Consider the following 96,005-nt stretch of genomic DNA (forward strand, 5'->3'; position numbering starts at 1 on the left):
GCGGGCTTGCGGTGCCGGCCGCGAGGGGTCGACTCGTCGTCCCGCGCGGAGACGGGCCCCCGGTGCCGGCCACGGCCGTCGTCGGCGGCCTGAGCCACCGCCGCCCGCGGGTCGGCGGCCGCTCCCCGCGGGCCGCTTGCCGCCGCGCGGGGGTCGTTGACCGCCACACGCGGGTCGGTGGCCGTCGTCTCCCTGTGGTTTGCGTCGTTCATGTGGAAGTTCACCCCGTCGACAAGATCCTTCGTACAGCGCGGGCGAGTCTAACAACGGACTTTCGGCCGATGAGAGGTGGTGGGGCTACTCGGCAGTCACTTCCCCGGAGGGTCTTGTGCCGGTGCCGGAGGCCTGCGCCAACCGGCGTCCCGCGAAGGCGCTCGCGACCATCCGTCCCGTGAACGGCGCCTTCTGCAACGGCACCGGACGGGCCGATGGGCGAGCCTCGTGCGCCGGTGCGGACTCCGGAGGATCCGTGACCGCCGGTGCCGGAACCGCCGGGCTCGCATTTTCCCGGAGCGTGTTCGCTGGACCCGCATTCGCCGGACCCGGATTCCCCGACCCCGCATCCGCCCCAGCCCCCGCGGGCGCCACCACCCGTGCCACGCCGCACGGCATCGCCTTCGTCGCGTACGGCAGATGGAGAGCGCCGTTCTTGGTCCACAGCCCGGAGCCGGTCAACCACCCTTCGGGCGCGCGAAGTTGGCGGACCTGTCGCTCGGCGGGCCGCCACACCCCGAGCCAGGTGCCGGACGGGCCGTCGATCCGCAACGCCACAGCGCAGCTCTCCGGCGTCAGCACCTGACCCGGCTGGATGGCGAACGGCGTCACCGTGAGGGGGGCGCCGGCCCCGCTCCCCTGGCCGTCCGGTGACCCGGGCGCGGCCAACCGCAGGCATTCCGGGAAGCGCACCGGAAGCATGCTCCCCAGCACCCCCCAGCCGAGCCGGGCTTGGCCAGGTGACGGCGCGTCCGAGCGGATCAGCAGCAGACCGCTGTCGGCGTCCGCGAGCAGCAGCCGGTCGTCGCTCTCCTCCGAGATCTGCAGCAGAGGTGACACCTCGCCCCCACGCCCCAGGTCGACCACCACCGCCTTGGTCCGGCCGTCCAACTCCCGGTCCAGGGCGAGCAGTCGGTCCTCGCCGCCCAGCCATGCCCCTCCCGAGCAGCGGCCCGGCACCTCGGCGAGGTGCTCGGGCCCGAAGGCGCCGCCCGCCACCTGCCACACGGCGGTCGAACTCCGGCCCACGGCAAGGGCGTACGCGCGCGAGCCGCCGGGGGCGGGCGGCAGCAGCCGCAACTCCGTTGTCCCGGCCGGGCATTCCACCGCGCCGAGCGGCACCTCACCCGTGCCCGGGCCGGTCGGGTACAGCAGTGAGAACGTGTGCCGCCCGTCCGTCACCCGGTGGATGAGGACCCGCCCGTCCGCCATCGGCAGCACCTCCGTGCCGGGCTCCTCCGGCTGGTTGCCCGGCAGCGGCACGGCGTACGGCTCGGGGCCGTCCAGCGTCCATCGCTCGGGGAACCAGTAATCGCCGTCCCGGGCCAGGCGCGCCGCGTAGGACCCGTCAGCTGTGATCACGCATCCTGCCCGCGCAGTCCACTCGTTCCGGTTCTCGGCGGACGATGCCGATACCCCCGGCTCGGACGCAGCCGAGAGCTCGGGATAAGCACAGAGCGTCATCGTGGGTCACCTCCAGTGACGAAGTTAGTTTCGTACGCACAGATGAGGGACCGACGGGCAGCCGCTTCACACATAAGGGTGGCCGTGTGCTGATTCCGCTGAGGGAAAGGGGGTTGGTGTGCTGTGCATGATTCGGCGGTTTAAGGTGAGGCTCACCTAAGTGCAGCCTGTGTGGCGCCTGAGCCCGAACCTGTGGAGTGTGTGCTGATGTCCCTTCGACGCCGTGGCTTTGCCGCCGTCGCCCTCGCCATGGCCGCAGCGCTCTCGCTCGCGGCCTGCGGATCCGGCGACAGTGATTCCGGCTCCGCTTCCGGTTCCGGGAAGTCCGACAACGGCAGTGGCAGCAAGTCCGTTGCCCAGGGCGGCGAGGACTTCGCGAAGGCGGCCGAGGAGACGGCCAGAATGGGCACCACGGCGAAGGCCGGGGAGTTCCCGCGCACGATCAAGCACGCCAGGGGCGAGACGGAGCTGAAGTCCCAGCCCAAGCGCGTCATCGTCCTCGACGTCGGCGAGCTCGACAACGTCGTGTCGCTTGGCGTCAAGCCCGTCGGCTACGCGCCCACCGAGGGCTCGGTCGCCCTCCCCTCGTACCTGAAGAAGGACGCGGGCAGCCCCAAGAACGTCGGCACCATCAACGCCCTCAACCTGGAAGCGATCGCGGCCCTCAAGCCCGACCTGATCCTCGGCAGCGAGCTGCGCGCCGCCAAGCTCTACCCGCAGCTCTCCCAGATCGCCCCCACCGTGTTCTCCATCCGCCCGGGCTTCACCTGGAAGGAGAACTACCTCCTCAACGCCGCCGCGCTCGACAAGACCGCCGAGGCGAAGAACAAGCTCGCCGCGTACGAGAAGAAGGCCAAGGCCCTCGGCGGCGAACTGGGCTCCGACAAGCCCACCGTCACCATGCTCCGCTACATGCCGGGCGTCATCCGCCTCTACGCGAAGGCGTCCTTCATCGGCACGATCCTCGACGACGCCGGCATCCCGCGGCCCAAGAACCAGCAGATCAACGACCTCGCCGCGGAGATCAGCCCGGAGAAGATCGACGAGGCCGACGCCGACTGGATCTTCACCGGCGTCTACGGCGACGCCAAGAAGACGGACCGCGCGAGCGCCGAGGACAACCCGCTCTGGAAGAAGCTCGGCGCGGTGAAGAACGGCCAGGCCAAGGACGTACCGGACGAGACCTGGTACCTGGGTCTCGGGGTCACGGCGGCGGACCGGGTACTGGACGATCTGCGCGGTCACCTCGTGAAGTGAACCGCGGCCGACGGGGCACGAAGGAGAGGCGGGTAGCCTTTCTTTCGTGCCCCGTCTGTCTGAAGTCATCGCCGCCCTCGACGCCCTCTGGCCTCCCGAGAGGGCAGAGTCGTGGGACGCGGTCGGCACCGTCTGCGGAGACCCGGACCAGGAGGTCACGCGCGTACTGTTCGCCGTCGACCCCGTCCAGTCGATCGTGGACGAGGCGGTGAAGCTGGACGCCGACCTGCTGGTCACCCACCACCCGCTCTACCTGCGCGGTACGACGACGGTGGCGGCCTCGACCTTCAAGGGCCGGGCGGTCCACTCCCTCATCAAGAACGACATCGCGCTGCACGTCGCCCACACGAACGCCGACCGCGCGGACCCGGGAGTCAGCGACGCCCTCGCGGGCGCCCTGGACCTGCGCGTCGTACGCCCCCTCGTGCCGGACCCGGCCGACTCCGACGGCCGCCGGGGCCTCGGCCGGGTCTGCGAGCTCGACCACCCGCTGACCGTCCGCGAGCTGGCGGCGCGCGCCGCCGAGCGGCTGCCCGCCACCGCGCAGGGCATCCGTGTAGCGGGCGACCCCGAGGCGCTCGTACGGACCGTCGTGGTCAGCGGCGGCTCCGGCGACAGCCTCTTCGACGACGTGCGCGCCGCGGGCGTCGACGCCTTCCTCACCGCGGACCTGCGCCACCACCCTGCGTCCGAGGCCCGCGAGCACAGTCCTCTCGCGCTGCTCGACGCGGCGCACTGGGCCACCGAGTGGCCCTGGTGCGAGCTGGCCGCCGCCCAGCTCGACGAGATCTCCGACCGCAACGGATGGGGACTTCGCGTCCACGTCTCGAAGACGGTCACCGACCCCTGGACAACCCACTCCCCTTCACTTGGAGCCCCCAACTGAACGCTGCGCCCGCCGACCAGATCCGACTCCTCGACGTCCAGGCCCTCGACGTACGCCTGCAGCAGCTGGCGCACAAGCGGAAGTCGCTGCCCGAGCACGCCGAGATCGAGTCGCTGAACAAGGACCTCACGCAACTGCGCGACCTGCTCGTGGCCGCGCAGACCGAGGAGAGCGACTGCGCCCGCGAGCAGACGAAGGCCGAGCAGGACGTCGACCAGGTCCGCCAGCGTGCGGCCCGCGACCAGCAGCGCCTCGACTCCGGTGCCGTCACCTCCCCCAAGGACCTCGAGAACCTCCAGCACGAGATCGCTTCCCTCGCCAAGCGGCAGGGCGACCTGGAGGACGTCGTGCTGGAGGTCATGGAGCGCCGCGAGTCCGCGCAGGAGCGGGTGAACGAGCTGACCGAGCGGGTCTCCTCCGTCCAGTCGAAGATCGACGACGCGACGGCCCGGCGGGACGCGGCGTACGAGACCCTCGACGGCGAGGCGGCGTCGGCGACGAAGGAGCGCGAGGTCATCGCGGGCTCCGTCCCCGCCGACCTGCTGAAGCTCTACGACAAGCTGCGCGAGCAGCAGGGCGGCGTCGGCGCGGCCCGGCTCTACCAGCGGCGTTGCGAAGGCTGCCGCCTGGAGCTCAACATCACCGAGGTGAACGACGTGAAGGCGGCCGCCCCGGACACGGTGCTGCGCTGCGAGAACTGCCGCCGCATCCTCGTTCGCACCGCCGAGTCCGGCATCTAGGAGCCTGCGCCTTGCGCGAGTTCATCGTCGAGGCCGACGGCGGTTCCCGGGGCAACCCGGGGCCCGCGGGCTACGGCGCCGTCGTCATCGACGCGGCGACGGGACAGCCGCTGGCCGAGGTGGCGGAGTACATCGGGATCGCGACGAACAACGTCGCGGAGTACCGGGGGCTGCTGGCGGGCCTGCGCGCGGCCCGGGAGCTGGACCCCTCGGCTTCGGTCCGCGTCCGTATGGACTCCAAGCTCGTAGTGGAGCAGATGTCGGGCCGCTGGCAGGTCAAGCACCCCGGCATCAGGCCGCTCGCGGCCGAGGCGAGCCGGGTGTTCCCGCCGGACCGGGTCACATACGAGTGGATCCCCCGCGCACAGAACAAGCACGCGGACCGTCTCGCCAACGAGGCGATGGACGCGGGGAAGCGGGGGGAGCAGTGGTCGGCGTCGCGTTCTTCGGCGGAGCCGGCGGCCTCGGCGGAGGCTTCGGCGGAGTCGGCAGAGTCGGCAGAGTCGGTGGCGAAGGCCGATGCCGATGTGCGGGCCGCGCGGAACGTGGCGGCGGTCGCCGCCGCTCCCGACCTCGGGGTGCCCGCGACACTCGTACTGCTGAGGCACGGGGAGACACCGCTGACGCCGCAGAAGCGGTTCTCCGGGAGCGGTGGGAGTGATCCGGGGCTGTCGGAGGCGGGGCGGACGCAGGCCGAGCGGGTCGCGGGGGCGCTCATGGCGCGCGGCACCGTACAGGACATCGTGTCGTCGCCCCTGGCGCGCTGTCGCGAGACCGCGGGGATCATTGCCGCGCGGCTCGGGCTGGACGTGCGCGTCGAGGACGGGTTGCGGGAGACGGACTTCGGGGCGTGGGAAGGCCTCACCTTCGGTGAGGTGCGGGAGCGGTACGCGGAGGACCTGACCGCGTGGCTGGGCTCGGCGGAGGCCGAACCCACCGGCGGCGGCGAGAGCTTCGAGGCCGTGGCCCGGCGCGTGGCCACGGCCCGGGACACTCTGATCGCCACCCACACCGGCCGCACCGTGCTCGTCGTCTCGCACGTCACGCCCATCAAGACCCTCGTACGGCTGGCCCTCGGCGCACCGCCGGAGTCCCTGTTCCGGATGGAGCTGTCGGCGGCCTCGCTCTCGGTGATCGCGTACTACGCGGACGGCAACGCGAGCCTGCGGCTGCTCAACGACACGTCTCACCTGCGGTGAAGCGGCTGTAGCCGCCGGTGTCGCCCGCCGGTGCCGCCCGCCGGTGCCGCCCGTCGGCTACCGCCGCAGGCCCGCCGCCTCCCGCGCCAGCGTCTCCACCCGTGTCCAGTCCTTCGCCGCGACCGCGTCCTCCGGCAGCATCCACGTACCGCCCACACACCCCACGTTGGGCAGTGCCAGATACTCCGGCGCGTTCGCCGGGCCGATTCCCCCGGTCGGACAGAACCGGGCCTGCGGCAACGGCCCGGCCAGGGACTTGAGGTAGGCCGTACCGCCCGCGGCCCCCGCCGGGAAGAACTTCATCTCCCGCACCTCACGCTCCAGCAGCGCCACGACCTCCGAGGTCGTCGAGACGCCCGGCAGGAACGGCAGCCCGGACGCCTTCATCGCGTCGAGGAGTACGTCGGTCCAGCCCGGGCTCACCAGAAAGCGGGCCCCAGCCTCCAGCACGTCCGTCACGTTTCGCGGCGAGATCACCGTGCCCGCCCCGACCAGCGCCTCCGGCACCTCGTCCGTGATGGCCCGGATCGCCTCCAGCGCCGCCGGCGTCCGCAGGGTCACCTCGATCGCGGGCAGCCCGCCCGCGACCAGGGCCCGCGCCAACGGCACGGCGTCGGCGACGTCCTCGACGACGACCACGGGGATGACGGGTGCGAGATCCAGCAGGGACGACGAGGGCGGCTCGGAGGAGGGTGGGGAGGAAGGCGAAGAGGAGGGCGGGGGCGAAGTCATGTCGTCATCCTGCCCATGAGCGGCAGCATGCGCAAAGGGCGTTGCGCATGCTGCAATGCCCTGTGATGTGCGATGTGCGATGCGCGGGTATGTCAGTGGATCTCTGTCACGATCACATCCAGCGCCCAGGCCTTCCCCGCCCGCCCCGGCGCCTGGGCCTCCACCGCGTACCCGAGGTCCCGCAACGCCTCCACCAGCTCCGCCGGATCCTTGGGCGAGGCCCCCGCCGTCAGCAGGCTCCGCACGATCCTCCCCTTCGTCGCCTTGTTGAAGTGGCTGACGACGGACCGCTTCTCGACCCCGTCGACCACCTGCGAGTGCAGCACCCGCACGCTCGCCGTACGCCCCGCGAGCTCGCCCTTCGGCTTCCACGCCGCCGCGTACGCGGAGGAGCGCAGATCGAGCACGAGCCGGTCACCGGCCGCCTCGGGCAGCACGGAAGCCATCGGCGTACGCCAGTGCGCACCCAGCGCCCCCAGCCCCGGCAGCTTCACGCCCATCGAGCAGCGGTAGGAGGGGATCCGGTCCGTCACCCGGACCGCGCCCCACAGCCCCGAGAAGACGAGCAGCGACCGTGCCGCCCGCCGCTTCGCCGCCGCGTCGAGCGAGGCCAGATCCAGCGCGTCGTACAGCACGCCCGTGTAGATCTCCCCGGCGGGCCGCGTCCCCGCGGTCCGCAGCTCCGCGTTCTTGGCGACCTCGGCCCGCAGGCCCTCGCTCAGCCCGAGCACCTCGCGCGCCTTCTCCTCGTCGCCGGCGCACAGCTCGACCAATTCGTCCAGAACCGCCTGGCGCGCCTCGGCGAGCCCCGGCAGCGACAACGACTCCGGCTTCAGCGGCGCGCCCCGCCCGGAGGGTGCCTTTCCTTCGGACGGCGGCAGCAGCACGAGCACGGCGGTTCTCCTTCAGTACGTACGAGGGGCACGCGTCAGCGTACGGGTGCTGCCCGCACCGGTTCGCGTACGGGGTGCCCGCACCACTCGTCGTAGGTGTGCCCGCACCAGCCGTCGTACGGGGTGCCGCCCGACCGCCCCCGCCCTACGCTCGATCCATGCCCCGCCGCCACATCCGCGTGACCGCCGCAGCCGAGGCCCCCCTGCGGGCCGCCCTGCGCGCACTGCGAACCGAGCTCGGTGTGCCCGAGGGCTTTCCGCCCGACGTGCTCGCCGAGGCGGAGCGAGCCGCTCACGAGCCGACGCTGCCGACGTACGACGCGACGGACATCCCCCTGTTCACCATCGACCCACCCACCTCCACCGACCTCGACCAGGCGATGCACCTGGGCCACAGTCCGACCGGCTACCGGGTGCGGTACGCCATCGCCGACGTCGCCACCTTCGTCGCCCCCGGCTCGGCCCTCGACGCCGAGACCCACCGCCGCGTCACCACGCTCTACTTCCCGGACGGGAAGAGCCCCCTGCATCCGCCCGCGCTGAGCGAGGGCGTCGCGAGTCTGCTCCCGGGCCAGACCTGCCCGGCCGTGCTGTGGACGATCGACCTGGACCGGGACGGCCGCGTGCACACCACCGACGTACGCCGGGCCCTCGTCCGCAGCCGCGCCAAGCTCGACTACGAAGGCGTACAGAAACAGATCGACACCCGCACCGCCGAGGAACCGCTCGCTCTCCTCAAGGACATCGGGCGCCTGCGCGAACAGCTCGAGATCGAGCGCGGCGGCATCTCCCTCAACGTCCCCGAGCAGGAGATCATCCAGAGCGACCACACCTACGCACTCGCCTACCGGGCCCCACGCCCGGTCGAGGGCTGGAACGCCCAGATCTCCCTCCTCACGGGCATGGCCGCGGCCGAGCTGATGCTCGCGTACGGCACCGGCGTCCTGCGTACGCTCCCGGCCGCCCCCGACGGCGCGGTCGGCCGGCTGCGCCGTACCGCGCGGGCGCTGCGCATCGACTGGCCGCACCACGTGTCATACGCCCAGCTGATCCGCTCGCTCGACCCGAAGCGGTCCCGCCACGCGGCCTTCCTCCAGGAGTGCACGACGCTGCTGCGCGGTGCGGGCTACACCGTCTTCCGCGGCGGCAGGACCCCCGTCATCACCACGCACTCCGCCGTCGCCGCGCCCTACGCCCACTGCACGGCCCCGCTCCGCCGCCTCGTCGACCGCTACGCCACCGAACTCTGTCTGGCGGCGGCCGCGGACGCCGTTCCGCCCGAGTGGGTCCTGGCCGCCCTCGACGACGTTCCCGGACAGATGGCCGAGGGCACCCGGCGCGCGAGCGCGGTCGAGCGCGCTTGCCTGGACATCGTGGAGGCGGCGCTGCTCAAGGACCAGGTCGGCGAAGTCTTCGACGGCACCGTGGTGGACGTACAGGAACGTGAACCAGCCGTCGGAACCGTCCAGTTGGAGTCGCCGGCCGTGGTCGCCCGCATCGAGGGCGCGGGCAGACTCCCGCTGGGGGAGCGGCTGCGGGTGCGGCTCACCCAGGCGGATCCGGGGGCGGGCGCGGGCGCGCCGAAGGTGCTGTTCGCTCCCGCGTGAGCTCGCATGTCCGGTCGGCTCGCTCACCGGTCTGCGGCTGTCTCGCGCGCCTCCCACACCCCCCACGCCTCCCGCACCTCACGTACCAGCAGATCCGGCTCCTCCGCGTGGAAACGGATCACGCGCAGGTCCCTGCGGCGGCCCAGGAAGGTGAAGTGCCTTACGGTCTCCTTCAGTTCGAGGGTGATCGTGGTCTGCGCGCCGATGGCCAGGTTGAGCTCGTCCGGACGCGCCTCGTGTGTGCTGCGCGTCTCTCGGCGGACGGACGCGATGCGCTCCAGCGGGATCCGCAGGTCGACATGGGCCGCGTTGCGAATGCGCAGGGACGAGGCGTCCAGGACGTGCGGCCGTACGACGGAGGCCGCGTACAGCTCCACGACGATGACCACGGTGTAGACGTCGAGGAACAACATGATGTGGTGCAGGGTCGGATGGTCGCGCAGCAGCACCGCCACGCCGATCGTCTCCACGACGCACACGAACGCGAAGCCGAACATCATCGCGCCCTGCCCGCGCGCATAGCCGAACGCCCGGCCGGCGCCCACCCCGTGGGTCCGCCGGGCCACCCACAGCACGAGGCTCGCGAACAGCCGCAGCTCGTGCCCGGCCAGACGCCGCGCCAGCCCGACGGCCTTCATCGCGCACTGCCCCGGTGCCGCCGCACGAGCAGCCGCATCGTGCGGCGGACCGCCTCCGCCTGCGCGGGCGCGAGGTCGTCGAGGAACGCCCGCAGGAAGCTGTGGTCCTCGTCCACCTCACCCATGCCGAGCCCTTCCAGGGCGGAGTCGGGCAGGCAGGAGGCGAGCAGCTCGGCGGCCTCGTCCACGCGTGGATCGCCCCGGTCGGCGTCCACGAGTTCGTCGAGCAGCGCGTACGCCTGATGCGCGCGGTCCACCATGCCCGGCTCACCGGTCGAGCCGCGCAACGCGGACAGCAGACGCTCCCGGTCCTCCGGGCCCGCGGCGGTGTCCAGCAGCGCGAGGATCTCACGGTCCTTGGCGGCCATGGGGGACTCGGACCGCCCCGTCGAGTCCTGCGCCAAGTCACCGAAGAGGGTGGTCAGTTCGGGGGACACAGGCCCCTCGGCGGGCAGCCACCCCGCCTCGGCCTCGGCCAGCAGCACCCTCAGCCGCGCCCGCCGCTCCTGGATCGCCGCCTCCTGCCGCNCCCTCAGCCGCGCCCGCCGCTCCTGGATCGCCGCCTCCTGCCGCGCGAGGTCGTCGTCGAGTTCCGCGAGCACCTCCGCGAGGTCGCGGCCCGCGTCGTCAGCGAGTACGTCCCGCACCTCTGCCAGGCCCAGCCCCAGCTCCGTCAGTCGCCGGACCCGGGCGAGCGCGACGGCGTGCCGCAGCCCGTAGTCGCGGTAGCCGTTGGGGCGCCGCTCGGGTTCGGGCAGCAGCCCGAGGTGGTGGTAGTGCCGGACGGTCCGCGTCGTGACGCCGACGGCCTCGGCGAGTTCTCCGATCCGCATGGGATCAGTAGAAACGTTGACGTTGCGGCGGGGTCAAGGGAGGGCGTCAGCGACTCCCCCTGATTGAGGGAACGTCTCCCGATCTTGTGGCGGCGTGTCCTTCGGCGCTCCAGCCTGGTGATCATTCTCGAGGAGAGGTGTGACATGACCGGCACGGAACACGAGCCGACGACGGAGGCGGAGGTTCTGCTGGAGGGCTTTCTGGCCTTGGATCCGCCAGAGGGTTTCCGGGCCGAACTGATCGAGGGGGAAATCATGGTGAAGCCGCCACCGGTCGGGGCCCACGAGCACGTCCTCAGCCGGATGGTGGCGCAGGTGTACCGGCGGTCCCGGACCGACATGCAGTTCTCCGGAAACAAGGGACTGAAGCTGAAGAGCGGGGGCGTCGACCCTGAGAATCATGCGATCCCGGACGCCACTTTCGTCACCAAGGGGCTGAGGCTCTTCCGGGGTGCCGCCCCTTGGATGCCGTGCTGTGGCGTCGCGATGGTCGTCGAGGTCACCGCCTCTCATCCCAGGGTTGAACGCGAGGCCAAACGCCGCTGCTACGCCCGCGGCGGTATCCCGCTGTACCTGCTCATCGACCGTGACGCCTCCTCGGTGACGCTGTTCAACGATCCGGAGAAGGACGACTACCGGCAGCGCTGCAGGAAGCCCTTCGGTAAACCCCTCACCATCCCCGAGCCGTTCGCCTTCGACCTGGACACCACGGACTTCCTCTGAGCTTCTGATCCTCTGAGCCGCACCGGGCATAGAGACGGCCCGCACGGATGTTGCACAGACCGTGCGAGGAGAGACAGGGACCGGGCGTGAGCAGGCCACCTGGACCAGGGCGACCCTGGGCCGGACCGGCCGCCCGCTCTACCTCCTCACCGCATGCTTCGATCAGCACCGCTTCGCGCCCCATACCCACGATGAGTTCACGATCGGCGTCTGCGTCGGCGGTGAGGAGGTCATCGACTACCGCGGTGGCCGAATCCGCACCGGCCCCGGCTCGATCGTCGTCCTGGCCCCCGGCGAGACCCACACCGGCGGCCCCGCCGCCTCCGACGGCTACGCCTACCGGGCCCTGTACGCCGAGCCCGCCCTCCTCACCGAGGGCATCCTGGGCGGCCTCCCTCACTTCCACGAGCCGCTCCTCGACGACCCCGAGCTGGCGGCCGCACTGCGCCTCACGCACACCGAACTCAGCGCCTGCCCCGATCCGCTGGAGGCCGAGTCCCGGATTCCGTGGCTGCTCACCGCCCTCGCCCGCCGCCACTCCACGGCCCGCCCGGTGTGCGACACGGTCCCGGACGCGCGCCGCATCGCCCACGCCGTACGCGACCGCCTGGCCGACGAACTCCTCGCCCCGCCCTCCCTGGCCGACCTGGCCACCGATCTCGGCCTGTCCCGCTACCAGCTCCTGCGCGCCTTCCGTACGGCCATGGGGCTGCCGCCGTACGCCTGGCTCGCCCAGCACCGGGTGGCGCGGGCCCGAGGGCTGCTGGACGCGGGGTACCGCCCAGCCGAGGCCGCCGCGCTCGTCGGCTTCGCGGACCAGGCGCACCTGACGCGCTGGTTCCGGCGGGTGCTGGGGGTGACCCCGGGGGCGTATCGCAACAGCGTTCAAGACGTACGCCGTTGACGGGGACGAGACTGCGCGCATGACTGCACGCGGCTGGCTTCTCTTCTCCCTGATGGGAGTGCTCTGGGGCATCCCCTACTTGATGATCAAAGTGGCCGTGGACGATGGTGTGTCCCCGTCCATGGTGGTGTTCGCGCGCTGTGCGCTGGGCGCGCTGCTCTTGCTGCCCTTCGCGATACGGCAGGGGAATCTCACCGGTGTCGTACGGACGCACTGGCGCCCGATGCTGGCCTTCGCGTGCATCGAGATCATCGGCCCCTGGTGGACGCTGACGGACGCCGAGCGGCATCTGTCCAGCTCGACGGCGGGCCTGCTGATCGCGGGCGTACCGATCGTCGGCGTCGTACTGGCCCGCTTCTTCGGCGACACGGAACGGCTGGGCGTCCGCCGGATGACGGGCCTGGCGCTGGGCCTGGGCGGAGTGGCGGTCCTCACGGCCCCGCATCTGACGGGCGGCGACGCCCGCTCCCTCGCGGAGGTGGGAGTGACGGTCGTCGGCTACGCGACCGCTCCGCTGATCATGGCCCGCCACCTCAGGCAGGTCCCCACGCTTCAGCTGATCGCCCCGTGCCTGCTCCTCGCGGCGCTCGTGTACGCCCCCGCCGCGGCGGTGACGTGGCCGTCCGAGGTCCCCTCGCCGTCGGTCCTGGCCTCGCTCGCGGGCCTGGGCGTCATCTGCACGGCGCTCGCCTTCATCGTCTTCCTGGAACTGATCCGGGAGACGGGACCGACCCGGGCGGTGGTCTTCACGTACGTCAATCCGGCCGTGGCGGTGGCGGCGGGCGTGCTGCTCCTGGACGAACAGCTGACAGCCGGGATCGTGGCGGCCTTCGCCCTGATCCTCCTGGGCTCCTTCCTGGCGACGGCCTCCGGCCCGACGCCTGGCGCGACGCCCGGCGCGACGCGGTCCGCACGCCCGGTAGCATGGTCGACACGGCAGACGAGCCGGGCGGACGGCCGCGTGGAGGTCCCTGTGGATCTCCCCGAGGAACGTCCGGGCTCCACAGGGCAGGGTGGTGGCTAACGGCCACCCGGGGTGACCCGCGGGACAGTGCCACAGAAAGCAAACCGCCGAGAGCTCCGGCTTTCGGTAAGGGTGAAACGGTGGTGTAAGAGACCACCAGCGCCTGAGGTGACTCAGGCGGCTAGGTAAACCCCACCCGGAGCAAGGTCAAGAGGAGCCGCTTGGCGACAGGCGGCTCTGCGCGGACGTTCGAGGGCTGCTCGCCCGAGTCCGCGGGTAGACCGCACGAGGCCGGCGGCAACGCCGGCCCTAGATGGATGGCCGTCGCCGGAGGGTTCGCAAGACCCCTCCGGAACAGAACCCGGCGTATAGCCCTGCTCGTCTGCCGCTCAATATTTCCGCAGGTCAGAGGCTATGTTTTCTCACTGAACAAAGTGTCCGGGTCGAATCCGGGTCGAATTTCGATCCTGAGTATTGTCCGTCCGGTCTGATCAGCGGGTGGGCAGACAGGACATATCGGGCGATCGGTTAGTGGGAGGCGTAGCCGAAAGGCAGTAGGCGGCAGGGTGGGAAGTCTCGGGTGGGCTCGAAGTATTGTCCGCCGTGTCTCCGGTGGAGTGGGCCGTGCGGTCTGAGCGTTACGGGCGATATCGGCACGCTCGCTCTGGCGGGCAGTCAGGTTCCTTTGAGGTGCAGGTCAAGTACCGCTTCGCAATCTGAGTACGAGTGGCGAATTCAGTGGAGCACGCCGCGTGTTGGCGGGAGAATGCGGTGCGTGGCTCCGACGTTGACTTATATGCCGACTGACCGTCTGGACGCACTGATCAAGCACCCGTTCCACCGGGAGAACGGTGAGCGGCTGGTCGGATTCATCAAGGACCTGCGTGAGTGCCACAGTGCCGAGGACTTTGTGACGTTCCAGCGGGAGCTTCTGACGGCCACGCTCGCCGTGAACCTCGCCCGGGCGGAACGTTCGCGAGTGATCAAGCGACTCAGGAAGAGGGAGTCGTTGCCGGTCGACGCCCCAGAACTCGTTGTTGGCGATCCTTGTGACCTGGACGACTGGCGACTGGAGTACGACGTCCTGGAGCGCGTGGGGCGCCAGCTGCGCTCCATCGGTGACGCCATGGCCTGGCGCGCTTTCCGGTACGACCGTCGCTACATTCTCGCGTTGCGTCGTAACGAATCACCCGGACCGATGACCCTCAGCAAGGAGGGCACGGCTCACGAGATCCAGTTCGTGGAACAGCAGTGGAGCGAGAACCGGCACTTCGCTCTGCTCCACGACATCACTGACTGTCTGCGGATCGGTGACGTGACCGTGTTCCACGATCGAGAGGACGGCGGGCAGGAGATTTACCTATACGAGCTGAAGACAAATCCGCTACGGAAGGAGAGTGCCCAGCTGGCTCGAACGCGGCTTGCTGCCGAGGCGCTGCACATCGGTGGGCCGCTCCCCGGGTCGGACAAGGCCGTTCTCGTTGAGACCGGCGTGCCCTATGCCACCCATCTGTCTGCGCTGAGTGATGCCTTTGCCCGAGCGCATCGGGACGGGCTCAAGACGATGCGTGTCCCAGGGCAGCGTGCTCTCCTGGCGCTCGACGTCGTGGCAGCCGGCGACAAATGGGGGATTGAGGAAGCTACTCGACGGTTCCACGCCTCATATGCGTCGCTGTTGCGTCGTACGCGGCTGACCGGACAAAACATCTGCTTCGGCAGCGGTGACAGCGCCGCCCGCAACACCATGGCCCCGCCGTGGGGCATCTATCCGCTGCAGCCCGGCCAGTGTGCTGGTCTCATCGCCGATGTCCTTGTCTTCAGCGTGACACTGTCGTCGGACAACTTCATTGAGGAACTTGGCAAGCAGGGGCTGGATGCTGAGTGGGTCCTGCCCAGTGGGGCCGACATGGGGCCGGCCCAGCCTGTCGTCATCATCAGAGGGCACGGTCGTCAGGTCACGATGGCCAGAGCAGGACTTGAGCAGCTCATGCTGGAGTTGAGCGATCTGCAGGCGTGGGCGCGTGGCATGGACCAACTGCTCAGGAAGGGCGTACCTGGGCAGGAGCCGTGGCCGTACTTCGCTGATGAGGGCAAGGTCTGGGTATGAGCGGAGGAGGTTGAATCACTGCGCCACCTCGTAGCGGTACCAGCCGTCCGGGTGTGCACAGCTGGACATGATCGAACTTCGGCACGCACCCCTTTGGGGGGAATTAGGGGTGCAGCCATCTGCTGTGCTGCCTCCTCATCATCAGCTTCTTCCTGACTGACCTGCAGCCCGTTGGATGTCAGCCGCGTCGCCGTCTCCAGCACTGGGGTCCGTGACACCCGAACCGAGCCGCCAACCGCAACTCGCCCACGTGCTCGCGAGGGTCGAACTCGTGGTCGAGAGCAGCGCCGTTACGCGATCCGCGCCGGCATCGAGGCTTCCCTCTCGCAGAACGTCCGGGCCCACGGGCTGCGACGTTCCCGCTACCGCGACGTGGCCCGCACTCACGTCCAGCACGTCTTCACCGCGATGCCCTGCAACGCCGCACGCGTCGCCGACTGGATCGACACTGCACCCAGAACACCACGCCGGGCTACGCACTTCCGCACTCTGTGCTCAGCCGCCAAGTGACCTGCCCAAGATCGCCAACAGAGTCACGGCATTGGCTTTAGGGCTCGTTGAGCACCTTGATATCGCGCCATACGTGCTCGTACTTCTCACGCGCCACACGGACCCACGGGGGTGGAGCGCTCCATTCGATGGTCACCTCGCGCTCGCCCCAAGCGACCTGCACGATTCGGCGATCACCTGCAAAGTCGACCACGAGATCACGGCGAAGGAACAGCAGCTGCCCACGCCACGGGTCCTCCGTTCGGAAGACCGCCGAGGCGCGGACGCCGTCGACGTCGACGAGGTCCAGCGTGCCGGGGAGTTGACGAAGCCTGAATCGGGCGGCGAACTCGTAGGACGGCACGTCATAGGAACGATCGAGCGTAGTTGGTGACTCTCCTTCACCGGTAGCGAGTTCTACGGCCACCTGGCCAACGCCGATGCCTTCCTCCTGCCAGTCGCGACGCAATGACGGGCGGGAGTCGGGATCGTCGTCGTAGCGGATGTCGAACCGCGGACTCCACGGTGTCTCACCAGCAAACACCCCCCGGATCGTGGGGATTTCGGGGAAGAAGTGGTTTCCGGGGTAGTCAAGGCCCTGAGCGAGCTTGAGCGCGGAGGCTGTATCCGTGGGCTCCAGCAGGAGCGTACGGAAGAACCCGAACACCTTTCGCCCATCGCGCCGGTGTTCCAAAAAGCCCTCGACGAGCAGCCATTCTTCAGCGACCTCATGGAGGCTCGCCGGCGACCGCAGTCCCGCCGGAACGTGCACTGCTCCAGTGCGGAGCCATTCCTCGTCGTTCGTCGGACTGGCTGGCGCCCACTCCGGGAGTGGGAGGGGCACCACCGGGGGTTCATCGGGAAACGTCGGGTCGACGTCCGGTGCGACGTTGCGCCCGCCGGCTCCCCACCACTCCGGGAGGCGTCCGGCGTCGGCGAGACGGCCAATCAGCTCGTAATAGGCAATCCATCCATACTTCTTGCCGTAACGCTCCACCCTTGTGCGCCTGGATGAAGAGCGCCTCTCGGAGGCCTCCACGATGTTCCGATCGACGTCGCCGAGCATCGCGGTACGCCATCCGAGCTCCCATACGCGAGCCATGACCTCACCGCGAGCACGACGGAAATCAGCGTGGGCGAAGTCGTAGTTGCTCCTGCCCTCGATGGCGGATCCGATCACGTAGTTCTCGAAGTCTAGGCCGAAGGTTTTGTCGCACTCCTCGGCGTTCGGGTCGTCGTCCGCCATCACGGGAGCCGGAGGTACGACCCCGAACGTCAGCGCGAGCGGGTCAACTCCCCCAGGAACAGCGCCAGGGTGGAGGGTCCCGGCGAGTTCATAGGTTGCCCGCACGTAGCTGCGCAGCAGTTCATGAGAAGTCGGCATGGTCCCGCTGTCGAGGAAGCGGTCACGCAGCTCGCCGAGCCACTCCGTGAGCGCGTGCTCGAACGAACCACCCGGGTCGGGCATCTGGTGGGCGCTGGCGGCGCCGAACGCGGCCCCGATAACGCGCTCGACAACGTACGGGTCGTCAACATCGACCATACGAGCAGCAAGATCGAAAAGACGCTGCGGTTCCGGTCGGCCGTAGCGTTGCAGGGCCTTGGTCGCGAGATCGCGCACATCGCGGTTCGTGGACGTCAACAGCCATGCCACCGCGAGCGCGTGCAGGTCGTCCGTCTCGGCGCGGTGCATGCTTCCGCTCCAGCGCTCGATCACCCGCTTCAGGTTCTTCAGAAGCAGGTCATCGGCGTGGTGGCGGATCCATTCGGTCCACTTTCGGTCACGCTTCACGAGGGTCAGTGAGCGGAGAATCCGGTCGAGGAAGCCAGCGTTGAGCTTGTGCGCGGAGGACGCGCGGACCTCCCAGAGCCGGTCGAACGGATGCAGGCCTCCGTACCCGCGAGGCCGGGGAGCGTTCCAGTTCCCTGTGCCAATCAGTGTCACGAGTTCGTCGACGGTGCGGTCGTCAAGGAACTCGGATTCCGAGTTGAGTTCCTGCGCGAGCACCCAGGACCGGTGCCCTTCCGGGGCGAAGCGCCAGAGGTGGTGCGCTGAGAACCGGCGGGGCACCAGCCCGACGAGGCTGATGACGACGTCTTCACCAAGAGGGTGGCCGTCCGCGCCGACGAGAGACTCCCACAACGTCGCATGTGCGAGGCGGTCCTCCAGCTCGGCATGGGTCAAACGCGCAAGGAGCGCGTCAGCGATGAGATATCCGCCAAGACGATCGAAGAGGAATGCCGTCTCAGTGTCGTCTCTACCGTCGGCCTCCTCTCGGAGGAGAACCCCTTCCTCTTCGAGGCGTCGAAACAAGCTCTCGTCCCAGTTTGTCTCACCGGCATCGAGAATGGCCTTCGCATCATCGGACGGCAGGCGGCGGACGCCGCGGGTCCACATCTCCCAGGCGAGTGCGGAGAGGCGCCGCTTGATCTGGTCGGCGGGCACCGTGGCGCGGGCGGGATCCTGGCCAAGTCGCTGAACGACGCCCTGGCGGTACAGCTCGAATACGCCAACCAGTGATGTCGGAAGTGCTTCGGCACCCACTGGCTCTCGGCGGTCGTGGTTAGCCGCTTCGCAGTACATGCGGACGAAGAGCGGGTTCTCAAACATCCCGGTCGGCAACCAGGCGCCGGCAGCATTGATCAGATAGTGGTCGAAGTAGGTGCGGACGATCTCGTTGACTTCTGCCTGGTACCACTCAAGCTCCGTGGCCACGGCAACGTCCGGGACAGCGTAAGCGGCGAGCGCCTCGCGGAGGGTGACGATCACCAGCACATTCGGGTAGTCGCCGAGCGCCGGTGCCAACTCATCGAGCAGGACGCGCCACTCCGAGGGCCTCTCGGCTTCGTTCAGGCCGTCGATCACCAGAGGGATTCGGGCGCCGGCCCGGGCACCGGCTGAGTTGAGAGCCTCAAGCAAGTCTTCGAAACGATCGATCTTCAGCCCGGGGATGCGGCGGGCCAGGTCGTCGAGGCTTCCGCCGGCTCGCAGTCGTCCGCCCTGGATGAATACCCCGGCTGTTGGTCGGTCGGCCAGCGCTGTCAGTTGGGCGGCAAGGTGCGTCTTGCCCTGGCCTGCAGCTGCTACGACCGCGATCAAGGGGGCTTCGGCATCTGCTTGCACATCCTGCAGCCACCGTACGACGTCACGGATTTCCGACCCTAGGCCGGTCGCGGCCAGAGCAACCGGCAGGCGCTGCTTTCTCAGCTTGAGTACAAAGGCGCGGAGCTTGCGCGGGGACGTGGCCGGCGGTTGAAGATCAGCGGCCCGCTCACGAGCCTCGATCGGCCGAAGGCCACGTCCGGCATTGGCGATCGCCCGCAACTCCCCGACAAACCGTTCAAGATCAGCGATGATCTCTTCGGTTGCCGTACGTGTGGCCTCGTCATCGATGTCCGCAAGGGCGTCCTGGAGCGCACAAGTGCGGTCGGCGATGAGGTCTGTGTGCTCAGCGAGCCAGTTGAACGACGCGGAGCGTAGAAGGGCACGGTCGATTCGGCGTTCCACATGGTTCGACGTGTGCAACGGAGGCACCCATCGGGCCTTGATTGGTGCCACAGAGCGCTCATGAGCTCGCGCGAGCGTGTCCGGGGACAGGACCAACTCTCCGAAGAAGGTGGAGCGGAGTTCGTCGTATCCGGAAAGCTCGGCATCGAAGTTCTCGGTGGCCCACAGCTTGGTCGAGATGCCGTTGGCCGGGCCGAGGCCGTGGATCCACTCCTCATCCTTCTTGGCAGGACGTTGCGGCAGGCAGAGTACGAAGTCGGTCAGCCCGGCGACGTACTTGATCGCCTTTGCGACGGAGTCCTCGATCTGGCTGCGCTGTGCGCTGGTGAGCTCGTTGTCCTTGCCCAGGATGAACCATTTGCACGACCATCCCCACACCCGGCCGGGTTCCCCGAGCACACCAGGGTGTTCGACGTGTAGATAGAACTCGACCCCAGGCTGATTCCGCCGCTCACGAAGGGTGCCCAGCCTGCCATAGCGGCGGGACACGATCGCCCGCGTGAGCGCCTCGAAGTTCTTGTCGGCGGCGCCAGGCAGGCGTGCCAGATCAGTCAGCTCCACCGCTACCTCAACTGTCCGTGTCCGACCGCGGCGTCCCGTCCTCGTTCCAGTGGTGCCGAGAGAACACCTCGACCCGCGCACCGAGGTTGACGAGCACCTTCACAAACCCCTGAACCTCGGACTCCTCGGTCCAGACCCGTACCGTTGATCCGGTGCGCTGGACCGAATGATCGAGGGCATAGATGTCGACGTCGGACCGCCCCATGTCGTAGAGCCTCAACTTACCCAGCTCGTCGGCGAGCGCTCGGGGCATGCGCTCATCTGCGCGTAGCCAGTCGTTGTCGGACCACTCCGCCTCGGCCAAGGTCTTGAGGGCCTCCATCCGCTCCATCGCCGCCTCGGCTCCGGAGACTGTCTCGAACGTGCCGATCAGGACCAGATCCATTGAGTGCTCCGAGCCGTAGCTGTGCCAGATCCTCATGCTGCCTCCCGCAGAGCTTGCACCGCATCCAGGATGGAGTCCTCGATCGGCGTTCCTGCCGATGCGTATGCGTGGGGCCGTAGAACACCGGTCGCATCGACGTGCATGTGTGCGTCCAGAGGGTGTTCACCAGGAATGACCTCGACCGCCGGTACCAAGGATTCGAGCCCGGAGCGTGAGATCGCAAGCCGCACCTGGGGCCTGGCGGTTCGCATCCAGTGCACGAGGCGCTCCGCATCGGCGTCGGAGATACCGGGCGTAGCGGCGGTCGGCTGCTCCGGCAGAAGCAGCAGTTCAGACGCTCCGACGTCAGCTGCGAACGCTGAGAGGTCATCGAGCTCGCCGATCGTGTCGGCGTTCACGACCGCGTTGATGCCGATCGGCGCAACTGAACGGAGGAGGCCCGCGGCGGAGATCACTGCCGCAAACGGCCGCCTCCGAAGCCGCTCGTATGTAGGTCCGACCCCGTCGACGGATAGGCGTGCGAAGTGCACGGAGCCTCGCAAGGCGTCGGTAACTGCCGGGGTGAGGCGATGTCCGTGCGTCGTGAATGTCACGGCCATCGAGGTGGACTCCGCGACCCGAGCACAGAGTTCGACGAATTGACGGTGCGCGGTCGGCTCTCCGCCTCCAAACCCGACTCCGAGGCATCCAGCGGCGTCGAGTTCGGCCGCCCAGGCAACCACACGGTCCACGTCGAGCGAGCTGGCGTGCTTAGGCGCGTAGCAGTAGGCACAACGGAGTTCGCAAGCGTTCGTCAAAGCAACAGACAGGTAGCGGGGAGCACGGGAGACCCGCTCCGCTGGCACCTTCACCTCGTCGAGCAGGACGTTGACCCCGGAAAGCCGATCGAAGAGGTGCACGCCGGCTTTGGACATACGAACCTTGTACCTCACCAGCAGCATGATGCCAGTGCCTTAGAGCTACTAACACGCTCTTGTTGAACTGTCGTGGTCGGACGTGACCAGGCATGCTTACGCCCGTCGGACGGAGTCCCCGAAGCGCGCCGGACGAGGACGCCGAGTGGGGATGAGGTCAGGCGCCGTTCGCGGCCGCGTGTGCCCGCTCCGCGACTTCGCGCAGCACCTTCGCCAACTGTGCCCGAGTCCGCCCGCGCGTCTTGACCGCGTGACAGTTCGGGCAGAGTGCGACCATCACACGCGGGTGGTCCCGGCCGCCGTCGGCTATCTCGTCCACGTGATCGACCTCCAGCAGTGCCCGGTTGTTGTCTGTGACATCGTCTGGCTGGCCGGCGCACCCGGGGTTCTCACACCGGCCTTCGCACCGCTCCAACACCGCCCTGCGGGCCTCCGGGATTCGGACTGGCCGAGCTGATCCGGCCGTCCGCTTCCCCCGCGCTGCCACCTCCTTCTGCTCGACCACAGCGACCAGCCGTCGGTACTCTGCTGACCCGTGCGGCTCCGGAGCCGGGCCGGCCTCTACCCAAGCGGGAACCGTATTCTCGGTCTCCTGCGGCCGGGCCATCCCATCGCATCGCTGGTGCCGGAGCCAGCCGCGCGGGAGGCCGCCCTTGTTGCACACCGGGCACACGCCCTTGTGGACCCCGCCAGTTCGGCCGGTCCCGCCCGTGGCCCGCGCGGGAGTCGACCGGATTGGCGTGACAGTCAGGTCCGGCCCCTTGCCCGTGGGGGCTGCACCCGCTTCCAGGGCCGTCCGGGTGTTGAGTATCTCCCGGTAGCGTGCGTTTTCCTCCTGCCACCTACGGGCGGCCTTGCTCTCACGCTTCTGCCCATGAGTGAGGCGCTCCACGTCCCACTCGCGCTTGCGCTGCCTCTGCTCGCGCCATGCCTCCTCCTCCAGCCTGCTCTGGTAGAGCCGCGCGAGCTCACGTTGGAAGTCGTCGCCATCGACGCGGTGGAGTATCTGTGTCCGGCGATACTTCATCCCGCGTGCCGGGGCGCCCAGTTCGGCGATCAAGTGTCGGCTCCAGCCGAGAGCCTCCAGGTCGGCTGCGGTACACGACCGTTGCCTGCCTCTCGGGAGAAACACAAGAGCGTTGGTCGGCAGTCGGGCCAGATCCGCTTCATCCTGCTTCGCCAGTTTCCGGGCTCGGATCACGCCTGCCAGGCGCTTCGTGCTGTAAGTCAATGTCCGCCACGGGTCGTCCGGCCTCGGAGCGGGCACGGTCGCGGTCTTCTTCGGCTTCGACTTTCTGCGCCCGTCGCCCTTGCTGGGCTCCGGCGGAAGCGGGTTGGCGAGGACGCTCTCCCATCCCTTGGCAGCGCGCTCCGCCGGGGTCATCGTGGCGCTGGCGGAGACCGACCGGTTGAGCAGGCCGCGTTCGCGGTACAGCTCGGCAAGCCGGGACTGGGCACGGCCGAGAGCGAACTTTGCGTCGTCGGCGGCCTGGCTGTCCCCCTTATCCAGGCTGATCCGCTCCTGGGTCCGCAGTCTGGCGATGGCCAGGGTGAGTTCGTTCGTATCCGAATAGCCCGCGAAGTCCTGGTAGGTCACCGGCCCCCCTTTCCCCCTTGCCTCTCAGCTCATCGTCGCTGAACAAGACGTCGGCCGTCGCTCCGCGCGCGGCAGGCCGAGTCCTGATGGGCTACTCCCGACGGGGCAGTTGGCCGTCGTCAAGCTGAGTCGTCAACGCTGACATGGTTCGGCCGACCTTGGAATTATCCGCCTGGATGGCCCTGTATATGCGCCCTGAGTGGCCATCAGCCACGGCTTTCACACTGGCCAGAACAGGCAGGATCGCCCTGGCCGCCGAACCCCTCGCCGTGCTGTTCGCCACCAGCCTCACCGCCACGCATCGCACGCTCCTGAAGACCAGGAGTTACTCAAGGCACACGACATCGTCACCCCGACTGTGGCCGCCCCACCGGCCGCCCCCCTCCGGCCTCCAGTCCGGGTCCACGCCCAAACCAGCACACCCAGCCACAAGATCAGTACGACACTCCACGGGCGAATTGCTCACACCGCACGAACGGCGCAATCGTCGTCCCAGGGACGCCCACCAGCGCACATCTGCAAGATCGTGTTACGAGCTCTTAGCGCGTCCCGCAGACTCTGGAGGACCGGACGCCCTTTGATCTCGCTCTGTCAGAGGTTTTCCTAGAACTCTTCTGCTTACCGGTCAGCGGGCTTATCTGGTCGAACAGGGTTCCTGATCGGATGATCGCGGCCGGGAATGCATGGCCTCTTGGTAATTCGGGGGTGCAATCCCTTCCGAGCAGTTTCCAGTAGGCCCTGTTGCCGCACACTTTCGCGCTCACGTCCGTGGAGTCCAACTCGCTGTCACGGACGTGTGACTGCCTCGCGCACCGGTTCGGGAACGTGGCGGACTGGCCGAACTGTATCCCGTGCTACGGCTCGGACATGACGAGGCAGAGCGGCAGGTGGTGCGGGAATCGCTGCGTGTTCCAGCATGGCTGGAAGGGCGGGGCAGCCGGCCGGAGGGCTACTGCCACCGGCAGATGGTCGATGCTGTGCGCTACGTGGCCTACAGCGGCTTAAAGTTGAACCTGCCGGTGGACTTCCCGCCGTTCACGCGGGTGCACGTGTGCGCCCGCCGCTGGCAGGTCCAGGGCCTGCTTACCGAACTCCACGACCGGCTGCGCGACCGTGCGCCAGAAGGAGGGCCGTTCGCCGGACCGGACGGCCGCGATCGTGGACTCGCAGTCCGTGCGGGCGGCGGCGAACATCCCCCGTCCGACGTCCGGGTGGGACGGCGCGGGAAGAATGTGGGCGGACGACGCAAGCGGCACCTTGTGGTGGATTGCCTCGTACTGGTCCTGGCCGTCGTGGTGACCGCGGCAAGCGTGCAGGACCGCGACGCCCGCCGTCCCCCCGCTCGATTGGCTGCGCAGCGTGGTGTCAGGACACGTCCGAAGCCCGAGCCGCAGAGGTTGCCCCATTCCGCAGTGCGCCCGCCGGTGTGTCGATGTGTGAGAACGCGGTTCCGAACACGGTGACCATGACCTCCTCCACGGCGAGGGGCGGGTGGGCGTAGGTATCCCAGGTCTCGGAGAATTTGGCGTGCCGGGAGAGTGCTTGCACGGTTTTCGGGTCGTGCTTGCCGGAGCCGCCGAGCGTGGTGGTGTAGAAGTGCTTGAGGTCGTGGAAGCGGGTTCTGTCCGGAAGCCCGGCTTGCTTCACCGCCCTTCGCCACTTCTGATGGAAGTCGCTTATCAGTACGGGCCGGCCATAACGGTTCGTGACGATCAGGCCCTCGTCCGGCGGCTCGACGTAGCCGCGTGCCCGGCGGCGGCGCTCGGCGCCTGGTGAGACGGGCTCCGGCTCAGAGAACCGTGACACGTGGTGTAGCAGCCGCTCGATCAAGAAGTGATCCACTGGCAAGGTGGCGTAGCTGGCCTTGGTCTTGAGGCGTACGGCCTTACCGCGCTGCCGTTGTTCTTCGATGTGCAGCAGGTCGTGTTTCCAGGCCACCTGGCTTCGCTTCAGTCCGAAGGCCTCGCCCTGGCGCAGTCCGGCGCAGGCTCCGAGCCAGATTAGGGCCTCGTAGCGCGGCGCGACCGTCCGCATTGCCGCTGCGACCGCGGCGACCTGCCCAGGAGACAGTGCGACTTTGACGCGGGGGGTGACGTCCGGGAGTTCGATCCGCGCCACGATGTTGGGAGTGAGCGGGACGTCCTCGTCCAGCATGTAATGCACGAGGATGCGCCAGGTCTTGAAGATCTGGACGACGGTGCAGGCCGAGTCGATGCCTTGCTTGTCGAGGAGGTAGTCGACGAAGGCCATGGAATCGGGGCGGCGCAGGCTGCTTGCGGTGCGGTGGCCGGCGAACGGCAGGATGTGGTTGCGGAGATGGCTTTCGTAGGTGTCGCAGGTATTAGTGTTCTTCTTCCGCTTGCGTCTCCTTTCCATCATCTCGGTTGCGAAGTATTCAACCGGAATGCTGCCCGGATTGTTGTCTCGCGACGTCTGCCTTTCGGCCTCCGTGAGCACCTTGTCGAGGCAGTCGCGGGCTTCCTGCCACGTGGCAAAGGCCGGCCGTTTCTCTTTTCCTGAGCAGTCGGTGTACCGGGCCTGCCAGCGATGGCCTCGGCCGTGATCCGCAGACGGGTACAGAGGCTGATGTGGCGTGCCGCAATGGCACGGTGCGTCACCGCGCTCTGGTTTTGGATACCTCTTGTGCCAGCGGTCGAACGGCTCGATTGGCTTGCTCATGTGCCCTGCCCACGAAACTGAGCTGCGTGCTGGACCGTCGCCGGCCGTTTCGCACTGGATTGGCGACGTGCGCGACGGCCTTTCGGCTGCCCGCCGAGGCGATGCCGTCCGCTACAACCAGTAGTTATGCACAGCTGTTCATGGTGCACGCAAACGTGTGACGGTCGAGTCGCCGTGTGCCAGCACGTGAACCGTCACCGGACCCGCGACTCCTGTCCCTGGGTATGCAAATCCGTCGCCTCAGAGAGGACCGGGGATACAGCTTGGAAGAACTCGCAGAGCGCAGCGGGCTGAGCTTCCGCGGCCTCATCTATATCGAGCACGGACAGCGCAGCCCCAGCGTTCTTACGCTCTTGGACATCGCTTCAGGGCTCGATGTGGAACCAGGCGAACTCGTCAACCACGTCGCCCAGGAAGGCTCTGGCGAATCTGCTCCCCAGTAGTTCGAGATGACAATCCGAGAAGACTGACTTCCTCAGGGTGTGACGATTTCGGAGGCGCTGTCGGTGCGGTCCGCCCTGAGGGCAGTGCAAGCGTGCTCGCGAGAACCGCCGTGTGGTTTGCCCGCCAGGCATCAGCTACGTCAGTCGCTCGCTCTTCCCGCAGCAGTGCTTGAATTTGCGTCCAGTGCGCATCATGCACGGGCAAGGGCTATTTCTGCGGGGCCGTACAACGGTCAGAGGCACGGTGGCGCCTACCGCTTGGCCCAAGGCCATGGCACGTAGGAGGTAGGAGGGATCCTCGGCCGTCATTCCCTGAAGGTTCCTGCCCAGCACCACGATCAACGACCCCTCCAGTGCCTTCTCGTACCAGTGTGGGTAGAAGTTGAGCGGCATGGGGGGCAGGAGCGGGCCGTGAGGGCCGGTGATTGAGAGCTTGTTGTCTTCGAGACGTGCCTCGACACCGCCACTGTGGGCGGCTGGAATGTCACGGAAGTCGAGCGTTTGGCCGTCCTCCAGCCTGAGCATGCTCTGCAGGTTGGCGAAGCCCGCATCTAGGTAGTTCTTGAGAACGAGGTCTTCGACCGTGTTGCTGTCGTCGAGTGAGCCCCATCCGCCATAGCAGTCGGCGATGATCCCTGTTCTGTCCTGCCCGAACAGGATGCACTCGACCTCGACGCTCTCTTCCGGTTGTTCGGGCGCGGGGCCGTTGAGCTGGATCACCCTGGAGAGGACGCAGTGAGGGTGTGCCAGACGTAGCAGGACGTGGTCCATCTGTGGGTGGTGCAGGAAAAGAAGTTCGGCCTCTCCGGTCTCGTCGATCAAGAGGTTGCAGGCTGCACAGGTCTGTCGCGAGTTTCCGAGGCGGATGATGAGCGGCTTGAGATCGACGCCGGTCAGTGCCTCCAGCACGGAGTCGGAGACATTGATCTTTCTCATGCCGGCGAGGGTGTTCGCGCTACCGCGCGCGGAGTCGGCACTGACGACGGAGTCTTGGAAAGCTCGGTGTACACGGGTTCGGAGGGCTTCCACGACACGGTCGTCGATGCGCTGCCCCTTACCCAGCAGCTCCGGGAAGGTGGGGGCACCGGCGTCCGGTGTTACCTCATGGTGCAGCACGCCCAGGTGGAGCAGTGCCTCGCCTGCCTCTGACCAATTGTTGAGGTCGTGATGGAGAGCGAAGGCTTGGCGGGCATGCGTGCGGGAGGTGTCGATGTCGCCGAGCTCGCGGTAGGCGCGCGCGAGGTTGAGCAGACATGTGGCGCGCATCGGTTTGTCGTCGAGCTGTTCGCTGAGGGACAAGGCTGTACGGAATTGCGTGGCCGCGTTCTCGTAGTGACCGGAGTCGGCGTGGTGGACACCCATGTTGGAATGAAGGGCAGCCTGAGCGGATCGCATCCCCAACTGCTCGGCCAGCGGGATGAGCTCGGTCATTGCGGCGACCGCATGCTCATCCTCGCCGCTGCGGAGTCGGCACACCGCGGCCTGGCTTCGGGCGGCGAGAAGAACGTGAAGATCCCTTTGCTCTCCCGCGAGCTCGGCGGCTTTGTCGTACTGGTCGAGTGCCGCGGACCATTCCTCGTTCCGGGCGTGCACGTTGCCTAGCGCCATCCGGCAGTGCAGGACACCCGAGGTGTCGTCGGCGCGTTCGCACTGGTCAAGTGCCTTGGTGACAGTGGACATGGCTTCTGTGTGGAGGCCCCGGCGCGAGTAGAGGATGGCCAGCGCGCGGGATGCCCGGGCCGTGGTGGCGGGGGAGGCATGGTCGGACATCACGGAGAGGACAGATTGCAGGATCTTGGCGCCTTCCTGCCATCGTCCCGCGACAATGAGCGCTTCGCCCAGAGCTGCTCTGATCTGGGCTAGTGCTTGCTTCTCCTCGGTGGTCTCCAAGTGGCGAGCTGCTTCGGTCAGGTGGCTGACGGCTTCGCCGATCTGACCGAGGTGCCAGAGGTATTCGGCTCTTTTCTGCAGAGCCTGGGCAATCACACCGGGGTTCCCTACGTGTCGAGCCATGTCCAGTGCGTCCGCGAAGTACGTCTCCGCTTCGTCGAGTTGTCCGATGCCTCCGTGGTAGGAAGCCAGGTAGACCAGCGAGCGCGCCGCGTGCTCGTAGTCCCCGATCTGGTACGCCAGGTTGGCGCATTCCCCGAGGAGCTCGGCAGCCTGGTGGATGTCTGCGCGATCTGCAGCCCGATCACCCAGCCGGAAGAGCACCCTCACCTGGCCTTGAATGTCGCCCGTGTCCCGGTAGATAGCCAGCGCGGCTTCCAGAGGCTGAAGCGGGGCCGAGCTTGGCCGCTCCTCGAGGGGAGTTTCTGCGAGTTCCATCAATGCCTTGGCTTCCCACTCTCGGCTCCCCACGGCATGCGCCCGCTCGATGTCCCGGCAGGCCTCCTGGGCGGCCTCAGCCATACGGCCCGTTCGACGCAGCAGCGTCGTGATCGCCATGCGGTTGGACAAGTCGGCAGTACTGCCCGCCGGGGATAGGTTCTTGCAATTACGGAGATACTGCTCGGCCCGGCGGAGCTGACCGATTGCCATGTACGCCTGGCCGAGGGTGCCCAGGGCATGGGCCAGAACATGGCGATCGTCGATGATCCGCCAGAACCGCAATCCGTGGCGCAGGAACGGGATGGCATCCCGGGCGCGCCCGAGGTTGATGAGCAGCGTGCCCAGCGCCAGCTGCGCCAGGAACATCTGGTGCGGATCGCCGGCCTCGTGCGCCGTCTCGGCGCTGCACTGCAGCAGGTCGGTGGCACGCTGGCTGTCACCGAGATGGCCGGCAACCGTGGCCAGGTTGTGCTGAGCCGCTGCCGTCCAGTCCGGTTTGCCGGCGACGATGCCGGCTTCTAGTACGCACTGGTAGACGCGTTCCAGATCGGTCCAGTGGCTCCCGTGCCAGAGAAAGCCCGTGAGCTGCGAAGCGAGGAGAACCAGCGGCTCCCACATCTCGTGCTTCCGGGCCAACTCGGTCATGGCAACGGCTCCCGGACGGTCCGCGTTCAGAGCACGCAAGGCGTCTGCGTTGCTCTGCGCAGGAATCGTTGCTTCCTTGTCCATGAAGCCGATCGACTCCGTCGAGGACTGCGCCCGGGCCGCTAGCGTAAGACATGTCCTGCGGATGATGGTTTTGCGGCGCTCCGATGAGGTGGAGGCGGACTTAAGTCGAGCGAAGCGATGCAGGATCTCATGGAGGACATACCGGTCCTCGTCGATCTGCTCGATGAGGCTGAGTTCGAACAGCGAGTCCAGCAGGTCCGTCACCGCGTAGATGTGGTCGTCATCGAGCTGCTCCAGCGAGGCAGCCGTGGCGGCAGCGATGACGTCCGTGGTGACGGACATGTGGGGCAGGGCGCCGAGCGTGGTGAAGAGTTCTGCCTGGCCAGGGCTTAGCGCGTCGAAGCTTCGCTCGAGCACGGGCTCCAATGCGGTCTGACCGGCTTTGAGGGCTCGCACACCGCGATCAGGGCTGGTGATGTCGTCGAGGAAGCGGCCGACGTTGATCTTGGGGCGGCGCGCCAAGTGTGCGGCTGCGACATGCAGGGCGAGCGGATGGCCAGCACATGCTTCGGCCAGGGAGGACACCTGCTCGTCGGTGAGACGGGTGAGGCCAACGATCTCTCGTACCAGCTCCTCGCTGTGCCGCGCGGGCAACGGTTCGAGCGCGATGACGCGCACCAGACCGGCGAGCCCGCTGAGCTTTGCGCGACTCGTACACACAAGGCCGAAGGGCCCCTCCATGCGCAGGACTTCGAGGAGGGCTTCCTCCGAGACGACGTCGTCAACGAGCAGCAGCACCCTGCTGTGGGACAGCGTCCTGCGCAGCAGCGCCAGTTGCTGTGCGCGTCCTTCAGGAAGCGGGTCACCGTCGGGACGGAGGGTGTGCAGGAGGGCCAGCACCAGATCAGCCGGGCTCTCGTCACCGGCCGACAGGGCGAGATCGATTTGGAACTGGCCGTCCGGGTAGGAGTCGGCGACGAGCGTCGACAACCGCAGGGCTACGGCGCTCTTGCCGATGCCTGGCGGTCCGGTCACCACGACTGCTGACGTGCCGTCGCCAACCGGCTCTTCCAGTAGCCTGCAGCCTTCGGCGACCTCGGCCTCGCGCCCAAACAAAGGGCGCAGCTCTCTGGGGAGACAGGGGACTTCCTGAGCCCCCCTTTGTGGCGGGATGAACCCGCCGCCTTCGCTTCCCCTGAGGGCAGGATCGGTGTCCGTGAAGGGTACTGGGAAGACACGGTCGCAGGTCAGGTGCAGGTTGTAGGCCTGAATGCCCAGCTCCCCGTGGTGCCTGAAGTTCACCGTGCCGTAGTGCGGCTGAGCGTCCGGTTCGCCGTCCTCTGGCTGGGGTGGCGCACATGCAGGCTCGCACGGCTTAGCCTGCTGTGCCGGCGGCGTGGTGGGCTCCATATCGTGCTGCTCCTCTCATCAAGTGACATGTGTTTCGCCGCGCATCACGGCGAACGCCACGCTCGTGGAGAAGCAGGCTTGAAATGGTCCAGCGTTGGACGGTACGGGCGTGCGGTGAGTCACATCGCGGGTGTGGCGTCCTTGTGGCTCTTGCCACCAAGGAGCTCTTTGCCCCGGGCGACTGCCCTGAGGCGGGACAGGTCTGTGATGACCAGGCGCCCACGACCGAGTATGAGGATGCCGGCGGACTGGAGCTCGCCCAGGGCTGTAAGTACTGACGAGCGTCGCATCGCCGCCATGGTGGCCAGCTCTGTGCGCGGCATGCCGAGTTCCACGAGCAGGCCAGTTGCCCCCTGGGGGCAGCCGATTTCGTCGGCGAGGAGGCTCACTACTCTGGCCACACGCGCTGTGCAGGGCAGATTGACCAGGTCTGCCCGCAGGCGTTCATGGCTGTTGAGTCGTTCCACGGTCAGTTGGTAGATGACCGTCTCCAGGCCGTGACGCTCCACGTAGCCCCGGAAGGCATGAGCGGGCAGAACGACTGTGGTACAACGGCGCGCCGCCGTGACGGTGGCTGAGCGCGGGCGACCGAGTAAGGCGCCCATTTCTCCGAGGACTTCGCCCGGCCCACGGAGCATTAATGTCAGATGCTCTCCGCCCTCATTGCTCTGCGCGACCTTCACCAGGCCATCGACCAATGCGATCACGCAGTCGGGCGACTCGCCCTGGGCGAGGAGCACGGACTTGTATGGGTAAGTTCGCTGGCGTCCGCGGTCGATCAAGTCACGCCATACGTCGGTGGTTACCAGGGAGCGGAAGTTCATCGCGTTGCCCTCCGTATGTGTCATCCGACGACTGTCGCGAGGCCGAAGGCGGCACAACCGGCGACCGCCAACATCAGCGACCACTGCACCCGGCGGTGCTTGTTCCAGGCGATCTCACTCATCACCACCACCTGCCGGGACAGCGACGGCAACGGGTCCTTGTCCCGAAGCGCTGCTTCCAGGACTGCCGGGTCCAAGTGCCGAACATGCCCGAAATACAGGAAGTCGTCGTCGTTCTCCGGCCCGCGTCGCTCCTTGCGGAGGTTGGGCGAGATCGCCCAAGCCGCAAAGCTCACTCCGGCCACCATGAGCAGTACACCGATCCACAGCAACAGCTGCGGCACCGTGGAGTCGAGATCACCAGCCGCTCGTTTGGAAGTCGCCAGCAGCCCCAGAACAGCCAATGCCGTGGACTGCATCGTCAGGGCAAATGATGCCTTCGAATCAGCCTTGGCCGTCCAATCCGCAACAGCTGCCTGAATCCGCCACGCGGTCTCCGTCGGCTCAACCGTCATCAAGCCATCCCCCTCATCCAGGCGTTCGCTCGCCGGTCCCGGGCTGAAGTCTGGTCACAGCCACTAGGTGGAAAACGCACTTATGACACTTTGGCCGAGAACGGACACTCCCCAGTGCCTTGTGACGAGGGCCCCGGCGACATCACCTGCAAGGACGGCACCCCGGCAATGTGACTCACCGCACGCCCGTACCGTCCAACGCTGGACCATTCCTTCCTTGCCTCTCCACGAGGGTGGCGTTCGCCGTGATGCGCGGCGAAACACATGCGATGAGAGGAGCGGTACGTGTTGCCGTCATGGGAGCCGTTGTGGCCTTACCGGGCCGTCTTGGCCGTGGACGCCAGGAATTTCAGTGCGTTGGACAGCAAGGGCATGCAGCAGGTGAACGCCGACATCCCGCCGTTGCTGGCTCAGGCGCTCAGCGCCAGCAACGTGAGTGCTCACTGGGAGCGGCGGATGTTCGGCCAGCACACCGGCGACGGATACGTTGCCGGCGTGGATCCGGAAGTCCTGCCCGCTCTGGTGGGCTGCTTCCCGGACGCCCTCAGGGCAGCTCTCGCCAGCCGACGTGCCGAGACCCCGGCCGGCCCGCCCCTGCAGTTGCGGGTCAGCATCCACGTCGGCCCACTGCCGACCAGCGGACTGGGCGTGCCGATGGTGCACACCCACCGCCTCCTGGACGACGACGCGCTGCGGGCCGTGCTGAACCGCGCGAACCCGGAGATCACCAACACCGTGGTGATCATCTCGCAGCGTGTGTACGAGGACGTCTTCGAGAGCGGCTGCGTTAACGGCGACGTACTGCCGAGCCAGTTCACCCGGCACTTGGCGAAGGTCAAGAAGTTCCGGCAGCCGGCCTGGATCCACATCCCTGGGTTCGACTGGAGGCTCGCGGACCCGGACATCTTCGAACCGGTAAACGCCACCACGGACGCGGTCACTGAGCAGCCAAAGGCCCCCGCGCCCGCAGTAGATCAGGCGGCTGCGCCGGCCCCGGGCACGGTGAGCTTCAGTCACCACGGCGAGCACGGCATCCAGGCATACAACCACTTCGGAGCTGGACGGGGGCAGTGATGATCGACCACGAGCAGGGCCGGCAAGACCGCATCGAGCCCACTTCACCGTCGGCGGAGCTCGTCGAGCCGCACGAGCCCGCAGGCTCGCCTCCACCCCTAGGAGGCGGCGAGTCGAACGGCCAGCCGCATTCCAGCTCGGTGAGCTTCACTCACTCCGGCATGCACGGCATCCAGGCATATAACCTGCATCTGAACGGCGATCAGGCGATCCCCATCCCCGTCACCGAGAGCGACGCCGACTACAAGGCGAGCCAGGAGGGCCGGTTTGTCCCGCCGCGCAACGCAGACCAGTGGGCGGCCGCTTCCAAACTGCTAGACGAATACGGAATCATCGTACTCTGCGCAGCCCAGGGCACCGGCCGACGCACGGCGGCCATGCGCCTGCTGCGTACGGTGACCAACCCCCCGTCGGCCATCTTCGACCTAGACCCGGAATGGTCCAAGCCCTCGGTCCACCCGCTGCCGCAAGAGGCAGCGACGGGATACATCCTTGATCTCTCCGATCTCCCGGAGCAACCCGGCGAGCGGCTGGGCACCGACCTGGTCGGGCATGGGGCGGAACTACGCAAGAACAATTCCTTCCTCGTCATCCTGGCCACGCCCGCCGACTGGTACGGCCACTGGGCCGACCCTACTCTGCCTTTCACCGTCCGGCTGGAGTCTCCCGACGCGAAGGAGCTCGTCACGGCGGAGCTCCGGGCGCACCATCGCGACGATCGTGTGATCTGGCTGGAAGGGAAAGAATTTGCTGACATCTGGACGGCCAACCCGTCCGCACGTGCGGCGTGGCGCCTGGCCGACCGTCTCATCCGGGCATCCGGCCCCGAGCAGATCCAGGCGATCGTCAATGAGCTCGGCGACTGGCACACGGAAATCGAGAACCTCCTCCTCAGCAAGGACCGGGTGAGGGGGAGCGACTCGCAGCTGCTGTCCACCCGGGTCATGGTCTGGGCTGGCGCCTTGCTGCACGGCGGACAGCGCAGGTCCGTCATCAAGGCAGCCGACGACCTCTTGACCCGACTCGGCCTCGAACGCAAACCTGCCAACGTCCTGACCGACGCCACCACATCGAGCCGGCTGGACGGCGCAAAAATCACCCGCAACGGGGATAGAGCCTTCCACGACAAGACGATGGAAGGCCTGCCCGCAGCCATCCTGCGCCACCTGTGGGACGAGTTCCCCACCCAGCGCGACCTTCTGCGCACATGGGCCATCGGAATCGCTGCAGACCGCACCATCCCGGAAGAGGACGCCCGCCTGGTCACCAGCGCGCTTCTGAAGCTGGCGGTGCACCGCCACGACCGGGCCATCCTCGACGGGCTGGCGAGTGATCTCCAAGGCCCCCGACGTGTCCTGGCCGTGGAAGCCCTGACCGAAGCAGCCGGGGATGCCGAGTTCGGCCGCTACGTCAGGGACCGCCTGCGCCAGTGGATGGATGCCAAGGCCCCTTCGGACAACAAGGTTGACCTCGTCATCGAGATCTGCGCAGGCACTTGGGGAATCAACCAGCCGGTGCTCGCACTGACACGGCTGGGCAAGGCGGCAGGCCATAAGGACTTCGGCTCCGCGGCCGTCGTCCACGCTTTCCAGGAGCTCGCCCTGCGGCGGCCGGAGCACGTGCGCAAGGCCGTTGGCCAATGGCTCAGCGACGCCGAAAGCGGACAAGCCGACGAGGCCGTGCGCCGCCAGACTCTGCGAGCGTTCCTCGCCCTTGTCGCCAGCGACGCGGGAACAGATCTGGTCCTGAACGATGTACCCACCCCCGAGGCCCGGCTGCGCCTCGTCCGCGCGTGGCAGAAGCTGCTGTCCACCGACGCCGCTGTGAAGGCGGTCGACAGGCAACTGACCCGGTGGCAAGAACGCTTCCAAGACGACCCCGAGCGCCGGGAACTGGTGCTGGACCTGCTCGCAGACATTTTCACCCCGCCCAGCCGCCGCTCCGGCCTCGACGGGCTCATGGTGACGGAAGAGTCGGCGATCGATCCGTTCTGGCGGGAGGTCTTGGAACGGGCCGCTTACCGCTACCGGACGTCCGAGGAGGCATCGACTCCTTGACGATTGACGGACCAGGCCCGTGGTGGAGCCGCCGGCGCAGTCGGATCCGGGCCCAGTGGCCCACACGTCTGCCCGGTATCCGCTTCTGCGCCCGCGGCACACTCACCTACCGGGCACACGCCCCCCTCAAGACCGGCGGCACAGCTGCCACTCGAGCCGCCGCACGACTCGCCCTGGACGAACTAGGCCGCGGCATCACCGAGCGCCACATGCCCGAACAGCTCACCACCGCACAGGAACGCCTCACGCTCGCCGCGGCGCACTGGCACACCCCCGAGGACGCCCCCGGACTCTGGCTTAAGGCACGCATCACCCTGATGCTCACCGAGCAAGACGCGGACCGGGCCCAGAGATACCAAGACGCCTTACGCGAGGTGACGCTCCAGCTCGCGCAGGAACACGAACGCCGAGAACGTTTCAGACAAGCGGTCTTCGACAAACCGGACGCCACGCGCATCTGGTGGCTCGACCGCCACCTGGATGACCTCAACTCCCTTGACTGGGACGTCTTCAAGGAGAAGATCCTCCCGCTGGTCGGAGCGGCCGACGACATCCAGTCCAAAGCCGAACGCATCGCCCAGACCCTCCTGTACGTCTGGGAGAAACTGGGCGACAATCCAGGGCAACACGCGCGTTTCACCACCACAGTGCGCACAGTCCTGGAGCAGATGGGGTGGACCGACGCGCTCGCCTGGCTGGCGCCGGACGAACTATCAGCCAGTGATGCGCCCGGAAGCGGTCGCGATGACGGGGAAGAGCCACACCCAGTTGCTGAGGCGGGCGCAGCCCGATGAAACTACCCGCCCTGCGCTGGCTGCTCGACCCGGCAACCAGCCTCCTAGCCTTGCGGCTTCGTGCTCAAGAACGCGGCCGCATGTCCTACGACGCGGCCTGGCGGCTGGCCCGGGTGACACGACACCCCGACGAAATGGTGTACCGCCACCATGGACACCTTGCCGAGGAATCCGGCGACGAAACATAGTGAGCGATCAATGAGGAGGGAAATGTTCGCAACACAACGCTGCCTCCTGGGCGAGGAGATGTAGGTCTATGTCGCGAAGTCGCGGGCGCGCCGTGTTCCCGTTACTTGTACGGCTGTAGCGCCCGCATGGTGCTACGAGTTCTCTCTGGGAGAGCTGTTCGGAGGGTGTCCGTCGAGATGCTCGAAGCACTTGGCGGCTCTGACGCGACGCGCCTTGTTGACGAAGTCCTCGTCGTTGGCACTGAGTGGGCGGGGACGGTCTCCCGTCCACTGAGGGGTCAGACAAGGGACAAGCTGGCCTTGTCGAACCGGTGGATCACGCTAGAGGACGCCCTCGTCAGCAGGTACCAGCTTCGCGCGCGCAGGTTCCGTCGGTCGAGGTGGGCGGCATCATCGTCCGCCGGTAGCCGGGGCATGTGCGCTCACGGACCAGAAGCGTGGTCAGTGAGCGCTCTCGGGCCGATCAGTTGTCGTTGAGGTCCTCGGCGGATACCTGGTCGATGCTGCGCTGAGCACTGTCCTGCAGGGCCTTGTAGAAACGGTCGACTACGGAGCCCCGCGGAAGTCCGGCGCGGATGTGCTTGGCCCGCTGGCTGATGTCGATGTCTTCCGCGTATGGCTTACCGGGTGTCCCCCAGCGGACCCCGTTGAAGACTGCAGCGTGGAGGTTCCCGCCAGTGCGGCGGAATGCGTCTTCGGAGAGCCGGGATGCTGTTTTCAGCATGGTAGCCACGAGGTCGACCCGGTCCCAGACAATGCTTTTGGGTAGTTTGCTCAGTAGCGGGGAGGCGGCGGGGACAAGGTTGCTGTCGCCGGTTTCGTAGGGTTCTAGCAGGAGACGCAGGACCTGTTCGTCTGCAGGACCCGCGATGGTCCAAAAGAGCTCTGGGGCATGCAACTCACGGCGCCAGGGCTTCTCGCGTGGCCGTGCCAGCCAGTCCCGAATCGATTGCAATAGGTCAAGTCGTTGAGGGCTGTGAGCGAAGGGAAGCGGAACACTCCACTGGAATGGCAGCGGGTCGAAGCGCTCGGGGGCTTCCTCCCAGCGTTCCACACGTGCGCGCAGAAGCCCGACCGCTGTGTCAGCGTCGGCCTCGGCGAGGTGAACGAAGAACTGCTGCACGGTGTGGTCATTCAGCGCCGGTAGAGCGGTGCACTGAGCCAGGAAGAACTCACGCTGTGAGTCTGTGAGGTCACGCCACGACAGAAGGCCGTGCATCGTGAACGCCCACCAGACCTGATGAGGTACAGCGCCGGTCTCACCGAACGGCACGGAAGTAAGTAGCTGCAGCGCCGTGTCCTTCGAATTGGGCAACATGGACACAGCCATGCTCAGGACTCCGGCTCGCACCATGGGATCGGTGTGGCTTGCGAGGGAGCGAGCGAGTTCCAGCGCGCCAGCCTCCTGCACGGCAGTTTCAGGGATGAACTCCTGAAGTGCCTGGGTGACGGCCCAGACCTCTGCCGGTCTGTTGGCGGTCACGAGTCGCCGACAGCTGCCCACTGCGCGGGTCATGTCCTGCTTGAACGATGCACGCAGCACAATGGGCAGGACGACGCGGACAACTCCCTCTTGCGCACCGGCCAATCGGTCAAGAAGGGCGGGCACGAGATCCGGGCGCCCTGTCATCCCGTCCTGCAGTACAGCTGGAACACCCTCGGAGTGTTCGGCGAGAACCCTGTGTCCAGCTTCCACCAGAGAGACGAGAAGAGTGGCGACTTCACTGGCCGGTCGACCACTCAATTCGTGCAGGACTGTGTGGCGCAGTGCCTCCCAGAAGTTCTGGACGCTTTCCAGGCTTTCGTCGTCATCGGATCGAGGCATGAGGGCCTTGTCGTAGGGGCCAGTGTGAAGGAGGAGCGCCAGCCGGTGTTCAACACGATCGGGCAGTGCTTCGATGACACGCTGTGCCATCTCATGCGTCGGGGACCGGTCGTACTTGATGCTCCAACTCAGCGAGCGCCTGGTCTGGAGCGACACAAGCGGGCTCGGCTGTTTTTCGGCGACGAGAGTGCCCAATTCCTGGAGGAACTCGATGTTGTAGGGCTCGAAGTCCTCGTTCTGGTCGCGGAGGACTTCCGCGAGGCTTGCGGCCGCAACCACCGCGCGTCCTTCATCCTGGGACGCATACTGACGGATCAGAATCTTGATCGCGCTTCGCCTGACCGGTGCCACCGCTTCCGCCCTGACCGGGTAACGACTGAGAGTGAGAGTCAGGCCTCTCACGGTCCGGCCCTCGGCCGTACTGGAGAACAGTGGATCGAGCAGCGCGAGAGGCATGCGGTTCGCGGGACTCGGTGCGGCCTCCTCGATCCAGTCCGACACGGCGTCGAGCAGAGCCTCTTGATACTCCAGGGGCTTGCCGGGAACGTAAGAGGCCAAGTCGAGGAGAATACGCAGCGGCGCGTCAGGGTTCTGGTTCTGTGGCCGTTGGTCGTCCCGACCCAGGGACCACAACAGGTCATACACGTTGCGCACTTCGTCCAGGTCGACGGCCACTGCTTCAAGCACTCGCGGTACTTCGCGGAGGACGTCGGCTTGGCTGTAGTTCCCGGGCACCCAGTCGATCTCGTGCGGCCGGTCGTCCTCGGTCGTCGGGTTGGCCAGTGCCCATCGCACCAAGTCGAGGACACGCTGCGGCTGGAAGGGCGCGATCTTCAAAAGAAGACGCAGGAGATTGGTCCGGGTGTAGGCGCCACCTTGCCTGAACTCGGCTTCGAGAGCGTCCCACAACGGGGCGAGCAGACTTCCTCGGCGAGGATTCCGGCCATTCCATTGCCACTCGACGCGGCCGGCGTTGAGGAGGGCATTGGCCAGCGCGTCACCATCGGAGTACTCCTGGACGTGGCGCAGGTACTCGGTGGGGGAGCCGTCGTGTGGGTTGACTGCTGCTTCGGCCAGAAGGACGTCGCCAAGCAGGTCGGGAAAGATACGTACGGACGCGCCGCGTCGCACAAGAATGCCGGTGCCTTCCAGCCTGAGCAGCCGAGGGCTGATCCGGGTGAAAGGCATCTGAAGCAGAGCGGACAATGCATTCTGGAAGTGGGGAACGTCCGTGGCGACGGGCTGCAGGGCTGCCACCGCGTGCAGCAGAGCCCGGTCGTCGTCGGGCTGACTGGACTGCGACAGGGCGGACTGGACGAACACATCGAGGAGGAGCTTGTGGACGTCGGAGTGGGTCTGCAGCTTGCGGATGTCGAGAATTCCACGCCGCATCGAGGTCGCGGCGTTCACCAGTAGCAGCGGTGAGTCAGCGGCTACGTGTGCCACGACGCGTGCGGCGTGTTCCTGGCCTTCGCCCAGAATCTCGGAGGCCAGCGAGAAGGCATCCTCAGACCCCAGCGCAGACAAGTCCCACCGGGGAACTTCCCGCTCGTCCACGTGGGCTGCGCGAAGGGCCTGCTGGACCACATGCCTGCCATACGGTCGAGTCGCGATCACTACGCGCGCACGAGGACGGGCTCGCAGAATGCCCCCCACCACTACGGCCAGATCGTCTGACCGTTCGTGCGCATCCTCGACTAGAACCAGCAACTGATCGCTCGCCGGCAGGTACTCGAACGCGTCTGGAGTAAACGGTCCCGGGAGTAGGACACGTGTTTCCCTGCCGTAGCCGCGGTCGCTCACGCGTGCGAGTTCGCGCAGCAGCCGGCTCTTGCCCTGCCCAGCGACACCGGTCAGCACCGCGATCCGCGGTTCGCTGTCGCTAGTGGCGAATGCCGCCAACGACTCCAATATGTTTGTCCGTCCGACCAGCCGGAATTCGTGAGAATGGACCGGGTTGGCCATGGAGACAGGGAAAGCTTCTTCCGCGGTCTGCCAGACGCTGGGAGTCCGTACGCCCAAAAACTCCTCCCGCATGTCGGGGAAGAAGCGGTCCAACAGTGCTTGTGCCTGGTCGCGGGGGAGCTCGTCCACCTTGCGAGACAGCGCCCGTGAGTCCCAGATTGTCCACTCGTCGAGTTTGTCGCAGGCCTCCACCACGGCTGCGCTCGCCCGGGTGGACAGAAGGAGAACGCAGCGGTCGACCCGAGCGCGATCGCGGTCGAGTTCTGCCACTGCCTTCAAGAACAGGGAGGGACGGAACTTCTCATACTTCTTGCACTGGAAGCCGATGCGTTCTCCGTCAGCTGTCTCTGTACGGATGTCGATGCCGTGCTGAGCATCGCCACTGACGCCGTAGGGCAGGACTTCTCGGGCATCGGGATACAGGCGAGACACGAGAGCGGCGCTAAACGCCTCGAACTGGTAGGCGTCGAGGCGGTTGAAGGGCAGTTCTTCCAGTAGAGGACGGCGGACAGGAGTCACGGCGTCGTCCAGGCCCAGGGCCGCACGCAGTCGACGAAGCCGCTCTCCACTGGGCGAGGACTCCCCGCGCTCCCAGCGGCTCACTGTCTGCTGCCCGACGCTGATCAAGCGGGCTAGTTCTGCCTGGTCCCAGCCGCGCGCCTCGCGAGCGGCCCGGATCTCTTCAGCCGGAAAGTCCCTCATGAGGGAATCATACGCACCCCCTGCGTGTGATTCATGTGCTACTGTGTGTGGCGCAACAAAAACGGCCCCTTGCGGGGCCGTCAACCCGAGATGCTTGCGCCCTCGGGGGGGTATGTAGCCATGCTAACACGCCGCCCCCCAGCGTGGCATGGCTGACGCGAGGGAGCGCGCATGGGGAGGACCGCTGTCCTTGTCGACGGCTTCAATCTGTATCACGGCATGAAAAAGCAGCGTGGGCGCCGCTACCTGTGGCTGGACCACGTGGGGCTGGCATCGCGTCTGCGCCCCCGTGACCAGATCGTCGACGTTCGCTACTTCACGGCAACAGTGCTGGACGATGTCGGCGCCGCTGGCCGCCAGCAGACCTATCTGCAAGCTCTCAAAGCCCAGCACCCTGGCCTGCTGACCATTGTCGAGGGCCGGTACCAGCGCAAGTGTATGCACTGCCGGGCCTGCGGCGCTGATTGGACCAGCTACGAGGAAAAAGAGACGGACGTCAATATCGCCGTCGCTCTCATGGAGATCGCGGCATCGGCGGAGATTGACACCGTGCTCGTCGTCAGCGCGGACAGTGACCTGTGCCCGGCGGTCCGGTCTGCCCGAACGGTCAATCCGCAGCTGACCATCGTTCCGGCATTCCCGCCGCACCGGCGCTCGGGAGAGCTGAGGGCATTGCTCCCCTCCGCTTTCACGATCAGCGAGACCAAGCTGCGGCAGTCCCAGCTGCCCCCCGTGGTACGTGACCCTGCTACGGGGACCAAGTACGTGCGGCCCGTCTACTGGCAGTAGACGATCTTGCCGTGAGTAGGCAATCTGCGGTGGAGTCGGCATCCCCGGCCGGCAGCCAGACGGAGAACGACATGAGGTAGGCCCGCGTGGATTATCTGAGGGCTGTCACCTGGGAGGGTCGCGACCGCGTCAGGGACCTAGCACCGACGCTTCTGGGCATGGGACAACGACTGCGCCGAGGCAATCTTGTGCTGTGACCATGAGCACTTCGCAGACGAGGTCCCCTCGGGCGCACCGCGGTGACCACCGCGGCATTCGCCGCTGCCCCGCTGCGGATATCAACGGCCGGTGACGCTGTCCTGCCACACCTGCAGCGGTGACGCACCCCCCGGGGCCACTGCTGGAAGTCGTTGGGAACTGTTGTGCTCAGCGTGGCCTGTCGCCTCTGCGTCGTCGTGACGGGCCAAGCTCGGCCAGTTCGGGTAGGTAGCCCTTTGCACTGAGCCAGGTGTCAAGGGCCAGCGCCACGATGTCTTGTGCGCTAGGCCTGTGTCGGCGTGGAAACGGCGGATCCGGCGCTGGAGCTGCAAAGCCTCAGGCACGGAGTAATTGAGTTGTCCGGTTTGGTGTGCCGGTTGCTGATGGCCTCCAGAGTGTTCGGGTGCGGCGTAAGAGCATCGTCGGTTGGCTGGCACTCAGCATCGAGCGCGTCGGCAATTTCCCGCAGTCGGCGGGCGTAGAGGGAGTGATCAGGCACGAGGGCTGCTCCGGTCGATCCGGCTAGGCGGATAGCTACCCGCCTATTGGGCTATTGGAATAGTCGGCAGGAGGGGCGACCGCACCCCGGCGTAGGGAGCGGCCGCCCCGTGCCTTTCGGCCGATTCAGAAGCCGCGGGCGGTGAGCCACTCGTCCAGCGCGACCGAGACGATGTCGCCGATGGGCAGGTGATCGAGTTCGTTGTCCAGCGCGAAGCGTTTGATCCGCTTCTTCAGCTTCAGCGCAGCGGGGACCGATGAGTCGAGGCTCTCGCGCGCGATGATGCGCTGGTTGAGAACGACGGCGGGCTCGGGAACGTCCTTGAGACGGCCGGGACCGTGAGCGTACGGCGTTCCCTCGCTGGGTGCCTCCTGCGATCGCACGTCCTGTTCATGGTGAGAGCTCGGCCTAACGGTCCTCAGCGGGAACGCCGTACCGCCTGCCACAGGAGGAACTGCCGGGCGAACCGCCACCTCGGCGGCCGGGGCCGCAGGCGGAACCTGCCGCTCCACCGGCTCCCCAGCGGATTCGGTCCCCGGCCCCGGGGCGACGACGGCCGCGCGATCCGGCTGACTGGCGACCGGCTCCTGAACCGGGCTGCTCGGCGTGATCTCCACGTTCGGCTGGGCGGAAGCCTGCGCCACGTGGGGCCCTGTCTCGGTCCCGCCCTGTGCCGAGCCCTCGACGGAGACGGTGGAAGGAACGGGCTGCACCTGCGGTTCGCCGGCAGCGCGACGGCCTTCGCCCTGGTCGGCCGCCCGTTCAGCGGCGAACTGCTGGGGGGTGAGCTCGGCAGTCGGCGGAGGGGGCGGAGGGGCCGCCTTCTTGGCCCCGCCCAGGGTGCGACCCGTGCGGCGGGCCGGGGGCTTCATACGCTCGTTCATGCCGTGAGCTCCTTCATCAGTTCGGCGTACTCGCTCAGCTCGGTCGGGATCTCGCCGAAGGCCTCCATGTAGTGCACCCAGGAGTGGATGACGGTCTCGGCGAGCGGGAACGGCTCGTCGCGGTCCGGGCCGATGCCCTCACCCTTCTCGGGCTCCAGCAGCTTGTCCTTTGCGTTGCGGGGCAGGCTGGTGCGGTCGTCGGCCTTGACGAGGACCACGTGGGCGGTGACGTCGCGCTCGTTGCGGGCGGCGGCGCGTTCGGCCTCGTCGAAGGTGGCTACGAGCTTGCGGCGTTCGATCTTGGTGGGGGCGACCGGCACGAGCAGCAGGTTCGCCTCGGTGACAGCCTCGTGGAACAGCTTCGCGCTGCCGCCGCCGGCGTCGACCACGATCGCTCCGAACTCGGCGCGCTTGGCGCGGATGTACTCGGCGATGTCGTCGAACGGGTACCGCTCGACCACCAGGTTGGCCGGGATGTCGAAGCCCTCGGCCTGGGCGACCTTGAACCAGTCGTAGGCGGACTGGCTGGTGGCGTCGGCGTCCAGCAGCAGCGTGGGCAGGTCGAGGACGACGGCGTAGTAGAGGGCGATGAACCAGGCGGAGGTGGTCTTGCCGGTGCCGCCCTTGAGCATGCCGACGACGATCACGAAGGCGTCCCAGGCGTGGGCTGTGGCCGCCGCCAAGGTCTTGATACGGGTGTTCTCGTTCACGTGTGCTTGATCTCCTGAAACTGGAAAGGGTGCGTTGACTTGGCGGGAGTCGACGACGTCGACGCAGGCTTCGGGCGTGGCGGCGTGCGGGGGAGCCCTTGCTGGGCACCTGCGGCCGGGATGGTGGATGGGCGGGTCGTTGGGCCGAGCGGCACGTCGGGGGATACATGCGAGGACGGAGGCGCTCATGGCCGCCTCCTCATGTCGCGGGCCGAGCCGTGACTGTGCTGGGGCCGCATGCGGGTGCCCGCTTGGTGCAGGAGCCGGTAGACGGTGGCGACGGAGTAGTTGCAGTCCTGGGCGAGTTCCGGGACTGTGGCGCCGGCCTCGTACCGTGCTCGCAAGGACAGCGCGAGCTTCTGCCGCTCGGCGGCCCGCGCTGCGGCGCGCATCCGCAGCGTCTGCTGCGTGGTGCGCACAGCGCCGCCGGCCTCGATCAGCAGGCGCCGGGCAACACGCCTCGTCCCAGCCCCCGCCGCGGCGAGCTCGGTGAGCGTCGCGCCGTGCTCCTCGTACAGGGTGCGCAGGTGGGCCGCGAGACGCTGGCGCGCCTGCGGATCCTGGCGCATCCGACGGGTCTGCCACGACGTGCGCATCTCGGTCCCGGCCTCGTGCAGCCGGTTGAGGACCGTGCCGTACGACAGCCCACTGGCGGCGACGAGTTCGTCGACCGTGGCACCGGACTCGTACTGCTTGCGCAAGGCCTCGGGCGTCACCGCCCCGCTCGCATCGGACGGGACTGGGGGCTCTGGGTTCATGCGGCGGACTCCCATTCGCTGAGGGCTTCGGCATGGGCGGCGGCCAGCTCGTCGTAACTGCGCTGGTCCGATGGGGTGATGAGGATCAGCCGGCCGTCGGTGGCCACGCGCCATTCGGCGTCAGGGCGGCCCGTGACCGGGTCGATCACGCGCCCGCCCGGGGCGTGCCACGCAGAGGAAATCTCGTCGGGACGAGGTGCCGGGACCAGGACCCGGCGCCCGTCGCGGACGATCACCATGGCCTTGCTGCGGTGCTCCGACAGCCGCTCCAGTGCCTCCCGGTACGCCGCACGCTCGGCCGCGTGCAGCGCCTTGCGCCGGGTCGCGACGCCTGCGGTGCCGTACTGCTGGGCGACCGCGTCCCAGCCCTGTGCTGGGGGCGCGGTCGGGCTGGGAAGAGCATCCGGCAGGCTGGTACCGAAGCCCTCCAGCGCGCGAGGCACGAGGCTCCAGGTCTCTCCGCTGTGGTGCACGAGGCCGTGGTCGGCCAGGCGACGCAAGGTCCGGTAGGCGGTGGCTCGGGACACCGATGCCGAGCCGACGAGCTCGTTGATGGTCTGGGCGGGCCGGGCGTGCAGCGCGCCGATGATCACGAGGGCGGAGCTGCCGAGGCCGTGGTGGGCGAAGGCGTCGTGGCCCATCAGATGGCCGATGACGGTGGAATCGATGTCGGCCGCCGCCCGTGTCTCAGGGGTGGGCCACTCCTCAAGTGCCGGTTCGGGGGGGTACTGAGTGGTCCGGAAACGAGACAGCGAAGCGTGGGCGTTGCCGTCGGCGAGGTACCAGGTGGAGCCCTCCCGGCCATGGCCGACCCGCAGGCGGCGCAGCCAACCTTGTGGCTTGAGGACCGTCTCGTAGACGGTTCGGAGTGTCGTCCGGGAGACGCCTGCTTCCTCGGCGGCCTGCCGCTCACTGGCGTGGTGCAGGGGCCCGCCCGCGATCTCCGCGAAGGTCAGATGCGCCCGCAGCACCCGCAGCGCGGTCCGCCCCCGCTCCCCGCGCCAGGGCGTCGTCTCGATCCGGTCCCGCAGCGCGGCAAGAACCTCGTACGCATGCTGGCGAGACTCCAGCACCCGCGTGCTGCTCACCACCGCCGAGGCGCTGGCCCACACCCGGCGGATGTAGTCCAGAGCACGTGCCTGCCCGGAGCGCAGCGCGATGTGCCGGGCGTGCCGACCGCCCTCGTGGTCAGGGTGCAGCAGCAGCCGGGTCACCTCGTCGACGGTTCCGCCGGCGCGGGCGACGTGGCAGGCGATGGCCGCGATGATCCGGTGCCCGTGCTCGGCCGCGCCCTGACGCTCTGCGCGCGGGACTACGGTCCGGGCGTCGGAGCCGAGCCTGCTGTAGCTGCCGGTCGCGTAGCGGCCGGTGAGGTCTCCGAGCAGGATGAGGTCAGCCGCGGCCGGAGGCAGCCGGTGAAGTCCCAGCCGCTCGCTCGGGTGAAATGTCCGTCGGGATGGGTCTGCCTGGTGGGTGTTCTGTGGCACTGTGGGGTCGTCTCGCAAGGACGTGGACGCCACCCAGGCCCGCTAAAACCACGGGTGGCATCCGGAACCGACCTCCAATCGGTGCCAGGCGAAGCCTCCAGGATGGCCGTCCTGGAGGCCTTCGTATGCCTGGCTCCTCAGCGGAGGCAGGCGTCCCCATCGCGGCTCGACCGAGAACGATTCCGAGCGCCGCCAGAAGAGTCCCGACCGTCCGACACCGCCCGGACCTCGGCCGACTCGGAGACGAACAGAGGGCGATTGCCTCTGGCTGACTCCGAGCAGCTCGGTTCGAATCGGGGTCGAATCAGAGCGGTTTCCTCTGACTGCCTCCGGTCGCCTCTGCAACCCGACCTAGCAGGTCACAGCCGATCCGGCACACAAAGCCGCAGGTCAGAAAGGTGCTCCAGGAACCCGGCGTATAGCCCTGCTCGTCTGCCGCTCTACGTTTCCGCAGGTCAGAGGTCATGTTTAGTAGTTGAACAAACCCTTGGGGTCGAATCCGGGTCGAAATAGCCCTCGCGTATTGTCCGGCGCGTCCAACCCGTCGAGGGGCAGATAGGTTATTTCGGACGTCCTGGTTTTGCGCGTGCGCGGTGTGGGCTTTACGGGCGATATCTTGACGCTGAAATGACGCTCGTGACGTTCGTTGGTCTTGCTTACTGACGGTAAGTCAGGTCGGTGGGAGGGTCGGGCCTCTGCTGAGACTCGATCGGACCGGGACTTGCCGAGGGCGTTGGAGAGCCTGTCAGCTGCGTTGGTACAGCTGTGATGCCGGAGTGTCTAGTGCTCTGACGGCATAGGTTCGCCGGGTCGTTCAGGCTGCGGCGGCGAGGGAGCGTCCGCCCCAGCGGATGCCCTTCTCGCTGCGGATGCGGGCGCGTTCTTTGCGTTCGGCGGCCAGGACGTCGCGGTGGCGGGCGTTGGCGTTGCGCCAGCGCAGGTAGGCGTGCAGGGCCCGGGTCTGCACGGTGTGGTTGGGGTGGTTCGAGTTGGCGATGGTGAACTGCCTCAGCGGTCCGAAGTGCGCCTCGATCGGGTTCGCCCAGGAGGCGTAGGTCGGGATGAAGCACAACTCGACCTTGTGCTTCTTGGCCCAGCGGCGGATGTCGGCGCCCTTGTGGGCGGACAGGTTGTCCAGGATCACGTAGATCGGTGCGCCGTCGGGCCGGGCGGCGCGGATCGACTTCAGCGCGGCCAGCGTGTTCGCGGCGCCCTTGCGGCGGCGGTTGACGCCCCACAGACGGTCGTCGCCGACCGAGTAGCAGCCGTGGAAGTAGCGCACCCCGTGGGTGCGGTGGTAGGTGGCCGGTACCCGGTCGGGGTGCTTGCGTTCGGCCCAGCCCGAGCCGGCGGTGAGCCTAATCCCGAGCGGGCCGAACTCGTCGAAGGCGAAGACCCGGTCGGGGAAGCGGTGAAGGATTTCCTCGATCCGGTCCAGCTTCGCCTCGCGGGCCGGGTCGGGGGATTCCTTCCATGTTTTGGTGCGCTGGAAGGTGACGCCGCGGCGGGCAAGCAGGCCGCGTAACGTCTCGCGGCCGATGTGGATCACACGGCCGTGGACTTTGCGCAGGTAGGCGACGAGTTTGCGCAGGGACCAGCGGGTGAAGGGCTGGCCCAGCTTGGTGGGGCGGGTGGCGGCCGTCTGGATGACGAAGTCCTCGTCGTCACGACTGAGCAGGCGGGGACGGCCTCCCGCCCACCGAGGGTCCAGACAGGCCAGGCCGATCTCGTTGAACCGGTGAATCACATCGCGCACGGTGTCCTCGTCGGCCTGCACCAGCTGAGCGAACTGGTGCTGCCCCGGCGCAAGACCTGCTGCAGCTTCTGCCCCTCCTGGTCGGTCAGTGGTGATCCAGTCGGCGACGATGACCCTGTTGGTGTTCACCCGCAGGGTTAGGGCGTGGAAGGCGTCCTCGTCGAGGACTGCCAGCGCGTCTCGTTCCCGTTGGGGGTAGCGCACTCCGGCGACGAGCTGGGCCACCTCCTCGGGCTGGGGGTCGCGCAGGGTCCACATGGCTGTGTCGGTGCCGGGGGCCCACCAGACGATGGCGGAGTCGTCGGCAAAGGCGCGGTGTTCGGGGTCGCTGAGCAGCGTGTTCAGGGCGGTGGCGGACTTGGTGCCGCAGTCGACGCAGATGGGAGTGGCACCGAGCTGCTTGGTGCCGGCCCGGAAGTGGGCGGGCTGGTTGAGGCAGACCAGCTGGGTGTTCATCCCGGAGTTGGGGATGCCCTTGATGGGAACCGGGAGCGTGGACAGCAACGGCATGACGTGTCCGCACACGAGGCAGAGCCCCTGGTTCGCCTTGCCCACCTTCCCGCTCTTCGCTCTCTTGACCTTGTGGGCCCACCAGCTCTTGGCTTCCGCCAGGTCGTGGACCCACTCGCCGTCCACGCTGATGGCAACAAGGTGGTCCTTGTCCATGTCCAGCGGCCACGCGGTCGGCGCGTGGCTGTTCAGCCATGCGGCCACTGTCTGCGCCTGGGGAAGGTGGGGGTGGTCATTGCACCAGGAAGTGACCAGTGCACGGTAGGCGGCGTGCCGGGTCCTCGCCTTGGTGATGTCGGCAGAGTTGGTCGAGGGGACCTTCTCCCCGTCCGGCCCCTTCACCAGGCCGTGATGGGCGAGCGCGAACTGTGCGGTGTCGGCGAACAGGATCGGTGCCGGCTTGGACCCCGAGCGTCCCGTGTACGGGGCGGTGATCTTCCGCTGCTCCTGGCGGAGGTCGATGACCAGCGGTTCGGCGTCTCCCGCGCCGGAGAGATCGATCTGCCACATGACCCGGCGCGCGAGATAGAACTCGGGTGTCGACCTGGCGGCCGTCGGATTGTTGAACGAGGCTCTGCAGTAGCACGTCAGGCCACCTCCTCTGCGGAGGCGCGTCCCTCGGCCCCGGGCATGCCACTGACTTCGGTGGGGGCGAGTGGACGGTCGGGCACGTGGAGAACGCCGTGCTCGAGGCTGGCCCGGAACCAGTGGTAGCGCTCCTTGCCCTTCGGGAGGTACTCGATGTGGTGGAGCATCAGCCCGAGCTCGTCGATGGGCGGAATGCCCGCCTGGTCGGCGGCCGTGACCACGCCGGCCTCCTCCGCCGATCCACGAGGCCCGAAGAAGGCTGCGAACTCGCGGCAGCCGAAATGGGGCTGCTCATAGCAGGCACCACGTGCGAGTCGGCGGTCGAACTGGTCGCGGTACTTCGGCAGGGGCGCGGTGCACCGGGCGGTGGCATGGATGGTCGCATGGACGCGGTAGGCGACGTCGCTCAGGGCGACGGTGACCCGCTGGCCGCGGTCTTCGGCGACGTCGTAGCGGTAGCCGTTGTTCGCCCGCAGGCTCTCGTAGGCGTTCTTGGTGATGATCGAGTTGTTGACCTCGTTGCGCCGGAAGCGGGTCCACCTCACCGGCTTGAGCTGCTCGATCCGTTCGACCCGGTAGGTCATCTCCGGCTTCCAGAAGATGGCCTCCAGCAGCCCTCTCGCTGCCGAGGGAGTCATGATCGGATAGGAAACACGTTCGACTTTGAGTTCCGGGCGGGTGAAGCAGGCCAGCGGTCCCCACGTCTCCACCTGGACGTGAAGTGGACGATCAGCCCTCTCCTCGCGCTCCTTTCGGGGATGTGACGCAATCATGCACTTGTTCCCTTCCGTGCCTGCAGGCACAGCCCGTTGTCAGTGCCTGCGGCTAGCTTCCTTACGTCGCGCGATCCCGAGGTCTGCACTGCGCGATTAGACAGATATGCGGCGATCTCGTCGGATCTCAGTTCCCTGCGCCGATCAGTGTCGCGAGTGGGGTGGAATCGCTGCTGGACGATGGACGTCGTGTAGAGCACGCTGTTGAGCCGTCGGTTGCCGCCTCGGTGCAGTCGGTAGCGTTCCTTGTCGGAGGAGTAGACCGGGATCGGTGCGGTTCCGGTGTAGCGGGCGAGCTTTGCCGAGCTGTTGAAGCGGGTGATGTCGCCGATCTCGGCGAGGAGGACCGCCGCGGAGACGTGGCTGATCCCTGTGATCTCCAGGAGCGCGGGTGCCAGCGGGGTGACCAGTTCCCGGATCGTGGTTTCGAGTCCGCGGACGCGTTTGTTCAGCCCGTCTATCTCCGTGATCATCTCGGTCAGGGCCCGGCGGACGTGCCCGCTCATGTTCGTGGTGCCCACCAGCGCCGTCAGCGAGGTTATGCCGGGCCGGCGGGTGAGGTCGCCCGGGGTGTGGTCGAGCCAGAGGTGTGTGTATGCCTTGATCTGGTTGATCACTATGGTGCGGCGTCGGACGAGATCGGCCCGTGAGTCGACCAGAACGCGGAGCTCGCGCACGCGGTCATCGATCCGGTGACGGTCCAGGCTGGGTGTGGCGATCGCGGCGTGGGCGACCGCGACGGCGTCGACGGGGTCGGACTTCGAGCCGGTGGCGGCGTGCAGTTTGCGGTGTGCCGCCATCAAACGGGTAGGAACCCAGACAACCTCGTGGCCGGCCAGCAGCAGGCCGTCGGCCAGGCGCCGGGCGAAGCCGCGACCGTCCTCGATGGCCCAGGTGACAGTTGTGCCGTCGGTGATCGTGCGGATCCACTTGAGCAGGACGCCGATCAGGTTCGCGTCGTTCTTGACGGTCAACGGCCTGGTCAGTCGCTTGCCGTCAGCATCGACGGCCACTGCGACGTGGACGTGCTTGTGCGGGTCGATCCCCACTGTCACCATCGAGTTGTCCTCTTGTCTGCTGCCGCGGATGACGGGACAGATGCGAGGGCCTCGGCCAGGGGACAGACCTATTGCGAGTTGACGGCTCAGCAGGCTTCCATCAAGTCACTCCCGGCCAGGGCTCTCGCCCTGTGGACCACCGTGGACATCTCAACGGAAAGCCTTTCGGCACGTGTTCTCCGAGTCACCCGGCGGTCCCGCCGAACCTCTCCCGTCGAAGAGGCCCGGCCCGCCAAGGCTGCACCAATGAGCGGCGTGCATCGTGAAGGTGCTGGTCACGGGTCTGGCGTGAGCTGTCTTCGGCGTACTCGTGCTGGTCGTGGGCGGCAGTCTGAGGTGTAGATCGTCTGGCAGGTGCGGGTTTTGCGATTTCTCGCCCGCCGTCTCGGGTTGCACTCGTACGCTCCGGGGCATGGTGGGCCCCGAGGTGCATGAGCGGATCACCGCGCGCCGCGCGGCACGGGGGGCACCGAAGCTGCTGGGCTATTGCGGGAGCAGAAGCTCTTGGTCGGGCCGCTGCGGGAGCAGCGGCCGGCCCGGTTAATCGGTTGCGGACCTTCGGGATGGAGTGTCTGATCCCGGCTATGACGATTGTGCTGGGTACGCCGACCGTCGACGGGGTACGCGAGGCCATGGCCGCGCTGCGGGAGTGGCAGTACGACGAAGCGCCGATGCAGTTGCATTCCGGGGACATCGGCTGGAACTACCGGTTCGGAACGGCCGAGACGGCCGCGGTCCGGACCTGGAGTCGGGACGGGCGGATTCTCGCGGTCGGAATGCTCGACTCGCCGACGCTGGTGCGCATGACGGTCGCTCCGGACGCTTTCCAGGATGAGGACTTGGCGCGGCGGCTTGTCGAGGACTTCTCGCTGCCTGAGCGCGGCGTGCTGCCGGAAGGAGCGGTGTCCATCGAGGCGCCACTGGGCCTGCTGCTCCACGACCTGCTGAGCAAGGAGGGCTGGGGCGTCGGCGAGCCGTGGACGCCGCTCTTCCGCGACCTCACCGAGCAAGTGGAGGACCCCGGCGTGCGGATCAAGTCGATCGGTCCGGAGCAGGCGCAGGACTTCGCCGACGTCCTGCGGTCGGCGTTCAACACCTCGCGGCCTACGCGCGAGTACTGGCACGCGATGTCGGCGGGACCGTTCTACGCCGACGCCCGCTGCCTGGGCGCCTATGACGACCAGGGCAGCGTGGCGGCGGTGGTGACGGTGTGGTCGGCCGGCCCGGGGAAGCCGGGGCTGGTCGAGCCGATGGGCGTCCACGAGGACCACCGTGGTCGCGGCTACGGCCGGGCGATCACCGTGGCCGGGGCGGCCGCGCTGCGGGAGATGGGCTCGTCGAGCGTAAGTGTATGCACGCCGAGTTCCAACGTCGGCGGCGTCGCCACGTACAAGGCGGCCGGGTTCGAGGTGCGGCCGGAGGTGCGGGACCGGATCCGGACGGCCTGACGCCGGGGCTGCTCGGTAAGGCGGCAGTCTGGGGCGTAGATCGTCTGGCAAGTGCGGGTTTCCGGTTTCTCATCCGCCGTCGCGGGTTGCGCTCGTACGCTCCGGCGCATGGTGGATCCCGAGGTGCATGAGCGGATCACCGCGCGCCGCGCGGAGCTGGATGAACTCGAAGAGCAGTTGGTCAAGCAGCTGTCCGAGGTGCGGGCCGAGCGGGACGAACTGGCCGTGGCGGTGCGGGTGTGGCAGCGGATGAGCGAACAGCTCGCTGACGAGCGGGCAACGGCCGGGTCGCCGGTGGTGCAGGTGGCGGGTCGGGCGGTGCGGCTGGTCCCGGACCGGGCGTCAGGGGTGGCCGAGTCCGCGCTGCCGGCGGACTACCTGCGCATCCTGGCCGCCGTGCGGCAGGCCGGCGGGCCGGTCGCCACCCGGGCCGTCGGTGAGGCGTTGGGTCTGGACACTGGGGTGCGGGGCAAGCTGGAGCCGCTGCGCGGGAAGTTGACCAAGCTGGCCGATCGCGGCTGGCTGCACAAGCGGGGTGACGGCAAGTTCACCGTGCGCCCGTAGTCGCCGGACTCGAAGAGCGGGTGGGCGTAACCGGCGGGCCCCCGGCGGGAGTTGAGTTGGTGTGAAGAAAAACAACGAAACCGTCGAGGGCCCTGACGGCCTTGTCTACACCGCCCGCCTGCCGCTGTCGAGCGCCACCTTGAACTATCTCGCCGATCTGATCCGCGGCCACTGCAAGAAGAACCGCTCGCCGTGGCGGGCGCTGCCCGCCGGGAAGATCGCCGGGATCGTGCTGGCGGTGCTGCGCTGTGACCAGCGGCCCGGCGACCTGGCCGGCGGCAACCGGCCCCTGACCCCCGGCCAGAAACTGTCGAACACCGTGCTGGCCGCAGTCCGCGCCCCGGTCGAGCACGGCTTCGCCCACCTGAAGAACTGGCGCGTCCTCACCAAGCTCCGCACCGACCCGAAGTCGGCGACCGTCCTGGTCAGGGCCCTGCTGGTGCTGACCAACCGCGAAATCGCCCGCTGACCGATGATCTTCGCGAGAGGCATCCGCCCACGACCAACCCGAGAATCCCGAAGACGACTCACGCCAGACCCGTGACCTGCGACTTCACGATGCACACTGCTCAATAGGTGTTCTCGTTCGAGCCTCGCTGCCAGGGGCTGGCTGGCTCACAGAAGTAGACCGCGATGCTGGTGGCGCGGGTGAACTCGTCGTGCCGGCCCATCTCGCTGCCCTGATCCCAGGTCAGAGAGCGGGCGAGGTCGGCGGGCAGGCCGGTGAAGGTGAGCACGAGAGCGTCACGGACGTGTTCAGCGGTGCGGCCGTTGGGCAGGTGCAGGAGCTTGACGTAACGGGTGGTGCGGTCGACCAGAGTGCCGATGGCCGACCGTTGCCCTGGCCGACGATGAGGTCGCCTTCCTCATGTCCCGCGACCTGGCGGTCGGCGGCTTCGGCCGGGCGCTGGCTGACCAGAGCGCCGGATAGACGAACCGGGTGGCGCGCTGGTCGACGCGGCGCCTGCGGCGGCGGGCATGGCGCCCGGTGCGCAGCACGTCGGGCTTGCGCTCCAGGCCGCCGCGGTGTGGCAGGTAGATCGCCTGGTAGATGGTCTCGTGGGCCAGGTGGCGGTCCGGCTCGTCCGGGAAGGCGGAGCGCAGGACCTGGCTGATCTGCTCTGGGCTCCAGCGCCGGTCGAGGTGCTGCTGGATGAACTCCTTCAGCTCCGGGCGCGGCGTATCTTGACTTCCTTGGAGCGGGCGCGGCGCACGGCAGTTCGCCGCTGGGCCTGGAACGGGTGGTACTTGCCGGTGCGCGGGTCGCGGTTGCGGCGCACCTCGCGGCTGATCGTGGCAGGGTCCCGGCCGAGCTCGCGGGCGATGGCACGCAGGGACTTCTTGGCCCGCAGCAGGTCGGCGATGACGATCCGCTCGTCCTCCGACAGGAACCGCGGCGAGCTCGCGCCGGTGTCCCGCTCCTTGGTGATGGGCGGGTAGACGTGCTCACGGCCGGACCGGTCGACGACCTTCCGTCCGTACCGCCAGCGGTTCCCCGTCTTGCGGTTGGTGCCCACCTCACGGCACGCGGCCGAGTTGCTCAATCCCTGCGCCATGAGTGGAAGGTATTGGTCGCGTTTCTCCGCGACCGCGCCCCGACCCCTGCTAAGGGAACCCGGGGCGCGTCGGTAGCTCCACGTCATTCGACACGGTCCTGCAAAAGCCGACCGACGACGGGCGTCGGCGAAGGCGCCGCCCGTCGTCGGAATCGTCAGAGGGCGATGATCTGCCACTGCTTCTCAGGCGCGCGGTTGTACGTGAACTGGTTGATGTTGGCCCCGTCGGCGGTCGAGCCTCCGTCGACGTTGAGCGACAGTCCGCTGAACCGGTTGGTGAGGTAGTAGTAGCCGTCGCCGGTCGGCGTGACCGCCCAGTGCTGCTGGGGAACGTTGTGGTCCGCATAGATGGCGACGTTCCCGCCGTCCACCCGGGAGAGTCCGGCCACCTCCATCAGCTTGCCGCTGTTCACGTTCTTGATCTCGTAGTAGCCGTCTCCGGTGGAGACAAAGGTCCACTTCTGGGCGGTGTTGTTCAGCCACGGCCATTGCTGGATGTTGGTGCCGTTGGCGGTGCCGAAGTTGTACACGTCGGCGACTTTGCCGCTCTTGCGGTTGACGATGCGGTAGACCGTGCCGTCGCCCGGCAGGACTTTCGACACCAGTACCGGCTTGGCCGTCCGACCGCCGATCCTGACGCCGCCCATGTTGGCGTAGTCGCCGGTGGCCGCGTTGGCCTGGATCCGTACGAAGCCCACGTTCCGGGCGGGCCATTCGGCCACCTTGGTGGCGCGGTTGCCCGCCCAGGTGCCGGTGGCGACCTGGGTGAAGGTCGTGCCGTCGGTGCTGGTGGAGATGGTGTACGAGGTGATGTCGCCGTCGGTGGAGTTGGTGCGGTTCCACTGCTTGGGCAGGTACTCCAGGGTGGAGACGTTGTTCCACACCCCGCCCAGATCGATCGTGACCGAGTGAGGCAGGGCCGAGGGCAGTCCCCACGTCGACCAGCAGGTCTCGTAGCCCCTGTCGCTCAGCCCGTCGATGGCGTGGAGCGGTCCCTCGCCGGTGCGGAATCCGGTGGCGTAGGCACTGACGGGCGTCACGGGGTACTCGACGCGCAGCATCTGCGTCGGCAGTGGCGGCCTGGACGTGTTGGGGCTCCAGGCCGCCCCGACTTCGGCGAGTCGGTTGACGATGTTGGTGTCCAGCTTGCCGTTGCGGTTGGGCGGGCAGTTGAGGATGAACGAGGTGTACTTCGGTTCCAGGTCGGCCAGGTGGGACAGGATCGCGTCCTTGCTCATCAGGCCCTCGGTCGGCGTGGCCGGATGCCAGAACCAGCCGTTGCTGATCGTCTGTCCCTGCGTGGCGGCGTAGGTGTTCCCGGCCGGCGCCGAGACGCCCAGCGGCTCCTCGAAGTAGATCGCGTCGCCGAGCCACGGCACCGACAGCGCACCGTGGTCGATCATGACGATGTCCGGCTGGAGCGACTTCACGTGCTCGCGGATCCGCTGGTAGGAGACGGCCTGCTGGCCCATCTGCCAGGCGTATCCGTCAGTGATGAACATGTCGATGGTGCCGTAGTTGGTGAGCAGCTCGGTGATCTGGCCGAGCATGAAGGTCATGTCGCCGGGCTGGATGGCATCGGTGATCTCGAGGCCGGACACCTTGTGCCGGCTCTCCCATGCCTCGACACCGAAGGTGCGGTCCCATATCGAGTAGTAGAACCCGACCTTCAGCCCCTTCGCCCGGAAGGCGTCACAGTACGCCTTCACCACGTCCTGCTTGTAGGAGCTGTTCGCGACGTTCTGGGTGCCGTAGGCGCTGGGCCACAGGGCGAAGCCGTCATGGTGCTTGGTCGTCAGGATGCCGTAGCTCATCTTCGCCGCCGCGGCGGCGGCGGCCCACTGGGCACAGTCCACGGCCGTGGGGGCGAACAGAGCGGGGTCCTGGTTAGGGGCTGCCCACTCCTCGTTGGTGAACGTGCCCAGGCTGAAGTGGTTGAACATGCCGAACCGCATGTTCACCAGGTTCTCCAGGTTGGTCTGGGGGTCCGCGGCCGCCGCCTCCGCCAGCAGGGGCGACAACGCGGGGACCAAAGGGAGCGCGGTCGCGGCCACAGCGGCGCCCGCGGCGCCCAACAGCGTGCGGCGGGACAGTCTTTTTGACGACAAGGGCTTACTCCTACGTCCGGGGGAATTCGGCGCCTGCATCCACGGGAAACCGCTTCGTCCGTTCGCGGGAGGAAGCCGCACACCCCGACGATTTGGGCACGAGGGCGTGCCTTGACGGGGAGAACACACGAATGGCGCGGTACTTCTGGGTGTCGGGTACCGGATGTTACGCATGAAGTTCGGCCATGTGACCCGTCCGCGTCAACAGGCGTGAAGGGATGAACCGCCACCCACGGGAAGTCGTTTTGCCTGTTAGGGCAGTGATATTGCGATTCGCTCGTCGCTAGACATCGCATGTTTAGCGCCTTCACCTACCCGGGCCGCCCGGAACACAGGCGACGAGCAGTCGAACCCGTTCATGATGTTATGGGCTGCTTCTTTGTTTCGATTCGCCAGGTGAGTGTGGGCCGTGATCGTTGCCCCGCTTTAGCTCCCACGCACTACTGCTGCCGGAGGCATTGACGCATCCTGCTTCCCACACTTAGTACTCCAGTTGCAGTTCGCTATCGTCGCTGGTCAGGAGCCTGTTTCTGAGTGTACCGAGCTGACTGGCCGTCATGTGGCGGGAGCTCGCTGGTGACCCGGGGACGGTCGTGATCGACTGGGGCCGACAGACCGTGAACCCGAGGAGGTGCCGTGACGAGGCGTCCACCAACGGCCCCGGACCCGCGGCGCACCGCACGCCGCGGGTCGCGGTGGCTGAAGGGTCAGTCCACGATCACCGCCCGCCACAGCTGGCCGTCGGCGTTCGTGTCCGTCGTCTGCACGAGCTGCGTGCCCGCCGTCGAGTTGGGCACCGAGAGCAGCTTGCCGCTGTTCACGTTCTTGATCTTGTAGTAGCCGTTTCCGTCGGCGACCAGCGTCCAGTGCTGGCTCGCACCGTTGTCGTCGGCCTGCTGGACGATGGTCGCGCCGTCCGCGCCCGACCCATTGGTGACGTCCAGCAGCAGACCGCTTTTCTGGTTGACGATCTCGTAGCTGCCGTCACCCACCGCGACCCACCGCCAGAGCTGGTTCTGCGCTCCGGTGTCGTTCCACTGGATGACGTTCGCCCCGGCGGAGGTCGATCCGCCCGAGACGTCGATCGCCTTGCCGCCGTTCTTGTTGAGGACCTTGTAGAAGGCGCTCTTCGCGGGGAAGGCGATGGAGGCGAACGCGTCCAGCGCGCACACGGTGTTGGAGGCCGACGCGTTCTTCGTGCCGGTGCACACGACCTTGATGGTGTGGGGTCCCGCGGCGAGGTCCGTCTTCTCGAACAGCACCACCTGCTTCGTCACGGTCGGGGCGTACGCGTCGATGCCCGCCTGTGCCAGGGTGCCGTCGATGTAGACGTCGACCTTGCCCATGTTCGGCTGCTTCATGCTGAGATACCGGATGGCCGACCCGGTGAACGAGTACTGGACGGAGTCGCCCGCCCTGTTCGTGAACCTCTCGGACCCCTTGAAGTCCCGCGAGTCGTTCCAGTTCGACCAGCCGGTGGAGTAGGTGACGGAGGAGTCCTTGTCGTCGACGTAGGCCCAGAGCTGCCGTACGAGCGACTTCGACGCGGACGAGGCGTTCCCCTGGGCGTCCACGACGTAGAGGCGGTAGTCGCCGACCGTCGGCGGGACACTGATGGCCGTCGCGGTGCCGGCGGCCTTCGTCATGGTGGGGCCGACGGCGAACGTCGTCGTACCGGAGGGAGCGAGCCACAGAGTCCTGGTCCCGTCACCGATGCTGCGGACGGGGACGGACGACACGCCCTTGCCGGTGAACGTGCTCGCGGGCAGCGCGTAGTCCTGCAGGGCCACTCTGCTGCTGGGGACGAGGTCCTTGTAGGCGTCCTCCAGGCCCGCGTTCACGGCGATGCCGTACGCCTGCGACGGCCACACGTTGTCCGCGTACGCGCGCACGTCCTGGATGGTGCTGTTCGGGACGTTCTTGTCCCAGATCTTGTTGACGGTGCCGTAGGTGTTGGTGATGCTCAGGTCGTGCTGCCGGCCCCATGTGCCGGAGTGAATGGTGGACCTGAGGTTCTTGTCCACGTCGAACACGTTGTCGTGGTAGTTGATGAAGGCGGAGCCCTCGTCGGGGTGGAGTCCGTACTTGTGGCCGGCCGGAACGCCCTGGATGTAGTTGTCGCTTATTTCGGTTCCCGGCTGCGCTCCCAGGGTGTAGATGGCGCCGGAGTCGCCGAGCGTCTGCATCGGGTCGACGATCTGGTTGTGGCGGATGGTGTTGTTCTTCGCCGTGGTGGTCGGCACTCCCGGGCGGATCGAGTTCGTCGAACCGTCGAAGTTCCACCATCCCCAGCCGAGGGTGATGCCCGCCCACGGGGACTTCTCGATCCGGTTGTGCTCCACGGACAGGGAGTCCACGAAGTACGCCGACACGGGGCTGGATCCCTCGAACAACACCGCGCTGTCGTAGAGGTAGTTGTTCGTGATCGAGATGTTCTTGCAGACCCCCTCGACGTTCACCGGGTACTTCTCTTTGTTGGTCGAGGTGTAGTCCCCGATGTACACGTGCTGGGGGTGGCCCACGGTGATCGCGGAGCCGGCTATGTCATTCGTGACGTTGCCGATCAGCTGCGAGTCGGTCACGTCGTTGACCATGTTGATTCCGTCGGCGCCTGTGTGCTGCACCGTGTTGCGCCGCAGGGTGATGCCGTCGGCGTTCTCGATCTGGATGATGCCCGGCGGCAAGTCGACGTTGCGGTAGGTGTAGGCATGGAAGTTCTGCCTCGCGTACACGTTCGAGCTGGTGTTGCCCTGCGTTCCCTGCCGGAAGACGGAGCCCGCGACATTGACCAGGTTCCAGTCGGAGTGCTCGACCGTGAGCCCGGAGAACGTGATGTTTCGCGCGTGGTCGGTCCTGGACGTGCCGGCGATCTTGAGGAGGGTGGACACGTTGTTCGGCGCGAAGACCTTCGCCGTGGTCATGTTTTCGGAGCTGGACTTGTAGTAGTACAGCGTGCGGGTGGTCTTGTTGAAGTAGAACTCGCCCGGCTGGTCAAGGAACTCGTACGCGTTCATGAACGTATGACTGCCGCTGGCTTTGAACGGGCCGTACGGCGGTGCCTGGGCGATGGCCGCACCCGGCTGCTGGAACAGGGCCACGCGGTTGGCGCCGTCCGAGCTCGTGGTGATCTGACGGACGCCCACGATGGCCGTGGTCCAGGTCGTGGCCGACTTGATCTCGACGTCGCCCTGGTTGGCGGCGACGGCGGGCAGGTCGGAGAGGCTGTACTTGGCCCCGTCGCACTGCGAACCCGACTCCCAGGCCCAGGGGGCCTGGCCGGCCGTGACGGTGTAGGTCCCGTGGCATCCGGCCGAGTCGATCGTCTTCGAGGCCATCTGGGCACGCTTGCCGTTGACGTAGAGCGCGCGGAGCTTGTCGTCGCGGTCCAGCGAGGCCTTCCAGATGTTCCCGCTGTGCTGTGTCCAGCCGGTCACCGGGACGCCACCGTTCAGCACCGGCTTCTCGTTCTGGTAGGCGGCGTAGACCACACGGTGGCCGTTCGTCCCGGAGTCGGCCGACGTGAAGTCGATGGTGCTGCTCACGGGGTAGTTGCCGCCGCGCAGATAGACGTTGATGTCGCCGGTCATGTCGTCGTTGACGGTGCGTACGACGTCCCGCGCGTGCCGCAGGGTCTTGAACGGCGCGGAGATCGTCCCGGCGTTGGCGTCGTTGCCGTCGGGGGCGACGTAGTACGTCGCCTGGGTCGCGGCCGAGGCCGGGGTCGACAGCGTGAGGGAGGTCAGCGGCGTCGCGGAGAGGGCCATCGCCAGCAGGGCCGACAGCCTGCGGACGGTGGAGGGGAAGGGCTTCATCGGCTGCCCCTCCCGCTGGATCGGTCGGTCGGGAAAGCGTTCATGCGGCGGCTCCGGCGGTGTTGTCGGTGCGGTTTCGCGGACGGGGAGACATTTCAGTGGCAGCAGGGGTACGTGCTTCCCTCGCGACGGACGCGGCGTGGCCCGGATAATCGGTCGGGTCGGTCGAGGGCGACTGGACGTGGGGCGCGCTTGCCCCTCAGCGGCATCAGGGGACACCACCGGCGGTGGTGGGGACGTCCTGCCTGATCAGCCCCCGGTCGCGGAGGTCGTCCCAGAGCGCCCGGGGTACGGCGCTCCGCTGGAGTGCCACGTTCTGGATCACCTGTGCGCGGTCACGCATGCCCAGCGTGACGTTGACGGTGCTGGGATGGGTGGTCGGGAAGGCGATGGCGGCGGCGGGAAGGCTGGTGCCGTGCTCCTCGCAGACCTCCGCGATCGCCCGTGCGCGGGCGACCAGTTCCGGTGGGGCGTCCCGGTAGTCGTACTTCATGCCTTCGGCGGGCCACGGACGTGAGAGCAGCCCGGAGTTGAAGACACCGACCGCGACGACGCTCTTGCCCGCTTCCCGCGCTGCGGGTAGCACGTCGTCCAGCGCCGACTGGTCGAGGAGGGTGTAGCGCCCGGCGAGCATGACCACGTCGGCGGCCGTCTCCCGCAGGAAACGGGCGAGCATGGCCGACTGGTTCATGCCGGCGCCGATGGCCCCCACGACCCCTTGGTCGCGCAGCTCCGCCAGAGCGGGCATGGCCTCGTCGGCGGCCTGCCGCCAGTGGTCGTCGGGGTCGTGCACGTAGACGACGTCGAGCCGGTCGAGGCCGGTGCGGCGCAGGGAGTCCTCGATGGAGCGGAGCACGCCGTCCCGGCTGAAGTCCCACTGCCGGCGCAGGTCGTCCCGGACGACGAAGCCCTCACTGTCGACGCCCTGGGGACGCTCGTTGGGGACGAGGAGCCGGCCCACCTTGGAGGAGACGACGTACTCGTCCCGAGGACGCTGCCGCAGGGCCGCCCCGAGGCGCTGTTCGGAGAGCCCGAGGCCGTAGTGCGGCGCGGTGTCGAAGTACCGGATGCCCGCGTCCCAGGCCGCGTCCACGGCGGCCGACGCGTCGGCCGCCGAGGTGGTGCGGTACAGGTTGCCGATCACCGCCGCGCCGAACCCGAGGGCGGTGAGTTCGACGGACGTGCGGGCGACCATCCGGCGTCGCATGACGTCCTCTTCGTGGACGTGGACGTGGACCGGTACGGAGTCGGGGCCGCCGCTCATCGGCCGAGCCATCCGCCGTCGACGGGCAGGGTGGTGCCGTGGATGTAGGCGGCGGCGTCGGAGGCGAGGAAGACGGTGGCCCCGGCCAGGTCGTCGGCGCTGCCCCAGCGTCCGGCGGGGATGCGCTCCAGGATCGCCTTGCTGCGGACGGGGTCGTCCTGGAGGGCCTGGGTGTTGTCGGTGGCGATGTAGCCGGGCGCGATGGCGTTGACGTTGACGCCGTGCGGTGCCCACTCGTTGGCGAGGGCTTTGGTGAGTCCGGTGATGCCGTGTTTGGCGGCGGTGTAGCCGGGGACGGTGATGCCGCCCTGGTAGCTGAGCAGGGAGGCGGTGAAGATGACCTTGCCGTGGCCGCGGGCGACCATGGTGGCGCCAACGGCGCGGGTGAGGGCGAACTGGGCGTTGAGGTTGACCTGGAGCACCAACTCCCAGTCGGCGTCGCCGTGCTGGGCGGCCGGGGCGCGGCGGATGGTGCCCGCGTTGTTGACGAGGATGTCCACGGGGCGTTCGCGTCCGGCGAGGTCGGCGCCGAGGGCGCGGACGGCGTCGGGGTCGGCGAAGTCGGCGCGGATGGCTTCGAAGGTGCGACCCACGGCGGTGACGTCCTTCTCCACGTCGCTGCCGGACTCCTCCAGGGAGGCGCTCACTCCGATGACGTCGGCTCCGGCGGCGGCGAGGGCGCGGGCCATGGCCCGGCCGATACCGCGGCGGGCACCGGTGACGACGGCGAGTTTCCCGGTGAGGTCGAAGGGGGTCATGTGGTGGCTCCGTGGGCGTGGTCGCTGTCGTCGTGGTGGGTGGTGGTGTCGGTGCAGTCGAGGAGGATCTTCATCACGTCGCCGCCGCCCTCCAGCGCCTCGAACGCGGCGGGGGCCTGGGTGAGGGGGACGACCTTGCTGATCAGCCGGTCGGCGGGGATGGTGCCGTCGGCGACCAGGGCGACGGCCTTCTCGAAGTCGGAGCGGTCGTACAGGCGGGCGCCGACGAGGGTGAGTTCCCGCCAGAAGAAGCGGTGCAGGTTCACCTCACGGGGCCGGGGGTGGATGGCGACCAGGCACAGCCGCCCCCGCACCCCGAGGACTTCCACGGCGGTGTCCACACCGCCGGCCGCACCGGACACCTCGAACGCGACGTCGGCGCCCGCGTCGCCGGTCCACGCGCCGACCAGGGCGCCGATGTCGTCGGCGGCCGGATCCCACGTGGCCAGCCCCAACTCCTCGGCCAGCAAACGCCGGTGAGCGCTCAGCTCCACCACCCGCACCTCGGCCCCGGCAGCCTGCGCGACCAGTGCGATCAGCACTCCGACCGGCCCACCGCCGACGACCACGACCTTCTCGCCCTCGGTAACCTGCGCCCGGCCGACGTCGTGGACGGCCACCGCGGTGGGCTCCACGAGCGCCGCCCGGTCCAGTGCGAGCGATTCCGGCAGGCGGATCAGGGTGGAGGCGGGTACGGTCCAGCGCTGCTGCATGGCGCCGGGGGAGTCGATGCCGATGAAGTCGAGGTGCCGGCAGACGTGTTGGTGCCCGGCCCGGCAGGCGGGGCAGGTGCCGTCCCAGCGCAGCGGCATCACGGTCACCGCGTCCCCGACCTGCCAGCCTTCCACTTCGGGGCCGACCCCGACGATCCGGCCGGACATCTCGTGCCCGAGCACGGCGGGTGTGGCCACCCGGGCGTCCATGTCGCCGTGGAAGATGTGCAGGTCGGTGCCGCAGATACCGACGTAGGCGGGGGCGAGTACCACCTCGCCGGGGCCCGGCTCCACGCTCCGTGCGGGAGCGGTGTCCAGGGTGCGGGCGGCCGTGTAGTGGACGGCGAGTGTCATCGTCTTCTCCAAGGTCCTCTCGGCACGAGCGCCGTACGTCAGCCGCGGGCGGGGAGGCGGTAGAAGGCGGTCGCGGTGCCGGCGAGGAGCGCGTGGATCTCGCTCTCCGCGCAGTCGGTGAGCAGTTCGTCCACGGTGGCGGCCCAGCGGTTCCAGCCGCCCGCGAGGTTGGCGACCGGCCAGTCGGAGCCGAACATCAGCCGGTCCGGGCCGAAGGACGTGAGCAGGACGTCCCAGACCGGGCGGATGTCGGAGGTGGTCCAACTGTCGTGGTCGGCCTCGGTGATGAGTCCCGACAGCTTGCAGACCACGTGCTCGTGCGCGGCCAGCCGTCGCACCTGCTCTCGCCACTTGGCGAGTTCGCGCCCGGCGATGTCCGGCTTGCCCGCGTGGTTCAGCACCTGGGGCAGGTCGGGGAAGCGTTCGGCCAGCCGGATCGCCTGGTCGAACTGGTTGCTGCGGACCAGGACGTCGTAGGAGAGCCCGCGGTCCCTCGCCGCCGCCAAGCCTCGTTCGACATCGGGGCGTAGCAGCCAGTCCGGGTCCGTCTCGCCCTGGACGAGGTGGCGCAGTGAACGCAGACGGGTGCCGCCCGGTCCGGCGAGCAGCCGGTCGAGCGTCTCGCCGATCGCAGGCGATGTGAGGTCCGCCCAGCCGACCACCGCCTCGATCAGCGGCTCCCGCTCGGCGAGGGCGAGCAGGTCCTCCGTCTCGGGCATCTCCGGCACGCACTGCACGGCCACCGTGCCGTTCAGGTGACGGCCCGCGACGGGGCGGGTCGCGGTGGAGCGCAGGTCGTCGGGGGTGAAGGTGCGGCGGATCGACGTCAGGCCGGGGTCGTCGAGCCAGGGCTGCGGGCGCCGTTCGAGGTCCCACAGATGGTGGTGGGCGTCGATGAGAACGGGGGCGGGGGCGGAGGGCATGGCGGTTCCAAGTCGGGTCGGTCCGGCGCGGTCCGTGTCAGACGGTGGCGTCCTCACCGGGCGGGTCGAGGTGCCAGATCTCGGTCAGTTCCGTCCACTGGCGGGAGTCGCCCCGGTCGGGCCAGGGCTCCTGGCAGGGGTCGGTGAGCTTCCACCACTCCCGGGTCTCGGCGTCGGCTTCCAGGACGGCCATGTCGGCGTCGAAGTCGTCGCCGTGGTACTCGAGGAAGGCGAACAGCACGTCGCCGTGGAGGAAGATGCTGAAGTTGCGGATGTGCGCCCGGTGCAGGGCGGCTTCCACGCCGGGCCAGACGGCCGCGTGGAGTCGCAGGTACTCCTCCCGGTGCTCGGGGCGGAGCCTGATGGTCTGCGCGATGCGCCTCATGCGCGTTCTCCTTCCGTGCCCTGGGAGGGCGGGCCCGCCGGGGTGTCGAACGGGGTGCGGTAGCTGGGGGTGCGGGAGCGCAGCTGGAGGCGCAGGGTGAGCCGGATACGGGTGGACGCGGGCAGCCGTACGGTCAGGAAGGCGCCGGCGCAGTCCTGCTCCGCCTCGGTGACGACCGGCTCGGTGTGGCCGTAGTCGTACATGTCGCCGATCCAGCCGTCGTCCCGGCAGGTGGTGTACCGGACGGCCGTGATGGTGTGCTCGGCGAAGGCGCCCGCCTGGACGATCACCGTGCGCTCGGCCTCGGGGGAGAGGTTCACCAGTTCGACGGTGGTCGCCTCCGGGTCGATGGAGGTGACCAGTGCGGCCACCTCCGGCGGCAGACCGGCGCGGCGGGCCTCGGCGTCGTGGTAGCGCAGCCGGGCCTGCTGAAGGCCGCCGTTGTAGAGCACCTGGGGTCCGCCCCAGGTCAGCTGGACGAGGGCTTCGGTGACCACGGGGTTTGACTGCTGCCACACGTGGATGTCGGCCTCGGGCACGTCCAGGTCGCGGTAGCGCTCGATGCGCCGCAGGCGGTGGCGGATCTGGGCCTGTGCGGTGGCGAGGATCCGCTCCGGGTAGCCGGGGTCGTCGCCGGCGAGGAACGCGAACCAGGCCTTCTCGTGCCCCGACTCCTCCTTGGCCCGGAACGGCCGCACGGTACGCCAGTCGATGCCGTCGGCCTCGCGCAGCCGCTCCAGCCGGGTGCGGTCTGCGTCGGAGGCCGTGTGGTGCCACAGGGCCACCGGCACGGGCGGGGTGAGCGGGTTGTAGTCGAACCAGCCCGAGTCGTTGTGCCGGAAGGGAAGGTGCGGTGTCGGCGTGTGGATGTCGGGGCCGAGTTCGACCCCCCACTTCGAGGGGAGGCTGGAGTCCGCCTCGGTGCGGGGCATCACCTTGGCGTGACCGATGAGGGTGTCGAGCGAGGTCGCGACCATGGAGAGGTAGTCGTCGTCCCCGGTGACCGTCGCCGCCGCGAGCGCCGCCACACAGGCCGCGTGACCCACGCTGTGCCAGCCGTGCGGCCAGGACCAGCCGTAGTGGCCGCCGTACCAGCGGCCCTCCAGCAGGCTGCCCACGACACCGTCCGGGCCGACGTTGTCCGGGACGAGGCCACCGTTGGCACGGGTGCGCTCGCGCCACGCGCCCACGTACTCGATGATCCAGTCGCGGTAGCGGTCCTCGCCCGACAGGATCCACGCGTTGAGGACCAGCCCGGCCGCGGCCAGGTTGACCGCGGTGTCGCCGACACCCATCCGGTCCCGCATCTGCGCGCCGAGCCGCGGATCCGCGGAGAGCGGGTACGGGCCGCCCTCCGCCTCGGGGATCCACTCCAGCGGGAAGCCGTACGTCTCCGCTTCCTTCGGCAGCCAGGGGTACACGTCGCCGTCGAACAGGCCCGTGCGGTCGGGGTCGCTGCCGTTGTGCGGGCGGGTGATGACACGGTGCTCGGGGTCGTAGTTCCCCTTGGCCTGGTCGACGTACAACTCGGCGAAGCGCAGCGCCCGTTCCGACCAGCGGTCGGGGGCGGCCATGCACAGGAAGTAGAGCAGCAGCAGGCTTTCGCCCTGGTGGAACCAGTCGTAGCCGCGCTCGAACTCGTCGTGCAGCATGCCGAGTTCGGTGAGCTGCCGGGTCACGCCCTCCCAGTGCTTCTCACTGGCCGGCAGCAGATCGTCCGCGCCGCCGAGGAGGTACAGCTGGGGCCAGTTGAAGAACACCTCGTAGAAGTCGTCCGCACCGTCGCGGGTGGTCAGCTCCCCGGTGTAGTTCAGCCGTCCGTCAGGGCCGGTGAAGTCGCGGGCGAAGCGCCGCCAGGCATGGTCGAGCAGGTCGAACAGCGCACGCTGCGACACGGCCCAGCCAGGCGGTTCGAGCACCGGTACCCCCGCCTCGATCTCGGGTGGCAGGGCCGGCTGCCCGGAGACCGGGGTGTCCCCACCCGAGGTGGGGCCGGACGAAGTGAAGGGCATGGGACGGAGCTCCGTTCGGGGTGGTGCGGGGTGCGCTCGCCGGGGACGACGGCCGGTGGACGACGCCGGATCGGGCATCAGGGCCGGGAGGGCAGGCCGGGGCCTACTCCTTGGTGGCGCCGGCGAGCATCCCGCTGACCAGGAAACGCTGGGCGAAGAGGAAGACGATCAGTACGGGTGTGATGGCCACGAGCGTCGCCAGGGCCAGCTGCGGCCGCTCGATCGCGAGGGTGCCGACGGCCGGATTGAAGGACGGCACATTGCTGAGCAGGGTCCCGACCCCCACCTGGATGGGCATCTGGCCGCTCTCGGGCAGCATCACGTAGGGCAGGAAGTAGTTGGTCCAGTTGGCGACGAAGCTGAAGAACCCGACGAGCGCGATCACCGGTGTCGCCAGCGGCAGCGCGATGTGGCGGAAGACACCGAACTCCGAGCAGCCGTCCATCCGTGCCGCCGCCAGCAGATCCTTCGGTACCGCGGTGGTGAAGTAGATGTACGTCAGATACACGCCGAACGGGTAGAACGAGTACGGCAGGATGATCGACCACATCGTGCCGATCAGTTGCACCGCGTTGATCTCCAGGAACAGCGGCACCACCAGCGTGGCGGTCGGCATGAGCATCACGACCAGGGTCGACACGAGCAGGGCGTGCCGGCCGCGGAACTCGGTCATGGCCAGCGCGTAGCCCGCCGGGATGGCCACGCAGAGCGTGATGACCAGTGAGATCAGCGCGTACAACGTCGAGTTGCCGAGCCACTGCAGGACGGCGTTGTCCTGGAACGCGGTGAGGGCGTCCCAGTTGGCCCTGAGGGTGTGCCAGGAGCCGAAGGAGAGCGGGCTGCCGTGGACGAGTTGCTGATCGGTCTTGGTCGCCGCGAGGACGAGCCACAGCACCGGCAGCACGAAGAACACCAGGAAGACGAGCAGGACGGAGCCGGTCAGCAGACGGGGCACGAGGCGGCGCGGGGAACTAGTCGGCATCGAAGAACCCCGACCGTGCGACGAAGACGGCGGCGGCCGACACACTGACGACCAGGAGCTCCACCGAGACGGCGGCGGCGCCGTTGACGTTGTTCATCTGGAAGGCGAAGTCGTACGTCAGCTGGTTCAGCGAGTAGTCGCGTCCGGCCACGCCCACACTGGCGAGGGACAGCAGCTGCGGCTCCACGAAGAGCTGCGCACCGCCCGCGAAGGCCAGTATCACCATGTACACGATCCACTTGCGGAGCATGGGGATCTGGATGTGCCAGGCGGTCTGCCAGGCGCCCGCGCCGTCGATGCGCGCGGCTTCCATGACGTCGGTGGGGATGTTGTTGAGCGCGCCGTAGATGACGACGATCCAGCCGCCCGCGCCGGTCCAGAACGCGATGACCGTGAACAGCAGGGGCAGGTTGCCGGGCGCGATCACCTCGCCGAAGGTGTCGAACCCCAGCGTGCCCAGCAGCGAACTGACCGGGCTCACCGTCGGGTCGAGCATGAACAGCCACACCAGCACACTCGCGGCGCCGGCGAGCGCTCCGGGGATGTAGAAGAGGAAGCGCAGGGACCTGCTGAGGGAGCCCGAGGCGAGGCGGTGCAGCAGCAGCGCCAGGCTCACCACGAACACCACGAGGGAGACCAGCCAGAACAGCAGGTACAGCGCGACATGGCCGACGGCGTCCATGAAGCGGAAGTCCTGTGCGGTGGTGACGAAGTTGCTGAAGCCGGTGAAGGTGCCCCCGGCGTCGGTGAACGCGAAGTACACGGCGTACCCGGTAGGCAGGATGCCGAACGCGATCAGGAGCAGCACGTAGGCCGCGACGAAGGCGATGCCGGCCCGGCTCTGCCGGTCGGTGCCGCTGAGGCGCCGACGGGCGGAGCCGGACGCGGAGTGGCCGAGGGTCACTGCTCGACCTTGTATCCGTTGGACTTGGCGTGCTTGACGATGGAGTCCTGCCAGGCCGGCAGCATCGAGACGATGGACTTGCCCTGGGTCAGGCCCGGCTTGACGGTGGCCGCCCAGATCGCCTCCTGGCTGAACTGGCCCGAGCCCCACTCCGGCCACACCTGGGAGGCGGCGGCGGAGAGCGCGCTCAGGTCGCCGGCGAAGTAGCCGGAGGCGTCCTGCTGCTTCAGCCATGCCTCGGCCGCCGGCGCGTAGGCCGGGAAGCCGGGCGACTTCTCCGCCTGGTAGGCGTTGTCGGTGGTGACCCACTTCAGGAAGTCGGTGGCCGCCTTGAGGTGGGTGGAGTGCTGGGACAGCAGCCAGGTGCCGCCGCCGACGTTGCCGGTGGACGGCGCGTCGTCGCCCTGCCACTGCGGCATGGGCGCCGCCCCGATCTGCTGGGCGGGGACCTTGAGGGTGTCCTTGAAGACCGCGCCGCCGTACCAGGCCGGGCCCGGCATGAGCAGGATCTTGTCGGCCTTGTTCTTGCCGAAGTCGGTGCTGAAGACGCCGCTGATGGACATGGACTTGTTCTTGATCAGCACGTCCAGGAGCGTGGCCATCCTGGTGCAGTTCTCGCTGGTGGTGTTCACCGACACGGACTTGGGGCCGGTGATGTGGTTGGCGCCGCACTTGCTCGCCCACAGATAGATCTCGGGGGTGAAGGAGTCACCCGCGTCACCGACGAGATAGCCCGGATGCTCCTTGGCCACCTTCGTGCCGAGCTTCTGGTACTCCTCCCACGTCGTCGGCACCGTGTAGCCGAACTTCTTCATCAGCGGGGCGTTGTACCAGAGCACCGCCTGGGAGAGGTCGTTGCGCAGACAGTAGACGGTGCCGTCGACCGTGCAGACGTCGTTGGCGCCCTTGGCGAACTTCCCCAGGGTCGACTCGGAAATCAGACCCTTGTTGAGCGGAGCGGCGAAGCCCGCGTCGACCGCCCAGGAGGTCTCGTTGTTCTGGGAGCTGAACACGACGTCCGGCCAGCCCTTGCCGGTGCGGTTGAACAACTGGACCTTCGTCTGCAGGTAGTTGGACCCGTTGGCGTTGCCGTCATAGCTGACGATGTCCAGCTTCACCTCCGGGTGCAGCTGCTGGTACAGCTTCGCGGCGTCCATCCGGGTCGCGTCCACCCAGACGGTCAACGCCCCGTCCTTCTGCGGCGCCTGGGCGAAGCCGTCCTTGGTGGTCTTACCGGCGGTGCCGCCGCCGCAGGCCGTCACGGTCAGCAGCACAGTGACCGCGCACCCGGCCAGCGATGCCGCTCGCTTCCTGCCGAGGGCTCTCTTCGGGCTGGACGAGGACTGGTTGACGGTCATGAGTGACTCCACTGGGTGTGCGGGTGCCCCGAGCAGATGGGGCAGGCGGCGCGAGCGGGTGGGCGAGTGACGCGAGCCGGGACGACGCTGGGCCGGCCCGGAAGGGCGACGGAGACGGAGGAGGCGGCTGTGCTGCGATCGGCGTGGAAGAAATTAGCCGCCTTATCGAGTGGTACGTCAAGGGTGCGTGCAACGTTCCCTCGCTGAATTTCCTGCGGCGAGCGAGCAGTTGTGCCAGCTGTGCCCGATAAAGGCTATTTATGCACTCGGATGGCCATGATCATCGCTGTGGATCTTGCTCGGAATGAGTACGACTTATATCTCCTGTGCGCTACGATGATGTCGGCTCCATCGCGATCAGTCGCGTGAGCAGAAGTCACCCGGGAGGCAGCGCAGATGGACGACACGCCAGCGATCGAAGCGGCCTTGCCGGCTCAAGTCCCTGCTGCCGTGCCCGCGGGGGTGGCCGGCTCGGACGAGCGGCGTGACTACCGTCCCGGGTACGAGATCGTGGCGGAGCGGATCCTCGCGTACATCGCCGAGGAGCGCCTGGCGCCGGGTGACCGGCTGCCCACGGAGATCGACCTCGCCCGGACGCTGGACACCAGCAGGGCGGTGGTGCGGGAAGCCGTCAAGATCCTTTCGGCGCTGGGTCGGGTACGGGCGCACAAGGGGCGGGGTCTGTTCGTCGCGGACGACGAAGGCATGCTCATCACCAGCCGGTGGGGAGGCTTCTTCCGCCCCGTCGACATCGATCACGTGCTGATGCTGTTCGAGTTCCGCAGGGTCCAGGAGATGGCCGCCAGCAGTCTGGCGGCCACCCGCGCCACCCCCTCGGAGCTGCGCACCATCGAAGTCGCCATGGAGCAGTGCCGGCACGGGTTCGTTCACGGTCAGGTCGACGTGTTCAACCAGGCGGACGAGGACTTCCACGCGGCCGTGTCGGCGGCCTCGCACAACACGTTCCTCGTCAGCGCCGTGCGGGACGCGCGACGCCTGCAGCGCCAGTCCAGCGCCATCGGTATCCACGACTCGTTCGGGGAGAACACCGAGGCGGCCATCGAGGAGCACGAGGCGATCTACCGGGCCATCCGTGACGGCCGCCCCGAGGAAGCGGCGCAGGCCACCGCGGCACACCTCGACCGAACCCTGGAGGACTACCGGCGCGAGATCCAGCGTCGTCTGTTCGGCTGACGCCGCCCGTCGGCGCGCCGTGCGCGCCCTGTCCCGGCCGCCGCACGTCCCGGAAAGACGCGGACGATCCGTTGACTTCTGTGCGGCAGGGACTCTAACTTCGGCGTCGATCGGTTCGACAAGCCGCCAGTTGTTCGATATATCGACCAAGGTCGTTCCGTCAGTCGCGTGTCCCAAAGGATCGTTGCCCAGGCGTCCGGGGGTCTGCCTTCGTCATGCCGCCACCACCCCCGCGCAGCGCGGGTGAGGGGCGTCAGCCCGCTGGGACGCGGCACGCACGACGCGAAGGCCGTGTCCCTTCCATGTTCTCCCTCCCGCGTTCTCCCCGCGGTGTGCACCCACCGCTCCCGCACGTGATGACCTCCAGCCAAGGACTGCATCGTGGACCTCACCAGAAGACAACTCGGCCGGCTCGCCGCGGTCGGTACCGGCGCCCTCCTCCTCCCGGGCCTGCTCCCGTCGAGCACGGCGGCGGCAGACTCGTTTCCGGCCACAAAGTGGGGTGACCAGGGCGACGGCACGTACGCCAACCCGATCGTCCCGGCCGACCTGAGTGACTGGGACTGCATCCGGGTCGGCTCCGACTACTACGGCATCACCAGCACGTTCGGACACTCGCCCGGCATGGCCGTCCTGCACTCGAAGGACCTGGTCAACTGGCGCACGCTCGGCGGCTCGGTCGACGACGTCACCCGCATCGGACCGGAGCTGAACTGGGACCGGATGAACCGCTACGGCCGCGGTGTGTGGGCCGGGGCCATCCGCTACCACGCGGGGCGGTACTGGGTGTACTTCAACACCCCCGACGAGGGCTTCTTCATGACGTCGGCCCCGTCACCGACCGGGCCCTGGGAGCCGTTGCACTCGATGTGGCGGACCTCCGGCTGGAACGACGTGTGCCCGTTCTGGGACGACGACGGCCAGGGCTACCTGGTCACCACGCACTACTCGGACAACTACAAGATCCACCTCTACAAGCTGTCCGAGGACGGCAAGTCGCTGGTCGGCCCGGCCCCGGTGATCCACCAGTCGAACCGCAGCGAGGCCAGCAAGCTGTACAAGATCGACGGTGTCTACTACCACCTGTTCAGCGAGGTGAAGCCCGAGGGCCGGGTCCTCATGATGAACCGCGGTTCCAGCCTCTACGGCCCCTTCGAGACCCGGCAGCTGCTGCACGTCAACACCTCGGTCGACCGCGAGCCCAACCAGGGCGGGCTGGTGCAGACCCCGGGCGGCGACTGGTACTTCGTGACCCACCACGGCCACGGCGGCTGGGAGGGGCGCGTGCTGTCCCTGCTGCCGGTGACCTGGGTGGACGGCTGGCCGATCATCGGCACGGTGGGCTCGGACGGCATCGGCACCATGGCGTGGACGGGTCAGTTGCCCGCCATCGGCACCCCTGGCCTCCCCGTCGACGCGTTGCCCGCCGTCGTGACCAGCGACTCGTTCACCGGCACCCGCCTCAAGCCGCAGTGGGAGTGGTACTACCAACCCCGCGCGGGCTACTGGTCGTTGACCGAACGCCCCGGCTATCTGCGGCTGAAGGCGTTCGCACCGCTGGCCGGGGACAACCTGATGAAGGTGGGCAACACCCTCACCCAGCGAGTGCTGCGCACCGCGGGCGGCGCCACGGTGACCGTCCGCCTCGAACTGGCCGGCCTCGCCGATGGCCAGCACGCCGGGCTGTGCCACTACGCCGCCACCTACGCCGGACTGGGTGTCCGACGCTCCGGGACCACCACCACGATCGAGCACAACGCAGGCGGCACGCTGACCAGCGGCGCGGCCATCACGCAGAACGCCGTGTGGCTGCGCACCACGTGGGACGTGAACGGGGTCAGCCGCTTCTCCTACAGCCTCGACGGGAGCACGTTCACCCAGGTCGGTGGCACCTACCAGCTCACCTGGGGCGGCTACCGCGGCGACCGGATCGGCCTGTACACCTACAACCCGGGCGGCACCGGTCACATCGACGTGGACTCGGTGCAGTACACCATCGCCCCCGCGCGGACGTACACATGCGTCAGCGTGCGCAGCGGCAAGGTGGCCGACGTCTCCGGTGGGTCCGGCGCGGACGGCGCCGCCGTGATCCAGTGGACCGACAAAGGCGCGACGAACCAGCAGTGGGCCTTCCAGTCCACGGCAGACGGCTACCACACCATCACCTGCGTCCGCAGCGGCAAGGTGCTCGACGTGGCCGGATCCTCCACGGCGGACGGCGCGCGGGTCGTACAGGCGACCCCCGACGGCAGGGCCAGCCAGCAGTGGCAGCTGCGCCCGCTGTCCGGCGGTGTGTTCCAGGTGGTCAACCGCAACAGCGGCAAGGTGCTCGACGTCACCTCCGGCAGCACGGCCGACGGCGCCGCGCTGATCCAGTACGCCGACCGGGGCAGCACCAACCAGCAGTGGACGTTCCGCCGGGTCACCGGCTAGACCTACATCGATTCCGCCCGCCGGCTGATACGAGCCGGCGCGGCCGCGGCCCGGCCCGGCGGCTCCTTCGCCGTGGGGCCGGCCGTCACGCATGGGACACGGTGTCCGGTGGCCCCGAGGACACCGTCCCCGCGACCCGACCACGGTCCTAGTACTGCAACGGTGTCTGTCCTGATTGCTGGGCAGTTTCAGGGGCTGTGTCCGCGTCGTCTGTAGTGACTGGTGCGGGCTTGGTGCTGGCGTCGTCGGCGCCATGTCGACCAGTGCAGGATGTGGTCGATGGGGGTGGGGCGACGATCGGTGAGTCGGGTGATCAGTCGTCGTATCTCGGCGAGACTCACCTGGATGAGCTGGGAGGATCCGTTTCTGCTTTCTCCGTGTCCAGTTGGCGGGCCCGCAGGACGGTGAGGAAGGCGTGGGCGGCCATGGCGAGGGTCATGTGGCGGTGCTAGCCCGGATAGCGGCGGACCTGGTAGTCGTCCAGGCCGCACTCCTGCTTGGCGGTCTGGAAGCACTCCTCCACCGCCCAGCGGCTGCCCGCGACACGGATTAGCTGCTCCAGGGTGGTGTCGGCGGGACAGTAGGCGATGTAGTAGGAGATTTCCTCGGGTCTGCTCACGCTGCGGCGGGCGATGACCCAGTGCCGACGGTCTTCGCGGTGCCAGGGCCTCACCTCGACGCGGGCCCAGTCGTAGATCCGACGGCCATGTGCTCCCTCGCCGCAGGAACGGCGCTTCCACTTCTGCCGTGGCAGGGCGGGAAACAGATCGTGGACGGGGTGGTCGATGGCCCAGCGGGTGACGACCGTGTCGTGCCGGGTGGTCGCCATCACGTGGAAGACATCGGCCTGCTCGAGTTCGAACCGCCAGCCCTTGCTGAACCCGTAAGCGGCATCTGCGGTCACCCACCGAAACGGGATCCGGTCCGTGATGGCCTTGCGGACCATCGCCTTGGCCATGACCACCTTCGTCTCAAAGGCGATCTCGTCGCCGATGCCGGCCCGCCGGCAGCGTTCCCGGTCGTCCGTCCACGACGTGGGCAGATACAGCCGTCGGTCGATCAGGGTGCGTCCGCGGCCGGTGGCGTAGGCGAGGAAGACGCCGATCTGGGAGTTTTCCGTGCGGCCCGCGGTGCCGGAATACTGCCGCTGCACCCCTGCCGAGCGGGTGCCCTTCTTCAAAAAGCCGGTGTCGTCGACGATGAGCACCGCTTCGAGGTCACCGAGGTTGTCGACCACGTAGCGGCGCACGTCGTCGAGGACCTCGTCGGCGTCCCACTCGATCCGGTTCAGCATCCGCTGGATACGGTCCGGCCCGCCATGGCCCGCCTCCTCGGCCAGCGTCCAGCCGTTCTTGCGCTGCAACGGAGCGATCAGCCCCCGCATATAGGCCAGCGCCGACTCCCGCGGCTCCGACCGGTTGAACCGGTGCACGAACCGCCCGTGCACCACATCCAGTTCACTCGCCCAGACACGCACATCAGCAAGGTTCCCACCCATAACCACACCAACGACGCACCTGGCCAGCAGTCACGGTAGACACCGTTGCAGTACTAGGGGCTGTCGTCAAACTCCCGTCGTCGCCCGGAGGGCGGCCCTGCGGCGTCCGGTGCGTGTTCTCGGCGCGCAGGGCGGAAGTCCTCGTACTGGGCGTACTCGGGCTCTCGCCCGGCGTGGAGAGTGGGGGTACCCCCTGCTCGAAGAGCTTGGGGGAGCGTGCCGGGCGTCGCGGGGCTGGGGCACCTCCCACGCCTTTAGGGCAGTGGGGGAGGGAGTCTGCCGACAGCCCCTACAACGCCACGAACCACAGCAGGGCGAGAACCCCCGCCCCGGCCGCCGTCATCAGCATGTTGCTGCGCTTGTGCCCCAGCCAGAGCAGGAGCACCGCGGCGGCGACCGTGAGTACCCGCACCTCACCGTTGAACACGAGCAGCACCCCGAGAATCGGCAACGCCCCCCATATGAGTCCCCCTCCCCCGACCTGCCGGCCTCCCTCTCCGAGAGCTGCCCACGCGAAGAGATCGACATCCCCCGCACCACCACGAGCCGGGCGCACTCGGAGCGTGCGCGTCACCTCAGTACCAGACGGAGAACGTGGCGTCGGCTCTGCCGGTGGCGGTGGAGATCGGGTCGATGCGCAGTTGGTAGGCGTAGTGGCGGATGTAGCGGTCCGGGTGGCTGTGGGAGCGGAACGACGACCAGGACGGGTCGGCGAGCCCGGCGGTCCTGTGGAAGGTGGCGTCCTGGGCGAACCTCGTGGTGCCGTCGTTGGCGTCCAGCCGCAGCTGGTAGAAGGAATGCCGCAGATAGCGGGTCGGCTGGTTGAGGGACTGGAAGGAGACGCCGGAGGGGTCGGCCAGCCCCGGCACCAGCTTCCATTGCGAGTCGGTGTAGGGGTCGAACGGGTACGGGTCGATGCGACCGATGTAGTCGGCGTGCCGCCAGTATCTGTCCGGGAAGTTGTAGGACTTCAGCCGGTTCCAGGCAGGCTTTCCCCACTTGGCGACCATGTTGTCGTACACCGTCTGGGAGATCGGCTTGATGTCGGCGTGCTTGGAGTTCAGCGGCTGGGTGTAGACGCGCCGGTCGGTGGCCGTCCAGGTGCCGGTGGAGAGGTCGTTGGTCTGCCAGGTGTAGAAGAGCGCGTTGGCGTCGCCCCACAGGTACCAGGTGCCGGAGGCCTGGGCGAGGATCGGGCCCTCGATGCCTCCCTGCGGCGCCAGGCCCGAGGTGAACTGGGTGAAGCTGCCGGGGGCGAGGGAGGTGGACCTCGCACCCACCAGGCTGTTGCGGCCCTTGTAGTACAGGTAGTTGACGCCGTTCACGTCCTTGGCCAGGGTGCCGTCGATGATGTCGTAGCCCGGGTCGAAGAAGACCTGCGGTGCCGTCACCGTCTGGAAGTCCGTGGTGTAGTTCACCATGATCACGTTGTGTCCGCTGCTGTTGACGGCCGAGTAGATGAGGGCGTACTGGCCGCGGGAGGGGTCCCAGAAGGCTTCGGGCGCCCAGGTGTGGGTGGCCATGTCGTGCAGTTTCAGCAGACGGTAGTTGTCGAAGGAGCGCAGGTCGGCGGAGTCCCAGACGTGGATGTACGGGGTCTTCTTGGTCCAGTCGGTGCCCTTCAGATTGGTCGCCATGACGACGAAGGTGCCGTCCTGCTTGGGCAGGATGAAGGGGTCGCGCAGACCGCCGTCGCCCGCGGTCGGGGTTACGACGGGGTTGTTCTGGTTCAGCGGCATCCATTGCAGCGCGTCGGTGCTGACCGCGAGGTGCAGGCCGTAGTCCGTGCCGAGGTTTCTCGGTGACTGGGTGAAGTAGGCCATGACGAACGGGGAGGTCGTCGCGGCGCTCGCGGACCGGCTGCCGAGGGTCAGCACGCCGGTGGTGGACAGCGGCACGGCCGCGGCCATGCCGAGGAAGAGCCGGCGCGACGGGAGGGGTGTTGCACTCATCTGGTGCCTCCGGGGCGTAGGAAAGGTGCGGGCGGATCCAGAACCTGTGGGCGGCCCCGGCCTGGAGCCGCCCACAGGTTCGATCCCTCGTCAGCTCCACGGAGCCGCGGTGAGCCAACTGGTGCCTGGGCCCACGCTCTCGTGTTGTCCCAGGCCTTGGTGCCGCCATTAGGGCCGTGCGGACGTGGGGGGGGGTGGGGTGACGCATCCGTGCCGGCGCCGACCTGGGGGCGCCGGCGCTCCTGGCGATGCGGGTCAGTCCGTCACACGGAAGGTGGCGTCACTGCGGGCTGTCGCGGTGGTGATCGGGTCGAGGCGCAGTTGGTAGGCGTAGTGGCGGATGTAGCGGTCGGGGAAGTTGTACGACTGGAACGACGACCAGGTCGAGTCAGCGAGGCCGGCGACCTTCCGGAAGGTCGCGTCCGCGGCGAACTGGCTGCTGCCGTCGTTGTGGGCCAGCTGGAAGTCGTAGTTGGAGTGGCGCAGGAAGTAGCCGGGGTAGTTCACCGACTCGAAGGAGACGGTGCCGGAGCCCGTCAGGCCGGGCCTGATCCGGAACTGGGAGTCCTCGACGGGGCTGACGTTCGGGTCGATGCGCACGTCGAAGTTGGTGTGCCGTACGTAGCGGTCCTGGAAGTTGTACGACTGGAGCCGCTGGGCAGGGGTGTTGGGCCAGCGGGCGAGCACGCGGCTCTCCTCGGCGGCCGTGAGGGTCATGATCGCGCCGTGGCGCTTCGGGGTGCCGCCCATGTCGTAACTTGCCGCATCCTGAAGCCGGTAGGAGCTGACGCTGAACGGGTTGGTGGTCAGGATCGGCCTGTATTCGCGTACGCCTTGCGGGTTGTTGTAGTCGATGTAGAGGGCCCACTCATTGCGGTCCCTGAACTTCATCCAGACCGGGCCTTCGACCACGTTGCCGGTGAGGCCGATGCTGGAGAGGTTGCCGAGGTTGGTCCACGTCCCCAGGATCGAGTTGCTGCCCTCGACGTTGTTCTGGCCGTCGCCGGAGACCCTCAGGTAGCGGTAGGGGCCGGTACCGGCGGGCACCTCGGTCATCTGGGTGTCGACGACCGGGGTGCTGCCGGGCGGGTCGATCCAGATCTGCGGGGTGGTGATGGTGCGGAAGTCCTTGGTGCGGGCGGAGTAGATGCGGTACTTGAAGATGCCGTTCACCGTGGCGTTCGTCGCCCAGTACAGGACGTAGTCGTTGGTCTCGGGGTTCCAGATCGCCTCCGGCGCCCACGCGTTCTTTCCGCCGGGGATCAGTCCGGCGGCGCCGAGTAGCCACGGCTTCGACCAGGTCACCAGGTCGGTCGACTCCCACACCACGAAGTTGGGGCTGCCGTTGGTGTACGTCGAGCCGCAGCGGACGCACAGGTCGGTCGCGATGATCCAGTACTTGCTGCCGTCGGGGGAACGCACCAGTGCGGGGTCGCGCACCCCCTTCGTGCCGATCTTGGAGTTGAGGATCGGCGCTCCGCCGTTGAGGTCGTTCCAGTGCAGGCCGTCCGTGCTGTGCGCGAGGTACAGCATCTGACCGGTCGCGGAGTCGCCGGTGAAGTGCACCATCAGGTAGCCGGGGTCGGCGGCGGCCGCCCGCTGGGGTGTGGTGAGGGCTTGGCCCGTGAAGAGGAGACAGACGGCGAGCAATATCACCGTCAGCCGGGCGCGGAGCGCAGACATCGGATCTCCTGTCGGGTGCGGGTGCCACCGCCGGGCGAAGGGGGAGCGGGGTGGCGGGGAACTTGGTCTCGGATTGGGCGGGACAGGACCCGGACACCGCGCGGGCCGGAAAGGGGGATCCGAACGACGGTGTTTCACCGCTTCGCCCAGGGCGCCGTGGTGACGGCGGGTCAGGGCGCGCGAGCACGTGCGTCCGCCCAGGTGGGGCGGTTGCGGCACGGGCCGGGTGTCTGTGCTTCTCAGCGCCTGTGAAGGCGTTTCAGGTGGGCGGCGCTTCGGCCGGAAGCCTTCATAACCAACTCACTGTCCAATCAGGCACGTTGAACGATATATCGAACAGTGTTCGCGAAATCGGGCAGAGGCTAAATCCGGAAAAGAGAGCGCGTCAATACATCCGACACATCCGATTAACCGAACGTACAAATGAGCGATCCGGCACTCACCCGGCCCCCCTGGGCGTGGCGCGCGACGGGAGACGCGACGCGGCACGTCCGATCAGGACCGACGGGCCCCGTCGCCGCACAGGACCGACCGCGACTACCGGCGATCGACACCCCCCGAGCCGGACGCGAACGAGGGCGCGACAGCGCGGAGAAATCCATGGCACACCGGCCGGACCGGCGACGAGACTGCTCGAATGAGCGCCTCTTCCCCCTGCCCCTGCCGCGGGCAGCGCGTGCTGGAAGCGATGCCCGGCTCGTACGAGATCCGCCCCGTCTGCTGGTGGCTCCCCACGCCCTGGCGCCGGGACCACCCATGACCACGCACGTCGAGAGACTCGTCCAGCAGCTCGACGACGCGACCGGCCCGTCGTACGACGCCCGCGCGGAACTGATCGACATGGGCGCCGACGCCCTCCCCGCCCTCATCGACGGGCTGCCCTCCCTCGGCGGCTTCGGGCAGCTGACCGCCATCGAGGTCTTCGAGGAGGTGGGCGACCCCCGCTGCGGTCCCGCCCTCATCGGGCTTCTGAACAGCGACAACCCGACCGTCCGCGAATGGGCGGCCATGGCCTTGGCGAGCCTGGACGTCGAGGGTGCGGCCGAGCCCCTGCGCCGCGCCCACCGCGCGTGTCTGGAACATGCGACTCCGCCCGACTGGACCGAGCCGGACGGCATTCGCTGGGCCCTGACCGAACTGGGCGCACGCACCCCTGTCGTCCCGCCGCTCACCGCACGCCTCCGAGCCACCGCGGCGGACGACGTCCCCCGCTGGCCCTCGGCTCACTTCACCGACATCATCAACGACCTGGCCGACCACGCCCAGGTGATCCTGTACTCCCAGTTCTGGCAGCTGGACGCCGGCCGCGAGTACGGCATCCCCGGCACCACCCTGGACTGGGAACTCGACTGGACCGCGCCCTGGGAGCACCTGGTCGAAGAGTCCCGCACCTGGTCCCTGCGGGAAGCCTCAGAAGCCCCCGTCGGCGACGGCATCTTCGTCGCCCCGTCCTGGATCGACCGCAGCGACCTGCACCCGGAGAGGTGACCGATGCCGTTCCAGCACCCCGAGGAGATCGGCTACGGCCACGTGATCGAGCGCTACGTGACGGGGAAGGACTCGGACCACCCGCGCTACCTCGAACTGAACAGCGCGCGCGTCCTACGGCCGGGGTGGCCGCACGCCGAACGCTTCGCCCGCCACCTGATCGAGGACGCCGCCACGATCACCGACGCCGAGCTGGAAGCCCTCCTCGCCCACGAATGGCGCTCGCGCCTCACCGCCGCCTGGCTGATCGGTGTAGGCCGGCGGGCGAGCTTCCGCGAACGCGTCGTCGACCTCCTGCTCCTACCGGTACCTCGCCGGACTCCCCCTACGCGGTGCCGTGATCTGGATCCGCAGCCTCCGACCAACGTGATCCGAGTACAGGGCTATCAGGCTCGGACGTGTCTCCTATCGCTGCCATAGCCATACGATGCCAGCACTGCCCGCGAAGTGCCCGGAATGTGGACCGCCCCTGGCAGATTGCCCTGTGGGTTGAAACGTTGCTCGTGCCGTTGCCCCGGTGACGGGGGAGCGCCCCTGCGTTCCGCGTCGCGGATGACATCGAGGCCGTCTGTCTTCACCTGGAGTTGTAGGCCCACGGGGTTGTTCCTGGGAGCGTCCGCCATCGTCGACCTGCCTGTCCAGATGCGTCCGGGTGACGCTGAGTCCCATGACGGAGGACCGTCAAGACCAGCTGCCTTTCATCGGTGGTGCCCACTTTTGTGTTATCGCCCGCTCCGTATCACGTCTCCCTACGTAGGCACTGCCCCCACAAGAGCCCGAGGAACGACACAGTGACACTTCAGATCAGCCGACGCAGCATGCTCAAGGCCGCTGGAGCGGCGACCGGCGCGGTCGCCATCGGTACCGGCACGGGCGTGTCCGCCTCCCCCGCGACGGCGGCGAGCACGTCCTTCGTGCACCCCGGGATGCTCCACACCCGGGCCGATCTCGAGCGCATGGCCGCCAAGGTGAAAGCGGGCGCCGCCCCCTACACGGCGGGTTTCGCCAAGCTCACCCTCACCACCGGCCGCCACTCGCAGAGCGCATGGCGGCCCAACCCGCAGGTGACCCCGATCCGGGGAGGGGGCGGCGTCCAGAACTACGGGGCCCTCTACCGCGACATCCACGCCGCCTACCAGAGGGCGCTGCGCTGGAAGATCACCGGCGACACCGCACACGCCGACACCGCGCGGGACATCTGCAACGCCTGGTCGGGGACGCTGAAGGGCATCGGCGGAGGCTCCGAAGTCGTGCTCCTGGCGGGCATCTACGGGTACCAGTTCGCCAACGTCGGCGAGCTCATGCGCGGCTACCCCGGCTTCGACCTGGCCCGTTTCCAGGACATGCTGGTCAAGCACTTCTATCCGATGAACCGCCACATGATGTACCGCGAGACCAATTGCATCGGCCACTACTGGGCGAACTGGGACCTGTGCACCATGGCCTCGACCATGGCCATCGGGATCCTCTGCGACGACCGGGCCAAGTTCGACGAGACGGTGGACTACTTCTACAACGGCGAAGGCAACGGCGCGCTGGCCAAGGCGATCCCCTACGTCTACAACGACGTGGGCCTGGCCCAGTGGCAGGAGAGCGGGCGCGACCAGGCCCACTCCATGATGGGCATCGGCCTGATGGGCACCATCTGCGAGATGGCCTGGAACCAGGGCGTCGACCTCTACGGCGCGGACGACTCCAGGTTCCGCAAGGCATGTGAGTACGTCGCCCGGTACAACCTCGGCTACGAGGTGCCCTATACCCCCTACACCTGGAAAAACGGCGTGCACTGCGTGGAAACGGTGCAGAACACCATCTCCGAAGGCGGCCGTGGCGGTGGGCGCCCGGTCTGGGCGCGGGTCTACAACCACTACGTCAACAGGCGCCGCATGGCCATGCCGAACACCCGCGAGATGATGGCCCGCAGCGGGCCCGAGGGAGGCGGCGGCCACTACGGCCCGAACAGCGGCGGATTCGACGAACTCGGCTTCGGCACACTGGCGTACACCCGGGACAAGGCCACCGCGGCCGAGGCGGCGGCCTCACCGTCCCCGTCGAAGTCGACGGCCGCCAAGTCCGGTACCTCCGGGTCGTCCGGTTCGTCCAAGTCCCCGGCCGGGCAGTCCTCCGGGGACGTCAGCGCCCAGGGCGGAAAGAGCGACGAGGACCTGGCCGCCACCGGCGCCTCGGACCTCGCTCTGTGGACGGCCGCGACCGGCGTCACCGCGGTAGCCGGCGGCCTCCTGCTGCTCCGCCGCCGCGGCCAGGCCCGCCGCGACGCGGAGTGACACCCGCGGTGACAGACCACAGTCGGGCTCCCTGCACGCGCTGTGCGCTACCGCACGCGGTTCGGGTTCGGGCCTCCTCCGGGACGGTCGACCCCGCCGCTCCCGGGGCGCTGGAGAGCCCGCCGCCCTCCCCCCCCACGTCGAAGTGTCCGTTGCGGAAGACGGCTCTGCCCGTCTGGTCAACGGCCACCTCGCTGTCGGGGCTGCCGGACGGCCGGCTGAGGTTCCGGCACTCCGCCTCGGGGCGTGAACTCCTCGCCGACAAGTCCCCGTACACCCATCATCCCGGCCCCCGCGTCCATGCCGTCGGCGGCCGGACGGAACAGCACTTCGAGGCCTACGGCGGCGAGCGGCTGCACGGACTTGGGCAGCAGCTGCACGGGCTCCTCTCGCCCAGCCGGAGACGGACACCTTCACCGAAGAGTCGAGCAGGGCGCGGCGGGACTCGGGCAGCTCGGCGACGCGCCAGGCGGCCGCGCCCAGCAGCAGCGCGGTGCGCGGGTCGGTGGTGCGCAGCACGTCTGCCACGTCGGCGACCTGGCGGGCCGCTTCCTGGGTGCGCCGGCGCGCGTTGTCGGCGTAGGCCTGCCAGACGGCGAGGGCCGTCAGCAGCGCCACCGCCAGGACGGCGGACAGCGACACGGTCAGGATGCGGTGCCTGCGGGCCGCCGCTCCGCCGCCCGGGCGTCCGGCGCGGCGGACAGGAAGTCCCGCTCCGGCAGCGTCAGCGCGAGGTCGGCCGGGTGGTCCGGGAACAGCTCCTCGGCGCGGGCCAGCCGGTTGCCCCGGTACAGGTCGCCCTGGTCATCGCCGAGCGGGCCGAACTGGAAGAGCTGCGGTCACAAAAGCTGGAGCGGGCCGAGTACGAGGCCGACCGCGCCCGGCGCTGCTACCACCTCGCCGAACCCGAAAACCGCCTGGTCGTGCGCCAGTTGGAGAGGGAGCGGGAGACCTCACTGGCCAACCAGCAGAAACTCCGCGAGGAGCATGACCGCTTCACCCGTACCAGCCCCGCGTCCTCCCCCCGGCCGAGCGGCAGACCATCACCGCTCTGGCCAGTGACATCACCGGGCTGTGGCATGCGAAGACCACCACGGTCACGGACCGCAAGGAGATCGTCCGCGCGATCGTCGACAAGGTCGTCGTCACGGTGATCGGCACCAGCGAACGCGTGAAGGCGACCGTCGTCCGGGCCGGCGGCGCCACCACGTCGGGCGAGCTCGTCCGCCCGGTCCAGCGGCTCAACTAGCTGTCGTACTACCCGCAACTGGTCGACCGCATCCGTGAACTCGCAGGCCAGGGCGTTGGCGCCAGCGGATCGCCGACGCCTCGAAGCCGAGGGCTACCGGCCGGCCAAGGGCGGCAAGCGGATCACCTCGAACACCATCCGCAACCTCATGCGTCAACTCGGCTGCCCCGCTGACCGAGTCCACCGTCACCGCCCCGCACCTGGCGGAGAAAAGCCAGGCCAGGATGAGTGGTGGCTCAAACACCTGGCCGCGGAGCTGGACATGACCACCGCCACCCTCTACGCCTGGATCAACCGCGGCTGGATCGCCACACGCCGCGAGAGCTGCTGGCCGCACCGGCTCATCGCCCACTTTGACCAGCACAAACTCGCCGAACTACGCGAACGGCGGACTCGTCCGCCCGGCTGGTACAGCCGCCGCCTCTGGAGCGACGCCGAGGGACCCCGGCCGATCCACCTTCATGAGTGCACTGCGCTTGACACGTCTCGACGACCCACCTGCGGGGCAGGACAACGAAACCGGCGGTTTTTGTCGGTACGTTTGACGATTGTCACGGTCAGCCGCAGAACGGTCTTGACTCAGGCCACCAGACGTCCGGCGTAGCCGCCATCGGCCCAGACGAGACTGATCGTGGAGAACCGTTCGCGCAGCAGCGCCGGCAGTCGGTGAGCGCCGTCGCGGTCTTGCATGCCGGAGGCGGTGACAGTCACTCAGCCCAGCGCAATTGCGGTCCACGACACCGGCGGCAGCTCGATGCTGAGCAGCCCGTCGGACAGGATCGCGCTCGGGTGCGCGTGCGGGGTCACGCGGTTCTGCTCGGTGAGTGTGTTCCTCGCATACGCATCCGGGTCGGCGAGTGTGACCGCCTCCAGAATCCGTGAGGAGCCAAGGCTGCGCACATCGACCGTGACCTGAGTGGCCTGCGAAAGCCCGCGGTTGACGAGGAAGACCGCGGCCCGGTCCTCGTCGACGGTCGCGACGGCGTCGACGACAGACGCCTCGCCATGGCGTGCCGTCGTGTAGGTCGGCGCCTCGACAACGGGCCGGATCACCTCACCGGCGGCAAGCCGGCTGGTGATCGAGAACGGGTAGAAGGTCGTCTGCCGCCAGGCAGGGCCGCCGGGCTCGGTCATGATCGGCGCGATCACGTTGACGAGTTGCGCGAGCGAGGCCGAGGTGACGCGGTCGCTGTGCTTGAGCAGCGTCATCAGCAGGTTGCCGACGACGACGGCGTCCGCCACCGAGTAGACGTCCTCCAGCTGCCGGGGGGCGTGCCGCCACTCGTCGTTGACCTCGTCGGACTCGTGGTGCTCCTTCTGGTACCAGACGTTCCACTCGTCGAACGAGATGTTGATCTTCTTCTTGGAGCGCTTCTTGTATCCCACGTGGTCGGCGGTCGCGACGACGGTGTCGATGAAGTAGTCCATGTCGGTCGCCGAGGCGAGGAAGGAGCCGAGGTCGCCGTCGAGCTCCTGGTAGTAGGCGTGGCAGGAGACGTAGTCGACGTGGTCGTAGGTGTGCTCGAGCACCGTGCGCTCCCAGTCGCCGAAGGTCGGCATCCAGGAGCCGGAGGAGCCGCAGACCACGAGTTCGAGGTCCTTGTCGGCCATCTTCATCGCGCCGGCGGTACGGGCGGCGAGCTTGCCGTAGTCGTCGGCCGTCATGAAGCCGGTCTGCCAGCGTCCGTCCATCTCGTTCCCGAGGCACCACATGCGCACGTTGTGCGGGTCCGGCGTGCCGTTGGCGATACGCAGGTCCGACAGCGCCGTACCGGACGGGTGGTTGGCGTACTCGAGCAGGTCCAGGGCGGGCTGGATGCCCCGCGTGCCGAGGTTCACCGCGAGCATCAGCTCGGAGTCGGTGAGCTTGAGCCAGCGGGCGAACTCGTCCAGGCCGACCTGGTTCGACTCCAGCGAGTGCCAGGCGAGGTCGCGGCGCACCGGGCGCTTGTCGCGCGGGCCGACCGAGTCCTCCCAGCGGAAGCCGGAGACGAAGTTGCCGCCCGGGTAGCGGATGGTCGTGCTGCCGAGCTCCCTGACGAGCGCGACGACGTCCATACGGAACCCTTCGTCGTTCGCGCTCGGGTGTTCCGGCTCGTAGAGCCCGGTGTACACGCAGCGGCCGAGGTGTTCGACGAACGAGCCGAAGGTGCGGCGCCGGACGGGAGCGATGACGGCCTGCTTGTCGAGAGTGACGTGGGCGCGGGGCAATGCAGTGGTCCTTTGCAGGTCAGGATGGGCGTGGGGCAGCGAACGCGTTACTTGACGGAGCCAGCGGTCAGGCCCTTGCGCCAGAACCGCTGGAGACTGACGAAGGCGACGAGCAGAGGGATCAGCGACAGGAACGCTCCGGTGATCGGCAGCAGCGGCGGCACTCCGCTGGCGAACTCCGAGCGCCACTGCACCAGGCCCACCGTGACGGGCTGCAGTGAGGGGGTGTTGAGCATGAGCGAGGGCAGCAGGTAGTTGTTCCAGATGCCGACGAACTGGAACAGGAAGACGGTCACCAGTGCCGGGGACATCAGCGGCAGGGCGATCCGGAAGAAGGTGCGCTGTTCGCCTGCTCCGTCGAGGCGTGCGGCCTCCAGCAGTTCGTCCGGGACGGACGCCGCGGCGAAGATCCGGCACAGGTAGACGCCGAACGGGCTGACACAGCTGGGCAGCAGCACCGACCAGTAGGAGTTGGTGATGTCGAGCTTGGCCATGAGCAGGAACAACGGCAGGGCGAACATCGGCGCCGGGATGAGAACCGAGGCGAGGACGACGTTGAAGACGCTTTCGCGGCCGCGGAAGTTGAACTTGGACAGCGCGTAGCCGGCCATCGCGGACAGCAGGGTGCCGACGGTGGCGCCGACGAAGCTGTACAGCGCGCTGTTGGCGAGCCAGGTGGAGAAGATGCCGCCCTCGAAGCTGAACACGTCTCTGATGTTGGTGAACAGGTCGAAGTGGGAGAACCACAGCGGCGTACCGGTGTAGAGGTAGCCCGAGCCCTTGGTCGCGGAGACGAAAAGCCACCACAGCGGGATCAGCGTGTACAGGGCCATCAGGCCCAGCATGCCGTTGACGACGACCTTGCTCGCGATGTCGGTGGGGCGGCGGGCCGGTCGGGTCGGGCGGTCGGCCGAGATCACGCTCATGCCATCGCTCCCTTGCGCTGGTTGTACTTGAGAAAGCCGAACGAGAGCACGAGGGTGATCAGCGCGAGCACGACGGACTGGGCGGCGGCGAGGTTCTGGCCGCCCACGTCCATGCCCAGGGTCGCGTTCATGATCGGGGAGAACTTCGGGTCGACGCCCGGGATGCGCGCGCTGACCAGCACCGCCGGCTCGGTGTACAGCTGCGCCGTCCCGATGATGGAGAAGATCGTGGTCAGCACCAGCGCGGAACGTACGAGCGGGATCTTCACCGCCCACGCCAGGCGCCAGCCGGTGCAGCCGTCGAGCGCGGCGGCCTCCATCACCTCCGCCGGGATCGTCTGCAGCGCGGAGTAGATGATCAGCATGTTGTAGCCGGTCCAGCCCCACGTGATCATGTTCCCGATCGAGAACGGGATCCACGACGGCGACAGGAAGTCGACGTCGATCCCGAAGTGGGACAGCGGTCCGGTGAACGGCGAGAGGTCTTTCGCGAGGAGGAAGGACCACATCAACGCGGCGATCGCACCCGGCAGCGCGTAGGGCAGGAAGAACGTGAGCCGGTAGGTCTTCCGCAGCCGGGCCGAGCGGGAGTCCAGCAGGAGCGCGAGCAGGAGGGCCAGGCCGAGCATGACCGGGACCTGGACACAGCCCAGCAGCACGACCCGGACGATCGACGCGGTGAAGTCGTGGTCGCCGAAGGCGGCGGCGTAGTTGGACAGTCCCGCGAACTCCGTGGACTGCGCACCGCCGAACAGCCCGCCGCGGCGGACGGTGAAGAAGCTCTGGTAGATCGCGTAACAGATCGGCGCGACCATCATGGTCAGGAAGAGCACCGCGAACGGCGCCAGGAAAGCCGACGCGGTCAACGCGGTACGGCGGCCGGTGCGCCGAGGCCGGCCGGAGGCGGAGACCCGGGGGGTGCCCGCGGGCACCGGCCGCGGCGGTGACGCGGTCCGGGTGCTGCTGGGACTGCTCATGGAAACCTCGCTGGGCGGTTCGTCGTCAGGGAGCGGGTCCCCGCGGCGCCGGTACCGGCGCCGCGGGGATCCTTCGGGGCGGTTGGAGTCCCGCTGCCTCAGCCGTTGGTCACCGACAGTCCGAGCTGCTTGATCGCGGCGACCGTCGAGGCCTGGACCTTGGTGACCGCGTCCGGCAGGGTGCCCTTGCCCATGGCGCCGGTGAGGTCGGTCTGGACCTGCTGGTAGGTCGGGCCGTTGGTCCAGGTGCTGGGCACCTGTGCGGCGGAGGTCTTGTACACGTCACCGACCTTCTGGCCGCCGAAGTACGGGTCACCCCCCGTGAGCGACGGGTCTTCCTGTCCGGCCTTCGACGCCGGGTACAGCCCGCTTTCGATGCCCGTCTTCACGGCCTGCGGGTCACTGGACAGGAAATCGGCGAACTTCACGGCTTCGCGGGGCGTCTTGCACCCGGTCATCACCGAGGTGGCCGAGCCGCCGTTGCTGGAGCTCTTGCCGTCGCCGGCCTTCCAGGTCGGCATCGGGGCGACCCGCCACTTGCCGGACAGGTCCTTCAGGTCGGACTTGATGCCGCCGGCGGCCCAGGACGCGTTGACGAACGTCAGCACCTTGCCGGCTGTGGCGGCCTTGTTGAACTTCGGGTCCCAGGCGTTGCCGGTCTTCGTCACCAGACCCTTGTCCTTGAGGTCCTGCCAGAATTCGGCGACCTTGCGGGTGCCGGGGTTGTCGATGCTGACGGTCCAGCTGTCTCCCTGGACCGAGTACCAGGACTGGCCGGTCTGCAGGGTGTAGGCCGCCAGATCGTTGCCCTCGCTGGGCGCGTTGCCGAACTTCACGGTCGGATCGGCGGCGGCGACCTTCTTGGCGTCCGCCTTGTACTCGGCCCAGGTGGCCGGCGGCTTGGTGATGCCGTACTTGGCGAACAGGTCCTTGCGGTAGAAGAGGACCATCGGGCCGACGTCCACGGGGACTCCGTAGATCTTGCCGCCGATGCTGGAGGCGGAGACCGCCGACGGGGCGTACTTGGCCATGTCGGCGCTCGCGTACTCCGTGATGTCCATGACCGTGTTCTTCACCAGCATGGAGGGGATGGCCTGGTACTCGATCTGGGCCAGACACGGGCCCTCGCCGGCGGTGATCGCGTTGCCGATCTGGGTGTAGCCGCCCGTGCCGCCCGACGGGATCTTCTTGAAGGTGACCTTGGCGTCCGGGTGGGACGCGTTCCACTGGTCGACTATCTTCTCGTAGCCGGCCCAGCCCCAGAACTCCATGTTCACCGGCCCGGCCTTGCTCTTCTCGGCGGTGTCGGAGGTGCTCTCGGTGCTGCTGCACGCGCCGAGGCCGGCCACGAGGAGCGCCGCGGTGGTGATCGTCAAAAGTCTGCGGGTGCGTATGGTGGTGTTGTTCATGTGAGGAAACCTTCTGTGACAGGGGCGGACTTGCTGGATGGCCGGTGGGCGGGCGGGCAAGGCCCGTCTACCGGCTGGTGCCGAACTCCACGCCGAACGCGGTGGTGACCGCGGCCAGGACGTCCGGCGCCGACGGGCCCGGGCCGCAGGCCGCGCTGCCCAGGCCGTGGTGGGCGTGGTCGAGGTGCAGATGGAGTCTGCCGTCGCGGACCAGGTCGTGCTGGTGGGCCGCGGCGGACAGCGCTTCGGTGCTCCAGGGACGAACGGTCAGGTCGATGACCGGGTCGCCGGTGATGAGCAGGGTGCCGTCCGGGGTCGTGATCCCGGCGCGGCGGACTTGGTGGCGGTTGCCGTTCTCCTGCGGGCGGACCTGGGGGACCTGCATCGCGGAGACGGTCGACCGGTGGCGGCCGACGCGAGCCGCGGCGCGGGAGTCGCGGTAGGCCTCACCGGGACCGGGGCCGAACCACTCGACCTCGGCGTCGGTGCCGGGCAGCGACATCGCGACGCCCAGTCGGGGCAGCGGCACCGACCACGGGCCGTCGGGGGTGACGACGGTTTCCAGCCGGAGCCGGGCCTGGCCCGCGTCGGGTGTGTCGCATGCCGTCCAGCGGTAGACCACGCCGAGCCCGCAGGAGGACCCGGCGGCGGCCAGCCGGGCGGTGACCGTGAGTCCCGACGCGTCGTGCTCGACACCCAGGACGTCGTGGCGCATCCGGTGCAGTCCGGCGGCGAACCAGGCGTCGGTCTGCGGCTCGCCGAAGGCGCTGAGCAGGTCGTTGTCGATCGGGGCCCGCCAGACGTCCAGTCGCGGACCGTCGAGCTCCAGGTCGCCGAGCCGTGTCAGCACCCCGCTGCGGGCGTCGAACCGCGCGGGTCCCAGTGCGATGTACCCGGCGTGGGCGATCGCCGGCGCCGGTGTGAAGGGCACCGGCGAGGCGGCCGGAGCCACGACCAGCCCCTGGGACCAGGCGATCTCGTGGCCGGCCCCGGCCCAGGTCTCGTCGGCGGCGAGCACCGCGGTCACGGTCAGCCACACCTCGTGGCCGGAGTCGTTCTTGCGGGCCGCGTCGAGCGCGGCGGTGACGTCGGCGGGCCATGCGAAGGTCGTCGTCGTACCCGGAGCCGTCGCGGGCACGGTCAGGTCGCCGGAGCCCACCGGCTCGCCGCCGTCCTCGACGGTCCACCGGAAGTCCAGGTAGCCGCTGTCGCGGACGTGGTGCAGGTTGTGCACGCCGATCTGCCGGGTCGCCGGGTCGACGCGGATCCGGACCGGTTCGACGACCTTCTTGTACTCGACCAGGCCCGGCGACGGCGTGCGGTCGGGGAAGAGCAGCCCGTCGGCGACGAAGTTGCCGTCGTGGACCTCCTCGCCGAAGTCACCGCCGTAGGCGTAGTACGACTGGGGGTCCTCCTGCCCGGTGAGCCGGGCGATCCCGTGGTCGATCCACTCCCAGATGAATCCGCCGGCCAGCCGCGGATGCGCCTCGATGACCTGCTGGTACTCGGACAGCCCGCCGGGGCCGGTGCCCATGGCGTGTCCGTACTCGCACAGCACGGCCGGCAGGGCGCGGCGGTGCGCGTCGTCGACCGGGTCGGCCGTCGGTGCCTCCTGGCCACGTCCCACGGCGGCCAGCTCGTCCACGCCGATGTACATGCGGGAGTACAGGTCGACGTACGCACAGCTCGCGAAGTCGCCCTCGTAGTGGATCGGGCGGCTGTCGTCGCGCTGCCGGATCCACGCGGCCGAGGCGGCCAGATTGACGCCGGTGCCGGCCTCGTTCCCCAGCGACCAGACGATGACCGAGGGGTGGTTCTTGTCGCGTTCCACCAGCCGCTCGGCCCGGTCCAGGTAGGCCTCGCGCCACGCGGGGTCGTCGCTGGGGTTGCGCCGCCAGCCGCCGGGTTCGAAGCCGTGCGTCTCGAGGTCGCCCTCGCAGAACACCCACAGGCCGTGCTCGTCGCACAGGTCCAGGAAACGGTGGTCGGGCGGGTAGTGGGCGGTGCGCACCGCGTTGATGTTGTGCCGCTTCATGAGCAGCACGTCGGTCAGCATGGTGTCCTCGGTCAGGGTCCGCCCCGTGAGCGGATGCCATTCGTGGCGGTTGACGCCCCGCAGGGAGATGGGCCTGCCGTTCGCGGTGAGGACACCGTCCACGACGGCCACGGTGCGGAAGCCGATGCGCAGCGGTATCCGCTCCCCGGCCTCGGAGAGCAGTTCCCCCGCGTACAGGCGCGGCTGCTCGTCCGACCAGGGCTCGACGCCGTCGATCACGTGCGGACCGGCCGGGTCGGCGCCGGATATGCCGAGCTCGGGCACCGAGAGGGACACCCGGGTGGGGGCGGTGACGTCGACGGCCAGGGTGCCCTGACCCGTCGTGTGGTCGTAGGCGGCGTGGACGAAGAAGTCCTCGACACCGCGGGCGGCCACGGACACCGACCGGAAGATCCCGGACAGCCACCACATGTCCTGGTCTTCCAGGTAACTGCCGGACGACCACTGGTGCACGCGGACCGCGAGTACGTTCCGGCCGGGCCGCAGAGCGGTGGAGACGTCGAACTCGGTGGTCAGCCGGCTGCCCTTGCCGTCGCCGAGCCGGATCCCGTTGAGCCACACCGCGAACGCGGAGTCGACGCCCTCGAACCGGAGCACCGCGGCCGACGCCGGGAACCCGTCCGGAACGTCGAACGCGCGGCGGTACTCGCCGGTCGGGTTCTGCCGGGGCACCCGCGGCGGGTCGACCGGGAACGGGTACAGGATGTTGGTGTAGGCGGGGGCACCGTAGCGCGGCTCGTCGGGCAGGCCGGTCATCTGCCAGCAGGACGGCACGGCGAGCAGGTCCCAGGCGCCGTCGTCGAACTCCGGCGCGGCGAAGTCCCCGGTGAGGTCGTCCAGCCCCGACGCCAGCCGGAATCGCCAGTCGCCGTCGAGCGTGATCGTGGGCAGGTCGGTGGCGAACGCGGCACGTGGCCGCAGCCGTCCGGTGCCCGGCGCCCGGTCTTCGACGTAGGCGTGGGGATCGAGGTCTGTCATCAGTGGAGGGCTTTCTGTGTCGGAGCTCGTGGCGGTGACGGGAAGCCGGCAGGCAGGACCGTGCCCTCGGCTCATGGGGGCGAGCGCAGGTCGAGCGGAGCCCGGTGCTATCCGGTCGCCCGGGGCGCGGCACTGCTGTCCCGGACGGTCAGGGTGGGGCGCAGCAGCGTCAATGCGTTGGTCGGCGGCCGGCCGGAGTCGACGGCGCGCAGCAGCAGCTCGACGGCCTGCTGTGCCATCTCCCTCTTCGGGAAGGTGACCGTGGTCAGCGCGGGCTGGATCTGTCCGACCTGGGAGATGTCGTCGAAGCCGACGATGCTGACGTCGTCGGGGACGCGCCGCCCGGACCGGACGACCGCCTCGATGGCACCGACGGCCAAGACGTCGTGGGTGGCGAAGATCGCCGTCAGTTCCGGATCGGCCTCCAGCGCCGTACTGCCCGCGGCGAACCCGCCGGCGGCGTCGTCCCTGGTGCAGGCGAACACCTGCCGGTCGTCGATGGTCAGTCCGTCCTCGGCGAACGCCCGGCGCAATCCGCGTACGCGCGGCGAGTGCGCGGGGAGGTCGGCGATCACCGCGACGTTCCGGTGGCCGAGATCCCTCAGGTAGCGCCCGGCCAGGAACCCGGCGTGCTCGTAGTCGATGGACACCACCGGCAGCGTGGTGGGCGGGTCTCCCTCCCAGGCGCACAGCGCGACCGGGAAGGCGGCCTCGACGAGCATCGGCAACTGTTGTTCGACGCCGTTGTCCCCGGCGACCAGCAGTGCGTCCACCGAGCGCGCGGCGAGGTTCTCCAGATGGGCCCGGGTGTAGTCGGGGTCGTCGCGGGTCGTGGCCAGCAGCAGGTTGTACCCATGGCCGACCAGCACGTTCTCGACTTCCTCGACCACTTCCGAATAGAACGGGTTGGCCACCCGGGGCACGAACAGCCCCACGGTCGACGTGCTGCCGGTTCTCAGCGAGCGCGCCACCAGGTTCGGCTTGTAGCCGAGCTCCTCTATCGCCGTGTTCACCTTCGCCAGCGTCTCCGGCCGCACCTTCTTGCCGGACACCACGTTGGAGACGGTTTGCTTGGCGACTCCCGCCCGAGCGGCCACCTCCGCCATCGTCACCACGAGCCCCACCCCAGAACATGTATCGATCCACGAAAGTGGCGACAGCGTAGGTCGACTGTCGCGACAGAGGCAAGACTTCGTCGGATTGTCGTAATCCAGCGGTTACGTGCACACGCTGAGAACTGAGCACGTCGCACCCAGTTCAACATCGGAAAGTCGACGGAACCGTTGACGGCTCCAGAAATGCGACATTAACATCCCGGCCACACCGGTCACATGGATCGGTCAACGAGAAAATCGTCGCGGTCCACCGCGCGGAACCACCCCCCCCATGCCACTCGGCGCCATCGCCCTCGAGGCGCCGCAGTGGTCCTCTCGGTCGCGACAGCGCCGACGGCCGCACCCGGCCGCTGCACCGCGCATGCTCCGCGCCGTCTCCGGCCGGCGCGGAGCGCCTGAACAGACCTGCGAAGGTCTCGTCCTGAGGAGAGACAGGCATGATCCGACCGGCCGGCGACGACGCCGACCCGAACCCCGCCCCGGCGCGACGCCGATCGCGCGTGAAGCGCGTCATCGCGGCAGCCGCGAGCGCCACCATCGCGGCGGCGAGCCTCATGCTCACCGGCGCTGCCCCCGCACAGGCCGCCACCACCGTCCACACGTACGCGCCGAGCGGAGTGGGAGGCGGTACGACGACGTCCCCGGACCAGGCGTCCACCAAGTACCAGGTGCAAGTCGCCGGCACGCCCGTCCAGGCCGTGCGGTACACCGCGAACCGCAACAACTTCGACATCGCGCGCTTCGCGTCGGACTCCCGGACACCGACGATCACGGTCACGCTGCCCAGCACCACGATCGAGACGGTGAACATCTACCCGGCGCGCTACTACCCGTCCAGCAGCGTCTCGGTGAGCGCGGACAAGCACACCCTGACGTTCCAGATGTCAGCCGAAGCCGGGTTGAACCAGGCGATCGTGATGGTCAACGGCGACTCGACCAGCGTGACGGGACAGCCCTACCTGGCGGTCATCAACGACCCTCTGGAAGACCCGGCGCGGCGTCCGAACACCACGAGCGCACCGGACGGTTCCGGCGTCAACCTGCAGACCGGTGTCCTCAACTTCCGGGAGTTCGCCGCGAAGTACCTCGCGGAGCACCCGAACAGCACGGCTCAGAAGGCTCCCGCCGCGACGACGAGCTCCATGGCGGGCAAGACCGTCAACGGCACCGCCATCCCCGCCGGTCAGAAGACCGCGGCCGGGAGCCTGGTGAGCGCGAGCACCGTCAACGTGCGGTACCCCAACGTGCGGACGATGGCCGCGGGCGACGTCACGTACGCCCTGAAGGCCGCCATCGACACCATCAAGGCCAACCCCACGGCGCTCAACACGCTCTACTTCCCGAACGGTACGTACATATCGTCCGGTCTCCTGGTCAACGGTGTGGACGGCAGCAAGCTCAAGGGCGGCAAGCTGAAGATCTACACCGACGAAGGTGCCCTGGTGAAGAACCGCATCCAGGCGTACATGGAGGCGTTCGAGCCGGCGGTCGGGATCATCAACTCGAGCAACATCGAGATCGACGGCCGCGGCATCTTCGACGGCAACGGCGTGGCGAACTACAACGCCCGCAGCGTCGGTGACTCGCACGACGCCTACCGCAGCCAGCACCAGGGCGGCGTCATGGTCATGCACTCGTCGGACATCACGTTCAACGACACCTACCTGCGCGACTCGAAGCAGTGGAACTACGAGACCCACAGCGCCAACAGGGTGACGTTCAACAACATCAAGGGCCTCACCCCGTACCCCCAGCCGTGGATCGACGGGATCGACTTCGCGAGCGGCCAGGACATCACCGCCAACGGCGTCTTCACCCTCGGCAACGACGACGCGTTCGCCTCCGGCCACTACAACCCCAGCGACGGATTCACCCCGATGGCCGCCGGTGTGTGGGGCAACTTCCAGCTCGGCACCTCCACCCCCGACATCCAGGGCTATGCCAACGCGGTGGGCGCCCACGACGCCGTCGCCGACGAGCTCGGGTTCGACAACTACCACTGGGACAAAGCGGAATCGAAGAACATCTCGGTCAGCAACACGCTGAGCTGGTCCTCCGGCGCAGGCAACTCGATCCGCATCGGATGGAGTTCGTGGGGATACAAGCTCAACAACTACTCGTTCGACAACTTCAACTCCATCTCGCAGGGGGCCGGCGGCATCTTCACGCAGAACAGCCCCAAGCCGTACCCGCGCATCTCGAGCATCGTGATCAAGAACAGCTCGTTCGACACCTCCCGCTACACGTCGGGACCGATCAGGCTCAACGGCGGCAACGGGTCCACCCAGACCATCACCGCCGAGGATCAGGCGACCTACGGGTTCGCCCCCAACCCTGACGGGTCGGGCACCACGTACACGTACACCAAGACCCCGATCAGCACCTTCAAGCTCGACAACGTGTGGTTCTCGCAGCAGAAGACGAACAGCAGCCCGCTGAACGGCGCCACGAACGTGACGCTGAACAACCTCCGCGTCGGCGGCCAGCTCGTCAAGTACTCCAGCCAGTTCCCGCTGGCACCGAGCGGGATCTCCACGCTGACCAGCACCTACACGGACGCGAACGGCCAGACCCAGAACGTCAGGACGGGCGCACCGACCGACGGGGACACCTGGGTGGGCGCGTGGACCGGCGACCTGAGCAAGAACAGCTCCTCGGACCTGACGCTCATCACCCGCAACACCGGCGTGGGCCTGATGGGCGAGCAGTACACCACAGGATCCGGAGACGGAAAGCTCTCCTACCTCCAGTTCCCCCTCAACGGCATCACCAAGGCGCCGACCCAGGCGACACTCCGTCTCACCTACGTCGGCCACCGCTACTCGTCGGTCCCGTCGACCGACACCGACCAGCTCCTCGTGCAACCCGTCAGCGACACCACCTGCACCGGCGGCGGCACGTCCTGCCCGGTCAACACCATGACCTGGCAGAACCGGCCGAGCTTCACCGCGACGAACTCCTCCGTGGCGAAGTCGGCCGCCTTCACCCTCGGTTCGACCGTCGTCCCCGAAGGCAGCGGCAACCACCAGGGCGACGCCATCGACGGCCGCGTCATCACCGTCGACATCACCTCCTTCGTCCAGAGCGCCTACGCGGCCAAGCAGCCCACGCTGCTGCTCGCCGTCGGCAACGCGGGAGGCACCAACCACGAGCTGCGCTTCGTCAGCTCCGAAGGCGCCACCGGCTCCGGGAAGCTCACCAACGCGGACGCCGACATGGTGCCCGCGCTGACCGTGACCCCGTAGACGCGCGAGGCCGGCCCGCCCCTGAGGGACGGGCCGGCCTCAGCCGTGCGGGTCTGCCGTCGACG

68 protein-coding genes, 1 other RNA gene and 7 pseudogenes are annotated in these 96,005 nt (G+C 68.1%); 29 read left to right on the forward strand and 47 right to left on the reverse strand.

From position 1 onward, the window contains the following. Both FGD71_RS28030 and FGD71_RS28035 read right to left on the reverse strand, forming a co-directional pair. Nucleotides 1–212 (reverse strand): hypothetical protein (locus FGD71_RS28030; protein ID WP_140935953.1); only part of this gene is annotated, 212 nt, incomplete at its 3' end. An 85-nt stretch (nt 213–297) separates the two neighbouring features. Continuing rightward, nucleotides 298–1,677 (reverse strand): hypothetical protein, encoded by a 1,380-nt coding sequence (locus FGD71_RS28035; RefSeq protein ID WP_240436809.1) that lies wholly within the window; start codon nt 1,675–1,677, stop codon nt 298–300. Between the two features lie 207 nt (nt 1,678–1,884). Here FGD71_RS28035 and FGD71_RS28040 point away from each other — a divergent pair, with 207 nt between their 5' ends. Genes FGD71_RS28040 through FGD71_RS28055 form a run of 4 tightly spaced genes read left to right on the forward strand, consistent with a single transcriptional unit; the run spans nt 1,885 to nt 5,759 of the window. After that, a complete protein-coding gene (locus tag FGD71_RS28040) occupies nt 1,885–2,934 on the forward strand; it encodes an ABC transporter substrate-binding protein (protein ID WP_119103328.1) in 1,050 nt (349 codons plus the stop codon). Between the two features lie 46 nt (nt 2,935–2,980). Next, complete coding sequence (locus tag FGD71_RS28045; RefSeq protein ID WP_119103329.1) at nt 2,981–3,820, forward strand: Nif3-like dinuclear metal center hexameric protein; 840 nt, start codon at nt 2,981–2,983, stop codon at nt 3,818–3,820. Further along, complete coding sequence (locus FGD71_RS28050; RefSeq protein ID WP_181359293.1) at nt 3,817–4,560, forward strand: zinc ribbon domain-containing protein; 744 nt, start codon at nt 3,817–3,819, stop codon at nt 4,558–4,560. The genes FGD71_RS28045 and FGD71_RS28050 overlap by 4 nt, the downstream gene beginning before the upstream one ends. Nucleotides 4,561–4,571: 11 nt before the next feature. Next, on the forward strand, nt 4,572–5,759 hold the full coding sequence (locus FGD71_RS28055) for a bifunctional RNase H/acid phosphatase (protein ID WP_119103331.1): 1,188 nt from the start codon (nt 4,572–4,574) through the stop codon (nt 5,757–5,759). A gap of 57 nt (nt 5,760–5,816) precedes the next feature. Here the strand turns inward: FGD71_RS28055 and eda are convergent, their stop codons facing one another. Both eda and yaaA read right to left on the reverse strand, forming a co-directional pair. Next, nucleotides 5,817–6,491 carry a bifunctional 4-hydroxy-2-oxoglutarate aldolase/2-dehydro-3-deoxy-phosphogluconate aldolase gene (gene eda, locus FGD71_RS28060; RefSeq protein ID WP_119103332.1) on the reverse strand — a complete coding sequence of 225 codons (675 nt, stop codon included), beginning with the start codon at nt 6,489–6,491 and terminating at the stop codon, nt 5,817–5,819. Between the two features lie 92 nt (nt 6,492–6,583). Beyond that, entirely contained in the window at nt 6,584–7,384 is an 801-nt protein-coding gene (gene yaaA / locus FGD71_RS28065; RefSeq protein WP_119103333.1) for a peroxide stress protein YaaA, read from the reverse strand. A gap of 158 nt (nt 7,385–7,542) precedes the next feature. On the opposite strand from yaaA, the gene FGD71_RS28070 reads away from it, so the two are divergent. Beyond that, nucleotides 7,543–8,991, forward strand: coding sequence for an RNB domain-containing ribonuclease (locus FGD71_RS28070; RefSeq protein ID WP_119103334.1), 1,449 nt, complete (start codon nt 7,543–7,545; stop codon nt 8,989–8,991). 23 nt (nt 8,992–9,014) lie between these two features. Here FGD71_RS28070 and FGD71_RS28075 read toward each other — a convergent pair whose 3' ends face one another. Together FGD71_RS28075 and FGD71_RS49140 are read right to left on the reverse strand one after the other, a co-directional pair. Further along, complete coding sequence (locus FGD71_RS28075; RefSeq protein ID WP_119103335.1) at nt 9,015–9,629, reverse strand: hypothetical protein; 615 nt, start codon at nt 9,627–9,629, stop codon at nt 9,015–9,017. A 529-nt stretch (nt 9,630–10,158) separates the two neighbouring features. Next, nucleotides 10,159–10,462 (reverse strand): annotated as a pseudogene (locus tag FGD71_RS49140) (MerR family transcriptional regulator); the annotation flags it as partial. Nucleotides 10,463–10,606: 144 nt separating this feature from the next. Here FGD71_RS49140 and FGD71_RS28085 point away from each other — a divergent pair. From FGD71_RS28085 to FGD71_RS28115, 6 genes and pseudogenes are all read left to right on the forward strand, one after another. Next, complete coding sequence (locus FGD71_RS28085; RefSeq protein WP_119103336.1) at nt 10,607–11,185, forward strand: Uma2 family endonuclease; 579 nt, start codon at nt 10,607–10,609, stop codon at nt 11,183–11,185. 61 nt (nt 11,186–11,246) lie between these two features. After that, nucleotides 11,247–12,089, forward strand: a complete 843-nt coding sequence (locus tag FGD71_RS28090) for an AraC family transcriptional regulator (protein WP_119103337.1) — start codon at nt 11,247–11,249, stop codon at nt 12,087–12,089. An 82-nt stretch (nt 12,090–12,171) separates the two neighbouring features. Next, nucleotides 12,172–12,891 (forward strand): annotated as a pseudogene (locus FGD71_RS50240) (DMT family transporter); the annotation flags it as partial. A 139-nt stretch (nt 12,892–13,030) separates the two neighbouring features. Continuing rightward, nucleotides 13,031–13,438: RNase P RNA component class A (gene rnpB, locus FGD71_RS28105), an RNA gene on the forward strand. Nucleotides 13,439–13,828: 390 nt separating this feature from the next. After that, nucleotides 13,829–15,160 (forward strand): hypothetical protein, encoded by a 1,332-nt coding sequence (locus FGD71_RS28110; protein WP_140935956.1) that lies wholly within the window; start codon nt 13,829–13,831, stop codon nt 15,158–15,160. Between the two features lie 171 nt (nt 15,161–15,331). Continuing rightward, complete coding sequence (locus tag FGD71_RS28115) at nt 15,332–15,670, forward strand: transposase (protein WP_162931240.1); 339 nt, start codon at nt 15,332–15,334, stop codon at nt 15,668–15,670. 37 nt (nt 15,671–15,707) lie between these two features. Here FGD71_RS28115 and FGD71_RS28120 read toward each other — a convergent pair whose 3' ends face one another. The 4 genes from FGD71_RS28120 to FGD71_RS28135 form a co-directional block, all read right to left on the reverse strand. Then, nucleotides 15,708–19,718, reverse strand: coding sequence for an NACHT domain-containing protein (locus tag FGD71_RS28120; RefSeq protein ID WP_119103341.1), 4,011 nt, complete (start codon nt 19,716–19,718; stop codon nt 15,708–15,710). A gap of 7 nt (nt 19,719–19,725) precedes the next feature. Next, on the reverse strand, nt 19,726–20,139 hold the full coding sequence (locus FGD71_RS28125; RefSeq protein ID WP_119103342.1) for a DUF6375 family protein: 414 nt from the start codon (nt 20,137–20,139) through the stop codon (nt 19,726–19,728). Next, on the reverse strand, nt 20,136–21,044 hold the full coding sequence (locus tag FGD71_RS28130; protein ID WP_205571150.1) for a radical SAM protein: 909 nt from the start codon (nt 21,042–21,044) through the stop codon (nt 20,136–20,138). The genes FGD71_RS28125 and FGD71_RS28130 overlap by 4 nt, the downstream gene beginning before the upstream one ends. 130 nt (nt 21,045–21,174) lie before the next feature. Continuing rightward, nucleotides 21,175–22,614 (reverse strand): HNH endonuclease signature motif containing protein, encoded by a 1,440-nt coding sequence (locus tag FGD71_RS28135; protein ID WP_119103343.1) that lies wholly within the window; start codon nt 22,612–22,614, stop codon nt 21,175–21,177. A 239-nt stretch (nt 22,615–22,853) separates the two neighbouring features. Here FGD71_RS28135 and FGD71_RS49150 point away from each other — a divergent pair. Together FGD71_RS49150 and FGD71_RS49950 are read left to right on the forward strand one after the other, a co-directional pair. Further along, nucleotides 22,854–23,059 (forward strand): annotated as a pseudogene (locus tag FGD71_RS49150) (ISAzo13 family transposase); the annotation flags it as partial. 445 nt (nt 23,060–23,504) lie between these two features. Next, nucleotides 23,505–24,077 carry a transposase gene (locus tag FGD71_RS49950; RefSeq protein ID WP_338120086.1) on the forward strand — a complete coding sequence of 191 codons (573 nt, stop codon included), beginning with the start codon at nt 23,505–23,507 and terminating at the stop codon, nt 24,075–24,077. Here the strand turns inward: FGD71_RS49950 and FGD71_RS28145 are convergent. Further along, nucleotides 23,980–25,293 carry a tyrosine-type recombinase/integrase gene (locus FGD71_RS28145; protein WP_240436811.1) on the reverse strand — a complete coding sequence of 438 codons (1,314 nt, stop codon included), beginning with the start codon at nt 25,291–25,293 and terminating at the stop codon, nt 23,980–23,982. The two genes, FGD71_RS49950 and FGD71_RS28145, sit on opposite strands and share 98 nt — an antisense overlap. A gap of 224 nt (nt 25,294–25,517) precedes the next feature. On the opposite strand from FGD71_RS28145, the gene FGD71_RS28150 reads away from it, so the two are divergent. Then, nucleotides 25,518–25,736 carry a helix-turn-helix domain-containing protein gene (locus FGD71_RS28150; RefSeq protein ID WP_240436812.1) on the forward strand — a complete coding sequence of 73 codons (219 nt, stop codon included), beginning with the start codon at nt 25,518–25,520 and terminating at the stop codon, nt 25,734–25,736. A 135-nt stretch (nt 25,737–25,871) separates the two neighbouring features. Here the strand turns inward: FGD71_RS28150 and FGD71_RS28155 are convergent, their stop codons facing one another. The 3 genes from FGD71_RS28155 to FGD71_RS28165 form a co-directional block, all read right to left on the reverse strand. Then, the gene (locus FGD71_RS28155) at nt 25,872–30,146 is read right to left on the reverse strand and encodes a tetratricopeptide repeat protein (RefSeq protein ID WP_119103345.1); all 4,275 of its coding nucleotides are present in this window, start codon (nt 30,144–30,146) and stop codon (nt 25,872–25,874) included. 119 nt (nt 30,147–30,265) lie between these two features. Continuing rightward, the gene (locus FGD71_RS28160) at nt 30,266–30,994 is read right to left on the reverse strand and encodes a Crp/Fnr family transcriptional regulator (RefSeq protein ID WP_119103346.1); all 729 of its coding nucleotides are present in this window, start codon (nt 30,992–30,994) and stop codon (nt 30,266–30,268) included. Continuing rightward, nucleotides 30,991–31,485: a Pycsar system effector family protein gene (locus FGD71_RS28165; RefSeq protein ID WP_119103347.1), complete on the reverse strand. Its 495-nt coding sequence runs from the start codon at nt 31,483–31,485 to the stop codon at nt 30,991–30,993. The genes FGD71_RS28160 and FGD71_RS28165 overlap by 4 nt, the downstream gene beginning before the upstream one ends. 333 nt (nt 31,486–31,818) lie before the next feature. On the opposite strand from FGD71_RS28165, the gene FGD71_RS28170 reads away from it, so the two are divergent. The 3 genes from FGD71_RS28170 (at nt 31,819) to FGD71_RS28180 (ending at nt 35,410) form a co-directional block, all read left to right on the forward strand. After that, entirely contained in the window at nt 31,819–32,559 is a 741-nt protein-coding gene (locus FGD71_RS28170; RefSeq protein WP_140935957.1) for a hypothetical protein, read from the forward strand. Next, on the forward strand, nt 32,559–34,616 hold the full coding sequence (locus FGD71_RS28175; protein WP_119103349.1) for a hypothetical protein: 2,058 nt from the start codon (nt 32,559–32,561) through the stop codon (nt 34,614–34,616). Before FGD71_RS28170 ends, FGD71_RS28175 begins: the two co-directional genes overlap by 1 nt. 209 nt (nt 34,617–34,825) lie before the next feature. Next, nucleotides 34,826–35,410, forward strand: a complete 585-nt coding sequence (locus tag FGD71_RS28180; protein WP_119103350.1) for a hypothetical protein — start codon at nt 34,826–34,828, stop codon at nt 35,408–35,410. Between the two features lie 651 nt (nt 35,411–36,061). Here the strand turns inward: FGD71_RS28180 and FGD71_RS28190 are convergent. Further along, the gene (locus FGD71_RS28190) at nt 36,062–40,090 is read right to left on the reverse strand and encodes a helix-turn-helix domain-containing protein (RefSeq protein ID WP_119103352.1); all 4,029 of its coding nucleotides are present in this window, start codon (nt 40,088–40,090) and stop codon (nt 36,062–36,064) included. A gap of 171 nt (nt 40,091–40,261) precedes the next feature. Between FGD71_RS28190 and FGD71_RS28195 the strand changes: the two genes are divergently transcribed. Continuing rightward, nucleotides 40,262–40,879 (forward strand): NYN domain-containing protein, encoded by a 618-nt coding sequence (locus FGD71_RS28195; protein WP_119103353.1) that lies wholly within the window; start codon nt 40,262–40,264, stop codon nt 40,877–40,879. 822 nt (nt 40,880–41,701) lie between these two features. On the opposite strand, the gene FGD71_RS28205 is transcribed toward FGD71_RS28195, so the two are convergent. The 8 genes and pseudogenes from FGD71_RS28205 to FGD71_RS28240 all read right to left on the reverse strand — a co-directional run bounded on the left by FGD71_RS28205 (nt 41,702) and on the right by FGD71_RS28240 (nt 50,100). Then, nucleotides 41,702–42,460, reverse strand: coding sequence for a hypothetical protein (locus FGD71_RS28205; RefSeq protein WP_119103354.1), 759 nt, complete (start codon nt 42,458–42,460; stop codon nt 41,702–41,704). Beyond that, nucleotides 42,457–43,170 carry a ParA family protein gene (locus FGD71_RS28210; RefSeq protein ID WP_119103355.1) on the reverse strand — a complete coding sequence of 238 codons (714 nt, stop codon included), beginning with the start codon at nt 43,168–43,170 and terminating at the stop codon, nt 42,457–42,459. Before FGD71_RS28210 ends, FGD71_RS28205 begins: the two co-directional genes overlap by 4 nt. A gap of 185 nt (nt 43,171–43,355) precedes the next feature. Continuing rightward, on the reverse strand, nt 43,356–43,928 hold the full coding sequence (locus FGD71_RS28215) for a helix-turn-helix domain-containing protein (protein WP_119103356.1): 573 nt from the start codon (nt 43,926–43,928) through the stop codon (nt 43,356–43,358). Next, nucleotides 43,925–45,415, reverse strand: a complete 1,491-nt coding sequence (locus FGD71_RS28220) for a helix-turn-helix domain-containing protein (protein WP_240436813.1) — start codon at nt 45,413–45,415, stop codon at nt 43,925–43,927. The genes FGD71_RS28215 and FGD71_RS28220 overlap by 4 nt, the downstream gene beginning before the upstream one ends. 814 nt (nt 45,416–46,229) lie before the next feature. Continuing rightward, nucleotides 46,230–47,260 (reverse strand): annotated as a pseudogene (locus FGD71_RS28225) (IS630 family transposase). A 55-nt stretch (nt 47,261–47,315) separates the two neighbouring features. Then, nucleotides 47,316–48,191: pseudogene (locus tag FGD71_RS28230) on the reverse strand (type I-C CRISPR-associated protein Cas8c/Csd1); the annotation flags it as partial. A 77-nt stretch (nt 48,192–48,268) separates the two neighbouring features. Next, the gene (gene cas5c / locus FGD71_RS28235) at nt 48,269–49,042 is read right to left on the reverse strand and encodes a type I-C CRISPR-associated protein Cas5c (RefSeq protein ID WP_181359292.1); all 774 of its coding nucleotides are present in this window, start codon (nt 49,040–49,042) and stop codon (nt 48,269–48,271) included. Beyond that, nucleotides 49,039–50,100, reverse strand: a complete 1,062-nt coding sequence (locus tag FGD71_RS28240) for an IS110 family RNA-guided transposase (protein WP_205571152.1) — start codon at nt 50,098–50,100, stop codon at nt 49,039–49,041. The genes cas5c and FGD71_RS28240 overlap by 4 nt, the downstream gene beginning before the upstream one ends. A gap of 584 nt (nt 50,101–50,684) precedes the next feature. Between FGD71_RS28240 and FGD71_RS28245 the strand changes: the two genes are divergently transcribed. The 3 genes from FGD71_RS28245 (at nt 50,685) to FGD71_RS28255 (ending at nt 52,581) form a co-directional block, all read left to right on the forward strand. Beyond that, nucleotides 50,685–51,548, forward strand: a complete 864-nt coding sequence (locus FGD71_RS28245) for a GNAT family N-acetyltransferase (protein WP_119103358.1) — start codon at nt 50,685–50,687, stop codon at nt 51,546–51,548. A gap of 108 nt (nt 51,549–51,656) precedes the next feature. After that, complete coding sequence (locus FGD71_RS28250; protein ID WP_240436814.1) at nt 51,657–52,112, forward strand: hypothetical protein; 456 nt, start codon at nt 51,657–51,659, stop codon at nt 52,110–52,112. A 61-nt stretch (nt 52,113–52,173) separates the two neighbouring features. Next, nucleotides 52,174–52,581 carry a transposase family protein gene (locus FGD71_RS28255; protein ID WP_119103359.1) on the forward strand — a complete coding sequence of 136 codons (408 nt, stop codon included), beginning with the start codon at nt 52,174–52,176 and terminating at the stop codon, nt 52,579–52,581. A gap of 106 nt (nt 52,582–52,687) precedes the next feature. Here the strand turns inward: FGD71_RS28255 and FGD71_RS50245 are convergent. The 12 genes and pseudogenes from FGD71_RS50245 to FGD71_RS28325 form a co-directional block, all read right to left on the reverse strand. Further along, a pseudogene (locus FGD71_RS50245) lies at nt 52,688–53,755 on the reverse strand (IS30 family transposase); the annotation flags it as partial. 68 nt (nt 53,756–53,823) lie between these two features. Further along, nucleotides 53,824–55,776 (reverse strand): RICIN domain-containing protein, encoded by a 1,953-nt coding sequence (locus FGD71_RS28275; RefSeq protein WP_420878354.1) that lies wholly within the window; start codon nt 55,774–55,776, stop codon nt 53,824–53,826. Nucleotides 55,777–56,483: 707 nt separating this feature from the next. Beyond that, nucleotides 56,484–59,588 carry an RICIN domain-containing protein gene (locus FGD71_RS28280; protein WP_119103363.1) on the reverse strand — a complete coding sequence of 1,035 codons (3,105 nt, stop codon included), beginning with the start codon at nt 59,586–59,588 and terminating at the stop codon, nt 56,484–56,486. A 208-nt stretch (nt 59,589–59,796) separates the two neighbouring features. Further along, complete coding sequence (locus tag FGD71_RS28285) at nt 59,797–60,795, reverse strand: aldo/keto reductase (RefSeq protein ID WP_119103392.1); 999 nt, start codon at nt 60,793–60,795, stop codon at nt 59,797–59,799. Between the two features lie 53 nt (nt 60,796–60,848). After that, a complete protein-coding gene (locus tag FGD71_RS28290; RefSeq protein ID WP_119103364.1) occupies nt 60,849–61,610 on the reverse strand; it encodes an SDR family oxidoreductase in 762 nt (253 codons plus the stop codon). Continuing rightward, nucleotides 61,607–62,677 carry a zinc-dependent alcohol dehydrogenase gene (locus tag FGD71_RS28295; RefSeq protein ID WP_119103365.1) on the reverse strand — a complete coding sequence of 357 codons (1,071 nt, stop codon included), beginning with the start codon at nt 62,675–62,677 and terminating at the stop codon, nt 61,607–61,609. The genes FGD71_RS28290 and FGD71_RS28295 overlap by 4 nt, the downstream gene beginning before the upstream one ends. Before the next feature lie 38 nt (nt 62,678–62,715). Continuing rightward, nucleotides 62,716–63,600: an amidohydrolase family protein gene (locus FGD71_RS28300; RefSeq protein ID WP_119103366.1), complete on the reverse strand. Its 885-nt coding sequence runs from the start codon at nt 63,598–63,600 to the stop codon at nt 62,716–62,718. Between the two features lie 37 nt (nt 63,601–63,637). Then, nucleotides 63,638–63,985: an L-rhamnose mutarotase gene (locus FGD71_RS28305; protein WP_119103367.1), complete on the reverse strand. Its 348-nt coding sequence runs from the start codon at nt 63,983–63,985 to the stop codon at nt 63,638–63,640. After that, the gene (locus tag FGD71_RS28310; protein ID WP_119103368.1) at nt 63,982–65,997 is read right to left on the reverse strand and encodes a DUF8034 domain-containing protein; all 2,016 of its coding nucleotides are present in this window, start codon (nt 65,995–65,997) and stop codon (nt 63,982–63,984) included. Before FGD71_RS28310 ends, FGD71_RS28305 begins: the two co-directional genes overlap by 4 nt. 103 nt (nt 65,998–66,100) lie before the next feature. After that, complete coding sequence (locus FGD71_RS28315) at nt 66,101–66,979, reverse strand: carbohydrate ABC transporter permease (protein WP_119103369.1); 879 nt, start codon at nt 66,977–66,979, stop codon at nt 66,101–66,103. Then, entirely contained in the window at nt 66,969–67,883 is a 915-nt protein-coding gene (locus FGD71_RS28320; protein WP_119103370.1) for a carbohydrate ABC transporter permease, read from the reverse strand. Before FGD71_RS28320 ends, FGD71_RS28315 begins: the two co-directional genes overlap by 11 nt. Continuing rightward, nucleotides 67,880–69,241 carry an ABC transporter substrate-binding protein gene (locus FGD71_RS28325; protein WP_119103371.1) on the reverse strand — a complete coding sequence of 454 codons (1,362 nt, stop codon included), beginning with the start codon at nt 69,239–69,241 and terminating at the stop codon, nt 67,880–67,882. The genes FGD71_RS28320 and FGD71_RS28325 overlap by 4 nt, the downstream gene beginning before the upstream one ends. A 396-nt stretch (nt 69,242–69,637) precedes the next feature. Between FGD71_RS28325 and FGD71_RS28330 the strand changes: the two genes are divergently transcribed. Both FGD71_RS28330 and FGD71_RS28335 read left to right on the forward strand, forming a co-directional pair. After that, the gene (locus FGD71_RS28330; RefSeq protein WP_119103372.1) at nt 69,638–70,435 is read left to right on the forward strand and encodes a FadR/GntR family transcriptional regulator; all 798 of its coding nucleotides are present in this window, start codon (nt 69,638–69,640) and stop codon (nt 70,433–70,435) included. Nucleotides 70,436–70,816: 381 nt separating this feature from the next. Further along, complete coding sequence (locus FGD71_RS28335; RefSeq protein WP_119103373.1) at nt 70,817–72,868, forward strand: family 43 glycosylhydrolase; 2,052 nt, start codon at nt 70,817–70,819, stop codon at nt 72,866–72,868. A 337-nt stretch (nt 72,869–73,205) separates the two neighbouring features. Here the strand turns inward: FGD71_RS28335 and FGD71_RS28340 are convergent. From FGD71_RS28340 to FGD71_RS28355, 4 genes and pseudogenes are all read right to left on the reverse strand, one after another. Continuing rightward, nucleotides 73,206–74,366: pseudogene (locus FGD71_RS28340) on the reverse strand (IS701 family transposase). A 289-nt stretch (nt 74,367–74,655) separates the two neighbouring features. Next, nucleotides 74,656–74,817: a hypothetical protein gene (locus FGD71_RS47535; RefSeq protein WP_162931239.1), complete on the reverse strand. Its 162-nt coding sequence runs from the start codon at nt 74,815–74,817 to the stop codon at nt 74,656–74,658. 124 nt (nt 74,818–74,941) lie between these two features. Further along, nucleotides 74,942–76,318, reverse strand: a complete 1,377-nt coding sequence (locus tag FGD71_RS28350) for a glycoside hydrolase family 43 protein (protein ID WP_119103375.1) — start codon at nt 76,316–76,318, stop codon at nt 74,942–74,944. 255 nt (nt 76,319–76,573) lie between these two features. Next, on the reverse strand, nt 76,574–78,001 hold the full coding sequence (locus tag FGD71_RS28355) for a glycoside hydrolase family 43 protein (protein ID WP_119103376.1): 1,428 nt from the start codon (nt 77,999–78,001) through the stop codon (nt 76,574–76,576). A 637-nt stretch (nt 78,002–78,638) separates the two neighbouring features. Here FGD71_RS28355 and FGD71_RS49730 point away from each other — a divergent pair. From FGD71_RS49730 to FGD71_RS28375, 4 genes are all read left to right on the forward strand, one after another. Next, nucleotides 78,639–78,761 (forward strand): CPCC family cysteine-rich protein, encoded by a 123-nt coding sequence (locus tag FGD71_RS49730; protein WP_276147159.1) that lies wholly within the window; start codon nt 78,639–78,641, stop codon nt 78,759–78,761. After that, nucleotides 78,758–79,489: a HEAT repeat domain-containing protein gene (locus FGD71_RS28365; protein WP_119103377.1), complete on the forward strand. Its 732-nt coding sequence runs from the start codon at nt 78,758–78,760 to the stop codon at nt 79,487–79,489. Before FGD71_RS49730 ends, FGD71_RS28365 begins: the two co-directional genes overlap by 4 nt. 3 nt (nt 79,490–79,492) lie before the next feature. After that, nucleotides 79,493–79,909 (forward strand): DUF6000 family protein, encoded by a 417-nt coding sequence (locus FGD71_RS28370; protein WP_119103378.1) that lies wholly within the window; start codon nt 79,493–79,495, stop codon nt 79,907–79,909. 371 nt (nt 79,910–80,280) lie between these two features. Further along, a complete protein-coding gene (locus FGD71_RS28375) occupies nt 80,281–81,774 on the forward strand; it encodes an alginate lyase family protein (protein WP_338120085.1) in 1,494 nt (497 codons plus the stop codon). A 179-nt stretch (nt 81,775–81,953) separates the two neighbouring features. On the opposite strand, the gene FGD71_RS47540 is transcribed toward FGD71_RS28375, so the two are convergent. Continuing rightward, on the reverse strand, nt 81,954–82,154 hold the full coding sequence (locus FGD71_RS47540; RefSeq protein ID WP_162931242.1) for a hypothetical protein: 201 nt from the start codon (nt 82,152–82,154) through the stop codon (nt 81,954–81,956). Nucleotides 82,155–82,517: 363 nt separating this feature from the next. Here FGD71_RS47540 and FGD71_RS47545 point away from each other — a divergent pair, with 363 nt between their 5' ends. Continuing rightward, on the forward strand, nt 82,518–82,928 hold the full coding sequence (locus FGD71_RS47545; RefSeq protein ID WP_162931243.1) for a hypothetical protein: 411 nt from the start codon (nt 82,518–82,520) through the stop codon (nt 82,926–82,928). Between the two features lie 674 nt (nt 82,929–83,602). Here FGD71_RS47545 and FGD71_RS49735 read toward each other — a convergent pair. The 7 genes from FGD71_RS49735 to FGD71_RS28415 form a co-directional block, all read right to left on the reverse strand. Then, nucleotides 83,603–83,734, reverse strand: coding sequence for a hypothetical protein (locus tag FGD71_RS49735; RefSeq protein ID WP_276147160.1), 132 nt, complete (start codon nt 83,732–83,734; stop codon nt 83,603–83,605). Then, complete coding sequence (gene arfA / locus FGD71_RS28390; RefSeq protein ID WP_119103379.1) at nt 83,735–85,234, reverse strand: arabinosylfuranosidase ArfA; 1,500 nt, start codon at nt 85,232–85,234, stop codon at nt 83,735–83,737. Between the two features lie 47 nt (nt 85,235–85,281). Continuing rightward, nucleotides 85,282–86,160 (reverse strand): carbohydrate ABC transporter permease, encoded by an 879-nt coding sequence (locus tag FGD71_RS28395; protein ID WP_119103380.1) that lies wholly within the window; start codon nt 86,158–86,160, stop codon nt 85,282–85,284. Beyond that, nucleotides 86,157–87,137: a carbohydrate ABC transporter permease gene (locus tag FGD71_RS28400; RefSeq protein WP_119103381.1), complete on the reverse strand. Its 981-nt coding sequence runs from the start codon at nt 87,135–87,137 to the stop codon at nt 86,157–86,159. Before FGD71_RS28400 ends, FGD71_RS28395 begins: the two co-directional genes overlap by 4 nt. Nucleotides 87,138–87,235: 98 nt before the next feature. Further along, nucleotides 87,236–88,546 carry an ABC transporter substrate-binding protein gene (locus FGD71_RS28405; RefSeq protein ID WP_119103382.1) on the reverse strand — a complete coding sequence of 437 codons (1,311 nt, stop codon included), beginning with the start codon at nt 88,544–88,546 and terminating at the stop codon, nt 87,236–87,238. A 67-nt stretch (nt 88,547–88,613) separates the two neighbouring features. Further along, complete coding sequence (locus tag FGD71_RS28410) at nt 88,614–91,580, reverse strand: glycoside hydrolase family 2 TIM barrel-domain containing protein (protein ID WP_119103383.1); 2,967 nt, start codon at nt 91,578–91,580, stop codon at nt 88,614–88,616. 107 nt (nt 91,581–91,687) lie between these two features. Continuing rightward, entirely contained in the window at nt 91,688–92,686 is a 999-nt protein-coding gene (locus FGD71_RS28415) for a LacI family DNA-binding transcriptional regulator (RefSeq protein ID WP_240436816.1), read from the reverse strand. A gap of 446 nt (nt 92,687–93,132) precedes the next feature. Here FGD71_RS28415 and FGD71_RS28420 point away from each other — a divergent pair, with 446 nt between their 5' ends. After that, nucleotides 93,133–95,940, forward strand: a complete 2,808-nt coding sequence (locus FGD71_RS28420) for a DNRLRE domain-containing protein (protein WP_119103384.1) — start codon at nt 93,133–93,135, stop codon at nt 95,938–95,940. Nucleotides 95,941–96,005: the final 65 nt, after the last annotated feature.

It is taken from the genome of Streptomyces sporangiiformans (assembly GCF_005768555.2).
Lineage (GTDB): Bacteria > Actinomycetota > Actinomycetes > Streptomycetales > Streptomycetaceae > Streptomyces > Streptomyces sporangiiformans.

Bases quoted from the DNA above. Each gene is read 5' to 3' on its own strand.
- FGD71_RS28285 (WP_119103392.1), bottom strand. From the start codon at position 60,795: ATGCGACGCCGGATGGTCGCCCGCACGTCCGTCGAACTCACCGCCCTC.
- FGD71_RS28150 (WP_240436812.1), top strand. From the start codon at position 25,518: ATGCAAATCCGTCGCCTCAGAGAGGACCGGGGATACAGCTTGGAAGAA.
- FGD71_RS28325 (WP_119103371.1), bottom strand. From the start codon at position 69,241: ATGACCGTCAACCAGTCCTCGTCCAGCCCGAAGAGAGCCCTCGGCAGG.
- FGD71_RS28195 (WP_119103353.1), top strand. From the start codon at position 40,262: ATGGGGAGGACCGCTGTCCTTGTCGACGGCTTCAATCTGTATCACGGC.
- FGD71_RS49730 (WP_276147159.1), top strand. From the start codon at position 78,639: ATGAGCGCCTCTTCCCCCTGCCCCTGCCGCGGGCAGCGCGTGCTGGAA.
- FGD71_RS28420 (WP_119103384.1), top strand. From the start codon at position 93,133: ATGATCCGACCGGCCGGCGACGACGCCGACCCGAACCCCGCCCCGGCG.
- FGD71_RS28305 (WP_119103367.1), bottom strand. From the start codon at position 63,985: ATGAGGCGCATCGCGCAGACCATCAGGCTCCGCCCCGAGCACCGGGAG.
- FGD71_RS28410 (WP_119103383.1), bottom strand. From the start codon at position 91,580: ATGACAGACCTCGATCCCCACGCCTACGTCGAAGACCGGGCGCCGGGC.
- FGD71_RS28125 (WP_119103342.1), bottom strand. From the start codon at position 20,139: ATGAGGATCTGGCACAGCTACGGCTCGGAGCACTCAATGGATCTGGTC.
- FGD71_RS28405 (WP_119103382.1), bottom strand. From the start codon at position 88,546: ATGAACAACACCACCATACGCACCCGCAGACTTTTGACGATCACCACC.
- FGD71_RS28310 (WP_119103368.1), bottom strand. From the start codon at position 65,997: ATGCCCTTCACTTCGTCCGGCCCCACCTCGGGTGGGGACACCCCGGTC.
- FGD71_RS28400 (WP_119103381.1), bottom strand. From the start codon at position 87,137: ATGAGCAGTCCCAGCAGCACCCGGACCGCGTCACCGCCGCGGCCGGTG.
- FGD71_RS28250 (WP_240436814.1), top strand. From the start codon at position 51,657: ATGGTGGATCCCGAGGTGCATGAGCGGATCACCGCGCGCCGCGCGGAG.
- FGD71_RS28240 (WP_205571152.1), bottom strand. From the start codon at position 50,100: ATGGTGACAGTGGGGATCGACCCGCACAAGCACGTCCACGTCGCAGTG.
- FGD71_RS28315 (WP_119103369.1), bottom strand. From the start codon at position 66,979: ATGCCGACTAGTTCCCCGCGCCGCCTCGTGCCCCGTCTGCTGACCGGC.
- FGD71_RS28300 (WP_119103366.1), bottom strand. From the start codon at position 63,600: ATGCCCTCCGCCCCCGCCCCCGTTCTCATCGACGCCCACCACCATCTG.
- FGD71_RS28040 (WP_119103328.1), top strand. From the start codon at position 1,885: ATGTCCCTTCGACGCCGTGGCTTTGCCGCCGTCGCCCTCGCCATGGCC.
- FGD71_RS28355 (WP_119103376.1), bottom strand. From the start codon at position 78,001: ATGTCTGCGCTCCGCGCCCGGCTGACGGTGATATTGCTCGCCGTCTGT.
- FGD71_RS28180 (WP_119103350.1), top strand. From the start codon at position 34,826: ATGCCCGAACAGCTCACCACCGCACAGGAACGCCTCACGCTCGCCGCG.
- eda (WP_119103332.1), bottom strand. From the start codon at position 6,491: ATGACTTCGCCCCCGCCCTCCTCTTCGCCTTCCTCCCCACCCTCCTCC.
- cas5c (WP_181359292.1), bottom strand. From the start codon at position 49,042: ATGATTGCGTCACATCCCCGAAAGGAGCGCGAGGAGAGGGCTGATCGT.
- FGD71_RS28280 (WP_119103363.1), bottom strand. From the start codon at position 59,588: ATGAAGCCCTTCCCCTCCACCGTCCGCAGGCTGTCGGCCCTGCTGGCG.
- FGD71_RS28215 (WP_119103356.1), bottom strand. From the start codon at position 43,928: ATGAACCCAGAGCCCCCAGTCCCGTCCGATGCGAGCGGGGCGGTGACG.
- FGD71_RS28035 (WP_240436809.1), bottom strand. From the start codon at position 1,677: ATGACGCTCTGTGCTTATCCCGAGCTCTCGGCTGCGTCCGAGCCGGGG.
- FGD71_RS28160 (WP_119103346.1), bottom strand. From the start codon at position 30,994: ATGACACATACGGAGGGCAACGCGATGAACTTCCGCTCCCTGGTAACC.
- FGD71_RS28070 (WP_119103334.1), top strand. From the start codon at position 7,543: ATGCCCCGCCGCCACATCCGCGTGACCGCCGCAGCCGAGGCCCCCCTG.
- FGD71_RS28085 (WP_119103336.1), top strand. From the start codon at position 10,607: ATGACCGGCACGGAACACGAGCCGACGACGGAGGCGGAGGTTCTGCTG.
- FGD71_RS28190 (WP_119103352.1), bottom strand. From the start codon at position 40,090: ATGAGGGACTTTCCGGCTGAAGAGATCCGGGCCGCTCGCGAGGCGCGC.
- FGD71_RS28395 (WP_119103380.1), bottom strand. From the start codon at position 86,160: ATGAGCGTGATCTCGGCCGACCGCCCGACCCGACCGGCCCGCCGCCCC.
- FGD71_RS28075 (WP_119103335.1), bottom strand. From the start codon at position 9,629: ATGAAGGCCGTCGGGCTGGCGCGGCGTCTGGCCGGGCACGAGCTGCGG.
- FGD71_RS28130 (WP_205571150.1), bottom strand. From the start codon at position 21,044: ATGCTGCTGGTGAGGTACAAGGTTCGTATGTCCAAAGCCGGCGTGCAC.
- FGD71_RS28330 (WP_119103372.1), top strand. From the start codon at position 69,638: ATGGACGACACGCCAGCGATCGAAGCGGCCTTGCCGGCTCAAGTCCCT.
- FGD71_RS28155 (WP_119103345.1), bottom strand. From the start codon at position 30,146: ATGGAGCCCACCACGCCGCCGGCACAGCAGGCTAAGCCGTGCGAGCCT.
- FGD71_RS28175 (WP_119103349.1), top strand. From the start codon at position 32,559: ATGATCGACCACGAGCAGGGCCGGCAAGACCGCATCGAGCCCACTTCA.
- FGD71_RS28365 (WP_119103377.1), top strand. From the start codon at position 78,758: ATGACCACGCACGTCGAGAGACTCGTCCAGCAGCTCGACGACGCGACC.
- FGD71_RS28245 (WP_119103358.1), top strand. From the start codon at position 50,685: ATGACGATTGTGCTGGGTACGCCGACCGTCGACGGGGTACGCGAGGCC.
- FGD71_RS28205 (WP_119103354.1), bottom strand. From the start codon at position 42,460: ATGAACGAGCGTATGAAGCCCCCGGCCCGCCGCACGGGTCGCACCCTG.
- FGD71_RS28290 (WP_119103364.1), bottom strand. From the start codon at position 61,610: ATGACCCCCTTCGACCTCACCGGGAAACTCGCCGTCGTCACCGGTGCC.
- FGD71_RS28145 (WP_240436811.1), bottom strand. From the start codon at position 25,293: ATGAGCAAGCCAATCGAGCCGTTCGACCGCTGGCACAAGAGGTATCCA.
- FGD71_RS28370 (WP_119103378.1), top strand. From the start codon at position 79,493: ATGCCGTTCCAGCACCCCGAGGAGATCGGCTACGGCCACGTGATCGAG.
- FGD71_RS28415 (WP_240436816.1), bottom strand. From the start codon at position 92,686: ATGGCGGAGGTGGCCGCTCGGGCGGGAGTCGCCAAGCAAACCGTCTCC.
- FGD71_RS28165 (WP_119103347.1), bottom strand. From the start codon at position 31,485: ATGACGGTTGAGCCGACGGAGACCGCGTGGCGGATTCAGGCAGCTGTT.
- FGD71_RS28350 (WP_119103375.1), bottom strand. From the start codon at position 76,318: ATGAGTGCAACACCCCTCCCGTCGCGCCGGCTCTTCCTCGGCATGGCC.
- FGD71_RS28295 (WP_119103365.1), bottom strand. From the start codon at position 62,677: ATGACACTCGCCGTCCACTACACGGCCGCCCGCACCCTGGACACCGCT.